This is a genomic window from Telluria sp. RT2P19 (assembly GCF_059685725.1).
The window spans coordinates 1-115,343 of the sequence record NZ_JCASIL010000012.1 but is presented as its reverse complement, the minus strand read 5'-3'; the positions used below and the strand labels follow the sequence as shown (position 1 = coordinate 115,343).

Annotated in this window: 95 protein-coding genes, 1 tRNA gene and 1 pseudogene; 49 read left to right on the top strand and 48 right to left on the bottom strand. The window is 62.5% G+C overall.

Translation table 11 applies throughout. The features are described from left to right. Positions 1-64: 64 nt before the first annotated feature. From AC56KW_RS15995 to rfaD, 15 genes are all read left to right on the top strand, one after another. Positions 65-496: a hypothetical protein gene (locus AC56KW_RS15995; RefSeq protein WP_497171666.1), complete on the top strand. Its 432-nt coding sequence runs from the start codon at positions 65-67 to the stop codon at positions 494-496. Positions 497-840: 344 nt separating this feature from the next. Then, positions 841-2,217, top strand: a complete 1,377-nt coding sequence (locus AC56KW_RS15990) for a chloride channel protein (RefSeq protein ID WP_497171665.1) — start codon at positions 841-843, stop codon at positions 2,215-2,217. Positions 2,218-2,533: 316 nt separating this feature from the next. After that, positions 2,534-3,766: a Na+/H+ antiporter NhaA gene (nhaA, locus tag AC56KW_RS15985; RefSeq protein WP_497171664.1), complete on the top strand. Its 1,233-nt coding sequence runs from the start codon at positions 2,534-2,536 to the stop codon at positions 3,764-3,766. Beyond that, positions 3,763-5,091, top strand: coding sequence for a TrkH family potassium uptake protein (locus AC56KW_RS15980; protein ID WP_497171663.1), 1,329 nt, complete (start codon positions 3,763-3,765; stop codon positions 5,089-5,091). The genes nhaA and AC56KW_RS15980 overlap by 4 nt, the downstream gene beginning before the upstream one ends. Beyond that, on the top strand, positions 5,084-5,788 hold the full coding sequence (locus tag AC56KW_RS15975; protein ID WP_497171662.1) for a potassium channel family protein: 705 nt from the start codon (positions 5,084-5,086) through the stop codon (positions 5,786-5,788). Before AC56KW_RS15980 ends, AC56KW_RS15975 begins: the two co-directional genes overlap by 8 nt. A gap of 1,033 nt (positions 5,789-6,821) precedes the next feature. Continuing rightward, entirely contained in the window at positions 6,822-7,853 is a 1,032-nt protein-coding gene (locus AC56KW_RS15970; protein ID WP_497171661.1) for a DUF4214 domain-containing protein, read from the top strand. Positions 7,854-7,951: 98 nt separating this feature from the next. After that, complete coding sequence (locus AC56KW_RS15965; protein WP_497171660.1) at positions 7,952-9,892, top strand: glycosyltransferase family 2 protein; 1,941 nt, start codon at positions 7,952-7,954, stop codon at positions 9,890-9,892. A 15-nt stretch (positions 9,893-9,907) separates the two neighbouring features. Continuing rightward, the gene (locus tag AC56KW_RS15960; RefSeq protein ID WP_497171659.1) at positions 9,908-12,256 is read left to right on the top strand and encodes a glycosyltransferase family 2 protein; all 2,349 of its coding nucleotides are present in this window, start codon (positions 9,908-9,910) and stop codon (positions 12,254-12,256) included. Between the two features lie 39 nt (positions 12,257-12,295). Then, the gene (locus tag AC56KW_RS15955) at positions 12,296-14,167 is read left to right on the top strand and encodes a glycosyltransferase family 9 protein (protein WP_497171658.1); all 1,872 of its coding nucleotides are present in this window, start codon (positions 12,296-12,298) and stop codon (positions 14,165-14,167) included. A 14-nt stretch (positions 14,168-14,181) separates the two neighbouring features. After that, complete coding sequence (locus AC56KW_RS15950) at positions 14,182-15,150, top strand: hypothetical protein (protein WP_497171657.1); 969 nt, start codon at positions 14,182-14,184, stop codon at positions 15,148-15,150. A gap of 1 nt (position 15,151) precedes the next feature. Continuing rightward, positions 15,152-16,138: a hypothetical protein gene (locus tag AC56KW_RS15945; RefSeq protein ID WP_497171656.1), complete on the top strand. Its 987-nt coding sequence runs from the start codon at positions 15,152-15,154 to the stop codon at positions 16,136-16,138. Between the two features lie 109 nt (positions 16,139-16,247). Next, positions 16,248-17,243 (top strand): YqiA/YcfP family alpha/beta fold hydrolase, encoded by a 996-nt coding sequence (locus tag AC56KW_RS15940; protein WP_497171655.1) that lies wholly within the window; start codon positions 16,248-16,250, stop codon positions 17,241-17,243. A gap of 7 nt (positions 17,244-17,250) precedes the next feature. Further along, on the top strand, positions 17,251-17,808 hold the full coding sequence (locus AC56KW_RS15935; RefSeq protein WP_497171654.1) for a D-sedoheptulose-7-phosphate isomerase: 558 nt from the start codon (positions 17,251-17,253) through the stop codon (positions 17,806-17,808). Positions 17,809-17,829: 21 nt separating this feature from the next. Continuing rightward, positions 17,830-19,287, top strand: a complete 1,458-nt coding sequence (hldE, locus tag AC56KW_RS15930; protein WP_497171653.1) for a bifunctional D-glycero-beta-D-manno-heptose-7-phosphate kinase/D-glycero-beta-D-manno-heptose 1-phosphate adenylyltransferase HldE — start codon at positions 17,830-17,832, stop codon at positions 19,285-19,287. Beyond that, positions 19,284-20,237, top strand: coding sequence for an ADP-glyceromanno-heptose 6-epimerase (rfaD, locus tag AC56KW_RS15925; RefSeq protein ID WP_497171652.1), 954 nt, complete (start codon positions 19,284-19,286; stop codon positions 20,235-20,237). Before hldE ends, rfaD begins: the two co-directional genes overlap by 4 nt. A gap of 813 nt (positions 20,238-21,050) precedes the next feature. Here the strand turns inward: rfaD and rfbC are convergent. The 7 genes from rfbC to AC56KW_RS15890 form a co-directional block, all read right to left on the bottom strand. Then, positions 21,051-21,596 carry a dTDP-4-dehydrorhamnose 3,5-epimerase gene (rfbC, locus tag AC56KW_RS15920; protein WP_497171651.1) on the bottom strand — a complete coding sequence of 182 codons (546 nt, stop codon included), beginning with the start codon at positions 21,594-21,596 and terminating at the stop codon, positions 21,051-21,053. Then, positions 21,596-22,477: a glucose-1-phosphate thymidylyltransferase RfbA gene (gene rfbA, locus AC56KW_RS15915; protein WP_497171650.1), complete on the bottom strand. Its 882-nt coding sequence runs from the start codon at positions 22,475-22,477 to the stop codon at positions 21,596-21,598. Before rfbA ends, rfbC begins: the two co-directional genes overlap by 1 nt. 8 nt (positions 22,478-22,485) lie before the next feature. After that, positions 22,486-23,391, bottom strand: a complete 906-nt coding sequence (gene rfbD / locus AC56KW_RS15910; protein ID WP_497171649.1) for a dTDP-4-dehydrorhamnose reductase — start codon at positions 23,389-23,391, stop codon at positions 22,486-22,488. After that, positions 23,388-24,464: a dTDP-glucose 4,6-dehydratase gene (gene rfbB / locus AC56KW_RS15905; RefSeq protein ID WP_497171648.1), complete on the bottom strand. Its 1,077-nt coding sequence runs from the start codon at positions 24,462-24,464 to the stop codon at positions 23,388-23,390. Before rfbB ends, rfbD begins: the two co-directional genes overlap by 4 nt. 382 nt (positions 24,465-24,846) lie before the next feature. Further along, the gene (locus AC56KW_RS15900; RefSeq protein ID WP_497171647.1) at positions 24,847-27,405 is read right to left on the bottom strand and encodes an EAL domain-containing protein; all 2,559 of its coding nucleotides are present in this window, start codon (positions 27,403-27,405) and stop codon (positions 24,847-24,849) included. Between the two features lie 234 nt (positions 27,406-27,639). Then, positions 27,640-28,902: a sensor histidine kinase gene (locus tag AC56KW_RS15895; protein WP_497171646.1), complete on the bottom strand. Its 1,263-nt coding sequence runs from the start codon at positions 28,900-28,902 to the stop codon at positions 27,640-27,642. Then, on the bottom strand, positions 28,899-30,458 hold the full coding sequence (locus tag AC56KW_RS15890; RefSeq protein WP_497171645.1) for an ATPase domain-containing protein: 1,560 nt from the start codon (positions 30,456-30,458) through the stop codon (positions 28,899-28,901). Before AC56KW_RS15890 ends, AC56KW_RS15895 begins: the two co-directional genes overlap by 4 nt. A 231-nt stretch (positions 30,459-30,689) precedes the next feature. On the opposite strand from AC56KW_RS15890, the gene AC56KW_RS15885 reads away from it, so the two are divergent. Continuing rightward, positions 30,690-31,739 (top strand): M35 family metalloendopeptidase, encoded by a 1,050-nt coding sequence (locus tag AC56KW_RS15885; RefSeq protein WP_497171644.1) that lies wholly within the window; start codon positions 30,690-30,692, stop codon positions 31,737-31,739. A 634-nt stretch (positions 31,740-32,373) separates the two neighbouring features. Here the strand turns inward: AC56KW_RS15885 and AC56KW_RS15880 are convergent. The 10 genes from AC56KW_RS15880 to AC56KW_RS15835 all read right to left on the bottom strand — a co-directional run bounded on the left by AC56KW_RS15880 (position 32,374) and on the right by AC56KW_RS15835 (position 44,262). Beyond that, positions 32,374-32,877: a hypothetical protein gene (locus AC56KW_RS15880; protein WP_497171643.1), complete on the bottom strand. Its 504-nt coding sequence runs from the start codon at positions 32,875-32,877 to the stop codon at positions 32,374-32,376. Between the two features lie 94 nt (positions 32,878-32,971). Then, positions 32,972-33,727, bottom strand: a complete 756-nt coding sequence (gene motD / locus AC56KW_RS15875) for a flagellar motor protein MotD (protein WP_497171642.1) — start codon at positions 33,725-33,727, stop codon at positions 32,972-32,974. Between the two features lie 11 nt (positions 33,728-33,738). After that, the gene (locus AC56KW_RS15870) at positions 33,739-34,482 is read right to left on the bottom strand and encodes a flagellar motor protein (RefSeq protein ID WP_497171641.1); all 744 of its coding nucleotides are present in this window, start codon (positions 34,480-34,482) and stop codon (positions 33,739-33,741) included. Continuing rightward, on the bottom strand, positions 34,464-35,192 hold the full coding sequence (locus AC56KW_RS15865) for an RNA polymerase sigma factor FliA (protein ID WP_497171640.1): 729 nt from the start codon (positions 35,190-35,192) through the stop codon (positions 34,464-34,466). The genes AC56KW_RS15870 and AC56KW_RS15865 overlap by 19 nt, the downstream gene beginning before the upstream one ends. A gap of 51 nt (positions 35,193-35,243) precedes the next feature. Next, complete coding sequence (locus AC56KW_RS15860) at positions 35,244-36,065, bottom strand: MinD/ParA family ATP-binding protein (RefSeq protein WP_497171639.1); 822 nt, start codon at positions 36,063-36,065, stop codon at positions 35,244-35,246. Next, positions 36,058-37,449, bottom strand: a complete 1,392-nt coding sequence (flhF, locus tag AC56KW_RS15855) for a flagellar biosynthesis GTPase FlhF (RefSeq protein ID WP_497171638.1) — start codon at positions 37,447-37,449, stop codon at positions 36,058-36,060. Before flhF ends, AC56KW_RS15860 begins: the two co-directional genes overlap by 8 nt. Before the next feature lie 226 nt (positions 37,450-37,675). Continuing rightward, on the bottom strand, positions 37,676-39,304 hold the full coding sequence (locus tag AC56KW_RS15850; RefSeq protein WP_497171637.1) for an NUDIX domain-containing protein: 1,629 nt from the start codon (positions 39,302-39,304) through the stop codon (positions 37,676-37,678). A gap of 227 nt (positions 39,305-39,531) precedes the next feature. Beyond that, complete coding sequence (gene flhA / locus AC56KW_RS15845; protein WP_497171636.1) at positions 39,532-41,649, bottom strand: flagellar biosynthesis protein FlhA; 2,118 nt, start codon at positions 41,647-41,649, stop codon at positions 39,532-39,534. Positions 41,650-41,669: 20 nt separating this feature from the next. Continuing rightward, the gene (gene flhB, locus AC56KW_RS15840; protein ID WP_497171635.1) at positions 41,670-42,845 is read right to left on the bottom strand and encodes a flagellar biosynthesis protein FlhB; all 1,176 of its coding nucleotides are present in this window, start codon (positions 42,843-42,845) and stop codon (positions 41,670-41,672) included. 124 nt (positions 42,846-42,969) lie between these two features. Then, the gene (locus tag AC56KW_RS15835) at positions 42,970-44,262 is read right to left on the bottom strand and encodes an MraY family glycosyltransferase (RefSeq protein ID WP_497171634.1); all 1,293 of its coding nucleotides are present in this window, start codon (positions 44,260-44,262) and stop codon (positions 42,970-42,972) included. Between the two features lie 380 nt (positions 44,263-44,642). On the opposite strand from AC56KW_RS15835, the gene AC56KW_RS15830 reads away from it, so the two are divergent. Beyond that, the gene (locus AC56KW_RS15830) at positions 44,643-45,728 is read left to right on the top strand and encodes a hypothetical protein (RefSeq protein WP_497171633.1); all 1,086 of its coding nucleotides are present in this window, start codon (positions 44,643-44,645) and stop codon (positions 45,726-45,728) included. Between the two features lie 49 nt (positions 45,729-45,777). Here AC56KW_RS15830 and AC56KW_RS15825 read toward each other — a convergent pair whose 3' ends face one another. From AC56KW_RS15825 to AC56KW_RS15810, 4 genes are all read right to left on the bottom strand, one after another. After that, entirely contained in the window at positions 45,778-46,776 is a 999-nt protein-coding gene (locus AC56KW_RS15825; RefSeq protein ID WP_497171632.1) for a fumarylacetoacetate hydrolase family protein, read from the bottom strand. Positions 46,777-46,813: 37 nt separating this feature from the next. Further along, complete coding sequence (locus AC56KW_RS15820) at positions 46,814-47,950, bottom strand: phospholipase A (protein WP_497171631.1); 1,137 nt, start codon at positions 47,948-47,950, stop codon at positions 46,814-46,816. A gap of 113 nt (positions 47,951-48,063) precedes the next feature. After that, on the bottom strand, positions 48,064-50,793 hold the full coding sequence (locus tag AC56KW_RS15815; protein WP_497171630.1) for an FG-GAP-like repeat-containing protein: 2,730 nt from the start codon (positions 50,791-50,793) through the stop codon (positions 48,064-48,066). Positions 50,794-50,917: 124 nt separating this feature from the next. Next, positions 50,918-51,652, bottom strand: a complete 735-nt coding sequence (locus AC56KW_RS15810; RefSeq protein ID WP_497171629.1) for a pseudouridine synthase — start codon at positions 51,650-51,652, stop codon at positions 50,918-50,920. Positions 51,653-51,872: 220 nt separating this feature from the next. On the opposite strand from AC56KW_RS15810, the gene AC56KW_RS15805 reads away from it, so the two are divergent. Next, positions 51,873-52,343, top strand: a complete 471-nt coding sequence (locus tag AC56KW_RS15805) for a hypothetical protein (protein ID WP_497171628.1) — start codon at positions 51,873-51,875, stop codon at positions 52,341-52,343. 318 nt (positions 52,344-52,661) lie between these two features. On the opposite strand, the gene AC56KW_RS15800 is transcribed toward AC56KW_RS15805, so the two are convergent. From AC56KW_RS15800 to AC56KW_RS15785, 4 genes are read right to left on the bottom strand one after another with little or no spacing between them, the layout of a single operon-like run. After that, positions 52,662-53,663 (bottom strand): S49 family peptidase, encoded by a 1,002-nt coding sequence (locus AC56KW_RS15800; RefSeq protein WP_497171627.1) that lies wholly within the window; start codon positions 53,661-53,663, stop codon positions 52,662-52,664. Between the two features lie 24 nt (positions 53,664-53,687). Next, entirely contained in the window at positions 53,688-54,065 is a 378-nt protein-coding gene (locus AC56KW_RS15795) for a Rieske (2Fe-2S) protein (protein WP_497171626.1), read from the bottom strand. Positions 54,066-54,081: 16 nt separating this feature from the next. Continuing rightward, on the bottom strand, positions 54,082-54,741 hold the full coding sequence (locus tag AC56KW_RS15790; RefSeq protein ID WP_497171625.1) for an HAD-IIIA family hydrolase: 660 nt from the start codon (positions 54,739-54,741) through the stop codon (positions 54,082-54,084). Positions 54,742-54,801: 60 nt separating this feature from the next. Beyond that, a complete protein-coding gene (locus AC56KW_RS15785; protein WP_497171624.1) occupies positions 54,802-55,785 on the bottom strand; it encodes an RluA family pseudouridine synthase in 984 nt (327 codons plus the stop codon). Between the two features lie 681 nt (positions 55,786-56,466). Here AC56KW_RS15785 and AC56KW_RS15780 point away from each other — a divergent pair. The 4 genes from AC56KW_RS15780 (at position 56,467) to AC56KW_RS15765 (ending at position 64,348) form a co-directional block, all read left to right on the top strand. Continuing rightward, complete coding sequence (locus AC56KW_RS15780) at positions 56,467-59,733, top strand: Rne/Rng family ribonuclease (protein ID WP_497171623.1); 3,267 nt, start codon at positions 56,467-56,469, stop codon at positions 59,731-59,733. 310 nt (positions 59,734-60,043) lie between these two features. Further along, positions 60,044-61,156 carry a GTP 3',8-cyclase MoaA gene (moaA, locus tag AC56KW_RS15775; protein WP_497171622.1) on the top strand — a complete coding sequence of 371 codons (1,113 nt, stop codon included), beginning with the start codon at positions 60,044-60,046 and terminating at the stop codon, positions 61,154-61,156. Positions 61,157-61,189: 33 nt separating this feature from the next. Further along, complete coding sequence (gene moeA, locus AC56KW_RS15770; protein WP_497171621.1) at positions 61,190-63,061, top strand: molybdopterin molybdotransferase MoeA; 1,872 nt, start codon at positions 61,190-61,192, stop codon at positions 63,059-63,061. Between the two features lie 750 nt (positions 63,062-63,811). Continuing rightward, a complete protein-coding gene (locus tag AC56KW_RS15765; protein WP_497171620.1) occupies positions 63,812-64,348 on the top strand; it encodes an REP-associated tyrosine transposase in 537 nt (178 codons plus the stop codon). 272 nt (positions 64,349-64,620) lie between these two features. Here AC56KW_RS15765 and AC56KW_RS15760 read toward each other — a convergent pair whose 3' ends face one another. The 4 genes from AC56KW_RS15760 to AC56KW_RS15745 are packed head-to-tail and all read right to left on the bottom strand — an operon-like array spanning position 64,621 to position 70,004. Beyond that, the gene (locus AC56KW_RS15760) at positions 64,621-65,952 is read right to left on the bottom strand and encodes a DNA recombination protein RmuC (protein ID WP_497171619.1); all 1,332 of its coding nucleotides are present in this window, start codon (positions 65,950-65,952) and stop codon (positions 64,621-64,623) included. 9 nt (positions 65,953-65,961) lie between these two features. After that, complete coding sequence (locus AC56KW_RS15755; protein WP_497171618.1) at positions 65,962-66,387, bottom strand: group II truncated hemoglobin; 426 nt, start codon at positions 66,385-66,387, stop codon at positions 65,962-65,964. Positions 66,388-66,443: 56 nt separating this feature from the next. Next, the gene (locus tag AC56KW_RS15750) at positions 66,444-68,975 is read right to left on the bottom strand and encodes an ABC transporter permease (RefSeq protein WP_497171617.1); all 2,532 of its coding nucleotides are present in this window, start codon (positions 68,973-68,975) and stop codon (positions 66,444-66,446) included. A gap of 21 nt (positions 68,976-68,996) precedes the next feature. Continuing rightward, positions 68,997-70,004 (bottom strand): adenosine deaminase, encoded by a 1,008-nt coding sequence (locus AC56KW_RS15745; RefSeq protein ID WP_497171616.1) that lies wholly within the window; start codon positions 70,002-70,004, stop codon positions 68,997-68,999. 633 nt (positions 70,005-70,637) lie between these two features. Here AC56KW_RS15745 and AC56KW_RS15740 point away from each other — a divergent pair. The 17 genes from AC56KW_RS15740 to AC56KW_RS15660 all read left to right on the top strand — a co-directional run bounded on the left by AC56KW_RS15740 (position 70,638) and on the right by AC56KW_RS15660 (position 91,801). Then, positions 70,638-72,560, top strand: a complete 1,923-nt coding sequence (locus AC56KW_RS15740) for a PrkA family serine protein kinase (protein ID WP_497171615.1) — start codon at positions 70,638-70,640, stop codon at positions 72,558-72,560. A 600-nt stretch (positions 72,561-73,160) separates the two neighbouring features. Further along, positions 73,161-74,432 (top strand): YeaH/YhbH family protein, encoded by a 1,272-nt coding sequence (locus AC56KW_RS15735; protein ID WP_497171614.1) that lies wholly within the window; start codon positions 73,161-73,163, stop codon positions 74,430-74,432. 48 nt (positions 74,433-74,480) lie between these two features. Beyond that, complete coding sequence (locus AC56KW_RS15730) at positions 74,481-76,010, top strand: SpoVR family protein (RefSeq protein ID WP_497171613.1); 1,530 nt, start codon at positions 74,481-74,483, stop codon at positions 76,008-76,010. A 1,014-nt stretch (positions 76,011-77,024) separates the two neighbouring features. Beyond that, positions 77,025-77,687 carry an energy transducer TonB gene (locus tag AC56KW_RS15725; protein ID WP_497171743.1) on the top strand — a complete coding sequence of 221 codons (663 nt, stop codon included), beginning with the start codon at positions 77,025-77,027 and terminating at the stop codon, positions 77,685-77,687. 85 nt (positions 77,688-77,772) lie between these two features. After that, positions 77,773-78,711 (top strand): MotA/TolQ/ExbB proton channel family protein, encoded by a 939-nt coding sequence (locus AC56KW_RS15720; RefSeq protein ID WP_497171612.1) that lies wholly within the window; start codon positions 77,773-77,775, stop codon positions 78,709-78,711. Between the two features lie 3 nt (positions 78,712-78,714). Beyond that, on the top strand, positions 78,715-79,131 hold the full coding sequence (locus tag AC56KW_RS15715; RefSeq protein WP_497171611.1) for an ExbD/TolR family protein: 417 nt from the start codon (positions 78,715-78,717) through the stop codon (positions 79,129-79,131). Between the two features lie 81 nt (positions 79,132-79,212). Then, positions 79,213-79,647, top strand: coding sequence for an ExbD/TolR family protein (locus AC56KW_RS15710; RefSeq protein WP_497171610.1), 435 nt, complete (start codon positions 79,213-79,215; stop codon positions 79,645-79,647). Between the two features lie 69 nt (positions 79,648-79,716). Then, complete coding sequence (locus AC56KW_RS15705) at positions 79,717-80,946, top strand: tetratricopeptide repeat protein (RefSeq protein ID WP_497171609.1); 1,230 nt, start codon at positions 79,717-79,719, stop codon at positions 80,944-80,946. 260 nt (positions 80,947-81,206) lie between these two features. Further along, complete coding sequence (locus tag AC56KW_RS15700) at positions 81,207-82,178, top strand: bifunctional riboflavin kinase/FAD synthetase (RefSeq protein WP_497171608.1); 972 nt, start codon at positions 81,207-81,209, stop codon at positions 82,176-82,178. Positions 82,179-82,280: 102 nt separating this feature from the next. Next, complete coding sequence (gene ileS / locus AC56KW_RS15695) at positions 82,281-85,178, top strand: isoleucine--tRNA ligase (RefSeq protein WP_497171607.1); 2,898 nt, start codon at positions 82,281-82,283, stop codon at positions 85,176-85,178. 80 nt (positions 85,179-85,258) lie between these two features. After that, the gene (gene lspA, locus AC56KW_RS15690) at positions 85,259-85,789 is read left to right on the top strand and encodes a signal peptidase II (RefSeq protein WP_497171606.1); all 531 of its coding nucleotides are present in this window, start codon (positions 85,259-85,261) and stop codon (positions 85,787-85,789) included. A 10-nt stretch (positions 85,790-85,799) separates the two neighbouring features. Next, positions 85,800-87,020, top strand: a complete 1,221-nt coding sequence (gene coaBC, locus AC56KW_RS15685) for a bifunctional phosphopantothenoylcysteine decarboxylase/phosphopantothenate--cysteine ligase CoaBC (protein WP_497171605.1) — start codon at positions 85,800-85,802, stop codon at positions 87,018-87,020. 15 nt (positions 87,021-87,035) lie between these two features. Next, positions 87,036-87,485: a dUTP diphosphatase gene (gene dut / locus AC56KW_RS15680; RefSeq protein ID WP_497171604.1), complete on the top strand. Its 450-nt coding sequence runs from the start codon at positions 87,036-87,038 to the stop codon at positions 87,483-87,485. 18 nt (positions 87,486-87,503) lie between these two features. Further along, positions 87,504-88,598: a M48 family metallopeptidase gene (locus tag AC56KW_RS15675; protein WP_497171603.1), complete on the top strand. Its 1,095-nt coding sequence runs from the start codon at positions 87,504-87,506 to the stop codon at positions 88,596-88,598. Between the two features lie 272 nt (positions 88,599-88,870). Further along, entirely contained in the window at positions 88,871-89,866 is a 996-nt protein-coding gene (locus AC56KW_RS15670) for an XdhC family protein (protein WP_497171602.1), read from the top strand. Positions 89,867-89,984: 118 nt separating this feature from the next. Continuing rightward, positions 89,985-90,890 carry a DMT family transporter gene (locus AC56KW_RS15665; protein ID WP_497171601.1) on the top strand — a complete coding sequence of 302 codons (906 nt, stop codon included), beginning with the start codon at positions 89,985-89,987 and terminating at the stop codon, positions 90,888-90,890. Then, positions 90,890-91,801 (top strand): DNA-3-methyladenine glycosylase family protein, encoded by a 912-nt coding sequence (locus AC56KW_RS15660; RefSeq protein WP_497171742.1) that lies wholly within the window; start codon positions 90,890-90,892, stop codon positions 91,799-91,801. Before AC56KW_RS15665 ends, AC56KW_RS15660 begins: the two co-directional genes overlap by 1 nt. 13 nt (positions 91,802-91,814) lie before the next feature. On the opposite strand, the gene AC56KW_RS15655 is transcribed toward AC56KW_RS15660, so the two are convergent. Together AC56KW_RS15655 and AC56KW_RS15650 are read right to left on the bottom strand one after the other, a co-directional pair. Continuing rightward, positions 91,815-92,228: a T6SS immunity protein Tdi1 domain-containing protein gene (locus AC56KW_RS15655; protein WP_497171600.1), complete on the bottom strand. Its 414-nt coding sequence runs from the start codon at positions 92,226-92,228 to the stop codon at positions 91,815-91,817. 198 nt (positions 92,229-92,426) lie between these two features. Continuing rightward, positions 92,427-92,503, bottom strand: a tRNA-Met gene (locus tag AC56KW_RS15650). Between the two features lie 183 nt (positions 92,504-92,686). Here AC56KW_RS15650 and AC56KW_RS15645 point away from each other — a divergent pair. From AC56KW_RS15645 to AC56KW_RS15625, 5 genes are all read left to right on the top strand, one after another. Further along, the gene (locus tag AC56KW_RS15645; RefSeq protein ID WP_497171599.1) at positions 92,687-93,271 is read left to right on the top strand and encodes an NUDIX hydrolase; all 585 of its coding nucleotides are present in this window, start codon (positions 92,687-92,689) and stop codon (positions 93,269-93,271) included. Position 93,272: 1 nt separating this feature from the next. Continuing rightward, the gene (gene aat, locus AC56KW_RS15640; protein WP_497171598.1) at positions 93,273-94,058 is read left to right on the top strand and encodes a leucyl/phenylalanyl-tRNA--protein transferase; all 786 of its coding nucleotides are present in this window, start codon (positions 93,273-93,275) and stop codon (positions 94,056-94,058) included. 31 nt (positions 94,059-94,089) lie between these two features. Further along, positions 94,090-94,818: an arginyltransferase gene (locus AC56KW_RS15635; protein ID WP_497171597.1), complete on the top strand. Its 729-nt coding sequence runs from the start codon at positions 94,090-94,092 to the stop codon at positions 94,816-94,818. Between the two features lie 106 nt (positions 94,819-94,924). Then, a complete protein-coding gene (locus tag AC56KW_RS15630; protein WP_497171596.1) occupies positions 94,925-95,980 on the top strand; it encodes a quinone-dependent dihydroorotate dehydrogenase in 1,056 nt (351 codons plus the stop codon). Next, a complete protein-coding gene (locus AC56KW_RS15625; protein WP_497171595.1) occupies positions 95,977-97,029 on the top strand; it encodes an aldo/keto reductase in 1,053 nt (350 codons plus the stop codon). The genes AC56KW_RS15630 and AC56KW_RS15625 overlap by 4 nt, the downstream gene beginning before the upstream one ends. A gap of 285 nt (positions 97,030-97,314) precedes the next feature. Here AC56KW_RS15625 and AC56KW_RS15620 read toward each other — a convergent pair whose 3' ends face one another. The 7 genes from AC56KW_RS15620 to AC56KW_RS15590 all read right to left on the bottom strand — a co-directional run bounded on the left by AC56KW_RS15620 (position 97,315) and on the right by AC56KW_RS15590 (position 103,351). Next, positions 97,315-98,244: a CysB family HTH-type transcriptional regulator gene (locus AC56KW_RS15620; protein ID WP_497171594.1), complete on the bottom strand. Its 930-nt coding sequence runs from the start codon at positions 98,242-98,244 to the stop codon at positions 97,315-97,317. Continuing rightward, positions 98,241-99,314 carry a sulfate/molybdate ABC transporter ATP-binding protein gene (locus AC56KW_RS15615; protein ID WP_497171593.1) on the bottom strand — a complete coding sequence of 358 codons (1,074 nt, stop codon included), beginning with the start codon at positions 99,312-99,314 and terminating at the stop codon, positions 98,241-98,243. The genes AC56KW_RS15620 and AC56KW_RS15615 overlap by 4 nt, the downstream gene beginning before the upstream one ends. Positions 99,315-99,333: 19 nt before the next feature. Then, on the bottom strand, positions 99,334-100,239 hold the full coding sequence (gene cysW, locus AC56KW_RS15610; RefSeq protein WP_497171592.1) for a sulfate ABC transporter permease subunit CysW: 906 nt from the start codon (positions 100,237-100,239) through the stop codon (positions 99,334-99,336). After that, complete coding sequence (cysT, locus tag AC56KW_RS15605; RefSeq protein ID WP_497171591.1) at positions 100,236-101,108, bottom strand: sulfate ABC transporter permease subunit CysT; 873 nt, start codon at positions 101,106-101,108, stop codon at positions 100,236-100,238. The genes cysW and cysT overlap by 4 nt, the downstream gene beginning before the upstream one ends. 117 nt (positions 101,109-101,225) lie before the next feature. Then, entirely contained in the window at positions 101,226-101,999 is a 774-nt protein-coding gene (locus tag AC56KW_RS15600) for a sulfite exporter TauE/SafE family protein (protein WP_497171590.1), read from the bottom strand. A gap of 219 nt (positions 102,000-102,218) precedes the next feature. Then, entirely contained in the window at positions 102,219-102,857 is a 639-nt protein-coding gene (locus AC56KW_RS15595; protein WP_497171589.1) for a peroxiredoxin, read from the bottom strand. A gap of 107 nt (positions 102,858-102,964) precedes the next feature. Further along, positions 102,965-103,351 carry a diacylglycerol kinase gene (locus AC56KW_RS15590; protein WP_497171588.1) on the bottom strand — a complete coding sequence of 129 codons (387 nt, stop codon included), beginning with the start codon at positions 103,349-103,351 and terminating at the stop codon, positions 102,965-102,967. Positions 103,352-103,497: 146 nt separating this feature from the next. Between AC56KW_RS15590 and AC56KW_RS15585 the strand changes: the two genes are divergently transcribed. Continuing rightward, complete coding sequence (locus AC56KW_RS15585; protein ID WP_497171587.1) at positions 103,498-104,289, top strand: IclR family transcriptional regulator; 792 nt, start codon at positions 103,498-103,500, stop codon at positions 104,287-104,289. Between the two features lie 109 nt (positions 104,290-104,398). Here the strand turns inward: AC56KW_RS15585 and pbpG are convergent, their stop codons facing one another. From pbpG to AC56KW_RS15570, 3 genes are all read right to left on the bottom strand, one after another. Further along, positions 104,399-105,550, bottom strand: coding sequence for a D-alanyl-D-alanine endopeptidase (gene pbpG / locus AC56KW_RS15580; RefSeq protein ID WP_497171586.1), 1,152 nt, complete (start codon positions 105,548-105,550; stop codon positions 104,399-104,401). A 167-nt stretch (positions 105,551-105,717) separates the two neighbouring features. Next, positions 105,718-106,413, bottom strand: a complete 696-nt coding sequence (locus AC56KW_RS15575) for a nitroreductase (protein ID WP_497171585.1) — start codon at positions 106,411-106,413, stop codon at positions 105,718-105,720. After that, positions 106,410-107,318 (bottom strand): DMT family transporter, encoded by a 909-nt coding sequence (locus tag AC56KW_RS15570; protein WP_497171584.1) that lies wholly within the window; start codon positions 107,316-107,318, stop codon positions 106,410-106,412. The genes AC56KW_RS15575 and AC56KW_RS15570 overlap by 4 nt, the downstream gene beginning before the upstream one ends. A 337-nt stretch (positions 107,319-107,655) precedes the next feature. Between AC56KW_RS15570 and AC56KW_RS15565 the strand changes: the two genes are divergently transcribed. Next, a complete protein-coding gene (locus AC56KW_RS15565) occupies positions 107,656-108,240 on the top strand; it encodes a phasin family protein (protein ID WP_497171583.1) in 585 nt (194 codons plus the stop codon). Between the two features lie 233 nt (positions 108,241-108,473). On the opposite strand, the gene AC56KW_RS15560 is transcribed toward AC56KW_RS15565, so the two are convergent. The 6 genes from AC56KW_RS15560 to AC56KW_RS15535 form a co-directional block, all read right to left on the bottom strand. After that, on the bottom strand, positions 108,474-109,196 hold the full coding sequence (locus tag AC56KW_RS15560; protein ID WP_497171582.1) for an ABC transporter ATP-binding protein: 723 nt from the start codon (positions 109,194-109,196) through the stop codon (positions 108,474-108,476). Further along, positions 109,196-109,966 (bottom strand): ABC transporter ATP-binding protein, encoded by a 771-nt coding sequence (locus tag AC56KW_RS15555; RefSeq protein ID WP_497171581.1) that lies wholly within the window; start codon positions 109,964-109,966, stop codon positions 109,196-109,198. Before AC56KW_RS15555 ends, AC56KW_RS15560 begins: the two co-directional genes overlap by 1 nt. Positions 109,967-109,977: 11 nt before the next feature. Further along, complete coding sequence (locus AC56KW_RS15550; RefSeq protein WP_497171580.1) at positions 109,978-111,192, bottom strand: ABC transporter permease subunit; 1,215 nt, start codon at positions 111,190-111,192, stop codon at positions 109,978-109,980. 16 nt (positions 111,193-111,208) lie between these two features. Continuing rightward, on the bottom strand, positions 111,209-112,138 hold the full coding sequence (locus AC56KW_RS15545) for a branched-chain amino acid ABC transporter permease (RefSeq protein WP_497171579.1): 930 nt from the start codon (positions 112,136-112,138) through the stop codon (positions 111,209-111,211). A gap of 189 nt (positions 112,139-112,327) precedes the next feature. Further along, positions 112,328-113,287 (bottom strand): 4-hydroxy-3-methylbut-2-enyl diphosphate reductase, encoded by a 960-nt coding sequence (gene ispH / locus AC56KW_RS15540; protein ID WP_497171578.1) that lies wholly within the window; start codon positions 113,285-113,287, stop codon positions 112,328-112,330. A 31-nt stretch (positions 113,288-113,318) separates the two neighbouring features. Beyond that, a complete protein-coding gene (locus tag AC56KW_RS15535) occupies positions 113,319-113,771 on the bottom strand; it encodes an FKBP-type peptidyl-prolyl cis-trans isomerase (RefSeq protein WP_497171577.1) in 453 nt (150 codons plus the stop codon). 102 nt (positions 113,772-113,873) lie between these two features. Between AC56KW_RS15535 and radC the strand changes: the two genes are divergently transcribed. The 3 genes from radC (at position 113,874) to rpmG (ending at position 115,172) form a co-directional block, all read left to right on the top strand. Further along, positions 113,874-114,545 carry a RadC family protein gene (gene radC, locus AC56KW_RS15530; RefSeq protein ID WP_497171576.1) on the top strand — a complete coding sequence of 224 codons (672 nt, stop codon included), beginning with the start codon at positions 113,874-113,876 and terminating at the stop codon, positions 114,543-114,545. Between the two features lie 209 nt (positions 114,546-114,754). Then, positions 114,755-114,991 (top strand): 50S ribosomal protein L28, encoded by a 237-nt coding sequence (gene rpmB / locus AC56KW_RS15525; protein ID WP_123069134.1) that lies wholly within the window; start codon positions 114,755-114,757, stop codon positions 114,989-114,991. Positions 114,992-115,004: 13 nt separating this feature from the next. Further along, entirely contained in the window at positions 115,005-115,172 is a 168-nt protein-coding gene (gene rpmG / locus AC56KW_RS15520; RefSeq protein ID WP_005665735.1) for a 50S ribosomal protein L33, read from the top strand. A gap of 69 nt (positions 115,173-115,241) precedes the next feature. Here rpmG and AC56KW_RS15515 read toward each other — a convergent pair. Further along, positions 115,242-115,343: pseudogene (locus AC56KW_RS15515) on the bottom strand (IS1595 family transposase); the annotation flags it as partial.

Genomic DNA, 115,343 nt, shown 5'->3' with positions numbered 1-115,343 from the left:
TCCGATTGGAATGGCATGGCGAAGCCCCAGATGAACATTTTGGCACTGTACAAGGGAGATCATCATGGACGACAACAAACCGAAGGACGAGCAGCAAGCTGATACCGGCCTGCGCCAGGGCAGCGCTGATTCGTATGCAGGCTTCGTGGCGGACGACGCTGCCGGTGATTCGAGCATCGGTTCCGGCGACAGCCAATCTGGCATCCAGAGCAATTTCGCCAAGGCTTCGCCCGAAAGCAATGTCGGCCCGGCCGGCGCGGCGCAGAGCAGCCATGGCAATGCGTCGGCCCCGATTCCTGGCGGCGTGCTGGGCAAGTCGGAGAGTGAACAGGATGGCGAAACGGCGATCGGCGGCGCGGCGATTGGCGGCGCGCCGGGCACCCACCTCGACCGCGCGGCCCAAGATTACGTAGGGCGTGTGAGCGACGACAAGATCAGCGAACGGCTTGCCGATGGCGCGGAAAGCTCGGGGACGCCGGGCGACGGGCCGCGGTAGGGTTGACGGCCTGGTCAGGTTGACAGGCCCGCCAACAGACGTTGATCCTGTCAGCAGCGCCAGCACGTCGTTTCCGCAAAGGCGGAACCTGGGGTTGCTCGCGCTGACGGAACGGTCAACGAATCGGCGATGCGAATGACTTGGGTTCCGGCTGCGCGGGAAGGACGTGCGTGCGGTACGTGCCATGCGCGGTACCGCTGTACTTGCCGTGCGGGCCGTGCCTGCTGGGCGGACTCGGCGGACCAAGCGGGTGTTTGTGGCGTTGACGTCACGCGGCCGCACCCGAGCAGCAATACATTCGTCCAAATGTATATAATGACGGTTCACTCCACTGATCGGCCATCATGCCGCCCGAACCTTCTTCGCACGACGTCCGCTCCGCCTTCCGGCGCGAGTTCGTTTCCCCCCATCTATGGCGCACCCGGATCGTCGTGGTCAGCATGGCCGCCATCGCCGGCCTGGTCGTCGTGGCCTTCACCTGGCTCGCCGAATCGGCGTTCGGACGATTCCAGCAACTGAACGACATGGCCTGGTGGGCGCCGCTGGTCTGGACGCCCCTGTGCTGCGCCGCCATCGTCTGGGTGACGCGCCGCTATGTGCGCGGCGCGGGCGGCTCGGGCATCCCGCAGGTGATGGCGGCGCTCGATCCCGCGCTCTCGGGCGGGCGCCGGCCTTTGCTCGTCTCGCTCAAGCTCAGCCTGGCCAAGATCGGCTTGACCTCGGCCGGCCTGCTCGGCGGGCTGTCGCTCGGCCGCGAAGGCCCGTCGGTGCAGATCGCGGCCGGCGTGATGCTGTCCGCGCGGCGCTGGCTGCCCCGGCGCAGCGGCATCAGCGCCCACTCCTTGTTGGTGGCCGGTGGCGCGGCCGGCATCGCCGCCGCCTTCAATACGCCGCTGGCGGGCATCATGTTCGCGATCGAAGAGTTGTCGCGCACGCCCGAGCAGCGCAACAGCGGCCTGATCGTCGCCGGCATCGTGCTGGCCGGCCTGATCGCCGTGTCCGTCCATGGCAACGGCCCGCATTTCGGCGTGATCCATCCCGGCCCGATCGGCCTGTCCCTGCTGTGGCCGGGGCTGTTGGCCGCCATCGTCTGCGGCTTCGCCGGCGGCCTGTTCGCGCGGGTACTGCTGGCCAGCCTGCGCGGCACCTCGCCCGACCTCCCGAGCCGCTGGCGCGCCCGCTACCCGGTGCGCTTCGCCCTCGGCTGCGGCCTGGCGGTCGCCCTCATCGGCATCGCCAGCGGCGGCGCCACCTATGGCAGCGGTAACGAGGCGACCCGCGGCCTGCTGGAAAACGAGGCCAGCGTCCCGGTCGCATTCGCCCTGTTCAAGTTCGTCGCGACCTGGCTGACCGCCTGGTCGGGCGTGCCGGCCGGGATCTTCGCACCATCGCTGTCGATCGGCGCCGCCCTGGGCCACGATATCGCCGTGCTGACCGGCTATCCGCATGCCCCGGCGCTGATCGCGCTGGGGATGGTGGGTTTCCTGGCAGCGGCGACCCAGGCGCCGCTGACCGCCTTCATCATCGTCATGGAAATGGTCGACGGCCACGGCATGGTGTTGAGCCTGATGGCGTGCGCCGTCGTGGCCAGCACCGTCTCGCGTGTGCTCAGTCCGCCGCTCTACGGAGCGCTGGCGGCCATCCAGCTGCCGCCACGCCCTGAGCGTCCCCCGACGCCCGACGCGCGGCCTGGCTCACCTCTTGGCTCGCCTCTTGGCTGATTGTCAATCGATTACGTTATAATGGCCGCAGGGTGATCATGCAATCACGCATGACAGGATTTGCGCTGGTCGGGCCGCCACGCGGGCCAGATCGCGACTTCCATGAAACACATCCACCATCCATCCTGCTCGACGACATTCACTCGGCTTCGCCAGCGCCGCCATGTTTGCCGGCGCGCCCGCGCCCCTGCGCCATGCACCGGAGCGCGGCGCTAGCATTTTTCCAGCGCCATGCAGCCGTGCGCCGGGTCCAGCACTTACACTCAACACACCCCGGAGTCCTCGCATGAGGCCCAGGCAATTATGGAGATTCACGATGCGCATCGAGAAGCGCCTGTCAGACACGTTCAAGGAATTCGCCGCCTCCGGCAAAGCCGGCGGCATCATCCTGATCCTGTGCACCATCCTGTCCCTGATGATCGCCAACTCGGCCTGGGGCGCATCCTACCTCGCGTTCTGGCACATCGACCTGGCCGGGCTGAGCGTGGAGCTATGGATCAACGACGCCCTGATGGCGGTCTTCTTCCTGCTGATCGGCCTGGAGCTGCAGCGCGAGCTGCGTAACGGTGAACTGTCCGACTTGCGCAACGCCCTGCTGCCGATCATCGCCGCCGCCGGCGGCATCATCGTCCCGGCGCTGATCCACTTCACGCTTAACGGCGGCACGCCGACCCAGCCCGGCATGGGCATTCCGATGGCGACCGACATCGCCTTCGCGCTGGGCGTGCTGTCGCTGCTGGGCAGCCGGGTGCCGGCTTCGCTCAAGATCTTCCTGACCGCGCTGGCGGTGATGGACGACCTGGGCGCGATCATCGTCATCGCCGTGTTCTATACGGCGCAGCTGTCGGTCGCCTACCTGGCCGGCGCGCTGGGCATGTTCGCCTTCCTGCTCCTGCTGAACCGCGGCCTGAAGGTGATCAAGCTGTGGCCCTATTTGCTGGGCGGCGCACTGATGTGGTTCCTGATGCTCAAGTCGGGCGTGCACGCAACCATCGCCGGCGTGCTGCTGGCCTTCACCATCCCCTATTCGCACCAGCAGGACGACGGCGTCTCGCCGGCCCACCGCATGGAACACGTGCTGCACAAGCCGGTGGCCTTCCTGATCCTGCCGATCTTTGCCCTGGCCAATACCGGCATCGTGATCGGCGCCGGCTGGGCCGGAGAACTGCTGTCGTCGAACAGCCTGGGCATCCTGCTCGGCCTGGTGGCCGGCAAACCGGTGGGCATCTTCCTGTTCACCTTCACCGCGGTCGCCATCGGCGTCTGCCGGCTGCCGCTGGACCTGGCCTGGCGCCACGTGCTGGGCGCCGGCCTGCTGGGCGGCATCGGCTTCACCATGTCGATCTTCATCACCAACCTGGCCTTCGTCGGCCATGCCGACATCATCAACGCCTCGAAGATGGCGATCCTGAGCGCCTCGCTCGCGGCCGGCATCCTGGGCTTTACGTGGCTCAAGCTGTTCGGCGCGCCGGCGGAAGGCGACACCGATCCGGACACCATGGATTTCGATGACGGCCAGCCGAACCCGGGAGCCGCCGGCGCGCGATGAACAACATCCTGCAACCGGCGCGGGTCGTCGTCCTGCTGTTCGCGCTGGCGATCCTGGCCGGGACCATCGTGCTGATGCTGCCGGCCGCGCGCGCCGGCGGCGGCGCCGCGCCGCTGATGGTCGCCTTTTTCACGTCGGTGTCGGCGATCTGCGTCAACGGCCTGGTGGTGGTCGACACCGGCACCTACTGGTCGGGCTTCGGGCAGGCGACGATCATGGTGCTGTTCCAGCTCGGCGGCTTCGGCATGATGACCGCCGCCACCCTGCTCGGCCTGATGGTCAACCGTTCCTCGCGCCTGCGCACGCGCCTGATCACGCAGACCGAGACCCGCTCGCTGGGCATGGGCGACATCGCCAGCGTGGCGCGCGTGGTGCTGGGGGTGACGGTGGTGCTGCAGGTGGCGATTGCCGCGATCCTGCTGGCGCGGCTGGTATTCGGTTATGACCTGGCCTGGCGCGACGCCGCCTGGAGCGCCGTGTTCCACGCCGTCTCGGCGTTCAATAACGCCGGCTTCTCGCTGCACGCCGACAGCCTGACGCGCTACGCGGGCGACGCCCTGGTGCTGGCGCCGGTCATGGTGGCGATCTTGGTCGGCGGCATCGGCTTCCCGGTGCTGCACGACCTGCGGCACCGCCTGCGCGACCCGCGCCACTGGTCGCTGCACACCAAGCTGACGCTGGTGGGCAGCCTGGCGCTGCTGGCCGGCGGCTCCGTCGCCATCCTGCTGTTCGAATGGAACAACGCCGCGACGCTGGGCCCGCTGTCGGTCGCCGACAAGCTGTTGAACAGCATGTTCATCTCGGTCGCGGCGCGCACCGCCGGCTTCAACACGGTCGATTTCGCGGCGCTGGCGCCGGAAAGCTGGGCCCTGCACTATATGCTGATGTTCATCGGCGGCGGCAGCGCGGGCACCGCGGGCGGCGTCAAGGTGGGCACGGTCATGATCCTGGTCATGCTGGTGATCGCCGAGGCGCGCGGCCACACCGACACCGAGGCCTTCGGCCGGCGCGTCGCCGCCTCGGCCCAGCGCCAGGCGGTGACGGTGCTGGTGCTGGGCAGCGTGATCGTGGCCTTCGGCACCGTCCTGCTGCTGGGCATCTCGCACCTGCCGACCGACCAGATCATCTTCGAGGTCATCGCGGCGTTCGGCAGCACGGGCCTGTCGACCGGCATCACGGCCCAGTTGCCGGTGGCCGGCCAGCTGGTGCTGACCGCACTCATGTTCATCGGCCGCGTCGGCACGATCACCCTGGCGACCTCGCTGGTGCTGGGCGAGCGGCGCATGCCATACCGTTATCCGGAGGACCATCCAATTGTTGGGTAGAATTTTCACAGAACAGTTCGCCTTCTCGGCGGGCGACAGCGTGGTCGTGATCGGCCTGGGGCGCTTCGGCGGCGCGGTGGCGCAATCGCTGATGCGCCTGGGCCACGACGTCATGGGCATCGACCAGCGCGAAGACCTGGTGCAGCTCTGGAGCGAACGGCTGACGCACGCGGTGCAGGCCGATTCGACCAACGAGAACGTCATGCTGCAGCTGGGCGTGCCCGATTTCTCGCATGCGATCGTGGCGATCGGCTCCGACCTGGCGGCCAGCCTGATGACGCTGATGGTGCTGACCGAACTGGGCATCAAGGACATCTGGGTCAAGGCCATGACGCCCGAGCACGGCCAGATCGCCCAGCGCATCGGCGCCCATCACGTGGTGTATCCGGAAGCCGACATGGGCGCGCGCGTGGCCCACCTGATCACCGGGCGGATGATGGATTTCATCGAGTTCGAGGACGGCTTTGCGATCGCCAAGATCAACGCGCCGGTGGAGACGCACCATATCACCCTGGCCGAAGCGCATGTACGCTCGCGCTTCGGCGTGACGGTAGTGGGGATCAAGCGGGTGAACGAGGATTTCGAGCACGCGCTGCCGGAAACGCGGATCCTGCCGGCGGATCTCTTGATCGTATCGGGGCCGACCAAGAAGATCGAGTTGTTTGCAGGTGGGGAGAAGAAGGGGCGCAAGCGCTAGCCGTCACCTCCGATAATCGACGATTTTCTGGGAATCGGGCGACGTGGTCGCCTTCACTCTGTTCTAGTGCGCCGTGACTGGCTGCCCGCCTGGTCGGGCGTGCCGCCGGCTTTCGCTCTGTCGCTGTCGATCGGCGATGCTTCGCACCTGACGTCGCGCTGCTGACAGGCCGTCCGCATGCACCCGCACTAACCGCGCCAGAGATCGCGGGTTTCTGGCGGCTGCAGCACAGGCGCCACGAACCGCATTGATCATCGTGAAATATCGATGGCCGCAACACGATGCTGAGCCTAATGGCGTATGCGGCGGTGACGAGCACCTTGTCACGGGTAGTCAGTCCGGCGTTACGCAGTGCGCTGGCAGCGGCCGCCGAGGGGAAAGCTCGAAGTGAGCGTGGGATTAATTTTATCTATATATCAATCTAAATACCTTTGCTTCATTAATATTGTTCAGTATGTAATTTTGCAACGCAGATACCAATGTTTGTCACAGTTCACAATTGAGGTGCAACATTGCAAAGATGTGAACCATTGTTGCGGTGAAGCAGAGTTATCGAAAAACTGGAGGATTTAGTTGTAAATTTGGTCGCCGAAGCGATGCGCGATATTTCGATAACGCAATTCTTTGGGTATACTCATGCTCAGTATCGAAGATTTTTGTGTCATTCCTGCGTAAATACAACGCACATCGTTGACACAAATTTTGACTATGAAACAATTTGTGAGTTTTGTCGGAGAGTGTCCGTGTAGAATCACTGCAATTGCGCACTGCATCACGAAATCTCTGTGACTCAGTGGTTCAAGTATGCCGACCGTGTTTGATAACGCTCTCAACTTGACCCAAGGCAATGACAGCGAGCCTCATACCACTCTTTGATTTGCACCCTACTCCCGACATTGTGCTACGTCGGGCTAGTCCCTAGTCACAATATGTCTGTGAAATTTATGGTGCGCAAGTAAGGTCTACAAGCAGCGCTTGTGCACCTGGAGCGTCCGGTCATGCCGGGAAATTTTGATCCTTTTAGGAGTTATTAATGTACGAAAGCAACGCCCAAGCAGTTGGCGACGCGCTGCAAGCAGCGTCAACCGCGGTGTTCACCGATGATGTGATCGATCAGATCCTGTCGCTGGTGTCCACTTCGACCGATACCGAAGTCGTGGTCGACACCGTCACCGCTACCAACAACGGCACGATCGTAGCGCCAGCCGGCACCGAAGTCCTGTTCGTCAATGTGGCTAGCTCCGGCGGCACCACGGTTAATGTGACGGGCGATGCCCCTGTCATCATGTTCCAGGGCGCAGGCGGTGTGGATGCCACGATCGGTAATGCCTCGACTGCTGAAGGTGGTTCTTCGGCTGCGACCATCCCAGGCGACGAGATCGAACGCTTCGTCGTTGGCACCGCAGCTGCTGACACCCTGACCATCGCCGATGGCAAGAACACCCAGATCATCGCTGGCGACGGCGACGAGATCAACGCGGGTACCGGCCACACGGTCGTGATCGCGGCACAGGGCGACAGCGTTGTCAACGGCGGTGGCAACACCGTGGTGCACGCAGCCGGTAACGAAGAAGACTTCGCCATCAGCGTGGCAGGTGGTGTCGCAACCATCACCAACGCAACGACGGGCGTGTCGGTTGCACTGACCGATGTGAACCTGGTCGAGCTGGACGACGGCGATGCGCTGGTGTTCGCTGACAACGAAGACGAAGCAGCCGTGGCGAACCTGTACCACGCCGTGTTCGGCCGTAACGCTGACTACAGCGGCCTGGACTTCTGGTACGATCGCGTCGAAGAAGGCATCTCGCTGGAACGCATCGCACAGGGCTTCCTGGATTCGGCAGAGTACACTGGTGAGACACAGACCGACGCGCAGTTCCTGGACGCGCTGTACGACAACCTGCTGGACCGCGACGGCGATGCACTCGGCACCGCCTTCTGGCTCAACCAGCTGGAAGACGGCGTGTCGCGTGCCGACGTTCTGGTTGCCTTCGCTGAAGCGTCGGTGGCTGGCGACGAGGTGGATGTTGTTGGCACGGTCACGATCATCGATCCGACCGCGTAATTTGTAGAGCTATGCAACACCCAAAAGGGGGCCCTGCCCCCTTTTTCCTCTCTACGTGCACGTCCCGCTTGCGGGACGATGCACTTCTGACGCGAGCCGTGGAATTGTTCAAGGCTGGACAGCACGCCGATGCGCTGCTGGCCGCCGAGTACGTCTGCCGCCGCTTGCCCATGAACCGAATTCCAGCCATCTTGCGCGCCAAGATCCTGCAGACGGCCTATCCCTTTATGGCCGCTCGAGCTTGGTATGCCGCATGGATGAGCGAACCTGAAAACCCGCTGTTGCAGGACATCATGCTGCAGACTTGGCTGAAAGATGGCGGCCGCGCCGACGTCGCCAGCCTGGGTCCAGCTTTCCTTCCCACACGCTGCCGCACCGGCCAGCATGAGAGCCTGTTGCCGACCTTGCGTGCCGCGGGCATTACGCACACTGGCGCCTGCTGGAAAAACGGCGACGCCATTGAGACGATGATTTTCCTCGGCCACAGCAATTCGGCGCAACGTGCGACCCTGCTTCTCTCCGACGAGACAAGCGAGTACCAGTTCGAAGTGCCTGGCGACGGTAGCCGAGCGCGCCTGACGCCGCCACGGCCTGGCGCCGTATGGTCGATCACCTTGTTGCAACCCGATGGACGACGCCAGCTACTGCCTGGCTCGCCGCTGGCGTTCTATGAAACGCCAACCATTCGCACTAATGCCGCGCCATCTGCCAGCGATATGGAAACGAAAGCGCGTCCGGTGTCAGTCGTGATACCGGTCTACCGCGAGCTCGCCCTGGTGCGCGCTTGTATCGAGAGCGTGAAGACTAGCTTGCCTCTCAACCATACCCCGGCGCAGATCGTGGTGGTGGACGACTGCAGCCCGGAACCGGCCTTGTCGGCCTGGCTCGACAAACAGGCTGCCGCTGGCCATATCACCCTATTGCGCAATACATGTAATCTCGGCTTCATTGAAACAGTCAATCGCGGCATGCGCATGTTCGCTGACCATGATGTGCTGTTGCTCAATGCCGATACGCAGGTGCACGGCGACTGGATCGACCGCCTGGCGCGCGCGCTTTACGCCACGCCCGATGTCGCCTCGGTGACGCCATGGACCAACAACGGTGAGATCAGCAGCTTCCCTGTGATCACTCAGGCGGCCCCTGCGCCGGACACGCGTGAACTCGCCGTGCTCGACCAGGTTGCGGCCGAGGTGCGCGCCGCCCCGGGTGGCGCTGATATTGAACTGCCATCCTGCTGCGGCTTCACGATGTTGATCCGACGCACCGTGCTCGACGGCATCGGCATGCTCGACGGCACTGCCCTGATCCGCGGCTACAGCGAAGAAGTCGACTGGTGCATGCGTGCCCGCGCGGCCGGCTGGCGCCACCTGCAGGCAACCGGCGTGTTTGTCGCTCACGAAGGCACCGTGTCGTTCCGTGCCGAAAAAACCCTGCGCGTGGCCCAGAACCGCGGCGTGGTAGTGGCGCGCTATCCCGATTACTACACAACGTTCACCAGCTTCGTGCGTAGCGACCCACTGTCCGGTGCGCGTGAACGTTTGCGCGATGCATTGGCAGAATCGCGGGCGGCTGCCTGGCTGCGCAAGGCCGACGCCGCGCAGCCAACGGCCGCCCTGCCCGCGACGGTGGCGAAAAAGCCGTTGCCGGCATCCCTGCCTGCGCTACCCTCGGCGTTCCAGCGCATTGCCGTCTGGCGCCATGATTCGCTGTCTTCAGCCGCACCCAAAATACTGGCGCTAGCGCGCATGGTCGCCAGCCGACCGCAACTGCGCTTGCGCTTGCTGGTCATCGGCGACGCCGGCGATGCGCTGTTGCACACCGGAGTCGTCGACCACGTGCCGGCGCTGCAGGGTGACGCCATGCCGCTGCTGGATGACGTGCGCCTGCTCCAGTCCGCCGGCTGCCGCGCCGTGCTCACGGATAAACCTGCGGGACTGCCTTCCAAGTTGCGCCCCGTGTTACTCGACGATGGCTTCGACGCCGCTGCCTGGCTTAACGACTGGCATATTCGCAATACAAGCCCAAAGGCTGCCTGATACCTGTTCTCCTGAATGAAAAACGAATCCGAAATCCTTGATGAGGCGACTGTTGGCGCCACGCATTGGCATGGCGCGCTCGATGGCATCTATAAACAGCTGGTGTACGGTTGGGCCTTCGATTGCACGCGCCCCGATGCTCGCGTAATCGTCGAGATTTGCCGCGACGATGTGCCGTTTGCCTGCATCCTGGCCGATGTTGCGCGCACCGACCTCGCTGCCAAGCTCGACGCGTTAGGCGCTCCTGACCTGTGCCATGGTTTTGTGGCGGATCTTGGGGGGCTCAAGGCCTCGTCCGGCGGCGTTATTTCGGCACGCGTGGCGAACACTGCGGTGACGCTGACGGGGAGCCTCCGGCTGGACGAATCAAAGGAGCCGCCCGCAGCCGCCCTTAATACCGTCGTGGGGGATGGCGGCCTGCGCCTGCATGGCTGGGCGATCGACCCCGCCGACCAGAAACGAACCGTAACGGTGCGCGCCTTCGTCGGCAATGAGATGGTGGCGCAAGCTGTCGCCAACATCATTCATCCCTCGATGCGCGGCTATGTCGATGGGGCCCACGGTTTCGACCTGGCCCTGCCGCCGACGCTGGCCGATGGACGCGTGCACAGCGTGCGCGTAGTCGACGAGGACGGTCGACCGCTAAACGGCAGTCCGCTCACCGTGTGCTGCGCGCTCGACGGTCTGGCGGGACTGCTGCCGACCGACAGCGACCAACTGTTGGTGGATGTCGCCGACATCTACCAGCGTCATCTGCCGCGTAGCCTAGCGATGTCCGCCTGGCCGCAATGGTCCGCTCACTTCGACAGCCAGGGCCCGGCCGTATTGCCAACACTGAGCATCGCCGTGATCGTGACCGGCGGGGATACCGCACCTGCTGCGCTGGAACGCACGCTCGCCAGTGTGCGAGACCAGCAAGGAATGACCGCTAACACCTTCTCAGGCGCGTCCTTCCCGGCTTTGTTGGCGCAGGCGCTCGCTTCGGGCTGCGACGTCGTGTGTTGCGTTCGTACTGGCGACACCCTTGCGCCGCACGCCCTGGCCTACGCGCTCGAAGGCTTTGCGCTGCCAGGTGCGCAACTGGTCTATACCGACAGTGAAGCAAACGGGCGCCCCTGGTTCAAGCCGGCCTGGAACCCCGACTACGCGCTGGCCAGCGATTACCCGCTCGACCTCCTGCTAGTGCGCGCAACAGTGGCCCAAGGCTTACCTGAGGCACAGAACGCTTCGGAATTCGCTTGGTCGGCGTTAGCCGTCGCTTGGCAGGAGGGAGCAAACAGCATCGTTCACGTACCACGCGTGCTGCTGCAGGTGACCTCGGCACCGGATAGTAACGAACGCGTCGCGCGCTTAACTGCTGCCTCACGCGCCGTCGCAACAATATGGCCAAACGCTGTACTGGAAGAACTAGAGGGAGTCCCCGTCGGCAGCGCGTATGCGGCGCGTCGAGTTCGTCATCCACTACCAGCCGGTGCACATGATCTGACTATCAGCCTAATCATTCCAACGCGTGACCGGGTAGACTTGTTGCAGCGCTGCATTGACACCATTCTTCACTATACCGACTGGCCGAAACTCGAGATCGTCGTGATCGACAATGGCTCGGTCGAAGAAGTCACGCATACTTATTTTACAGAGATCGCTGGAAAAGGCGTGCGCGTGCTGCCGATGCCCGGTCCCTTCAACTACGCAGATCTGAACAACCGAGCGATCGCCCAAGCAAGCGGCGATATTATCGGCCTGATCAATAACGACATTGAAGTGTTGCATGCCGGCTGGCTTGACGAAATCGTTGCCCAACTATTGCGTCCTGACGTTGGCGCCGTCGGCGCAAAGTTGCTCTGGCCGAACGGCATGGTACAACACGGCGGCGTGCTGCTGGGCGTCGGCAACATCGCTGGACATTTCGGCAATCGCTTGGCTGACGCCGATTGGGGCGATCATGGACGTAACCAGTTAGTACAACAGGTGAGCGCCTGCACTGCCGCCTGTCTCTTTCTGAGAAGAGACCTTTATCTCAAGGTCGGCGGTATGGACGTCCACGCCTTCCCAGTGGCATTCAACGATGTCGACCTGTGTCTGAAAGTACGCGCATCAGGAAAAGTGATCATTTGGACGCCTTACGCCAAATTGCTACACGCGGAATCTGCCAGTCGCGGACATGAAGATACGCCACAGAAATTAGCTCGTGCGCGAAGAGAAATTGATAGTTTGCGCGATAAGTGGGGAGAAGTTTTGCTGCGGGATCCCGCGTATCATCCTAGCCTGAACCTAGACGCGGTAAGTCATTCGTTTGGCGGCCTCGCGACACCGCCAAGGATTCGTACTCCCCGGACGCCATCTTTACAAGAAAAATACCGTTAGACTGCTATATTGCCCTAAACATTCACACTTGATAAGCGGATGTCCGTATATCAAGCTACTAACGCTCAATATTTAGAATTAATTATGGAAACGCATCAGCAACCACTCATCGATACTCTTATCGCCCAAAACGCAACATTGTCAGGTCGCATAAGTCAACTCGAATCAGAAAACACTTCATTACGAATCCAGCATGCCGGCTTCGAGCGATACTTTAATGAGCATCGTCGAGACATTTATCGTCGCAATCGAATAGCACTCTACGGTGTCCTTGGTGAGGAACCGAGTAGTCACATGGGCGACATTCTGACTCGGCGGGAAGCATTCTTGCGCCTTGTCTCAGAAATTCCAGGATGCAATAGCCTTCTTGGCCTTCATCCTCATAATGGTATGGGGAAACGTTTTCGAGTATTGCTGCTAAGTGCTGGCGGCATGGGTGACTGTCTGATTTTGACTTACCTTGCAGCGCTAGTTCGCTCTTATCTTCCAGTCGATTACCTCGCGGTCGGCTTCGAATCCAAGCAGGTTACTGATATCTTTACTGATACAGGTTTGGCGAACGCGGCAATCTCACTAACTCACGAGACTCGCGATGCCCTATTTTCAGTAACAACAGCACTCGATATTTTCGATATCGTCATTGACGTTCGATATTCCGCTGTAGCATTCTTCCCACCACAATCACGTGTACCCGCAGAATACCAGCAAATGGTCAGAAGCTTCAGCGAGCCTTGGTTTAAGTATAATCTCTTTGATTGGCCCCATATGAATCACCATTTCGCCAAGGTGGCTATAGAATCAAAGCTTACGGCGTACTCGCTGTTTCCTCACTCGCTCGCGTTGGGCGATGTGGCTATGAAACCAGTCATGGACATCGAACCAGTTTCATCGAGCGCCATCGACAAGCTCCTTGCTTTTAAAAAACCCATTGTTTGCCTAGGAATTGGGAGCGACGCAAAGATGTCCGGCGATAAGGGATTGTCAACGAAGACAATTCCAATGGCAACAGTTGAAGCTGCAACCGTCTTACTTAATGAACTAGGTTACTGTACTGTCCAGCTTGGCATGACGCATGAACCAGTAATTACAAATGCCACTGTGGACTTGCGCGGGGTTCTAGCAATTCGCGAATCCGCTGCGATTCTGAAGCTTGCGGTGTGCTTTGTTGGTGTGGAAGGTGGACTAGTTCACATGGCGAAAGCGGTTGGTACACCCTCAGTCGTCTGCTTTGGCCCGACCCCCGCCAAATTCTTTGGCTATGAAGATAATATAAATATCAGCAATAACCAATGCACGCCATGTTGGTGGACTACGCGCGAATGGATGACCCGTTGTGTTTCCACCACGGCGCAACTCGGATGCACGAAGATGATTGAAGCAAAGGAACTTGTTGATGGTGTAAAAGCACTACATACAAGGCACTTACGGCCAATAGAAATTATTTTGATGTCAGCAGGTGAATTTTCTCCGGCATCTACATTAGTTGAACCGATCCCTTCAATGGCTGACATTTATCCTGATGTTATCAGCGATATCCAGACAGATGGGTTGGTCAACTGTTATATCGATCGTCATGAAAAACATGGTGTTATTGTACTAAAGAGAAACAACGTGCCGCATCGCTTGACTATCAACGAAAACGTCTTCGTTGACAGCAGACATATATCGGCGATGGCGCTTAAATCGTTGAATATTACAAATATTCTTGATTGCAATCATCAAAATTCAATATGCGTGGCTGCGGTTGACAATGACCAGATCAATGCGTTAGATGCACTCGATGCTGAAGCAGCGCGTCTAGCGTTAGCTGCAGCATTTACTGCCAAGGGATACACTGTTAACACGGCGAAACTTAAAAAAGCAGCTTCTGGTACGCACTACTTTGTCATTGTTCGATGGGCTTTAGTATGAACACCGCAAGATTGATGGAAGACCTCACCGCAAGTTTAAACGGCCATTCTGAAAAAATTCATACGAATTATCTTGATGCTAGCGTGGCTTTGACGTGCAACCTGATCACGAATGCCATTTCGGGAGATTTGGCAGACGAGAATTTGATCGCATTTCTCGATGGGGAATTTTTAACTAATCTTCTTAAACGTCGCTTTTTAGTGTCGAGCCTCGGGCACGACATTCCATTATTATTGCAAGGCATGCACGACTTGCGAACTGACGGATCTTCGAGACCTGTCGGAGACGTCCTCAGAACCTGTTTACTTGACTTCTATCAAGGCGCACTTCCTTTAGGGCCATGGGACGACATTCTGGTCGAGAACAATCTGCGCTATGCAAATGCTTCGAACTTGCTTACAGCCATTCGGCCAGACTTAAGCGACCTAATAACAAATGATAAGCAACGTATGGCTTGGCTTATCAAGCACGGCTTCCAGGAAATACCGCTCTATCGCTCAAGCATTCGGCAGTATTTTTTAGAGGCTATCACTCACAAAGCGGTGCAACTTCAATCAGGGACCGTCGGCTTTGCGTTTGAACAGATTTCTTCATCTACACCACCACAGAACTCTGACTTATTTATTCAAGAATTAGGATTTAAGCGCTGGATAAATTTGCGTGGCGCAATGCTCATCTATAAGAAAACAGCTTTAGAAGGGCGGGTTAACGATATGCGATGGTTGCAAGGTTGTACAACGCTAGCGCTCCGCAATTCTGTACTTGGGCCACAAGGTAAGGTAACGTTATCAATTGGTGCTTTAGGTAAACCGGAAAGCTTCGTGATCACGGTTGATTCAACCGACAAAACCCAGATAAAAGAAATACGTTTTAGCGGAGTAAATTCAATATTATTCGAGTTTCGAATTCAGAGATGGGTTGATACTGTACGAATTACCATCGAATCTACTGGAAACTACATCGCAGATCTTGGAGTGGCATAAAATGTTAAAGCATGATTATTTTAATAATAATGCTAGCAGACTATTTATTAGCTTTGCCCCCAATGCTGCTGAGGGCAAATACCTATTCTATGCAGTTCGCGAAAACACGCTATCGGACTGCCTTTTCTTTAATGATCTAACAGATAGTTATTATTATGATGATTATCATAGCGTAGTGGATATTGTTAACCAAGTATGTGCAGATAAGATTTATGAAGAAATTATTCTTACAGGCTTCTCCGCCGGGGCCCTTACTGCATGCCTTGTTGCGTCACAAATCAATTTCAATGGCATTATCAACGTCTATTCTTTTTCACCTTATATCACCCTTGCAACTGAGCCTTCTAATGCACAGATTAGATTGAAAGGAAAAGATTTATCAGGATTTGATTTGCGGAAAATATCTGATAAAAAAGAGAAATTGCGTATCAGCATTTATCTATCCGTAACGTCTGTACGGGATGGGGTTCACGTACGCGATTCATTTTCGCTGACTAATAAAAATGTTCGGTCGTATTACCTTCGCACGGATCATGCCACCGATTTGATTGTTAGAGCAAATTACCCTGAGGGACTTGTGTCGCTAATTTCTGGTAAATTTTCGGTACCCTTAAAATATTTAGCAGACTCGGATGAAATTGTGAAATGCCTGATGATGGTTGATATGGGAATCTCTGAATTTCAAGAAAGAATTTCTAAGTACGCAAGAGTTGCATCGATTACCACCAACTACTCGTCGGAGTATTCCTACTGGCAATCCCGACAGCTGGCCAGGATTGGGGACGTTGATGAGGCAATCCGCTGGGGCTGGGCAGCCATTATCAAAAGCGGAGCCCATGCTCCAGCTAGCTATATCGAAACCCTCGGAAATATTGCCTACGACAATGGTCGTCCGAAGGAAGCATTACAGGCTTACTTACAGATTACAAATCCTCGTCAAAGTGTGTTAAATCGAATTGAGCTACTGCAAGGATGGGTTTCACATTAGGCCTAAATAAATATCCACATTGTATTAGTCCACTCGATTTTTATCTTTTCAAGATTAATTGTATAGTCAATCAGTATCATCTTAGTTGCCAATAATTGACGCCATGACCATGAATAGTGAAGTTTATTCATCGCTAATAACTATAGACTCGGATACTCTAGTAGTTATCTTGGCGCCGATGAACCACCCAGCTCCGCAATTGCCGCACTTTAGAAGTTCTGAAATTATCAGCGCTAATAAGCTTCTCATAAATCCGGCCAATTCCAACTTTTATTTAGACTGTCAGCTTGAGGTAACGGAACTAATCTCTTCCTCAATCTCTAAAACGCGAGCAAAAAACCTTATAATTTGCGGGAGCTCTATGGGCGGCTACGGCGCGCTGAAATTTGGCACTCAGTTTACAGAGACCAAAGCAATATTCGCATACGCGCCTGCATTTAGGTTAGACCATCCCTATTCCCGCTCTGCACTACGGATGGAGAATAGATATTTAAAGGAAGAGGTCAGTTTAGCGATTCCTTTAAAAAATTCCGCTGCCCGCATCTATGCTTTCCTCCCGTGTTACGACCACCAAGATGGAGTAAATATAATGGATGCGTTAGGAATAGAGAAAGGTAGCTCCAAGGGCTCCTTCGTCTACCTCAACTGCGAGCATGACGTCAACTCTTATCTACCTTTGCCGGAACTTGTTAATTATTTTCTAAAAAATTCACAGTTGCCAGAGGACCTTATTGCTCCTTTGAGAGCTTCAACCTACGAAATCAACATCTCAATCGCCAGTTATATGCTTTATTGTCGTGAGCATGGAATTAAAAATGAGACTGCGTATGAAGATCTTCCCATTGAACTCACCAATAATTGGAGGTATTTTTACTGGAAAGCGCGCGATTTAGCGAGACAACGTAAAAAATGGGAAAGCATTTATAACTTTATTGCAGCGATGGAACGAGGCGGACATAAGTCCAGCGATTTGCATTTCTGCCTTGGAAATTCTTACAAGGATTTGAAGCTAGCTCAATCTGCATTGGGACATTATCACGAAGCAGCAAAATTAAAACCAAACAACGCAACCATACTTAAAGCAATTCGCGAACTTCAAGGTTAGTAAAATCATGTACAAGAAATCTCTCCAAGGCCATTTAGACCTCTTTAGTAAGCTCCATCTGATCGAACCTGAATTAGATAAAGCGATCGAAATTATGGGAAATTCGCTGATATCAGAAGGTAAATTAATGTTTTGTGGCAATGGTGGTTCGGCAGCTGATAGCCAGCATCTTGCTGCAGAATTTGTAGGCCGATATATTAATGATCGGCCTCCAATCGCGGCTATGGCGCTGTCAACAGATACTTCCGCATTGACTTGCATAAGTAACGATTACGGATACGAATATGTCTTTTCTCGTCAGGTGACTTCACTTGGTCGCTCTGGAGATACGTTAATTGGCATTTCAACTTCTGGCAACTCAGCAAACGTCATCCGTGCCGTCGAAGAAGCCAAGAAAAAAGGAATACATACTATTGCTTTACTTGGGCGTGACGGTGGATCTTTGAAGAATATGGTAGACGTACCGATTGTCATTCCTTCGAATATTACTGCTCATATTCAAGAAGCACACATTTTCATTGGCCATCATTTCTGTTCCGCTTTAGAGCGGAAGCTGGGCTATTGATAAGTTAAGAGGATTATCATAATGGACTCAGTTAATGGACAGCGTAATCTGACGCGTCTTCCAAATTTCACGACTGGCCGCCTGCTAGTCGTTGGCGATGTCATGCTTGACAGCTACTGGCATGGTGTGAGCAATCGGATTTCTCCGGAGGCACCCGTGCCGGTGGTAAAGATCGAGCAGGAGGAATTAAGAGTTGGCGGCGCGGGAAACGTGGCTCTAAATGTAGCATCGTTAGGTGCCGTAGCAACATTAATGGCACCTGTCGGCGGCGATTCGGCAGCGAAAGAACTACGCAGCCTTTTGCGCGAGGCCAACGTGGATTCGCTGCTACAGGAAGTGGTAGGATCAAAAACGATAACGAAATTACGCATTCTAGCTAAACATCAGCAGCTGGTTCGCGCCGATTTCGAAGACAATTTTCCAAGTTGGGACGCGAGTTGCATGGTAGAGCAGTTCCAAGAACAGCTTGCCAACGTAGATGTTGTACTCCTATCCGATTATAAAAAAGGCGCTTTGCAAAGAAGTTCGGATTTGATTCGAGCTGCGAAACTTCTTGGAAAGCCAGTAATCGTTGATCCGAAAGGAACAGACTTTAGCGGGTATTGTGGTGCTACTATCATTACCCCCAATCTATCCGAATTTGAAGCAGTTGTCGGGAGGTGCAACAATGACGAAGAACTAGTAGAACGTGGCGTCGCGTTACGAGAGCGGCTCGACCTGGAGGCCGTCCTTGTCACGCGCAGCGAAAAGGGTATGACACTACTAGCGCGTGGGCACGAACCATTTCATTTACCGACCCGCGCCCAAGAGGTATTTGACGTGACGGGCGCAGGCGACACCGTCGTCGCGACGCTTGGTGCCGCCTTAGCGGCAGGTACGTCTTTGCATGACGCGGTCATCCTGTCGAACATTGCGGCCGGTATAGTCGTTGCTAAGTTGGGCACGGCTACGGTGTCGGTAGAAGAGCTAGAATATGCAATGCATTCGTCAGGGAGCGAAACCGCACACGGACTCCTTACAACCGACCAGTTGATCAGTCGCGTTAATGCTGCACGTCGCCGCGGTGAACGTATTGTTATGACCAATGGATGCTTTGATATCCTTCATCCTGGCCATCTCGACTATTTAGAAGAAGCACGTCAACTGGGAGACAGACTGATTGTCGCGATTAATGACGATGCTTCCGTAGGTCGGCTAAAAGGCCCTGAACGTCCACTTAACTCACTCCCATCTCGCGCTCGTATGCTTTCAGGCCTTGCATCAGTCGACTGGGTAATTTCGTTTTCCGAAGATACGCCGGCCGATCTAATTGCTTCGGTACTACCCGACGTTTTAGTTAAAGGTGGTGACTATACAGTGGCGGATGTTGCAGGCAGCCCTGCAGTCATTGCCGCCGGAGGCACTGTCGAAATTCTAGGATTCACAGAGGGTTATTCAACAACCAGTCTTGTAGAGAAGATTCGGGGGAGAGCAGCGTGATCATTGTGACTGGCGGTGCCGGCCTTATAGGCAGTAATATCATTGCTGCGCTGAATGCACGGGGCATCGATAATATTCTGGTCGTAGACAATCTGAAGAATGGGCGAAAGATGGTTAATCTCGCAGATCTTAATTTTGTCGACTATATTGACCGTGATGATTTCTTAGCGCGCATCCGCGCCAATCACCATTTTGAAAGCATAGAAGCAGTATTCCATCAGGGCGCCTGTTCGGCCACTACAGAATGGGATGGGCAGTTCATCATGCGTAACAATTTTGAATTTTCAAAAGAACTGCTGCATTGGTGCCAAAAAAAGGACGCTCAGTTCATCTATGCTTCCTCTGCCTCAGTATATGGATTAGCTGAAAATGGCTTCAGTGAACGACGTGAATGCGAAAAGCCAATCAACATGTATGCGTTTTCGAAATTCCAGTTCGACCAGTACGTTCGGTCGCTGCACGGATCGCTGACTCAACAGGTTGTAGGTCTTCGTTACTTTAATGTATATGGCCCGCGTGAATCGCATAAAGGGTCAATGTCGAGCACTCCTTTTCATTTTAATAATCAAATTCTTACAGATGGAGTTGCGCGCCTTTTTAGCGGAACGAGCGACGCCGAAAACGGCAACCAGAAGAGAGACTTCGTTTTTGTCGAAGATTGTGTTTCTGTTAACCTTTGGTTTTATGAAAATCCTGAGCTAAGTGGTATTTTCAATCTTGGAACCGGAGTTGCAAGAACTTTTAATGATGTTGTTAAGGCGGTAATACATTGGCATGGTCAAGGTAGAGTGGAATATATTCCTTTTCCAGAGCATTTAAAAGGTTCTTATCAAAATTATACTCAAGCTGATATCAGAGCATTGCGTGCAGTGGGTTATCAAAAACCGTTTCACACAGTGGAAGAGGGTGTTGGTAAGTACATGACTTGGTTGAATAGGGGCAGAAAGTAATCTATAGCTGGAAGCTTTCATTTAATCTCCCGTCCTTGTAACACTCTCTGGTGGCGTTTCAGAGGACGGGATCGAATGTATTATTTTTCTCCAGTTTCAGAACTGCGATCTCGCTACCTACTTCCCTTTTTGCGCCGTGGGGGCTTGAGGGCGAATGCGTGTGGCAATGGACCGAAGCTTACGGGACGGATTAAAATATGTGGACTGATCGCGGTAAAAACAGCGATCAACTCATCGAGTACGGCCTTTGCTCGAAACAAACCAATGTTGCGCGGAGGGCGTGATCGCACGAGAATAAATTGCTAGTGCAGAGATGGAATCTAGTAAAGATGTGGAGAGGCTTGGAGAAGCACTGAACAATTCAATTCTACTTTTCGAGATTACTTCTATGTTTTGTTGGGTGTTGCGTTCGTTGGTACTTGTTGAGTCTTGTGTGGAATCCTCGACTGATCTCCGACCGCAAACAACCCGGGCGTAGCCTGACTCTGACAACTTCGCTTACTGTATATCGACGATTTCACCCCGGCTCTATGACAGCATCGTCTTCCGTAGTGTAACGAGCATCGTAGTTAAGAAGCTTGTTAGAAATTAAATTACAATTTAGCAAGTTTCAACAAAGGCCGTCGATGCTGCGACTTAAAGGAATATGTTCAGTCAGGAAGTGGGTTCACGCCAACCATGTACTCGCCGACTATTCTATACGGCGTAGCTGAATGCTTCGATCTGTATGAAAGCTATTTTCATAGTTAATTCCAAATTGCAAATATGCCCCATAACTAACCATCTTTCCTATTTCCCAGATGGCTTGGGGTTTTAATCGAACAGGTCAGCGGAGCTGAATAGAACCCCCTTGGCGTCTTTAGACGACACCATTGGTTCGGAAGTTAGTGACCATTTAACATCCAGAGTTGGATCGTTCCAAGCAATACAGCGCTCGTGTTCAGGCGTATAATAAGCGGTCGTTTTATAAATGAACTCTGCAAAAGTTGAAAGAACTAGAAATCCATGCGCAAATCCTTCAGGTACCCACATCTGTATCTTGTTCTCGGCACTTAGGATCTGGCCTACCCAGTGACCGAACGTCGGCGACGATTGGCGTAGATCTACCGCAACATCGAATACCCTCCCAGCCACAACACGTACTAATTTACCTTGAGGATTACAAATCTGATAATGGAGTCCACGTAGGACATTTTTCACTGATTTCGAATGGTTATCCTGGACAAAGTCGACTTTACGTCCTATTGCTTCATCGAACTGTGCTTGGTTAAAACTTTCATAGAAAAAGCCGCGCTCGTCCTCAAATATCCTAGGTTCGATAAGCAGCACATCTGGAATTGCCAACTTGGTAATCTGCATTAAAATACCGTTTCCTTTAAAACACGAATCAGGTACTGGCCATATCCGTTTTTTTTCATCGAGCTCGCTAGCTCTTCTAGATGCCCAGCATCGATCCACCCCTTTCGGAAAGCGATCTCTTCTGGACATGCGACCTTCAGTCCCTGCCTACGTTCAATTGTCGCGATAAATTGACTCGCATCGAGTAACGACTCATGGGTGCCGGTATCAAGCCAGGCGTAACCACGTCCCATAATTTCGACGTGCAGCTTGCCCATTTCCATATACAAGCGGTTTAGGTCAGTAATTTCGAGTTCCCCACGCGCAGACGGCGTAAGCGTACGTGCAAGCCGCGCAACGTTCTCGTCATAGAAATACAACCCAGTGACCGCGTAGTTTGAGCGCGGCGCTGCCGGCTTTTCCTCTAGGCTTATGGCCTTTCCGGCGATATCAAAGTCGATTACTCCGTAGCGCTCAGGGTCCTGAACATGGTAGGCGAAGACGCTGGCGCAATCGGTGCGCGCATGGGCGCGCTCGAGCAGGGTGTTGAGGTCATGACCGTAGAACAGGTTATCACCCAAGACCAGCGTCGATGGCGAATCGCCGAGGAACTGCTCTCCGATGAGGAAGGCCTGCGCTAGGCCATCCGGCGACGCCTGCGCGGCGTACGAAAGATTCAAGCCCCAGCGAGCACCATCGCCCAGCAATTGCTGGAAGCGTGGCGTATCTTGCGGTGTCGAAATGATCAGGATGTCGCGAATTCCACCCAGCATCAGCGTGCTGAGAGGGTAATAGATCATCGGCTTGTCGAATACTGGTAGTAACTGCTTCGAAATCGCCAGCGTGGCCGGGTGCAGGCGGGTGCCGCTGCCGCCTGCCAGAATGATGCCTTTGCGCTTCATGGGTGTCCTCATAGCTTGTCTTGTGCCGCCAACTCGGCGACCAGGCGGTTCACGTAATGTTTCCAGTCCGGCAGTACCAAGCCGAAACTGTCGCAGAATTTTTTGCAGTCCAGTCGAGAATTGGTTGGCCGCACGGCCAGCGTCGGGAATGCGTTACTAGCGATCGGCTGCACCGAATCTGGCCCTGCCTTCAGTTGCGCGCCACTGGCCTGCGCCTGCGCCAGCACATGGCAGGCATAGGCGTGCCAGGTAGTGCTGCCACTTGCGGCCAAGTGATAGGTACCAGACAAATTGCGTGCGTCAGTCCCAAGCACCGCGATGCGATGCAGCGCCAGCGCCGTGGCATCGGCAAGCAGTTCGGCCCCAGTCGGCGCCCCATGCTGATCGGCTACAACGCTCAGCGTTTCGCGCTCTTTTGCCAGACGGATCATGGTCTTCGCAAAATTACCGCCATGCAAAGCGAATACCCAGCTTGTACGCAAAATCAGATGTCGCGCGCCGCTGGCCCGAATACGTTCCTCGCCTAAGAATTTAGTGCGGCCATATACCGACAAAGGATTCACAGGATCGGTCTCACGCCAAGCGCCTTCTTTCGTGCCGTCGAAAACGTAGTCAGTCGAGTAATGCACCAGCCAGGCGCCCGACGCGGCGGCTTCCTCGGCAAGCACACCAGGCGCAACAGCATTGCATACCTGAGCCGATGCCTCGTCACTTTCCGCCTTGTCTACCGCCGTATAGGCGGCGGCGTTGACAATCACATCCGGGGTGTAACCGCGCACCAGGGCACGCAACGATTCGGGTTCACTGAAGTCGGCCTCGCTACGCCCGCAGGCAAGCAACTCACCCAGCGGTGCGAGCGCGCGCTGAAGCTCCCAGCCCACCTGACCATCCTTGCCAAGCAAAAGGATCTTCACGCACCCGCCTTCTCATTTGCGTAGTGCCTGTCGACCCATTCGAGATAGGCGCCGCTCGTGACGTTGTGCACCCATTCCCCGTTCGCCAGATACCATTCGACCGTCTTGCGGATGCCGGTCTCGAAGGTCTCGGCCGGACACCAGCCCAGTTCGCTCTCAAGCTTGCTGGCATCGATCGCGTAGCGGCGATCATGACCAGGACGATCCGTCACGAAAGTCATCTGCGAAGCATACGACTCGCCATCGGCACGCGGGCTCAGTTCGTCGAGAATTGCGCACAATGTCCGCACCACGTCGAGATTGGCCTTCTCGTTCCAACCGCCGACGTTATATGTCTCGCCAAGGCGACCATCGGCCAGCACACGACGGATCGCACTGCAGTGATCAGTAACATACAACCAGTCGCGGATCTGCTGACCGTCGCCATAGATCGGCAGCGGCTTGCCGGCCAACGCGTTGTGGATCACCAGCGGAATCAGCTTTTCAGGGAAGTGATACGGGCCGTAGTTGTTCGAACAGTTAGTCGTCAGTACCGGGATGCCATAGGTATGGTGGTAAGCGCGGACCAGGTGGTCGGACGCTGCCTTGCTGGCAGAATATGGGCTATTGGGCTCATAACGATTCTGCTCGTTGAACGCCGGCGCGTCGTGCGATAACGAACCGTAAACTTCGTCGGTCGACACGTGCAGGAAGCGGAATGCCGGACGCGCGTCGGGCTCCAGGCCGTTCCAGTAGGCGCGCACAGCTTCCAGCAGATTGAAAGTGCCGACGATATTGGTTTGAATGAAGGCGCCAGGGCCTTCGATCGAACGGTCAACGTGGCTTTCTGCGGCGAAGTTCAAAACCGCACGAACCTTGTGCTCAGCCAGCAGACGCCCCACCAAAAGCCCATCGCCAATGTCGCCGCGCACGAAGTGGTGCCGGGGATTGTTTTCCAGGCTGGCGAGATTCTGGAGATTGCCTGCGTAGGTCAGTTTGTCGAGATTGACGACTGGCTCGTCATGGTGGCCCAGCCAGTCGATGACGAAGTTCGAGCCAATAAAGCCCGCTCCGCCCGTCACAAGGATGGTCATTCCTGCGCTTCCTGGGGAAAGTCGGGGATCGCGCAACGCTATGGCGCGTGGCCGATCCTGAAAGTTATAAGGGCGAGCGGCATTTCATCTCAGACCAGCTACGCAAGAATCATACATCGCTAGACCCTGATTTGCGCGGTTGCTCACCTGATATAGATACCTGACGCAAGCGTAATATTCTGGCTACATTTTCCGAGTGATTGTATCTCTTTGTCAATGCTGCACGATGTCATTTCGTCAAACGACAGGGATAATCAGCCTCGGAAAGAGCAATTGAATAGAATAGCGAATAGCTTAGCGAGGAAGAGCTTACCCTCACTTACTAAATATTGAGCAGTAGAAATGCGGCGGAGCAAGGCGGGCTTGCTCGAATAATACTCCATCACGCCGCCTTCGCCGCCCTCAGCAACGCCTCAATCCCCTGCGCCTCCACCGGCCTGCTGAAACAATACCCCTGCATCTGGTCACACCCGTGATCATGCAAGAACGCCAGCTGCGCCGACGTCTCCACCCCTTCCGCGATCACGTTCAGCTTCATCGAATGCGCCAGCGCGATCACCGCGTTCACGATCGCGGCATCGTCCGCATCCTGCGTTAGATCACTCACAAACGAGCGGTCGATCTTGAGGCTATGGATCGGAAAGCGCTTCAGGCTCGCCAGGCTCGAATACCCGGTCCCGAAATCATCGATCGCCAGCTGCACGCCCATCTTCGCCAGCCTGGCCATGGTCTCGGCGGCGGCGGCAGGGTTCTGCATCAAGACGCTCTCGGTGATCTCCAGCGTCAGGCTGCGCGGATCGCAGCCGGTCTTCGCCAGCAGCGCGGCTACGCGCTGGGCCACGTCCTGGCCCAGGAACTGGCGCGCCGACAGGTTCACGCTCATCCGCAACAACGGTAGTCCCTGGCGCAGCCAGGCGACCTGCTGCGCCATCGCGGTTTCCAGCACCCATTCGCCGATCGGCACGATCAGGCCGGTTTCCTCGGCCAGCGGGATGAAGTCGGATGGCGCCACCATCGGCTGGCCGTGCGGCTTCCAGCGCAGCAGCGCTTCCACGCCGTGCACGGCGCCCGTCGTGATGTCGACCACCGGCTGGTAGTGCAGCAGGAATTCCTGGCGCTGCAGCGCGCGTTGCAGCGCGCCTTCCATGCGCAGATGCTCCACCGACTGGGCGCCCATGTCGGCCGCGTAGAAACTGTAGTGGTTGCCGCCCGTGCCTTTGGACTGGTACATGGCGCTGTCGGCGCACTTGAGCAGGGTCGCGGCGTCCAGGCCGTCACGCGGGTACATCGCGATGCCGATCGAGCCGGTCGGGAAGACCTCTTGCCCGCACAGCAGCAGCGGCTGGAACAGGTTACCCAGCAGCTTGTGCGCCACCTTGGCCGCGTCGCCCTCCCCGGCCAGCTCGGGCAAGACCACCACGAATTCGTCGCCGCCCTGGCGCGCCACGGTGTCGCTCTCGCGCAGGCTCGACGACAGGCGGCGCGCGATCTCCACGATCAGCTGGTCGCCGGCGTCGTGGCCCAGGCTGTCGTTGACGTGCTTAAAACGGTCCAGGTCGATAAACATGACCGCCACCTGCGTGCCGGCGCGGTGCGAGTGCACGATGGCGTGCGCCAGGCGGTCCTGCAGCAGCAGCCGGTTCGGCAGGCCCGTCAGGGCGTCGTGGTTGGCCATGCGCAGCAGCGCTTCCTCGGCGCGCTTGCGGCGCGAGATGTCCTCGACCACCGCGATGAAGCGCTGGTTGCCGTTGGCGTCGCGCATCATCGACACGCTCACGTTCACCCAGATTGGCGTACCGTCGCGGCGCAGCAGGCGGCGCTCGCGCTGGTAGTCGCCGATTTCTCCGGCGCGCAAGCGTTTCGCCAGCGCCAGTTCGTCGGGCAAGTCGTCTTCAAACGTCAGTTGCTGGAAGAAACGCTGCAACAGCTCCACCTCGGTGTAGCCCAGGATCTGCGCCATCTTGCGGTTTACGCGCAGCAGGCGTCCATCCTTGCCCAGCAGCACGATGCCGACCGCCGCCTGGCTGAAGGTCAGGCGGAAGAATTCCTCGCTCGCCTGCAGGCGCAGGCGCGCCTTGCGGCGGAACGTGATGTCCTGGCCGATCAGCAGCAACAGGTAGCCGCCCGCCTGCCGGGTACGGCGTACGTTGAAATCCACATAGCGTACGCCGTCGGCGCGGCCGTCCAGGGTAACCTGCACATTGTCCTGCGGCGCGCCGGTGCGCAGCGCCTCGTCGACGCGGGCCGCCAGTTCCGGGTCGGGCAGCAACTGGTCGAGCGGGAGACCGGCCGCGATCGCGTCTTCCGGCGCGCCGATCAGGTCGGCCATGGCGCGGTTCATCGAGCGCACCTTGCGGTCGGCGTCCACCACCACCAAGCCGGCCGGCATGCCGTCGATCACTTGCTCGAGGTAGTTGCGGTTCTGGAGCAGCTTGCGCTGGCCGGCGTGGCCGTAGGTGTCCAGCGCCAGGCCGATGTCGAAACAGACCACCTTCAGCACCGAATCCCAGGCTTCGACGAAGCGTGCCGGATCGTCGTGCAGCTTGTGCTTCAGCATGCCGGATAGTTCGGACAGGTATTTGCGGTAGGCGCCGATATACCATTTCGGGTCGAGCCCGATGCGCTGGTGGGCGGCGCCTACCCGCAAGCGCTCGTGGATATAGGCTTCGCCGTAATCGCCCGCCGTCAGGCTGCTGAAATAGGCCGCCTGCGCACGCCGCAGGCGCGCCGTGGTATCGGCATCGCCGAGCAGATCGCGCAGGTGCGGGAAGGCCAGCAAGTGCGCGTAGAAGTTGTCCGAGAAGGTGTCGCGCTCCTGTTCCAGCAGCTCGTGCAGCTCGCGCAGCACGGCGGCGTCGCGCTCCCCGAACTGCAGGAAATCCTTGCGTGCCGCGATTTCCTCGTCGTCCAGCCCGATCTCACGCGCGAGGACGTCGATCATTTCCCGGGTTTCCCTCATGCGAACCGCCGCACGTGCGCTGGCCGCAAGACCGGATATGATCTACTGGATTGCTTCTGGATTGTCATCGGGCAAGACTTGGCCTGGGGGTCGACCAAGATTTAATCTCTATCAGGGTATTTACTTGCATGATAGCAAACCGGATGCTGGGCGGTCCCGGCAGCGTTGACCCCTGTTGTTAATTGGTCAATGGCAACGGTAGTTACTTGAACCAGATCAAGTTGCGGCAAGCGGCGGCGATCCGGTTTGCGCCGGATCCGCCTGCGGCAAGAAGATGATGAAACTCGAACCACGGCCCGGGCCGGCGCTCTCGACGCTGATCGTTCCCTCATGCAGCTCCACGATGCGGCGCACGATATACAGCCCCAGGCCCAGGCCACTTGCATTGGCCTGAGTCTGCAGGGTGAACGCACCGAAGACATGCGGCAGGTCGTGGGCGGCGATGCCCTGGCCGCTGTCGTTGACCCGGATGTACACGGCGTCGGCGGCGCCGGCAATAACGACTTCGACCGATCCGCCTTCGTCGGTGAACTTGATCGCATTGAGGATCAGGTTCCACAACACCTGCTGCAGCCGGCGCGGGTCGGCGTGCACCAGGAAACGGTCGCCGAAATCGGCCGGCGTCACCCTGAACGCGATGTGCTTGTCGTGCGCCTTCGCTTCGATGGTCGATACCGCTTCGCGCACGATCCGGCCCAGCGATACCGGGCTGCGCTCGACCGACATCGTGCCGGTGAGCGTGCGGGCGGCGTCGATCAGGTCCTCGACCATGGCCGCTTCCTGGCGCACGTGCACCCGCATCGCCGTCAATGCCGCTGTCAGCGCCGGCGGCGGGTCCTGCAGGGTCTTCGACAGCAGGTCGATGCGCATCGCCAGCGCTGACAGCGGCGTGCGCATCTCGTGCGAGACGGTGGCCAGGAACAGGTCGCGCGTCTGGCTGACGCGATGGAGTTCGTCGATCGTGTCGCGCTGGCGGTCGAGCGAATCGGCCAGCGTGCGCAGCAGTGCACGGAAGGTGGCCAGCCGTCCCGCGGCCAGCGGCGCTTCCAGCCGCACTTCATTCCACAGTGCCTGGCCTGGCAGGCCCAATAACCTGGCCAGTTGTTCGCATGCCATGGGAGAGCTGAAGTCGCTCCAGCGCCAGCCGAATACCACCGCGCCATAGCGCTCGCCAGCGCGGGTCAGGGGCAGGCCGCACACCCGCATGCCGTGGAACTCTTCTTCGGCGTAGTCGACCGCGCCGGTCAGCGCCGCGACGATCCGCCGATCGACCGCCGAACCCGGGCCATCCTCGTGCCACAGGCACGATGTGCCCAAGAGGCGGGCGGTTTGCGAGCCCAGCATCGGCCCGAGGCGGCGCCCTCCCCCGATGTCGTACGCCGACACCACCATGCCGCTCGTCTGGCAGAACTGCAGCAGCGGCGCCTGCCACTCGCTCCAGTCGAGCTGCGGCGAGTGGGATTGGGCGATGCGAATCACGTCGGGTCTTCGACCGGCTGCTCGACCGATGGAGGAAGCGCCTCGCCTTGCGCGACCGCGACCTCGATGGCGGGGCTATGGCGCGTAGGCGAGCGCGACAATAAACTCGAGTAGGCCGAGAACGGCAGCTGCGGGACCGCGTTGACCTGGCTTGCCGCCGAGGTGTTCTCTTCGAGCAGGGCCACGCCGCCGGCGGCGATGACGTATTCGCGGGTAACCTGCTGGATGCGGCTGCCGCGCACCTTCGGAATCGCGATCGCACGGCGCAAGACCGTGGAAATCTCGACGTAGCTCAGCAGGATGATATTGTCGACCAGGTGCGATCCCTTGAGTTCTTCGCTGATCTGCGACACCCCCAGCAGTTCAGGGCTCTCGTAGTTGAAGAACACCGTGGCCAGCCGGTTCTTGAAATGGGTTGCCACCGCATACAGGAAGTCGGCCACCTCGGTACGGCTGGCCAGCTCGTAGACGGCGACCGAGTCGAACACGATGCAGTCGATGCCTTCGCGCTCGACCAGGCTGGTGACGTGGTCGAAGTGCACGTCCAGTTCCAGTTCGAGCGGCGACTCGTACAGCAGGAACAGTTCGCCACGATCCATCATGCCCTGCAGATCGAAGCCGAGCGATGCGGCGTTGCGGATCAGCTGGCGTGGATGTTCGTCGAGCGTGACCAGCAGGGTCTTGCGGCCGGCCTGGGCCGCCGCGGTCAGAAACTGCACCGACAGCACGGTCTTGCCGGTTCCCGAAATGCCGCTCACCATGGTGACCGAACCTTCGTACAGGCCGCCGTCCATCAGGACGTCGATGGCGGGGGCGCCGGTCGAAATACGTTGTTCCGAGGTCGGCTGGTCGTCCAGCAGCTTGGGGCGCGACTGCGCGCGCCGGTACACATGCACGCCCTGGTGCGCCTCGATGCGCATGGTGTGGCTGCCGCCGATGAAATCCTGCCCGCGCGACTTGGCCACCGTCAGGCGCCGCTCGACCCGGCGCTTGTGCTCGGCCCGGCTCAGTTCGATGATCGTATCGAACACGAAGCGTTCGTGCGCGGGCGTCGCCAGCGACTCGTCGCGTTCGGCCGTGACCATGGTGGTCACGCCGAGCCGGTTGAGGCCTTCGATCAGGACGTGGACGTCCTCGCGGAACGGCAGGTCATGCACCTCGGCGTACAGGCGCATCGGTGTCAGGCCGTCGACCAGCAGCCGCTTGGCGCCCATGCCGCGCAGCGCATCGGCGAACACGCCGTCGCCGTTGCGGAACTCGGACAGCAGCACGGCAGGGCTGGTCTGGATGATCTTGACCTTTCCGGCGTCGATCTGCGCCTGCAGGTCCCAGTCGAAGCCCGCGGCATCGCGCAGCAGCTTGGCCGAATCGAGCTCGAACGACACGATCACGCCAGGCTCGTCATATTGCGCGGCGCCCGCGTGGATGAAACCGAGGCCGAGTGTCGTCTTGCCCGAGCCCGGCGGGCCTTCGACGATCAGGTTGTTATGGCGCGGAATGCCACCCAGGAGGATTTCATCGAGTCCTGCGATGCCGGTTCTGATCAGATCGTCCACGTTGCTGCTTTCTGTATAAGGTTGTTGCAGAGTTAAATTCAGGAGACAGTCTAGCAGTTGCCGGGCGTATCTGTTGACATGCATCCACGGGTGATCGGGTATGGCCGGCGCACCATTCACCTTCCGATGAAGCGTGCGCAAGTCCAGCGCCATCCGGTCTTGCAATAGCACAAAGTTCGCCACAAATATCAGAGGGAAAGTGTTTGATGGACACATTTCAAGGAGCCCATCGTGACGCTATCCCCTCTTCCGTTACAGATCGCCACCGCGGTACTCGGCTGCGCCATGTCAGCCAGCGCCGTCGCCACCGTCGCGGTGATACTGACCCCGCTGCAGCCGACAGTCGACCGCGGCGGCGATGTGCTCGTGCGCGTCGTCATGACCAATACATCGGCCACCTCCCAGCACCTGCTGCGCTGGCGCACGCCGCTCGACGGGGTGGAGTCGCCCCTGTTCGAGGTGCGCCGCGACGGCCAGCCGGTGCGCTATCTCGGCCGGCGCATCAAGCGCGCGCCGCCGGGGCCGGCGGACTATGTGCGGCTCGATCCGGGCGCCTCGCTCAGCGAGACGGTCGAGCTGTCCCGCTTGTACGAGATGAGCGTGACCGGCAGCTACACGATCCGCTACCGCAGCGCCGCCATGCCCGCGCCGGGCGCCGCGCTGCAGCCGGTGGCGGGTGAACTGGTATCGACACCGGTGAACATCTGGGTCAATGGCCCCCTGCCGCGCGGCAGCAGGATCGCGGCCGTGGCGCCGGAGCCTGGCCAGCCCGGCCTTCACTATGCCAACTGCTCGAACGCCCAGCAGGAACACCTGGGGACGGCGATGGCTGCGGGGCGGGCGATGGCGGCCGGCGGCCATGCTTATCTCACGTCGGGCAAGGGGTATGGCGAACGCTATACGACCTGGTTCGGGGCGCCGGACGCGGCGCGCGGCGCCAGGGTCACCAGCAATTTCACGGCGATCAAGGACGCTTTCGAGAACAAGCCGGTCAAGATCGATTGCGATTGCAATGAGCCGTATTTTGCGTATGTGTATCCGGCGCGGCCATATACCGTATGGGTGTGCAAGGCGTTCTGGGCCGCGGCCGTGACCGGCACCGATTCACGCGGCGGCACGCTGCTGCATGAGCTCAGCCATTTCGAGGTGGTGGCGGCGACCGATGACCATGTGTACGGCCAGGCCGGCGCCGCCGAACTGGCCCGCTCGGCGCCGGACCGGGCGATCAATAACGCCGATTCACATGAGTATTTTGGCGAGAACACGCCACCGCAGCAATGATGGTCGGGCGCCGCATGTGCGATACATCGTGGGGTGGTTGGACGCGTGGACGGCGAGCCGTCCACCCTACAGCCGCCCTTACCCTAAATGGGGTGGATGGCCCTGCCATCCATCCTACAGCCGCCCTTGCATTAAAGTGGGGTGGACGGCTCTGCCGTCCACGCGTCCAACCACTGCATGCATCACAACGCAACCGCGATCTGAACGCGTGGACGGCGAGCCGTCCACCCTACAGCCGCCCTTGCACAAAGTGGGGTGGACGGCTCTGCCGTCCACGCGTCCAACCACTGCATGCATCACAACGCAACCGCGATTTGAACGCGTGGACGGCAAGCCGTCCACCCTACAGCCGCCCTTACACAAAGTGGGGTGGATGGCTCTGCCGTCCACCCCACAGCCGCCCTTGCACTAAGTGGGGTGGACGGCTCTGCCGTCCACGCGTCCAACCACCGCATGCATCACAACGCAACCGCGATCTGAACGCGTGGACGGCGAGCCGTCCACCCTACAGCCGCCCTTAAACTAAGTGGGGTGGACGGCGAACCGTCCACCCCACAATGCGTCTAGCCACAATTCGTCTGCCGACGGTTCGTCTGGCGCACGGTTCGGGTCGGCGTTAAGGCAAGCAGGCGCCCTACCGCTGCGTAAACGAAAACTTCACCGGAATCGCCGGACTGCTCTTGATACTCGCCGCATCGAGCTTGCCCGGATTGGCCAGCCACGGCCCCGCATAGCGGATCTCGTAGCTGTGCTGCCCCGGCTTGAACGCGTACGCCTGGGTGATGTCGATCGTGTTCAGGTGGGTGGTCTGCGGCTTGACCTCGAGGTAATCGGCCAGGCCCGGCGCGGCGCGCTTGACCATGCGGCCGGTATAGGCCACTTCTTCGGCCGGCGTGCGCAGGCTGAAGCGCGGGGCGGTCAGGTCGTCGCCGAGGGCGATCTCGCGCGGGATCCACACCGACTGGTCACTGCGGTTCTCGATCAGCACGCGTACCTTGACCGACGTCGAACCGGTCTCGACCTCGAGCCGGTGATGCACGTTCACCTTGGCCTCCACCGCCTTGACGACGCCGACCACGCCGCCCAGCGCCAGCAGCGTTGCCAGCACGGTCGCCGGCATGCTTCGTTTGACATGCATCTTCACTCCTTCGGACACGGGGCCATATGGTTTGATCGAGCGAACGCCTTCGCGGCGAGCGCAATACGATTATGACACGACTCGCCTAACCGGTTCAGGGCAGTATGTTACCGCCTGTTTCAGGCAAGGCCGCCAGGATGGTTACCGCCACCCGCCGGTTGCGCGTCTGGCCGGCCGGGTCCGTGTTCGGCGCCACCGGCCGCGTGTCGGCAAAGCCGATCGCCGACAAGCGCGCGGCCGGCAGGCCGTTGTCGATGAACAGCCGCACCACGCTCGAGGCGCGCGCGGTCGACAGCTCCCAGTTCGACGGATAGATCGCGCTCGCGATCGGCAAGTCGTCGGTATGGCCCTCGACCTCGATGCGGTGGGTGTCGTCCTTGAGCAGGCCGGCCACCGCGCCCAGCACTTCGCGCGCCTCGGGGTCGAGCACGGCCTGGCCCTGCTCGAACAGCACGCTGGCATTGATCTCGACGCTGATGCCGCGCGCATTCTGCGTTACCCGTACCTGGCCCGACTTCACCAGCGGCAGCAGGGTCGCCGACAGCTCGCGCGCCATCACGCCCATGCGCTCCTGCTCGCGCCGCGCGGCTTCGTTGCGCTTGCGGTTGATGATGTGCGACAGCGGCAGCACCGGCTCGACATTGGTGCTGACCTGCGTGGCCGCGCCGCGGCCGCCGAAGGCGTCGCCCAGGGCGTCGGACAGCACCTGGTACTTGCCCTCGTTGACGATGGAAATCGCGTACATCACCACGAAGAAGGCGAACAGCAGCGTGATCAGGTCGGCGTACGAGATCAGCCAGCGCTCGTGGTGCTCTTGCGGGACGTCGTCGTCGTAGCGCTTGCGGGCCATGACCGTTCGCGTCAGTGGCGCGCCAGCAGGCTGGCGACGCGCTCGTCGACCACGCGGCCATGGTCGCCGCTGGCGAGGTCGGCGAAGACTTCGGCCAGGATCTCGTATTGCGAGACGCGGTCGTTGACGATGGCCTTGAGTTTGGTGCCCACCGGGAAGAAGAACAGGTTGGCCAGGCCGACCCCGTACACGGTCGAGACGAATGCGACCGCGATGCCGGAACCCAGGCGCGCCGGGTCGGACAGGTTTTCCATCACCTGGATCAGGCCCAGCACGGCGCCCAGGATGCCGATCGTCGGCGCATAGCCAGCCGCCGATTCCCAGATGCGCGCCGCCTGTCTCTGGGCGAATTCGTAGCCGTTGATCTCGTGTTCGAGCAGGCTGCGCAGTTTATCCGGCCCGATGCCGTCGACCACCAGGCGCAAGCCCTTGGCGACGAACGGGTCGGCCTTGTTCATGTATTGTTCGAGCGCCAGCAGGCCGTCGCGCCGCGCCGACTGGCTCCACATCGTGATGTCGCGCGACAGTTTCAGGCGGCCGTTCTTCGGCGGCCTGAACACCCAGCGCAGCATGCCGAGGCCGCGCAGGAAGGTGCGCGCTTCGCTCTGCAGCAATACGGCGCCGAAGGTGCCGACGACGACAATGGCGAAGGCGGCCGGCTGCATCAGCGATGCGAACCTGCCGCCGTCGAAGGTGTAGCCGAGGAAGATGCCGGCGAGCGCCAGCACCAGGCCGATTACGCTGGCCCAGTCCATATATGCTCCCGCAAGGTGGTGCGCAGGCGCGCAACGGCCTGGGTGTGCAGCTGCGACACCCGCGATTCGGAGACGCCCATGACGGCGCCGATTTCCTTGAGGTTCAGTTCTTCTTCGTAGTACAGGCCCATCAACAGTTTCTCGCGCGGCGGCAGGTTGTCGATGGCCTCGATCACCGCCTGGCGGAAGTCGGTTTCCATCAGGCCGCGCAGCGGATCGCTGTCGTCCACCGCATAGCGGTCAAGGAAGTTGCCGTCGCCGTCGTCATCACGGAAATCCTCGTAATAGACCAGCTGGTGGCCGCCCGAGTCGGCCAGCATCTCCTGGTAATCCTCGAGCGACAGATCGAGCGACTTCGCCACTTCGGTTTCGCTGGGCGGACGGCCCAGGCGCTGCTGCAGCGCGTGCATCGCGCCCTCGACCTTGCGCATGTTCTGGCGCGTGCTGCGCGGCATCCAGTCGCTGCTGCGCAGTTCGTCGAGCATGGCGCCGCGGATGCGCAGCACCGCGTAGGTCTCGAACTGCGCACCGTGGTTGTCTTCGTAGCGGTTGATCGCGTCCAGCAGGCCGATCATGCCGGCTTGCACCAGGTCATCCACTTCCACCGAAGGCGGCAGCTTGGCCTTCATGTGGTGGGCAAGGCGCTTTACCAACGGCATATGCTCCGTCAGCAAAGAATTCTTGTCCGCTTTCCCTTTGACCGTGTACATGCTGGTGTGCGTCTTTTCTCTATGCTTGTGCTATGCGCGTTGCGTTGTCGATCAAGAACCGAAGTGGGCCGCACTGCCCTGCTTGCCGAACTGCGGCATGGCGTGCAGCGCGAACTTGCCGGCCAGCTGGCGAAACGCGATCGAGGCGCCGGCCAGCGGGAAGGCGTCGACCACGGCCCGGCCCAGGCGTGCGGCGCGGTGCAGGTATTCGTCGGCCGGCACCGAGCCCATGAAACTGAGCTTGACGGCGAGATAACGTGTTGCCGCTGCTGACATATTATCGTATACCACCTTGGCCTCTGCCTCTGTCGCACCGGTAACGAGGATGCCGAACGGGCGCCGGCCCAGGTGCATCGACAGCCGCTTGATCAGCGCATACGCGCTGGTGATCGAGCTGGCGCTGGTGGATACCTGCACCACGATCTCGGAACCGGCCATCGAGGCCACCGGGAAATCGCCGTCCGGGCCGAGTTCGGCGTCGACGATCACGATGGCCGCCTGCGTGGCCAGCACGTCGAAGGTCTTGCCGAGGCGGCGCGCATCGTTGTGCGATTCGGGCACGCCCATCGGCACCACCGAGAAGCCCTGCGGCACCGGGCGGATCACCTGGTTCAGGGCGCTTTCCTGGCGCGCGACCTGCAGCAGCGATGCGCCGCGGTTCAAGCCCAGGCGGCGCGCGACGCCGTATTCGACTTCGCAGGCGTCCACGATCAGCACGTCGTTGCCGGTCTGGGCCAGCGAGGCGCCCAGGTTGACCAGCATGGCGCCCTTGTCGTCCTCGGGCGTGGCGGACAGAAAAGTGACCACGCGCGGACGCGGGCCCTGCAGCATGCGGCGCAGGCCTTCGGCCTGGTCGAAATCGAAACTAGCCAAGGTTCACCTCGCGTGCGCCGGCGGTTTGGGCGGCTGCGGCCATCATCACCGGCAGGTCGGTATCGGCAAGCTGCGCGCCGGCCGCGTTGCCGCGGTTGCGGAAGGCGCAGTCCACCAGCAGGTTGCGGTCGGCCACGTGCAAGTCTTCCGGCACGCGCTGGCCGTTCGAGATGTAGTGCAGGTTCAGCTTCTGGCGGATCACGATGTCGAGCACGCCGCCGATCGATGCGGCTTCGTCCATCTTGGTCATGATCGCACCGTGCAGGCCGCTGCCCTGGTAGGCGCGCACCACTTCGTTCAGGGTCTCGTTGGTCGCGGTCGAATTCAGGCACAGCAGGCGCTTCACTTCGGCGCCCGAGCTCGACAGCATGGCGACCTGCTCGGCCACCATGTGGTCGCGCTGCGACATGCCGATGGTGTCGATCAGCACGGTGTGCTTGTTGCGCAGTTCCTTCAGGGCGATGCGCAGGTCGGCTTCGTCCTTTACCGAGTGCACCATCACGCCCAGGATCTTGCCGTAGATGCGCAGCTGCTCGTGGCCGCCGATACGGTAGGCATCGGTGGTGATCAGGGCCAGCTTGTCCGGGCCGTGGCGCATCACGCAGCGCGCGGCCAGCTTGGCGGTGGTGGTGGTCTTGCCGACGCCGGTCGGGCCGACCAGGGCGAACACGCCGCCCTGCTCGAGCATCGCGTCCTCGTTGCCGATGGTGTTCAAGTTGCGAGCCAGCACGGTCTTTACCCAGCGCATGGCGTCGGCGGCGTCTTTCGCCGCCGGCATTTTCTCGATCATGTAGCGCGCCAGGGTGGCCGAAAAACCAGCCGCCAGCATCTCGCGCAGCACGGTCGCCTTGTGCGGCTCGCGCTGGGCGGTGGCGTTCCACGACAGTTCGGCCAGCTGCGTTTCCATCAGGCCGCGCATGGCGCGGATCTCGTTCATCATCCCGCTCATTTCGGCGGCCGCCGATTCCTTGGCCTGGGCGATGGCGGCGCTCATCATCGAGGTCATGGCGGTCATGTCGATGGTCGGCTCCGGGGCCGGGGCGCGGCGCTCGGCGTAGGTCGGGGCTGGTTCGACGTGGGCGGCTGGAGCGGCCGCTGCGGTGAACCCGGGCGCTGCTGGCGCTGTATCCTGCAGGCGGCGCGACATGAAGGGCGCCCTGGCCAGCGCTGGCGCGTCGAGCTGCAGTTGCGGCGCCGGCTGGGCCAGTTCCGAGTCCGCGGCCGGGGCGGCCAGCGAAGCCACGTCGTCATTGTCGAGCGCCAGGATCTCGACCTGGCCGTCGACTGGACGGTTGGAGAGGATGACGGCATCTGGTCCAAGGGCTTCGCGCACCTTGCGCAAGGCATCCCGGGAAGTTGCTGCCGTAAATTTCTTCACCTTCATCTAGTTCTCCGCGCTTCAGTTCTGCATGACGGGCACGATGCCAGTCGACAGGAAGCATTATTGACGATGCCACTAGGAAACCATCAGGGGAAAAGGATGGGGAAAATGGTCTATTTCGTCGGGACCAGTAAAAACGATAATCTTTGACGGGATGGCAAGCCCTGCCGGGCATGGGCTCACGCCGGCCAGGATGTGCGAGCAGATGATGGATGCCGACAGCCAGCTGTCAGCGGCCAGGGCTGCGGCTTCTGGACTTGCTTGCTTTGGTCGCGCTGGACGACGCTGAAGTCGCCGGGCCGCTACTGGATGCATCCGGTGGTTGCGCAGCTTGTGCGGGTTGTGCGGGTTGTGGCGCGACCGGCGCCCTACTGCGCCAGTTCGGACGGCTCGACGCCGCCTGTTCGGATACGCGCGAACCGCTCGCGGCCACCTGCCGATCTGGCTGGCCTGGCACGCCCCGCGCGGGTCGCGGCAAACTGTTGGTCTCCGCACGACGCCATGGTGTGTTCCCTGCTGCCCCCGACGTGGTCGCCCCCGCGCGCGCGGTAGTTTGACGTGGGCTCATTCCAGTGTTGACTGTATTTTGCCTGGCGGGTTCGGCAGGAGCAGCAGCCCTCATGGTGGCCGATGCCCGCCATGAGCCTCCAGGAACCGGGGCGGTAGACGCCACATGGAGCCGTGCCGGCGTTGATTGCACCAGTACCGATGGAGAACGGAAGTTGCCCATCGCCGTCGGTACGAGGCCTGGTGCCGGCGGGGGTGGCGGGGGTGGCGGTACTGGCGTGCGTGCCGATAGTGTCGCTGGCGGCGTTGCGGGCGCAGAGGCCGAAGCCACGGTGGATGCTGCCAGCGCCGCTGGTGCGGGCGCCGATGCACCTTGGTCTGGATGCGTCATGATGCGCTCCAAGACTTTGGCATGGACTTTTTCCAAGCCCTCTACATACCAGTCGCGTTCCGAGATGCGAGCTTCAAAGCCTGGGTCGCGTCTTATGAGATTCTGTTTCTGGCGTTCATATTCTTGTATCGCTGCTTGAATCCGCTGATTCTCCGCCGAGTTTTGGGATAGTAGCCCGCGCATCGCAGAGTCAATCTCCACAAGGCGCTTCTGATCATCAGTCTGGCGCAAAGGCGGTATGGCCTGTGACTCAAGTAATTGATTTTTGGTCTTAGCATCCTCGAGTAAAAGCTGCATTCGGGAAATTTCTTCGCTATTTGCCCTGACGATCCGCTGACGCTCGCCGATCTCCCTTCCTAACTTTTCCCACTCCTTCGCCTGCGTTTTTATATTTTTCGGATATATGACGTTAGTGAATTGCAATAGAGAAATATCATGACTAAATGATGAAACCCTTCTCAATTCATCATCCAGTGGCTTGATTTTTCCGTCCTTACCGTCGATCGCGTCCTGTATGTCCTTCAGGGTCTGCTTGCACGCCTTGTCCTCGACGGCCAGTATGAAATAGTTCTTGTTATCGGTGACCGGAAAATGGTAGTGCTTCGAAAGATCATACGTGAACGAGGTTTCCTCGTAAAACTCACGCACTGCGGCTGCTGTTAGCTGGTCTTGCTCTCCCGGTTCGACCCGGCCACCGCTCATTACCCAGTTTGACGCATTGGCTGGTGTCGAAAAATCGCGTACCTCCACCCCTTTGTCTCTTGTCCGCCTGTCGGTTTTCTGCCCCAACAGATAATAAGGCCCCTGTTTCTCAAGGTGATATGGAAGTAGATAAGCTCTCAAAATAATCCTCCAAACAACAATCCGGGTAGACTGGACTTTCGCCCATCTGGCATGAGCGCTCGCGATACTACTGAGCACTGCTGACTTGCTTCTACGCTTACTTACGTTGAAGAGCACGAATTGGATGCTGCGAGGATTCTCAAAGCTCACACGGGCTCGGGAAATGTCGTCTTATCGGCGGGGCACGGTCGACACGTACCAGGACCGGGGCGGGTTTATCGTATGAACGATAGGATTAGAAATAAAGACCGAATGCAGCTGGCGCAGAATGCCGGTTGCACCGGCTCATCGTGGCGCCAGGTGGGCGGCACTCCGCCCACCCCGCAGGCCATTGACGTAGCTATTTACCCCGGTACGCCCACCAGGCTCGTCACCCGAATGGTTTTGCTTTCCGGCACTTCCGCATGCGACAGCACCTTCAGCTGCGGCACGGCGCGGCGCAGGAAGCGCGACAGCAGCACGCGCAGCGGGGCCGGCACCAGCAGCACCGGGGTGTGGCCCATCTGCTCTTGCTGGTTGGCCGCGTTGGCCGCCTGCTGGGCGATGGTGTCGGCCAGGCCCGGCTCGATGCCGGTGCCGTCGCCGCCATTGCCCATCGCCTGCATCAGCAGACGCTCGAGGCGGTTGTCGAGAGTCATCACCGACAGCTCGTTCTCGCCCGGGAACAATTGCTGGACGATGGCGCGACCCAGGGCGACACGCACTACGGCGGTCAGTTCCGACGGATCCTGCGTCATGTTCGTGTGTTCCGACAGCGCCTCGATGATCGAGCGCATGTCGCGGATATGCACGCCTTCGACCAGCAGGTTCTGCAGCACTTTCTGCAGGGTCGACAGCGAGACGACCTTGGGCACCAGGTCTTCGACCAGCTTCGGCGTGTCCTTGCCCAGGTGATCCAGCAGCGCCTGCACTTCCATGCGGCCCAGCAGTTCCGATGCGTGCGTGGTGATCAGGTGGTTCAGGTGGGTCGCGACCACGGTGCCGGCGTCGACCACGGTGTAGCCCATGCTCTGCGCCTGGTCGCGCAGGCCCGCCTCGATCCAGGTGGCCGGCAGGCCGAAGGCCGGATCGGTGGTCGCCACGCCCGGCAGCGTGCCGCTGGCCATGCCGGGGTTGATCGCCAGGAACTGGCCGTTCATCGCTTCGCCGCTGCCTACTTCCACGCCCTTGAGCGTGATGCGGTAGGCCGACGGCTTCAGTTCCAGGTTGTCGCGGATGTGCACCGGCGGCGCCAGGAAGCCCACTTCTTGCGCGAACTTCTTGCGGATGCCCTTGATGCGCTTGAGCAGCTCGCCGCCCTGGTTCTTGTCGACCAGCGGGATCAGGCGGTAGCCGACTTCCAGGCCCAGGGTGTCGACCGGCATGACGTCTTGCCAGGTCGCTTCTTCGCTCTCGGCGGGCGCCGACTTGGCGGCGGTGGCGTCGGCGGCGGCCGCGGCCGCGGCTTCCTCCATGGCTGGGGCAGCCTTCTTGCGCTTGGAGATCATGTAGCCGGCGCCGGCCAGCGAACCGGCCAGCAGCAGGAACACCAGGTTCGGCATGCCCGGGATCAGGCCCAGGCCGCCGATGATGGCGGCAGTGATGTACATCGCTTCCGGACGCGCCATCAGCTGGTTGGTCAGCTGCGAGCTGACGTCTTCCTCGTTGGCCACGCGCGACACGACCATACCGGCTGCGATCGAGATGATCAGCGAAGGAATCTGCGCCACCAGGCCGTCACCGATGGCCAGCAGGGTGTAGACCTCGGCCGCCTTGCCGAAGGCCAGGTCGTGCATCACGACGCCAACGATCAGGCCGGCGACGACGTTGATCACGGTAATCATGATGCCGGCGACGGCGTCGCCCTTGACGTATTTCGAGGCGCCGTCCATGGCGCCGTAGAACTCGGCTTCCTGTGCGACTTCCTGGCGGCGCTTGCGGGCGTCCGCTTCGCCGATCAGGCCGGCATTCAGGTCGGCGTCGATCGCCATCTGTTTACCCGGCATCGCGTCCAGGGCGAAACGTGCGCCGACTTCGGCGATACGGCCGGCGCCCTTGGTCACGACCGAGAAGTTGATGATGGTGAGGATGATGAAGACGACGATACCGACGGTATAGTTACCGCCGATCAGGAAGTGGCCGAAAGCCTCGACCACCTTGCCGGCCGCGGCGCCGCCGGTATGGCCTTCGGTCAGGACGATACGGGTCGACGCCACGTTCAGCGCCAGGCGCAGCATGGTCGAGACCAGCAGGATGGACGGGAAGGCCAGGAAGTCGAGCGGCTTGACCGTGTACAGCGCAGTCAGGAGCACGATGATCGACAGCGCGATATTGAAACTGAAGAACACGTCCAGCACGAACGCCGGCAGCGGCAGGATCATCATGGCAAGCAGCATGATGATCAGGATCGGCGCCGCTGCAGCCTTGCCGCCTCGTGCTCCGAGGCTGCTCATCCAGGCTGGCAGTTTCATGCTGTTGGTCATTCATTCACTCCGTGTTCAGTTCAGTTCAGTCCCCCTGGCGTGGGCGGCGCTTGCTGCTGCGACGCCGGGTTCAGCGGGTCCATCTCGTCAGGCACTTTCAATTTCGTCGGGCGATCCGGGTAATCCCCTTCGCCCTTCTTGTAGGCGCGCAGCTGGTAGACATAGGCCAGCACTTCCGCCACCGCCGAGTACAGCTTTTCCGGGATCTCGTCATCGATATCGGTATGCTTGTACAGGGCGCGGGCCAGGGCCGGGGCTTCCATCAGCGTGACCTTGTGCTCCTGGCCCAGCGCCCGGATCTTGGCGGCCACCTCGTCGATGCCCTTGGCCACCACCCTTGGCGCGCCCTTGCCGTCCGTATACTTCAGCGCCACTGCATAATGGGTCGGGTTGGTGACGATCACATCGGCAGTAGGGACATTCTGCATCATCCGGCCACGGGCCATTTCGCGCTGCATCTGGCGAATCTTCCCCTTAATCTGAGGATTGCCGTCCGATTCCTTCGATTCCTGGATCACTTCCTGGCGCGTCATTTTCAGTTTGTCTTTCCAATGCCACAACTGATAAGGACCGTCGATCAGGGCGATGAAGCCCAGCGCGCCGACGATGAACAGGAAGGACCTGCCGATCATGTCGCCCACGTGGGCGCTGCTTTCGTTGAGCGGCTCGACCGCCAGGCCCAGCATCGCCTCTTTTTGACCGCTGACGACGAGATAGGCCACGACGCCCACGACAATGGTCTTGGCGACGGCCTTGAACAGCTCGACCAGGGCATTTTTCGAGAACATATTGCCGATACCCTTGATCGGGTTCAGCTTCATGAAGTTGGGCATGAATGCCTTGGACGAGAACAGCCAGCCGCCGATCAAGAGGGGCGAGGCCAGGGCGATGACCATGATGGCGCCCGCGATCGGCAGGCAGGCCAGCAGCACGCCGACCAGGTCGTTCAGGATGCGTTCGATGAGGATGGCGGGATTGAAGACTTGCTCGCGGTCGAGCGACAGGCCGGACTTGAGCGCCAGGCTCAGCTTACTGACGAGCATGCCGCCGAAGGCCCACAGGCAGGCGCCGGCGGTCATCAATACGGTGAACGTGGCCAGTTCGCGCGATCGGGGAACGTCGCCGTCTTCGCGCGCCTTTTCGATCTTCCGGGGCGATGCGTCTTCTGTCTTTTCTGCGTCGCTATCTTCCGACATGCCTACTCCGCCAAGTCTGTCTCACATGCGCCTTTGTACCGCGCAGATGAGATTATCGCCGGAATTGCTGTGCGGCTAGAGCGAAAGCAGGAAGGGAAAACGGCCGCAATTGCGGCCGGAAGTACTACATGCGGCGGCGGACGAAGACCGGCGCCGGCTGTTCGCGGCCAAGATCGGCCAGCGGAGCGGATTGATTGGCCGCGGTCGGCTTGGAAACACGGGCCGCCATGATGACCGGCGCGATGACCGGCGCAGGGATCGGGGTCCCTAGCGGCTTGGACACGAGCGGCTTGACGACGGCCGTGGTGGCCGGCGCCAGCGGCGCGGTCGGCACCGGGCCATAGCGGCGGCGTGCGCGCCAGGCGGTCACGACCAGGCCGTACACCAGCAGGTAGAGCGCGAAACTGGCCACCACGCCCAGCATCAGCATGTCGGGCGACCCGGCGTTGTTGACCGCCAGCGCGGCCGGCACCAGGGCGATGCTCCACGACACCGGCGAGACGCAGGCGTTGCGCAGCGGCGCCGGCAGCATGCGCAGGTAGCGCGCGGTGATCGCCGTCTTGACCAGGCTGTGCAGGTGCCAGCTGTCCGGATGGCCCGGATGGCGGCGGCACCACAGGCGGCGCACGATGGTGAACACGGTTTCGAAGACGGGGTAGGCGCAGGCCAGCAGCGGCGCCCAGGCCGAGACCGACGGATTGCGGTAGACCAGCATCACCGACAGCCAGGCCAGCAGGAAGCCGAGCAGGTAGGCGCCGCCGTCACCCAGGAACAGCTTGCCGAACGGGAAATTGACGACGAAGAAACCGGCGGTGACGGCGCAGATCACGAAACACAGCTGCGCCAGGTGGACGTCGCCGGCGCCCAGGGCGATCATGCCCAGGGTGGCCAGGCCGATCACGACCGTGCCGCTGGCCAGGCCGTTGAAACCGTCGATGATGTTGACCGCATTGGCCACGCCGCCCACCGCGAAGGCGGTGAACAGGACCGAGAACGGCAGCCAGCCCAGCAGTCCGTCGAGCAGCGCCAGGCCGGTGTACTGCAGGGTGACGCCGGTCAGGAACCAGCAGACGGCGCCGCTGGCCATGGTCGCCAGCAGGCGTGCGCGCACCGAGACGGTGCGGGTGAGGTCTTCGGCCAGGCCGAACACGAAGGCGGGCAAGGCGGCCAGCAGCACCGGCAGCAGCAACTCGCGCTGCGCCTCGGGCAGGACGCCTAGCGCGATCCACAGGCCGATCATGATGGCGGCGCCGCCGATGCGTGGCGTGGGGGTGATATGGAACTTCTGCACACCGCGCGTCGCGTCGAGCGAATAGCGCCCGTGCCAGCGTGTCGTGAACACGAGCAGGAGGGAGCAGATCAGCGATGTGGCAAAGCCGATTTCAAGGCCGGCCATGGGAAGGTTATTAATACTCATAGAGCCACTTTGTTAACTCGTCAATTCTATCGCATTTCTCGTTGATCATCCGGCAATCGTGCCTGGGCGGGGATTCTAACCTAATGTCACAAAGGTGCTGGACTGATGTGCAAGTCCTTGATTGTGCGAGAACAATTCGATGATTCTAGGGAGGTTGCGTTCTCACAATCAATCACCCAGAAACTTCTCCTAATATTTCCCCACAATTTGTTACACTTTTTGTCGCGTGATACTTGGATAGATTCATTTCTTGTTCACAAATAAGGTAGACCCTGGTGAAACATAATCTTCGGCCGCATATTTTCATTCTCGGCATCGTGTTTTGCCTCGGCGCCCTCCACGCTCGACCGGCACACTCCCAAGCCACTGCCTCCCCCGCATTGCTGGAGGCCCGCGCACGCCTGCTCGAGGCCGAAACCCGCCAGGCGCTGGCCGAAGCCGAGCGCGCCGAGCTGCTGGCGCGCCTGCCGCCGGTCCAGGCCAAGGCCTTGAGCGGCAATGTCGACGCCGCCAAGTTCGGCGCCGCCGGCCTGGCGCGCGCCTTCGACCTGGCCCTGGAGCTGGCGGCCGAGGTCTGCACCGGCCTGCCCCAGGACCGCCGCGTCACCCTGTACGACCCGGTCGTGAGCCAGGGCGTGGTGGCGGCGCGCACCGTCGATGGCGCCCTGGAACGCACCGCGCAGGAGTTAACTCATCGCAATCTGGAGCTGCAACACTACATCAACGCGCAGACCCCCGAATCGGCTGACCGCCGACATGCAATACCTTTGATCTGGCTCACGGCGCCCACGGTATTACTGCGCGCCGGCGCCGACCTCGCCAGCCTGTTCAAGAGCGACACGACCCTGGTCGGCATCGCCTATGGCGACGGCGCCCGCGCCCTGTTCGCCAGCGCCCTGGCGCGCAGCTGCCCCGAGCGGCTGGCCGGCCTGAGCGGCGGTTATATGGGCGAGCTCGACATTGCCCGCCATGCACGCCTGCTCGATCAGGTCCGGCTGGTGGGGGCCGAGCGCGCGGTGCTGGCCCAGCATGCCGCCCGGCTCGACATACTGGCCGATGGCGCCAAGGGCGAGCGCAAGAAGCAATTGCAGGCGGTGGAGACCGCGGCCCGCGCCCAACTGAAGGCGGTGGATGCCTTCGTCGAGGGGCTGCGCGCGGGCGAGGCCAGCGATAAAAGTCCCTTGTTCACCGCGGCAAGGTATCTCGGCCAGGCCGAACGCAGCGCCGGCGCGCTGGTGCTCGATGTCGACCTGCGGCTGGAGGGCTTGAGCCAGGTGCGGGCGAATCTGTTTGGCGGCGAGCGCCTGGCCTTGTCTGGCGTCGCCTTCCTGTGGTACCGGCTGCACGAGCCGGATGGGCGGCTGCTGCGCGCCGAGGCGGTGCGCCGGGTCAGCCGGCCGCTCGAGGTGGAGTTGCGTGGCGAGCGGACCGATAGCGGATTCTGGCACGAACCGGTGACGGATTGAACGTGGGGTGGACCGCGACACGCGGTCGACTCGCCGTCCACCCCACGGTTCAGGCCGGATCTCTCCGCTTGAGCGTCTGCTCGATCGCCCCGAACAACGACTTGCCATTCCCATCCAGCATCTCGATGCGGACCGTATCGCCAAACCGCATGAACTGCGTCACCGCCTCGCCACCGTCGATCACCTCTTGCCAGCGTTGCCCGGCGATACTGGCATACCCCGGCGTATGCCTGCGCGTCGCCCGATTCGATACCACGCCCGACCCGACGATCGTCCCCGCCGTCACCCTGCGGCTGCCGGCCAGCGCCGCCAGCAGTTGCGGGAAATTGAAGCCCATATCTTCCCCCGCTTCCAGCGTCCCCACCGGATTGCCATTCCACACCACCCGCAACGGCAGCGCGACCTTGCCCCCGCGCCAGGCGTCACCCAGCTCGTCCGGCGTCACCGCCACCGGTGCGAAGCTCGTCGCCGGCTTGGCCTGCAGCAGGCCCAGGCCGGTCCCGCGTTCGTCCGCCACGAGGTTCTGCAAGGTGATGTCATTGGCCAGCAACAGCAGGCGGATCTGCCGATAGGCTTCGTCCGCCGTCGCCCCTTGCGCCACATCGCCGCTCACCACCGCCAGTTCGGCCGCGAAATCGATGCCCCATTCTTCCCGCGCCAGCGCCAGCTCCTGCCGCGGCCCGAGGAAGCCATCGCTCGCCGCCTGGCGCAATACCGGCGTCTCGCGCCAGGCCGCGGGCAGTTCGCCGCCCGCGGCGCGGCGTTCCAGATCATGGTGGTGCAGGAAGGCGGCGCCGACGACGCGCCCGCTCGCGCGCGGCAGCGGCGCCATGCAGCGGGCCGGGTCGAAGTCGAAAGGCCGGCGCGCCTTGCCTTCGTTCAGTTGGCGGGAAAGCGCGTCGAGCTGGGGCGAGATAAAAGCCCAGTCGTCGAGGGCGGCGCGCAGGCTGGGCGCGATACCGTCGGCGATGTGGGCGGTCTTGAGGTCGCGCGACACCACGGCCAATTGGCCGTCGCGGGTGCCGTCGTCGAGGGTGGCGAGTTTCATGAGCGGGCTCCTGGAGGCGAGCCCGCCATTCTACAGCTCAATATTTAACGATGACACCGGCGCCGAGGCTGCGCTGGAAGTAATTGTAGTCGATCATGCTCTGGCCATAGCCGGCGAAGGCGTTGACATACCCCTTGACCGGACCAGCCAGCGGGAATGCCCAGCCGACCTGGACCGCGCCCTTGTCGGTGCTGAAGTTGCGCCGCACCAGGGCCGACAGCTCGTGGCCGCCGTCCAGGCGGTAGTTGCCGGCCAGTTCGAAGCGGCCCATGTAGTCGATGATGTCCGGATTGTTGTCGTCTTCGGCCGATTCGTTGACCCGCTTCCAGAGCTTGGCCGTCATGGTCAGCGGACCGCGCTCCAGGCCGACCTGGGCGTAGAAGCGGTTCCAGCTGCGCGACAGGGTCGACGACTGGCCGTTCGACTGGTGCACGAAGCCCAGGTTCAGGAAGCGCACATTGGTGCCGAGCAGCGCGAAGTCGAGCGGCGTGACGGCCATGACTTCAGGCTGGTAATTGGTTTCGCGGAACGGGCTGGAAGCCTCGTGGTTGGCCGCCTGCCAGAAACTGTTCTGCGTATAGCCGAACCAGACGTCGAGCGGCAGCTCGAACAGCGTCTCGACCACCTTCATCTTGAAGCTGAGCTGGAATTCGAGCTCGGCCTTCGACAGCCCTTCGGCATCCGGGTCGGCTTCCCAGAAGTCGCGGTAAGGCGCTTCGTTCGGACGGTGGGTGCGGGTCGCGATCAGGTAGCTCGGGTGGTGCGGGCGGAACTTGAACACGCCACGCTTGTCGCGCGCATCGAGTTCCCAGTGGCTGCTCAACGTGTACTGGGCAGCGGCCTGCACGACCGGATCGACCGAGGCGGTGCGGTCTACCGCGCTGGTGCGCGGCGCATCGAAGGCGCCCTCGGCCACCGGAGGCGTGGTCGGCACCGGCGGCACGCCTGCCGGCGTGGCCGGCGTGGCGACGGCGGCGGTGGCCGGCGCGCTGCTGGCGGCAGCGGCCGCCTGGCCGGCGGCGACGCCATCGAAGCAGGCCAGGCGCTGCGCGCCATCGGCGATGGCGGTGCACTCGGCCAGGGTTTGCGGTGCGGTCTGGGCCAATGCCGGCAGGGCCAGCAGGAGCGGAATCAGGGCAAAGGTGTGAGAAAGTTTCGGGCGGTAAGCGTGCATGTTTATTGTTTTATATCAAAACGTTCGTGCGACAACTGGTTCCCAATTGTCATCGCGAGGGAGTGTCGCTGAAATTTCTTATCGATGTCGCACGTATTGCAATAAATCATTTGTTAGTTGTCGAAAGGGTCATAGGCAACGCCGTTCCCCATCACGCCCACGAGTGCGGCGCGGTTTTCCTGGCTTTCCGAAAACCCAACCAGTACATCAGCCACGCTGGCCGCCCGGCTATCGAGCGCGTTGACCCAGAAGTCAATACCCTCGACTTCACCGGGGCGCTGCAATACATTCAGATAGAAATTCTCGACCAACTCGCGGTTCGACGGGCTGATACCATAACGGGCGGTGAACTCGTCCGATGCAACAAATCCGGAAGCTACACTGGCTAGCGTGAGGCCGCCATCCATCATGGTGATCCAGTAACCCAGGCCACCCTCGTCGGGGCGGCGCGCGAATGCCGTCTGGTAGATTCGGTAGGCCTGACCGGCAACACCGTCCACATCCAACGCCAGCATGCCATCGGCAAACTGCAGCCGCTCAATGTCGCGCAGCGTGTCGCTTCCGTCGACGCCGCTGGCGTCAAGCACCGTAAAGCCGTTTTCCGTACGTGCAACCTTATAACCGGCACGCGTGCCGCTGTAGACCGCACGGTCCAGGCCAGCCCCTCCGTCAAGCAGATCGTCGCCGCCCCTTCCCTCAAACCAGTCTTCGCCGGCACCACCGTAACTCGTCTCGGCGCCTTCACGCAATACGATTCGGTCTGCGCCAGCGCTGCCGTGTACTGTCACACCGGCCGCAACGGCCATACGTCCTTCGGACTGGCCGAGCGCCAGGTAGTGCTCCAGGCCGCTGGCGTACTGGCCGGATGCGACCATAGTGCGTACGTCGGCATGCTGATTGAGATAATACGCTTCGTTGTAGGCTGCAGCCCCGAGCATGGCCGCGTTCGCCATGCCAGGGCCGGTACCGAGCGTAGCGCCCAATTCGTAGACTTGAAATGCGTTCAGCGTGGCGCTGCCAAAGCTGTCTTCCCAAGATGAATCGAAGGCCAGGTATTCAAATTTTCCGTCACCGTCGAAATCGCCCCAGGAGACCGGCTTCCCTGCGCCCGAGCTGCCGATCTCGATTACATTAAATCGTCCGGCGCCATCGTTGACATAGGCGAGCGGAACCGGCGCACCGACCGCACGGTGGCCCAGAATGTCGATCGCCCCGTCTCCATTGATGTCTGCCAATTGCCAATAATCGGTCCATGCGAGGCGTGCGCCCTCCCTGTCCAGAAATGGACGGTCGACCTGCACGGTTGTAATGTCCGAGAAATGACCACTGCCGTCATTGCGCAGGATTTGCAGATAGTTCCCGGCATAAAACGGCTCGAACCGGCTGCGCAGGATGGCCAGGTCGACATGACCGTCGCTATCGAAGTCAGCGGCCAGGGTTTTCATGTGCATCTGGTTATCGACTCCGTACACCGATTCGGGCAAGGCAATACGGCGCGCGACGTCGAAGCGTCCTTCTTCGTTTAAGAACACATGACTTTGCGTGCTGCCGTGACCGTACCCCGCAATCAGGTCGCCGAGACCATCGCCGTTCACATCGACGATGGATAGGTCGATCAGTAGATTCCGGCCCTCGCCGGCGCCCGGATTAACCATTGGCCAGTCGTAGGTGATCGCTGCATAGGCGGCCTGGCGATCAATCGTGAAGCTGCCATCAGCGCCTTGCAGCAAGGCATAGCTACCCGCGCCGCGCCAGTCGCCGACCAGGATGTCGTCGCGCCCATCGCCATTCAGGTCACCGGCGGACATGGCATGGGCATCCACTGTATGGGGCCTGCCCGGAAGCGCCAGGGGCAAAGTGGGCACTGACTGGCTGGCGTCGATTGCACCAGGGCCCGTGGTTAGTAACGTCAGGTCGGCGAGTTTACCGTCATGGGTGTCGTGGGCCACCGTCGCCACCGCCGTGCGGCCGTCGGTCAAAATGAGCGTGTCGGCGCGACGCGCGCCAGCCGTGACTGGCATGGCGGCATTTAGGTGGGCATCAAACGCCAATTTGTCATCGACATCGACGCTGAGCGCGATGAATGGGGTGCGGGTGTCAAGTCCCGACGCATAGCCCTTGTTCATCGGTACCACCACGTCGAGGCGACCATCGCCATTCAGGTCGAGCTGGAATACCGCTTGCGGGAACCAGCCAAGCAGGGCGGCGGGATAGCTGACACCGGCATAGGTATAAGCAGGAACAAGTGTCGTTTCGCGAAAGCTGTGGGCCGTATATTGAAGGTCGGCCTTAATCTGGCTAGCCAGGTAGGCAGCGCTGTAACTGCGGTCGGCGAACACGATTTCTTCCACACCGGTAAGCACGTCAACGGTGCCCAACCGCAGATGGCGCACCTCGAGCACGGTGCCAGCTGCCGTCACGGCGTAGTCGCCGCTATCGAGTTCGTGATAGCGCACGATGTCATGGCCGGCGCCGAGATCGATCGTATTGTTGCCCCCAAAAACGAAAACAGTCTCGTCGACGGCACCGCCCACCACGGTACCGCCGAGGCTCGTCATGTGCACGGTATCGATGCCGGAGAGCAGGTCCCGTCCACCCATGCCATCCTGCGCCCAGCCTTCGCGCAAGTTGACGGTAGGACGTTCGGCCGCAAACCACAGCCCGTAGCCGCCGCGACCGTCGACGCCAATTATCACATCGTCGCCGTGATTGGATACGAATACCTGGTTCGGCCCCAGCGTTACACGATCATCGCCGTCCAGCGCATCGATCCAGTCGTAGGAGCCGGCCACCTGTCTGCCATCGATTACATCGCCCTGCGCCGTGCCGTTATATGTCGCCATCTTTTATCCTCTCGATTGTCCGCAATCCCACAATGCCGTAGAGCAATTGAGATTTTGTCATGGCTGCTAATCGAAAGCATCATTTTCTTCAGCAATATTTCGTCTACACAGCAGGCTCTGTAGATCAGCCGATATCACCTGCTACTCCCTGCACCAACAACTCGAGCTGGGCCTGGTCGAGGAAACACCATTCGCCCTCTTCGAGGCCGAGCGATTCCAGGGTCAGGCCGCCGATCTGCGCGCGGTGCAGCGCGCTGCAATGGTTGCCGGCGGCGGCCAGCATCCGTTTGACCTGGTGGTACTTGCCTTGTTCCAGAACGATCTCGAGGGTGTGCTCGCCGAGCTGGACACAGGACACCGCCTTCAGTGGCGCCGGCTCGTCGTTCAATTGCACGCCTGCCAGCATGTGCGCGACCAGCTCATCGGTCACCGGCTCGGCCGTGGTGGCCTGGTAGACCTTGGGCACGTGGCGCTTGGGCGAGGACTGGGCATGGATGAAGGGGCCGTCGTCGGACATCAGGAGCATGCCCGTGGTGTCGTGGTCGAGGCGGCCGACCGGCTGCACCTCGCGCCAGGTAAATTGCTCGGGCAGCAGGGTCAGCACGCCCGGATGGTGGCTGGGCTTGCGCGAGCACTCGAAGTTGGCCGGCTTGTGCAGCGCGATATAGACGTGCTCGCGGTAGCGCCACTCCTCGTCGAATACGGTCAGGACCAGGTCCTCGGTGTCGAAGGCGGCCTTGAAGCTGTCGACGATCTCGCCGTTGACGGCGACGTCGCCGTCTTCGATCAGTGCGCGGCAGTATTTGCGGGTGCCGAATCCCTGCGATTGCAAGATACGGTCTAAGGACAATTTACTCATGGGGCGAGACTTTACCAGATGCGCCTGCCCCTTGGGCAAGCGCTACTTGGCCAGAAGTGTCACCGTTACCTCTAATCCACTTTGCATGCGATCGTTCATTTGAGCAGCGTCAAGTCTTTCGAAATTCTCGTTGATAGACTTCAACACGTTAGGAATCCGCCTAACGGCACCTAGGGCCATCTTGAAGCAAGGGGGCCGTAGCCTAAGGATAGGAATGAACGTGAACGATGATCTCGACACTACAGACGAAAAGCTTTCCGCCCACGAGGCCTACTGCGCGCGCCAACGGCTCGCCAGGGAGCAGGCGGCGCTTTTCCCCACCCGGCTCGCCATGGCGCGCTGGCGCAGCGGCGGCCCTCCCCACCTGCATCCCGGACAACCTGCCGCACGCGCCGCCTGGTATGCCCGCACTATAAGCGACCACCAGGACTGGCTCCATCGCGGCGGCTTCGCCCAGCACGATGAGCTGGCGCCGCTGCGACAGCCGATCATGTGGCAACCGCCGCGCGCGAGCGCATCACAGCGAGGATTGCTGGTTTCCCAAAAAATCGCGCAGTACCTCCTGCAACAACAGATGGGACGTCCCGTGGAACAGCGCATGGAACCTTGTACGCAGCAGAATTCGCAACCGTTATGCCGCTCGGATCGCGATGGCGATGGCGACGCCCGGCAATGCGGCACCTGCACCTGAACCGGCACTGTTTTCCGGCAGGACGCCGGAAACACCCGATGAAACTGAAACAGGGGAAGGAGCGCTGGCAGCATCTGGCAGCGCCAAAAATGGAAACGACGGCCAGGGCCGTCGTTTCCCGTTCCTGCAGCAGGCGTGCGTGTCAAGCCTCTCAGGGACGTACTACCGTGAGGAATGGAATTCTCTCAAAACCGCGCAGCGCGCGGCGGGTTAGCGTGTCGCCGTCCGGACCGACCGAAGCCCTTGCCTCTGTCGATCCTTGCTGCGCGCGCTACCGTTCTACTATAGCCGCTGGGCGTCTGTATTCAAGGACAATGTTTAGCGCAATTTCGGTACGGCGCCGTGATACGCCGCTTTCACTGCACTTTCGCCGACCGCCGCGCCAAATTTCTTGAGTACTCTTTCTGGCAAACCTTCGTGCGCCGTGTAGTCGACGATGTCCTCGGCCTTGACGATATCGCGCGCCACCGTGTCGACGGTGCCGAAAGCGTCGGCCAGGCCCATGTCCACCGCCCGGGCGCCGGTCCAGTACAGGCCGGAGAAGGTTTCCGGGGTCTCCTTCAGGCGCTTGCCGCGCCCGGCGCGCACCACCGCGATGAATTGCTGGTGGATTTCGTTCAGCATCTCCTGGGCGTGCTCGCGGTGCTTGGCGGATTGCGGGCTGAACGGGTCGAGGAAACCCTTGTTCTCGCCGGCCGTCAGCAGGCGCCGCTCGACGCCGAGCTTGTCCATGGTGCCGGTGAAGCCGAAGCTGTCCATCAACACCCCTACCGAACCGACGATCGAGGCCTTGTTGACATAGATGCGGTCGGCCGCCGAGGCGATGTAGTAGCCGCCCGAGGCGCAGATCTCGTCCACCACCACGTACAGCGGTTTGTCGGGATAGCCGCGCTTGAGGCGCTGGATCTCGTCCACGATGATGCCGGCCTGTACCGGGCTGCCGCCCGGACTGTCGATGCGCAGCACCACCGCCGCCGAGCCGGGGTCGGAGAACGCCTTGTTCAGGGACGGGATCACGGTATCGGCGGCGCCGCTGCCTTCCGCCTCGATCTCGCCGTTAATCTCGATCAACGCCGTGTGGCGACCGAGATTTTCGACGTCGCCGGTGCCGAAATTGAAGTCGTAGTAGGCCCACAGCGCCAGCAGGGCGACGGTGAGGAAACCCAGCTTGAAGAAAATGCTCCAGCGCCGTGCGCGGCGCCGCTCCTGGACGGTGGCGAATACCAGCTTCTCGAGCGTCTCGCGCTCCCAGTTGCCTACGGTCGGATTCGATGCGAGCCGGCTGTCGCCGGGATGGTCATGGCTCGTTTGGTCACTCATAAAGTCGGAAGGTCGGTTGGCGAGCTATCCCTGCGCAGGCGCGCAGAACCGCTCGTCGGGGAGCCAGTATATCTTGCCCGCGCCTTCGTGTACGGCGATCGGATGCAGACGCCCGCCGCGGCAAGGGCCGCCCGCGCATCTGCCGCTGCCCGGCTCGTACACCGCGCCATGGGTGGCGCACATCAGGTACTGGCCGCCGGACTCGAAGAACTCGCCTTCTTTCCAGTCGAGCTCGATCGGAACGTGGGCGCAGCGGTTCAGGTAGCCGTACACCTGGCCGCCGTAACGGACCACGAAACCGGTCGCCGGCTGGCCGAACGCGCGCAAGGGAAAACGCACGCCGCGGCCTGCGTCGACCAAGACGTCGGCATCGCACACGAACACGCGGCCATCATCCGCCATTTGCGCGGTCCCGGGTTCAGGCATGCTCGAGCAGCCAGGCATGCAGCTCGGGGATCGAACGGGCCGAGAACAGCGGATTGCAAGTGTGCAGCTGGGCCACCGGATGAGCGCCGAACTCGACGGCAATGCCGGACGCCCCTGCATTGTTCGCCATCATGAGGTCGTGCGTGGTGTCTCCGATCATCACGGTACGCCGCAGGTCCTGGCCGAGCTCGCGGGTCAGTTCTTGCAGCATCGCCGGATGGGGCTTCGAGAATGTCTCATCCGCGCAACGGGTGGCGTCGAAGATCGACAGCAGGCCGGTGGCGTTCAGGGCGCGATTCAGTCCCACGCGGCTCTTGCCGGTGGCGACTGCAAGGAAGTAACCCTCATTATTAAGATCGGCCAACATCTCGCGAACGCCCTTGAACAGCACCAGTTCATGGTCTTTCGTCAAGAAGTGATAGCGGTAGCGCTCGACCATGCGCGGGTACAGGGCCGGTTGGATGCCCGGCATCACGGCCTGCATCGCCTCGGCCAGGCCGAGGCCGATGACGTGGGCGGCCGAGGTGTCGCTCGGCACCGGCAGGCCGAGGTCGCGCGCCGCCGACTGGATGCACTTGACGATGGCCGCGGTGCTGTCCATCAGCGTGCCATCCCAGTCGAACACGATCAGGTCAAATTGTTTTCTTGCCATTATTTGGTGGCGACATGGGCCGCCGGTCTCCATAGTTTTTCGTTAGCGCGCACACGTGGATCACGCGCTTGCAGGCCCCAAGCTTACCAAGAACCGCTCGCACTCCTCCGGCATCGGCGCGCGCAAGGTCATCCGTTCACCACTGTCGGGATGGGTGAACGTGATCTGGTGCGCGTGCAGGAACATGCGCTTGAGCGCCCCGCGGCCTTCGGTCGCCTTGTGCAACTGTTTATTGAATGCGAAGTCGCCGTATTTTTCGTCGCCCAGGATCGGGAAGCCGGACGACGCCAGGTGCACCCGGATCTGGTGCGTGCGCCCCGTTTTGAGTTCGGCTTCAAGCAAGGCAAAATTTTGCCATTTTTTTAATAAATTGAAAATGGTGTGCGCTTCCTGGCCGCCGGCCTGGACCACCACGCGTTTCTCGCCTTCCGCCGTCGTGTATTTATGCAGCGGCAACTTGACGTGCTGGCGCTTGTTTTGCCAGTCGCCTTTCACGGCCGCGAAATAGCGCTTGTCGGTGGTGCCGTCGCGCATCTGGTCGTGCAGATTGGTCAGGGCGCTGCGCTTCTTGCCGATCAGGAGCAGGCCCGAGGTCTCGCGGTCGAGCCGGTGCACCAGTTCCAGGAACTTGGCTTGCGGCCGCGCCGCGCGCAGTTGTTCGATCACGCCATACGACACGCCCGAGCCGCCATGCACGGCCACGCCGGCCGGCTTGTTAATGACGAGCAAGTGCGTGTCTTCATGCACGATCGGGAACTCGGTCCCCGGCACGCTGTCGGTATTGGCTTTCTCGGCGATGCGGATCGGCGGGATGCGGACCATATCGCCCTCTGCCAGGCGGTAGAGCTGGTCGATCCGGCCCTTGTTGACCCGCACCTCGCCCGAACGGAGGATACGGTAGATGTGACTCTTCGGTACGCCTTTGCAGACACGCAACAGGTAGTTATCGATGCGCTGTCCGGCGTCTTCTTCGCCGATTGTCACAAACTGTGCCTGCAGAGCCTGTTGTGATGAAGGGGGAACAACATCGTTTTGGGTCGCCATTCGCTCTGTCTTCCCAGAAATTCTCTCTAAGTCCTTCATTTTGAATATATAATCGACAGGCGGCGGTCAAACCTCTGCTGGTGTAAGAATTAAAACGATATTTTACACAGGGGCGCGCTCCATCGGCCCTGCTCATTGCAAATTCGATGGAAAGAAACGTGTACGCACATCCTTGCGCCGATCAGGGTTGCACCTGCAGTTGTAATCGGGTTGGGCGCAATGATGCAGGATTGGATTGTCAGGATTCTTAAGGATAAGTACCGACAAGCAAATCTTGCTTGTCGGGTGATGGTGTCGATAACGCTTGTCGTTTTCGCCGGGCTCGACGCAGGACCATCCTCGGAACTTGTGAGTTAGGCTGTCTTTTCGCCTCCAGGTCCTGGATGTCGTCGGCGTCGAGCCGGGCTGGTTTTAGCGCGCCCCCTCGCTTCCGCTGTGCCACCCCAACGTGGTGGCAGGCGGCCAGCGCAGGTCGCGGCGTGCGTGGACAATGACGTTCGGCTCCACAGCGCCCTGTTGCGGCAGCGATGCAGTGTTCACTCGCAGTGCTCACTGTCTGTCGTCGTATCGCACGCCATGGGCATTTCCCCTCCTGGTCTCCCTTCCCCGCATACATCCCTGTAGCTGCGCCGCCCGCGAGGGCGGCCATCACACGGCCCACGGGTCGCGGAGTTTATAAAAATGAAACGCATGTTGTTTAACGCTACGCAGCAAGAGGAGCTGCGCGTAGCGATTGTCGACGGTCAAAAACTGATCGACATCGATATCGAGACTGCCGGTCGCGAACAGCGCAAGTCCAATATCTACAAGGGTGTCATCACCCGCATCGAACCCTCCCTCGAAGCCTGCTTCGTCTCCTACGGCGAAGACCGCCACGGATTCCTCCCCTTCAAAGAAGTCGCCCGCTCGTATTTCCGCGAGGGCGTCGACGTGCGCAACTGCACCATCAAGGAGGCGCTGAAGGAAGGCCAGGAAATCATGGTCCAGGTCGAGAAGGAAGAACGCGGTAACAAGGGCGCCGCCCTGACCTCGTTCATCTCGCTGGCCGGCCGCTACCTGGTCTTGATGCCGAACAATCCGCGTGGCGGCGGCGTGTCGCGCCGGGTCGAAGGCGAAGAGCGCCAGGAACTGCGCGAAACCATGGACAAGCTCGACTTGCCGCAAGGCATGTCGGTAATCGCCCGCACCGCCGGCATCGGCCGCAACGTCGAAGAGCTGCAGTGGGACTTGAACTACCTGATGCAGCTGTGGCGCGCGATCGAAGGCGCCGGCAAGTCGGCCGCCGGCGCTTTCCTGATCTACCAGGAATCGTCGCTCGTCATCCGCGCGATCCGCGACTATTTCCAGCCTGATATCGGCGAAGTGCTGATCGATACCGACGACATCTACGAACAGGCCCAGCAGTTCATGAGCCACGTGATGCCCGACATGGCGCATCGCGTGAAGCGCTACAGCGACGACGTGCCGCTGTTCTCGCGTTTCCAGATCGAACACCAGATCGAAACCGCCTACGCGCGCACCGTGCCGCTGCCATCGGGCGGCGCGATCGTGATCGACCACACCGAAGCCCTGGTCTCCATCGACGTCAACTCGGCCCGCGCCACCCGCGGCTCGGACATCGAAACCACCGCCTTCAACACCAACTGCGAAGCGGCCGACGAAGTCGCCCGCCAGCTGCGCCTGCGCGACCTGGGCGGCCTGATCGTGATCGACTTCATCGACATGGAAGTGGCCAAGAACCAGCGCGAAGTCGAGCAGCGTCTCAAGGATGCCCTGCACCACGACCGCGCCCGCGTCCAGATGGGCAAGATCTCGCGCTTCGGCCTGATGGAACTGTCGCGCCAGCGCCTGCGTCCTTCGCTGTCCGAAGGCTCGCACGTGACCTGCCCGCGCTGCTCGGGCACCGGCCATATCCGTGATACCGAATCGTCGGCCCTGCAAGTCCTGCGTATCATCCAGGAAGAGGCCATGAAAGAGAATTCGGCCGCGATCCACGTGCAGGTGCCGGTCGACGTCGCCGCCTTCCTGCTCAACGAAAAGCGTGGCGAAGTGCTCAAGATCGAGAACCGCCACCGCATCACCGTGATCCTGATCCCGAACAAGCATCTGGACACCCCGCACTACAAGCTCGAGCGCATCAAGCACGACGATCCGCGCCTGGAAGATGCGCACGCCAGCTATGCCATGGCCGAAACCGCCGACACCGACATGGCCTACGCCAAGCGCCAGAAAGAAGAAGCGAAGCCGCGCCAGGAAGCCGTCGTCAAGACCATCACCCCGGCCCAGCCGGCGCCGGTGGTCGACCGCAGCGAAGCGGCGAAGTCGGCAGCCGGTGCTGCGGCCAAGCCCGTGGCCGCGCCAGTGGCAGCCCCTGCCCCGGCGCCAGTCGAGAAAGGTTTCTTTGCCCGCCTGCGCGACTTCTTCTTCGGCAAACCCGAAGAACCGGCGCCGGCGGCCCCGGTCGTGGCCGAGAAGCCGGCCGCGCCTGCCCCGGCCGAGCGAGGCGAGCGCAACGGCCGCAGCAAGGGTGGCCGTCATGGCGGCCGCAATGGCGAACGTGGCGCCAAGCCGGGCCGTGAGCGCGAAGAGCGCGACGCCGTCGCCACCACCGTCGCCAAGGGCGCGCCCGGCGAGGAAATCGCCAAGGCGCCGCAAGCCGAAGAAGCCCGCGAAGGCCGGCCGCCGCGCCAGCCGCGTGAGCGCAAGCCACGCGAGCCGCGTGAGCCGCGCGAACAGGTCGAAGGCGCGGCGCGCGTCGAGGGCGCCGAGCGTCCCGAGCGCAAGGAGCGCCAGCCACGCCAGCCGCGCGAGCGTACCGAACGTACCGAGCGCACCACCCAGGCCATCGAAGCGAAGCTCGATGAAGTGAGCGTGACCCAGGTCGTGGCCAGCGAGACCGTCGCGATCAGCACCACGGGTCCGGAAGGCACCCAGGAAGTCGTGCAGCAGGTCGTCAAGTCGGTCACGACGATCGGACCGGACGGCGAAGACATCGACGGCGAAGGCGACGAGCCGCGCCGCCGCCGCCGCCGTGGTGGCCGTAACCGCAACCGCCGCGACCGTGACCAGGTCGAGGGCAGCGAAGGGCTGGAAGGTTCGGACGACGCGCCGGCATTCACCCCGGTAGCCGATGAAGAGGCGGCCAAGGTCGCCGCTGCGGCCAGGGCGGCGAAAGCCAGGCCGGCACGTGCCGTAACGCAAGATGCGTGGCCGTTCCCGACCGCCGCGTCGGTCGCGGCTGCCAAGGCCGAAGAAGAGAAGGCTGCGGCCCCGGTTGCTGCCGCTCCTGCTCCGACCGCACCAGCTGCTGCTGACGCGATTGCGTTCCCGACCGCGGCGTCGGTGGCTGCTGAACAGAATATGTTCCCGACCGCGGCATCGGTGGCTGCTGAGCAGAATATGTTCCCGACCGCGGCGTCGGTCGCTGCTGAGCAGAATATGTTCCCGACCGCGGCGTCGGTCGCCGCGGCGCGTGCTGCTGCCGGGCAGACTGCCGCACCAGCGGCGGCTGAGCCTGCACCTGCACCTGCCCCTGCACCGGCCCCGGTCGAGCAGGCGCCGGTGGCACAGGCTGCTCCGGCACCTGCGCCTGTGGCCGATACCGCGCCAGTGGCCGAACCGGTCGCCGCTTCGGCCGTCGAGCCGGCGCCAGCCGCCGCACCGGCCATCACCATCGCGCCGACCCCGGTTGCCGCACCGGCAGCTACCGCACCGGCGCCGGGTGCTGCCCTGGCTTCGGCCCCGGTCGACGCTGCGGCGCCCGAAGCACCGGCCAAGCTGGATGAAGTGCTGGCCCAGGCCGGCCTGCAACTGGCCGCAACCGACCCTGAAAAACTGCGCGCCGCCCAGGAAGCTGCAGTGGCGACCCCGGTCCGCCTGGGCCGCGCCCGCAAGCCAGCGGTCGCGCCGGTCGACGAGCCGCTGGTGCAGGTCGATACGCGTCAGTAAGCCGAGGCGCGCCGCACCTGGCGCGTCCGTAGTCCGCTGCATCGGCACATCGTTCCCGCGCAGGCGGGAATCCAGGTTTGCAAGCGCTGCCACAGCGCCGGGAGACCTGGGTTCCGCCTTCGCGGGAACAACATTTTGGGGCTGGAACAACGTCTTGGGCGAAGCGACGCCTTGGACGGAAACGACGTCTGGACGAAAACGACGTCCTGGCCTAACGAAATAATTCCGCATTAACTGAACGGTATTAAGTTACCGTCTCATTCCCTTAGCGGTACGGGCAGGTTCAGCAGCCCCGTGATATCGTACTGAAATGGCTGAAAAAATCATTTTGATCAATGACCTGCGCTCATCGGCGCTGCAGGTCCCGGCCGTGCCTGAAGCGCCGACCGGCTTGCTGAGCGACGCGCTCGGGCGGCCCCTGCACGACCTGCGCATCTCCGTCACCGACCGCTGCAACTTCCGCTGCGTGTATTGCATGCCGAAGGAAGTGTTCGACAAGGATTACCAATACCTGCCGCACGGCGACCTGCTGTCGTTCGAGGAAATCACGCGGGTGGCGCGGCTGTTCGTGGCGCATGGCGTCGAGAAGCTGCGCCTGACCGGCGGCGAACCGCTGCTGCGCAAGAACCTCGAGCGCCTGGTCGCCATGCTGCGTGCGCTGCCGACACCCAGCGGCCGCCCGCTCGACCTCACGCTCACCACCAACGGTTCGATCCTGGCGCGCAAGGCGCAAGCCCTGAAAGACGCCGGCCTCGACCGCGTCACGGTCTCGCTCGACGCGCTCGACGACAAGGTCTTCCGCAGCATGAACGACGTCGACTTCGCCGTCGCCGACGTCCTGCACGGCATCGACGCCGCCCACGCGGCCGGCCTGGGGCCGGTCAAGGTCAATATGGTGGTCAAGGGCGGCACCAACGACGACCAGATCGTGCCGATGGCGCGCCACTTCAAGGGCTCGCCGACCATCCTGCGCTTCATCGAATTCATGGACGTCGGCGCCTCGAACGGCTGGAATATGCGCGACGTCGTGCCTTCGCAAGAAGTAGTGCGGCGCATCTCGGCCGAGTTGCCGCTGGTTGCTGCCGCGGCCAACTACAGCGGCGAGACCGCGTCGCGCTGGCGCTATGTCGACGGCAGCGGCGAGATCGGCGTGATCTCGAGCGTCACCCAGGCCTTTTGCGGCGACTGCTCGCGCCTGCGCCTGTCGACCGAGGGCAAGCTCTATACCTGCCTGTTCGCCACCCGCGGCCACGACCTGCGCGCGCTGCTGCGCGCCGGCCGCAGCGACCTGGAACTCTCGGGCGCCATCGCCCAGCTGTGGCGCGGTCGGGCCGACCGCTATTCCGAGACCCGCACGGCGGAGACGGGCATCGGCCAGCGCGATGGCGCGCGCAAGGTTGAAATGTCCTATATCGGCGGTTAATACGAAGTGGTGAAACGACACATGGAACAAGGAATGATCAGCGCACTGGTACTGGCGGGCGGTCGCGGCTCGCGCATGGGCAATGTCGACAAGGGCCTGCAGCCTTTCCGCTCGAGCACCATGGTCGAGCACGTGCTGGCGCGCCTGCGGCCGCAGGTCGGGCCGGTGGCGATCAGCGCCAACCGCAACCTCGATACCTATCGTGCGTTCGAGGTGACGGTGTTGCCGGACGAGATAGCCGACTATCCGGGCCCGCTGGCCGGGCTCGAAGTCGGGCTGCGCCACTGCGCCACGCCCTACCTGCTGGCCGTGCCCTGCGATTCGCCCTTCCTGCCGGCTGACCTGGCTGCGCGCCTGTTCGCCGCACTGAAAGAGGCCGATGCCGACGTCGCCTACGCCGCGACCCGGGAGCCGGGCATGCGCGCGCAAGCACATCCCGTGTTCTGCCTGGTGCGCACGGACCGGCTGCCGGCGCTGTCGGCCTACCTGGCCGAGGGCGGCCGTCGCGTCGACGGCTGGTACCGCGACCTGAAGTCGGTCGAGGTCATCTTCGACGACGCCGATGCGTTCCGCAACATCAATACCCTGGACGAGCTGCGCGGCCTCGACGACACCGCCCCGCCCTTCCCCGCCAGCCTGGCCCAGGTGGCCAGCTGCATCAACGGCTACGATCCGGACGCCCTGCGCGTGGCCGACGCCCAGCGCATCATCCGCGATTTCGTGCAGCCGGTGCGGGCCGTCGAGATGGTGGCGCTGCGCGCCTCGCTCGGCCGCGTGCTGGCGCGCGACCTGGTCTCGCCGATCAACGTGCCCTCGCATGACAACTCGGCCATGGACGGCTACGCGCTGCGCGGCGGCGACCTGCCCCAGGACGGCGTCGTCACCCTGAAGGTGGCCGGCATCGCCTTTGCCGGCAAGCCACTCGACATCGTCGTCGAACCTGGCGAGTGCGTGCGCATCATGACCGGCGGCGTGATGCCGGCCGGCTGCGACAGCGTGCTGCCGCAGGAATTCGCCGAGAGCGCCACCGACGACACGGTGACCTTGCGCGCGGGCGCGATCCGCGCCGGCGACAACCGCCGCCTGGCAGGCGAAGACCTGAAGGCCGGCAGCGCCGCGCTGAAGGCCGGCCGCGTCATCCGTCCGGCCGACCTGGGCCTGTGCGCCTCGCTCGGCTTTGCCGAGATTCCCGTGCAGCGCCGCCTGCGCGTGGCGTTCTTCTCGACCGGCGACGAGCTGCGCTCGATCGGCGAGAGGCTCGACGAAGGCTGCGTGTATGACAGCAACCGCTACACGATCTACGGCATGCTTGCCCGCCTGGGCTGCGAGATCATCGACATGGGCGTGGTGCGCGACAGTCCCGAGGCGCTCGAAGAAGCGCTGCGCACCGCCTGCGAGAACGCCGACGCGATCATCACCTCGGGCGGCGTCTCGGTCGGCGCGGCGGACTACACCAAGCAGGTGATGGGCCAGCTGGGCGACGTGACGTTCTGGAAGATCGGCATGCGCCCCGGCCGTCCGCTGGCCTTCGGCCGGGTGGCGTCGAACGGCCGCAGTGCCTTCCTGTTCGGCCTGCCGGGCAATCCGGTGGCGGTGATGGTGTCGTTCTACTTCTTCGCACGCGAGGCGCTGTTGCGGATGATGGGGGCCGAGGCGCCGCTGCCGCTGCTGCGTGCGCGCTCAGTCGATGCGATCCGCAAGAAACCCGGGCGGACCGAGTACCAGCGCGGCATCGTCGCCCGCGCGGCGGATGGGGAGCCAGAAGTGCGGCTTACCGGGGCACAGGGCTCGGGCATCCTGCGCTCGATGTCGGAGGCGAACTGCATGGTGGTGCTGCATGATGGGCAAGGCAATGTCGCGGCCGGGGAGATGGTGGATATCCTGCCGTTTGAGGGCTTGTTCTGACGGCATGATGTGACCTGGTGTTATGGGGTGGATGGGTGCCGTCCAGCCAATCCTTGTTCCGCCGCACCGCGCCGCGTTCTTGCCTGCCCTGTGGGGTGGACGGCTCGGCCGTCCACGCGTCCAGCCAATCCTTGATCCGCCGCACTGCGCCCTGCCTGCCCTGTGGCGTGGATGGCTCTGCCGTCCACGCGTCCAACCACCGCATGCATCACAACGCAACCGCGATTTGAACGCGTGGACGGCGAGCCGTCCACCCTACGGTCGGCTTTTTCACGGTCCGCCTTCCCTACGGTTTGTGCCCTCGTGGGGTGGACGGCTCGGCCGTCCACGCGTCCAGCCAGTCTTTGATCCGCCGCGCCGCGTCCCTGCCCGCCCTATGGGGTGGATGGCTTTGCCGTCCACGCGTCCAACCAATCCTTGGTCCGCCGCACCGCATCCCTGCCTGCCCTGTGGGGTGGATGGCTCTGCCATCCACGCGTCCAACCACCGCATGCATCACAACGCAACCGCGATTTGAACGCGTGGACGGCGAGCCGTCCACCCCACGGTCGACTTTTCCACGGCCCGCCTCTCCACGGTTTGTGCCCTCGTGGGGTGGACGGCTCGGCCTTCCACGCGTCCAACCAGTCTTTGATCCGCCGCGCCGCGTCCCTGCCTGCCCTATGGGGTGGATGGCTCTGCCGTCCACGCGTCCAACCAATCCTTGATCCGCCGCACCGCGCCCTGGCCTGTCGCGGCTACGATCGCGGCATGTCGCGCTTTCGCCGCATCCGCTCCGGCCCCACGTATTTTTTTACGCTGGTCGCCTACCACCGTCGCCCGATCCTGTGCGACGACGCGATTCGTTCCGCTTTACACGATGCATTCACCCGAACACGCGCCCGCCGGCCATTCACCGTCGAGGCGATCGTCCTGATGCCTGACCATCTCCACTGCATCTGGACCCTCCCGGACGGAGATCTCGACATTTCCACGCGCTGGTCCCAGATTAAGCACCATGTCTCGTGGACCTGCCGTGGTTTGTACGATGATTTCATTTGTACCGCATCACGCCGGAGCCGTGGTGAAGCGGCGATCTGGCAGCGGCGCTTCTATGAACGCATGATCAGGAATGACGTGGAAATGGAACGATACACCGATTACATCCATTACAACCCGGTCAAACATGGTCATGCCGCCAGCGCGGCTGCCTGGCCGTATTCTTCGTTCCAGAGGTATGTCAGAGGGGGAGTTTACCCGATGGACTGGGGCGGGATCGATGGGGAATGGGGTGCCGGGCTGGAATGATCGGGGGCTGGCTGGACGCGTGGGCGGCAAGCCGCCCACCCCACATGGTCCACGGGGTTGCAGGTCAGATGTTCACTGGTTCGGTGGTTCGGTGGTTCGGTGGTTCACAGGTTCACAGGCTCACAGGTTCACTGGTTCACAGGTTCACTGGTTCACTGGTTCACTGGTTCACATGGTTCACATGGTTCACATGGTTCATTGGTTCACATGGTTCACATGGTTCACATGGTTAATTGGTTCACATGGTTCCCATGCTTCATACAATGCATGAATCAGTCGTCCTGCTCCAGCCCATCCGGTCCCAGCATCAGCTGCGCCGCCTCGCTCGGCAGCGCCTCCACTGACTTGAGCTTGCGCGCCATCTGGCGGCTGCGCACCTCGGCGCTTTCGATGTTCTTGGCCGCCTTCTCCAGGGTCAGCTTGGTGGTCGCCAGCACGTCGCCGAATTTGGTGAACTCGGTCTTGACCGCCCCCAGCACCTGCCACACCTCGGACGAGCGCTTCTCGAGCGCCAGCGTGCGGAACCCCATCTGCAAGCTGTTCAGGAGCGCGGCCAGCGTCGACGGCCCGGCGATCGTCACCCGCAAGGTGCGCTGCAGGTCGTCGGCAAGGCCGGGACGGCGCATTACCTCGGCGTACAGGCCCTCGGTCGGCAGAAACAGGATGGCGAAGTCGGTCGTCTGCGGCGGCGACACGTACTTGTCGCAGATGGTGCGCGCCTCGCCCCTTACCGCCCGCTCCAGCTCGGCACCGGCGCGCGCCACGCCATCGGCGTCGGCCACGTCGGCGGCCGCCAGCAGGCGTTCGTACTGCTCTTTCGGAAACTTGGCGTCGATCGGCAGCCAGAGCGGCGCGCCGCCGTCGACGACGCCCGGCAGCTTGATCGCGAATTCGACGCGGGCGTTCGAACCGGCCACCGTCTCGACGTTCTTCGCGTACTGGTCGACCGTCAGCACCTGCTCCAGCAGCATCTCGAGCTGCACCTCGCCCCAGGTGCCGCGGGTCTTGACGTTGGTGAGCACGCGCTTCAGGTCGCCCACGCCGATGGCCAGCTGCTGCATCTCACCCAGGCCCTGGTGCACTTTCTCGAGCCGCTCGGATACCTGGCGGAACGATTCTGAAAGGCGCGTCTCGAGCGTCGCGTGCAGTTTTTCGTCGACCGTCTGGCGCATCTCTTCCAGGCGTTTCGCGTTATCGCCCTGCAGGTCGCGGATCTTGGTCTCCAGCGTGTTGCGCACTTCCAGCATGCGCTGGGCGTTCGATTCGGTGAGGTTGCCCAGGGTCTGCTGCAGGGTGTCGGCGAAGCGCTTCAGCGCGCGCGCCTGTTCTTCGCGCCCGCTGCTCGAATGGAGCTGCATCTGCTGGCGCATGCTGTCGAGTTGCTGGACGGTGGCGCCCAGGTTCTGCGCCATCGACTGGGTCAGGTGCGCGGCGAGTTCCTGGCGCGTGGATTGGGCACTCGACTGCAGCTCTTGCCGCAGTTCGCGCTCCAGGCGCTCGACATGGTTGCCGTCGCCATTGCCGCGCGTGCGCAGCAGGACGACGACCAGCAGGCCGGCATTGACCACGACGCCGACCAGGATGAGGATTTCGGCAACGGTCATGGGTGGCGATCAGTCACGCTTGTTCCGCATCCAGTCCGCGGTCTGGAAGAAGGAATTCATCATGCGCACGCGCAGCGTATCGTCGTAGCCCAGGTCTTCCATGGCCCAGGCCATGCAGCGCAGCCACTGGTCGCGTTCCGCACTGCCGATCGCGAACGGCAGGTGGCGCGCACGCAGGCGCGGGTGGCCGTAGCGCTCGATGTACAGGTCGGGACCGCCCATCCAGCCGGACAGGAACATGAAGGTCTTCTCGCGCGAGCTGTCGTTGGGGACAGGATGCATGGCGTGGATGCCGGCGAATTCGGGCTCCAGCTGCATCAGGTCATAGAAGCGGTCGACCAGCGCGCGCAGGCGCTCGCCGCCGCCCATCATCTCGTACAGGGTCTGCGGTTCGGCCTGTACTTCGTTGCTTGTTTCGGTGTGATGTTCAGACATGGCGCCATGATAGCGCACGGCCGCGGACCTTGTCCGCGGCCGTGCCATCATGGCGCCTATGCCTCGCGCAAGGTCTGCAACGGCGGTTGCCGCAACACCCCGCGCAGCCCGAGCCAGCCGCCCACGATCGCGCACAGCGCGCCGACGCACAGGCCCGCCAGCCACACACCGGGCTCGAACACCCAGGGGAACTTGAACTGGTACGTCGCCAGCGCCCAGCCCAGCGCCGCCGCGCCGGTCGCCGCCAGCAGGCCGGCCAGGCCGCCCACCAGCACGAACTCGATGCGCTGCGCCTGCGCCAGTTGCTGGCGCGTGGCGCCCAGCGCGCGCAGCAGGCCGGCCTCGCGCGTGCGCTCGGACGTCGATCCCATCAGCGCCGCATACAGCACCAGCACACCCGAGGCCAGCGTGAACAGGAACAGGAACTCGACCGCCGTCACCACCTGGTCCAGCACGTCCTGCAACTGGCGGATGATGCCCGAGACGTCGATCACGGTCAGGTTCGGATAGTTGCGCGTCAAGGCATTGCCGAGATTTGCGCCTTCAGGCGGCACGTGGAAGGCCGTCATGTAAGTGGTGGGCGCGTCCGCCATCGCCGCCGGATTGATGATGACGAAGAAGTTGGCGCGCATCGAGCCCCATTCGAGCTTGCGCACGCTGGTGATCTTCGCTTCGACCAGCAGACCCGCCATGTCGAAGCGCATGCTGTCGCCCAACTTGAGGCCCAGGCGCTCCATGATGCTCTGCTCGACCGAGGCCTCGGCCACGCCGGGACCATCGGTGAACCACTCGCCCTGCACCACCTCGTTCGCCAGCGGCAGCACGTTCGTGGTCGACAGGTTGAATTCACGGTTGGCCAGGCGCCGCGCCTCGCCGTCCGCGAAGGTGTCGCGCGTGATCGGCTTGTCGTTGAGCGCCGTCAGGCGGCCGCGGATCATCGGGTACAGCACCGGTTCCTTGACGCCGGCCGCCACCAGCTGGCCTTCGACGCCGGTCTTCTGCTCGGGGAGGATGTTGATCACGAAGCGGTTCGGCGCGTCGGCCGGCGTCGCCAGCTGCCACGCCGCCATCAGGTCGCCGCGCACCACGGTCAGGAGCAGCAGCGCCATCAGGCCCAGCGCCAGCGACACCACCTGCACCACGGTGGCGCCGGGACGGCGCTGCAGCGAAGTGACGGCGAAGCGCCAGGCCTGGTGCTTGAAGGCGCTGCGCATGCGGCGCAAGGCCTGCAACCCAAGCCAGGCCACCAGCGCAAAGAACGCGAAGCCGCCCAGGAAGCCGCCTGCGGTGATCAAGGCCAGGGTCGGGTCGCCCGCCTGCCACAGGAGCAGCAGGAAGAACACGCCGATGCCCAGGCCATAGGTCGCCAGCGCGGCCGGCCGCGGCGCACCCTGCTCGCGCCGGATCACGCGGTTGTGCGGCACGTTGCGCAACTGGAGGATCGGCGGCAGCGCAAAACCAACGAGCAGCAGCATGCCGGTCGCGATGCCCTGCAGCGCCGGCAGCGCCGACACCGGCGGCAGGTCGGTCCTGATCAGCGAGGCGATCATCTCGAGCAGCACGAAGTGGGCGCCGAAGCCGACCAGCACCCCGATCACGCTGCCCAACAGGCCGATGAATCCGAATTCGAGCAGGTACAGGACGGTGACCTGGTTCTGGGTCAGGCCCAGGCAGCGCAGCATGGCGCAGGCGTCCAGGTGGCGACCCATGAAGCGGCGCGCCGCCATCGCCACCGCAACCGCCGCCAGCATCGCCGACAAGAGGCCCACCAGGGACAGGAAGAGCCCCGCGCGGTCGAGCGTGGCGCGCATCTCCGGACGGCCGTTTTCCAGCGTCTCGATGCGCACGCCCTTGATATTGCTGGCCCGGATCTGCGCGCGCAACCACTGCTCGTAGTCGCGCACCGCCGCCATGTCGTTTGCGTCCTTCGAGGCGACCATCAGGCGGAAGCTCACCCGCGCGAAGTCGTCGACCAGGCCCGTGGCTTTCAGGTCGTCCAGCGCCAGCATCACGCGCGGCGCGAAGTTGGCGAACGAGGCGCCTTTATCGGGCTCGGTCGCGATCAGCTGGGCGATGCGGAACTGGCTGTTGCCCAGCGTGAGCGTGGCGCCGACCTCGGTGCGCAGTTGCGGCAGCAGGCCCGGATCGACCCACACCGTGCCGCGCGCCGGCACCTCGCGCGTCGGCTGGCCCTGCGCGCCACCGGCCGCAATCGGGTCGGTGGTGATGCTCATCTGGCCACGCAGCGGATAGCCCGGCGAGACGGCCTTGATCGACGACAGCTGGGCCAACGAGTCGTCGCCCTCGCCGGCTTGCGCCATGCTCGGGAAGGTGACGGTATCGGCCAGCACCAGGCCGCGCTTGAGCGCCTCGTCACGCCACTCCTGGCGCACCGGATCGTCGGTATTGACCAGCAGGTCGGCGCCGAGCAGCTGGTGGGCGTCGCGGTCCATGCCAGAGCGCATGCGGTCGATGAAGAAGCCGACCGAACTCAAGGCCGCCACCGCGACGATCAGCGCCACCAGCAGGAAGCGCAGCTCACCGGCGCGCCAGTCGCGCGCCGTCATGCGAAGAGCCTGGACGAACATGGATGGTCTCCGTTGTGGGATTCAGGCGGCGGCGAAGAACGCGTCGACTTCGGCCAGGAATGCGCGCTTGCGCTCCGGGTCGACGAAGGCGGCCTGGAAGCTGTTGCGCGCCAGCTGGCGCGCATGGCTTTCATCCAGCGGCAGCGCGTCGAAGGCGGCGAAATAATTCTCGTTGACGTAGCCGCCGAAATAGGCCGGATCGTCCGAGTTGACGGTCACCGCGAGATTGGCGTCGAGCAGCATGCGCAGGTTGTGCGAACCCATCACGTCGAACACGCGCAGCTTGATGTTCGACAGCGGGCACACGGTCAACGCCATCTGCTCGCGCGCCAGGCGCTCGACCAGCTCCGGGCTTTCGAGGCTGCGCACGCCGTGGTCGATGCGCTCGACCTTGAGCACGTCGAGCGCGCTTTCGATATAGGCTGGCGGCCCCTCTTCGCCCGCATGCGCGACCAGGCGCAGGCCGAGGCCGCGCGCACGCTCGAATACGCGCGCGAACTTCTCGGGCGGGTGGCCGACTTCGGACGAATCGAGGCCGACGCCGATGAACTTGTCGCGGTAAGGGAGCGACTCTTCGAGCGTGGCGATCGCTTCGTCTTCGGACAGGTGGCGCAGGAAGCACATGATCAGGCTGGCGCTGAGCGGCGCATCCTGGCAGGCGCGCCAGATGCCGTTGACGACGGTCTCGAACGGCACCCCGCGCGCAGTATGGGTTTGCGGATCGAAGAAGATCTCGGCGTGGCGGACGTTATCTGCATGCGCGCGCGCGAGATAGGCTGCGGTCATGTCGTAGAAGTCCTGTTCCTTCAGCAGCACGCTGGCGCCGGCATAGTAAATGTCGAGGAAGGACTGGAGATCGCTGAAAGCGTAGGCCTCGCGCAACGCTTCGACCGAGCTGTAGGCGAGCTTAACGCCATTTCTTTGCGCAAGCTCAAAAATAAGTTCTGGTTCGAGCGAGCCCTCGATGTGGATGTGCAGTTCTGCCTTGGGCATGTTCTGCAGCAGGTCGCGCAGGCGTTCGTCGAGCATGGTTTTCTCCAGCAGGTACATCAGTAAATATGCGAAGTGCGGGCCGATCGGCCATGCCGACCGGAACCGATCGACAAGTGTAACGCATGCCGGCTTTCCAGCCGCGCCGCGGCGAAAACAGCCCGGTTCGTCTATGGAGGCATACCCAAGGACGGACCCGATTCGCGTGCGCCGTGTGTTGAGCAGTTCGTGCACTATCGGCGCACAACGGAAGAAAATGGAACTACCGCCGGCATGCCGCTCTTCTCGTTCAAACCGGCCTCGACGCCGTGTTCCGGTCCCATCTTCCCAGGGCCGCCGCGACGCCTGCAAAAACCGACTTTCGATCGTTACATTCTGCACGCTTTACCACTTCAACAGCTCGCACGACACTGCTTTGACTTCGGAAACTAATAGGCACATAATAAATTTCATAAACGCAAAAAAAATCGTTCTCCAAAGCGCATGGATTTGGCTATCCGCCTGATCGACAACAAAGCAAGCGCACGTGAATTCCACAAACGGCGCCGGCCATCCCGGCGCGGCACGTGTCGACCGAAACTGGAGTACGTGACAAAGATACCGGGGCCCCGGGCAGCTCCAGCATGAGCTGCTGTGACAGTGATTCGTTGTTGGCACATTAAAGGAACTTCAATGAGCATCTTTGAAAACTATGCGGCCCGTTATGAGCGTACCCGGGAAGAGGAATACTCTCTCGCCGAATTCCTCCAGCTATGCAAGAAAGACCCGCTGACGTACGCCAGCGCGCCGGAGCGCATGCTGGCCGCGATCGGCGAGCCGACCCTGGTCGATACGCGCCTCGATCCCCGCCAGTCGCGCATCTTCGCCAACAAGGTGATCAAGATCTATCCGGCCTTCCGCGAGTTCTACGGCATGGAAGAAGTGATCGAGCAGGTCGTGTCTTATTTCCGCCATGCGGCGCAAGGACTCGAGGAGCGCAAGCAGATCCTGTATTTACTCGGCCCGGTCGGCGGCGGCAAATCGTCGATCGCCGAAAAACTCAAGAGCCTGATGGAACTCGTGCCCTTCTATGCGATCAAGGGCTCGCCGGTGAATGAATCGCCGCTGGGCCTGTTCAGCGAAGAAGAAGACGGCACCATCCTCGAAGAAGACTACGGCATCCCGCGCCGCTACCTGCGCGCCATTCCAAGTCCGTGGGCCGTCAAGCGCCTGCACGAATACGGCGGCGACATCAATAAATTCCGCGTCGTCAAACGCTATCCGTCGATCCTCAAGCAGATCGCGATTTCAAAAACGGAACCGGGCGACGAAAACAACCAGGATATCTCTTCGCTGGTCGGCAAGGTCGACATCCGCAAGCTCGAGGATTTCCCGCAAGACGATCCGGACGCCTACAGCTATTCCGGCGGGCTGTGCCTGGCGAACCAGGGCCTGATGGAATTCGTCGAGATGTTCAAGGCGCCGATCAAGGTGCTGCACCCGCTGCTCACCGCCACGCAAGAGGGCAACTACAAGGGTACCGAAGGCTTCGGCGCGATCCCGTTCGACGGCATCGTGCTGGCCCACTCGAACGAATCCGAGTGGAAGACCTTCCGCAACAACCGCAACAACGAGGCGTTCCTCGACCGCATCTATATCGTGAAGGTGCCGTATTGCCTGCGCGTGTCCGATGAAATCCAGATCTACGACAAGCTGCTGCGCAACTCCTCGCTCGACAAGGCGCCGTGCGCACCCGGCACCCTGCGCATGATGTCGCAATTTGCCGTGCTGTCGCGCCTGAAGGACCCCGAGAACTCGAGCATCTTCTCCAAGATGCTGGTCTACGATGGCGAAAACCTCAAGGACACCGATCCGAAGGCCAAGTCGCTGCATGAATACGTCGACTATGCCGGCGTGGACGAAGGCATGAACGGCCTGTCGACCCGCTTCGCCTTCAAGATCCTGTCAAAGGTCTTCAACTTCGACAATACCGAGGTGGCGGCCAATCCGGTACACCTGCTGTATGTGCTCGAGCAGCAGATCGAGCGCGAGCAGTTCCCGCCGGAGACCGAACAGCGCTACCTCTCGTATATCAAGGAACACCTGGCGCAGCGCTATGTCGATTTCATCGGCAAGGAGATTCAAACCGCCTACCTGGAAAGCTATTCCGAGTATGGCCAGAACATCTTCGACCGCTACGTGACCTTTGCCGACTTCTGGATCCAGGACCAGGAATTCCGCGATCCCGATACCGGGGAGAGTTTCGACCGCGAATCGCTCAATTCCGAACTGGAAAAGATCGAGAAACCGGCCGGGATTTCAAATCCGAAAGATTTCCGCAACGAGATCGTCAACTTCAGCCTCAGGGCACGCGCGACCAATGCCGGCAAGAATCCGGCCTGGACCAGCTACGAGAAGTTCCGCAGCGTGATCGAGAAGAAGATGTTCTCGAATACCGAGGAACTGTTGCCGGTGATTTCCTTCAATGCAAAAGCGAGTGCCGAGGATGCGAACAAGCATGCCGACTTCGTGGCCCGCATGGTAGAGAAAGGCTATACACCTAAGCAGGTGCGTCTGTTGTGCGAATGGTATTTGCGTGTGCGCAAGTCCTCTTAACGGCGCCCATGCGCGCTACCGGCAACGTAGGGTGGACGGCTCTGCCGTCCACGCGTTCAAACCAAGTACGCGATGTGGCAGATCAAGCAGTAGCAACGTAGGGTGGACGGCTCTGCCGTCCACGCGTTCAAACCAAGTACGCGATGTGGCAGATCAAGCAGTAGCAACGTAGGGTGGACGGCTCTGCCGTCCACGCGTTCAAACCAAGTACGCGATGTGACAGATCAAGCAGTAGCAACGTAGGGTGGACGGCTCTGCCGTCCACGCGTTCAAACCAAGTACGCGATGTAACAGATCAAGCAGTAGCAACGTAGGGTGGACGGCTCTGCCGTCCACGCGTTCAAAATCAAGTACGCGATGTGGCAGATCAAGCGTTAGTTGAACGCGTGGACGGAGAATCCGTCCACCCTACGCCCGGGGCGTTGCTGTGTGGCCGCAGGCTGCCACACAGCAACCGGCAACGATACGCGTGCGTCGCACGCTCGTTCGCGTAGCGTATTAAGATAGGGGTGTCGTCGCTTGCGACGGCGCCAGGGCGCGAGCGGTAGATCGTGTGCCGACAGTTCCGCGCTTATATTGAGCATGAGCAGGAGGCCTGTTTTGACTTACCTCATCGACCGTCGCTTGCAGGGCAAGAACAAGTCAGCGGTCAACCGCGAACGCTTCCTGCGCCGTTACAAGGCGCAGATCAAGGACGCGGTCGGCCGCGCGATCAAGGGCCGTTCGATCACCGACATCGAGAACGGCGAAAAGGTCACCATTCCCGTCAAGGACGTGAATGAACCCCATTTCGGCCACGCCCACGGCGGCGTCTACGAAACCGTCAACCCCGGCAATACCGAATACCAGAAGGGCGACCAGTTCAACCGGCCACTCGGTGGCGCCGGGGGGCCCGGACGCGGGCGCGCCGGCAATAGCGAACAGACTGTCGAGGACGACTTCATCTTCGAGCTATCGCGCGAAGAATTCATGAATTATTTCTTCGAGGATCTTGAGCTGCCGAATATGGTCAAGACGCAGCTGACCCAGACCATCGAGTACAAGAACCAGCGCGCCGGCTACAACGTGTCCGGCACGCCGTCGAACATCCATGTGCTGCGCTCGCTGCGCGGCGCACTTGGGCGCCGCATCGCCGTCGGCGGCCCGGCCCGGCGCCGCCTGGCCGAAGCCGAGGAAGCACTGCAGGCCTTGCTCGACGAAGGCGCCCCGTCCGACGACGAGCAGGTGATCGAACTGAAGGACCGCATCCACCACCTGCACATCCGCCTCAACGCCATTCCCTTCATCGATCCGTTCGACCTGCGTTACTCGAACCGGATCAAGGTACCCAAGCCCAGCACCCAGGCCGTGATGTTCTGCATCATGGACGTGTCGGGCTCGATGGACGAGACACGCAAGGACACGGCCAAGCGCTTCTTCATCCTGCTGTATCTGTTCCTCAAGCGGGTCTACGAGAAAATCGACGTCGTCTTCATCCGCCACCACACGGCGGCGGCCGAGGTCGACGAGAACGAGTTCTTCCACTCGCGCGAGTCGGGCGGCACGGTGGTGTCCTCGGCCCTGCACCTGCTGCAGAAAGTGATCGCCGAGCGCTACGGCAGCGCCGACTGGAACGCCTACGTGGCGCAAGCGTCCGACGGCGACAACTGGGACAACGACTCGGTGCTGTGCAAGCAGATTCTTACCAGCGCGATCATGCCGCGCGTGCAGTATTACACCTATGTCGAGATCACCGATGGACCGCCGCAAAACCTGTGGGAACAGTACTGCGACGTCGCCGCCCAGCACCGCAATTTCGCGATGCAGAAGATCGTGACCCCGGCCGACATCTATCCGGTATTCCGGGAACTGTTCAAGAAGCAGGCCAAATAGCCTGCGGAACGCGTCACGGCAATACCTGCAGCCAATAGCGAGGCGCTTATGCCAAGAGATCCAAGCAATCCGCGCGCCCTGCCCGAACAGTCGGAGTGGACCTTCGACCTGATCGAGCAGGCGCACGAAGAAATCAAGCGGGTGGCCAAGCGCTACGGCCTGGACACCTATCCGAACCAGCTCGAGATCATCACTGCCGAGCAGATGATGGATGCCTACACCTCGGTAGGGATGCCGGTATCGTATAACCACTGGTCATTCGGCAAGCACTTCCTGAGCACCGAAAAAAGCTACCGCCGCGGCCAGATGGGCCTGGCGTACGAGATCGTCATCAACTCGAATCCCTGCATCGCCTACCTGATGGAAGAGAACAGCCTGACAATGCAGGCGCTGGTGATCGCCCACGCCGCCTACGGCCACAACTCTTTCTTCAAGGGCAATTACCTGTTCCGCAGCTGGACCGATGCCGACGCCATCGTCGACTACATGGTGTTTGCCAAGAACTATATCGCCGAGTGCGAGCAGCGCTATGGCATCGATGCGGTCGAGGAATTGCTCGATTCCTGCCACGCGCTGCAGAACTATGGCGTCGACCGCTACAAGCGGCCGGCCAAGCTGTCGGTGGCGCAAGAAGCGGCGCGCACCAAGGAACGCGAGGAATACGCCCAGTCGCAAGTCAATTCGATCTGGCGCACCCTGCCCCAGCGCGAAGAACAGGCGGCGGCGGCGGATACGCCGCCCCACCGCTTCCCGCCCGAACCCGAAGAAAACCTGCTGTATTTCATCGAGAAATACGCGCCCCTGCTCGAACCCTGGCAGCGCGAACTGGTGCGCATCACGCGCAAGATCTCGCAGTATTTTTATCCGCAGCGCCAGACCCAGGTGATGAACGAGGGCTGGGCCACCTTCTGGCACTACACGATCCTGCAAGACCTGTACAAGGAAGGGATCGTCGGCGACGGCTTCATGCTCGAGTTCCTGCAAAGCCATACCAACGTGGTCTACCAGCCGCCCGCGAACAGCCCGTATTACACCGGGATCAACCCCTACGCGCTCGGTTTCGCGATGATGACCGATATCCGGCGCATTTGCGAAAACCCGACCGATGAAGACAAGGCCTGGTTCCCGGACATCGCCGGCAGCGACTGGCTCAAGACGCTCGACTTCGCGATGCGCAACTTCAAGGACGAGAGCTTTATCGCGCAATACCTGTCGCCCAAGCTGATCCGTGACTTCCACTTCTTCGCCGTGCTGGACGACGACCGCAGCGACAAGCTGACGATCTCGGCCATCCACGACGAGGCCGGCTACCGGTACGTGCGCCACAGGCTGGCCGAGCAATACAACCTGGGCAGCCGCGAGCCGAACATCCAGGTCTGGCAAGTCAATACGCGCGACGACCGCGCCCTGACCCTGCGCCACACGCAATACAACCGCCGTCCGCTCAACGGCCAGGCGCAAGAGGTCCTCAAGCACGTGGCGCGGCTGTGGGGCTTCGACGTGCGGCTTGAAACAGCCGATCCGACGGGCCACGTGGTCAGCTTCCTGGAATGCCGGCGCGAGAAGCGCGGACGGTAGTCGCCGGCCTGGCGCGTCGATAAGCCGTGCCACGCACGGTGCACAGGGGCTCCCGCTGTGGATGGCATGGCGTGGGCGGGGTTCCCGTCCACGCGTTCACGACGGCCTGCATGGCCGCAATCACCGACTCGGCCGACCGTCGTCGACCACGGTCGCTGCCGACCAAGGCGCGACGGGTTGTTGTATACAGTGTGGGCGACTTTTGCCGCCGACGCGCCGATCATGCGCGCCTCCACCCGCCGCACGCCACGCCGGCCGGCGATCACCGCATCGGCGGCATGGCGTGGCCAGCCAGAGCCAACCCCAGCTGCGCCCCACCAGCACCTCCGCCTACTTATGCATGTTCAATTACCTGTCCGACTATCGCCAATATACGTATTTCATGGTATGTTCCAAACATCAGATGTTAGCGCTGTCACAACCAAGTCATGGCAATGTGCTGGTGAAGGGCCTAGCAAATCTAAGTAATATAGTTTGTCGCAGAGGGTGTGGATGCGCGCAGCTTCCGTTCTCTCAAGATGAAGTAGTTATATAGCGTTCGTTTGACACATCTCAAACGCTATAACGGGTATCACTTTTATCTATAGCTTGTGTACGCCTGAGACGGCTACCATGCACTCCCGGCCCAGGCCGGTAAAAGATGAAAATCGGCTATTGTTTGCAAAATAACCAGTTTTAAGTAATGGGAAATTTTCCAAATCGTCGATTTAACGTCATAAATTTGGTGAATTTGGCATCCGCATTGATCTTCCACGTATGAGGAGAATCGCTACATAAAACTACAAATTTTCCGGCCTTCCGGACCCCGCAAAACGACCTCGCCGAGCTTGTATAGATGAGCTTGTTTGCCAGCATTTACAGGTAGTTAGCGCACCTTTCGACGCCGTAAAAATGTATGTGCAAAAAAGAATTCGTAGGTATAATTCTTCGATGTCCCGGATGCGGCTCTAGGCTTTTGTCGTGTTTAGTGGGTTTGGTAGCAACAAAAAAGAGTTGGTATTGGAGAAATATGGCATGAATTTTTCGAATGAGAAGCAACCCGGGAAAAATTTCACAGGATTCATCGTTGTCCTCATCCTTCACGTCCTCGTGGGATGGGCACTCGTTGCGGGCCTGGGTACCCGGATCGTCAGCAAGGTGACCGAAGCGGTTGAAACCAAGCTGATCGAAGAGGTAGCACCGCCGCCGCCGCCGGAAACCCCGCCGCCGCCGCCGCCGCCAGAAATGAAAGCGCCGCCGCCGCCGTTCATCCCGCCGGTCGAAGTGCAAGTGCAGCAACCGCCGCCACCGCAAAACACGATCGCGACCGCGACCACCACGCCGCCGCCGACCACCCAGCTGGCTCCGCCGGCTCCGCCAGCACCTCCGGCTCCGCCGGCACCGCCGGCACGTGGCCCGAGCCGCACCGAGGCAGTCGCTGACTTTAATACTTGCGCACGTCCGGAATACCCACGTTCGTCGCAGCGCAATGAAGAAACCGGTACCACGACCCTGCAGTTCCTGATCGGTGTCGATGGTCGGGTGATGGAAGCCAAGCTGGCGAAGTCGAGTGGCTTCCGTGACTTGGACCGAGCCGCTCAATCGGCTCTGAGCAAATGCCGATTCAAGCCCGCCATGATTGATGGCAAGCCGGAACAGGCGTGGACAGCGGTGCAGTACGTCTGGACGCTGGAATAAAACCGAGACAGGTCACCGTCTCAAACTTTGATTGTCGTTGTCATTAAGTTCAGCGAACTGTCTATTTAATATCTTTGGAGGAAGCATGTTTAAGAATACCCGTTTGTCCGCTTTCCTGGCGGCTGTCCTGTTGTCGGTAACTGCAGCATCGGCTCTGGTCTCGGCCCCTGCCTTCGCTCAAGAAACCCCGGCAACCGACGCAGCTGCGCCAGCAGCGACCGACGCAGCTGCACCAGCTGTTGATCCAGCTGCTGCTCCTGCAGACGCTGCTGCTCCGGCAGATGCTGGCGCGCCAGCCGCTGCTCCAGGCGGCGAGCAGACCGAAGAAGTCTACAACCCGTACGGCCTGCAAGCCATGTGGGAACACGGCGACTTCGTCAACAAGGGCACCCTGATCATCCTGTCGCTGATGTCGATCGGTTCGTGGTACATCATCATCACCAAGCTGATCGACCAGCAGAAGATCATGAAGCAGTCGAAAGACATGCAAGCCAAGTTCTGGAAAGCACCGTCGATCGCTGCTGGTTCGGCTCAGCTGAAAGAAGGCTCGCCATTCCGCTTCATCGCTGAAACCGGCACCAAGGCAACCCAGCACCACGACGGCGCCCTGCTCGAGCAGATCGACCTGTCGACCTGGGTCACCATGCAGATCCAGCGCGCAGTGGACCGCGTCCAGTCGCGTCTGCAAGACGGCCTGTCGTTCCTGGCAACCGTTGGTTCGACCTCGCCGTTCATCGGTCTGTTCGGTACCGTCTGGGGCATCTACAACGCACTGACCGCCATCGGCATGTCGGGTAACGCATCGATCGACAAGGTTGCAGGTCCAGTCGGTGAAGCACTGATCATGACCGCCTTCGGTCTGTTCGTTGCAGTTCCTGCCGTCCTGGGTTACAACTGGCTGGTGCGTCGTAACAAGACCGTCCTGGAAGACATCCGTTCGTTCTCGGCCGACGTTCACTCGGTCCTGATCTCGGGCGCCATGTCGACCTCGAACGCAGCTGCCGCAGCTAAAAAGATTGGATAAATCATGTCGATGAGTGTCGGTTCCGATTCCGGAGAAGATGCACTGAACTCAGAGATCAACACGACGCCACTCGTTGACATCATGTTGGTTCTGCTGATCATCTTCCTGATCACTAGCCCGGTGGTGCTGAATCTGCAGAAAGTCAATCTGCCTGCAGAAGAGAACCAGGTCACGCTGACCAAGCCGGAAGACGTGAACATCACCGTCAATAAAGACGGCGAGATGTACTACAACCAGACTCACCTCGCGAATACGGACGAGCTGTTCAAGTTCCTCGCGGAGCAGTCGGTGAAAGTGCCGCAACCGGCGGTGAAAGTTCGTGGCGACCAGGAAGCCCGCTACGAAGCGATCGGCCGGGTGATCTACACGGCACAACGTGCTGGTGTGCAGAAGGTTGGTTTCGTTATTCAGCCTGAATAAAGCTGATGACCCGGCACGCGGCGCCTGGCTTTCGAGCCGGGCGCCGTAACCTTCTCCCCAACATTTGATAAGGACACACCCATGAGTATGAACGTAGGTGGAGGCGGCTCCGCAGCAGCAGCCGATCCGGAACCGATGATGGAAATGAACATGACGCCGTTGATCGACGTCTTGCTCGTTCTGATCATCATGCTGATTATCACGATTCCGAAGCAAGACCACTCGGTCAATCTGAACATGCCAGTTGGTAACCCGCCGCAAAGCGATATCAAACCGGTCGTGATCACGATCGACGTGGACTTTGACGGCACCATCCTCTGGGATGGCGAAGTCATCCCGGATCGTGCGGCCCTCGAAGCCAAGATGAACGCCGTTGCAGCCATGCCTGACCAGCCTGAAGTGCACTTGCGCCCTAATAAGCTGGTAGAGTACAAGGTTGTTGCCGGTGTCATGGCATCTGCCCAGCGTATTGGCGTCACCAAAATCGGCATGGTCGGTAACGAGCAGTTCCAGTAATCGTTCCATGTTTGACCAACACGGCAGGGCTATCCCTGCCGTGTCCATTTTGAAATAAGGATTTTTCAGATGATCAAGTTCCGTCTCGCTCACCTCAGCCTCGCACTGGCCGCATTGGGCTTTACCGCGGTCACCCCGGTAATCGGCCTGTCTTCCGCCGCGGCGCAGGAAGCGCTGCGCGCGGAGATCGGCAAACCGCTGCAGCAAGCCCAGGCCCAGATGAAGCAGGGCAAGCACAAGGATGCACTGGCAACCCTGCGCGGACTGGACAAGGTGGGCAACAAGTCGTCCAACGAAAACTACCTGATCGAGCGCGTGCGCGCCGCGGCAGCTTCGTCGGCCGGCGACTACGATACCGCCGCCAAATCGTTCGAAGCCCTGCTCAATTCGGGCAAGCTGAGCGCCAACGAGCGTTCGCAATTCTCCGAAGGCCTGGTGGGCATCTATATGCGCGCCGGCGACCTGAACAAGGCAAACGCCACCATCCAGAACCTGCTCAAGCAGAAGGATGATCCAAAACTGCGCGCTTACCTGCTGCAGAACTATTACAAGCAAGGCAATACCGCTGCCCTCGAGCAAGAACTGCGCACTATCGAGAAAAGCGGCCGCCTGACCGAAGACCAGTTGGGCATGCTGGCCAATATCCAGCTCAAGAAGAACGATACCGCCGGCTACGTGCGCACCATCGAGAGGCTGGCCACCAGCTATCCGAAGGCCCAGTACTGGACCGACCTGCTGAACCGCGTGCAGCGCCAGAAGGGTTACTCGCAGCGCCTGAACGTCGACGTCTACCGCCTGAAGCTGGCCAATAACCTGCTCAAGAAGCCGAGCGAGTTCATGGAAATGGCCCAGCTCGTGCTGCAGGCGAAAGCCCCGGCCGAAGCGCTCAAGATCATCGACAAGGGCTACAAGGCCGGCGCCCTGGGCACCGGCACCGATGCCGCACGTCATCAGCGCCTGAAGGAACTGGCAGAGAAGAACCTGGCAGAGCAAAACAAGAACTTCGCGACCCTGGAAGCCGAGCACGCCGCCGTCAAGGACAACGACTCGCTGGTGGGCCTGGGCTATGCACTGGTGCAGGCAGGCCAGGCTGACAAGGGCCTGAAGATGATGGAAGCGGCAATCAAGGCCGGTGGCCTGAAGAACGCCGACGACGCCAAGCTGCGCCTGGGCGAAGCCTACGCAGCGGCCGGCAAGAAGCAGCAAGCCATCGCCACGCTCAAGACCGTGGGCGGCAAGGACGGCACCGCCGAACTGGCCCGCTACTGGATCATGGCGATCAACAGCCCACTGAGCTGATCGGCCTGTCCCCGCGCAAGCGGGGTCGCGCCTGGCCTGCGAAAGCGGCATCATCCCGTCGTCCCCGCCCAGGCGGGGCCCAAGTTTGCCTGCATTGCGACATTGCAGGCAGTACCTGGGTCCCCGCCTCCGCGGGGACGACGTCATTCTGCATCAGCAATCCCCGCAGCCGTCGCCCATATGCAACTACCTAGTTACCGTATAATCAGGGTTTTGGCGCCGCACCATTGTCGCGCGGCTTGCAACCGGACCCAGATTTGATGAAGGTATTTCGCGGACTTCCCAACGACAGGGCGCGCGCGCCCTGCGCGCTCACGATCGGCAATTTCGACGGCGTCCATCGCGGCCACCAGGCCCTGCTGGCGCATGTGCGCAGCGCCGCCGCCGCGCTCGGCGTGGAAGCCGCCGTGATGACGTTCGAGCCCCACCCGCGCGAATACTTCGCCCATAAATCGGGCGACCTGTCGCGTGCCCCGGCGCGCATCGCCAACCTGCGCGACAAGCTCGAAGACCTCGACCACGCCGGCATCGACCGCGTGATCGTCGAGCATTTCAACGAACAATTCGCCGCCATGTCGCCGCGCGACTTCATCGAGCGGGTGCTGGTCGACGGCCTGCACGTCAAGTGGCTGATGGTCGGCGACGATTTCCGCTTCGGCGCGCGGCGCCAGGGCGACATCGCGATGCTGGTCGAGGCCGGCCGCGAATTCGGCTTCGAGGTCCACACCCTGGACGCCGTCATGCTCGGCGACCAGCGCATCTCGTCATCGGCCGTGCGCGCCGCCCTGCTCGAAGGCGATTTCTTCCGCACCGGTGAACTGCTCGGCCACCCGTATGCGATGTCGGGCCACGTGATCCACGGCCAGAAGCTGGGCCGCACGCTCGGCTTTCCGACCATGAACCTGCGCGTCGCCCACCGCCCTGCCCTGTCCGGCATCTTCGTCGTGCAGGTCCACGGCCTGGCCGACGCGCCACTGCCGGCGGTGGCCAGCCTGGGCGTGCGGCCGACCGTCGAGGATGCCGGCCGTATGCTGCTCGAGGTCCATGTATTCGACTATGCCCAGCAATGCTACGGCAAGCTGGTGCGCGTGGAATTCCTGGCCAAGCTGCGCGACGAAGAGAAATACGACGACCTCGCCACGCTCACCGCCGCGATCGACAATGACGCGGAGCAGGCGCGCGCCTTCTTCGCCCAACGCCATAGCGCGCTGACGGCGACCGACCGAATTTGAGCGCGTTTCCCGGCCGTCGCCTCGACGTCCTGGAAGCGCCTCACCCGACTCTGCCGCGGCGCCCCGCGTCGTGCAAACAAGAACACTTACCAGAAGAAGCTTATGTCCGATACCACACAAAACAATGGCCAGTCCAAGGCACCCAAGGGCCCAAAAAAGCCTGAAAGCAAATACCCGGTCAATATGACCGACACCCCGTTCCCGATGCGCGGCGACCTCGCCAAGCGCGAGCCGGGCTGGGTCAAGCAATGGCAAGACAAGAAGATCTACGAGCGCGTGCGCAAGGCCGCCGCCGGCCGTCCGAAGTTCATCCTGCACGACGGTCCTCCGTACGCGAATGGCGACATCCACCTGGGCCACGCCGTCAACAAGATCCTCAAGGACATGGTGATCAAGTCGCGCACCATCGCCGGCTTCGACGCGCCCTACGTGCCGGGCTGGGATTGCCACGGCATGCCGATCGAGATCCAGATCGAAAAACTGTACGGCAAGAACCTGCCGACGGCCGAGGTGCTGCAAAAGGCGCGCGCCTATGCGCTCGAGCAGATCGACCGCCAGCGCGCCGGCTTCATCCGCCTGGGCGTGCTGGGCGAGTGGGACAATCCCTACATGACCATGGCCTACAGCAACGAGGCCGACGAGCTGCGCGCCCTCGGCACCCTGCTGGACAAAGGTTATGTGTACCGCGGCCTCAAGCCCGTCAACTGGTGCTTCGACTGCGGCTCGGCGCTGGCCGAAGCCGAAGTCGAATACCAGGACAAGCGCGACCCGGCGATCGACGTCGGCTTCCCCTTCCATGAGCACGACAAGATCGCCGCCGCCTTCGGCCTGGACCGGCTGCCGACCGACAAGGGCTTCATCGTGATCTGGACCACGACCCCGTGGACCATCCCGTCGAACCAGGCCCTGAACGTGGGCCCGGAAGTGGGCTATTCGCTGGTGCAGGTCGAGCGCGACGGCCAGCCGCAACTGTTGATCCTGGGTTCGGAACTGGTCGAGCCGGTCCTGCAGCGCTACAAGCTCGAAGGCACGGTCCTCGCCACCACCACGGGCGACAAGCTCGAAGGCATCCGCTTCAAGCACCCGCTGCATGCGCAGGACGCCTTCTACGATCGCCTGTCGCCGGTCTACCTGGCCGACTACGTGACCGTCGACAGCGGCACCGGCGTGGTCCACTCGGCCCCGTCCTATGGCCTGGAAGACTTCCAGTCGTGCAAGGCGCACGGCATGAAGGACGACGAGATGCTCAAGCCCGTGATGGGCGACGGCCGCTTCGCCGCGAGCCTGCCGCTGTTCGGCGGCATGACCATCTGGGAAGCCAGCAAGCCGATCTGTGGCGCGCTGACCGAGGCCGGCGCCCTGTTCGAACTCAAGATGTTCGACCACAGCTACATGCACTGCTGGCGCCATAAAACCCCGATCGTCTACCGCGCCACCAACCAGTGGTTCGCCGGCATGGACATCACGCCGAAGGACGGCGGCCCGACGCTGCGCGAAACGGCGCTGGCCGGGATCGAGAAGACCCGGTTCTTCCCGGACTGGGGCCAGGCGCGCCTGCACGGCATGATCGAAAACCGTCCGGACTGGACCCTGTCGCGCCAGCGCCAATGGGGCGTGCCGATGGCCTTCTTCGTGCACAAGGAAACCGGGGCGCTGCACCCGCGCACGCCGGAACTGCTGGAGCAGGTGGCGCAGCTGATCGAAGCCGGCGGCATCGACGCCTGGCACGACCTCGACCCGGCCACCCTGCTCGGCGCGGACGCCGCGAGCTACGAAAAGAACAAGGACACGCTGGACGTCTGGTTCGATTCGGGCAGCACCCACCAGACCGTGCTGCGCGGCTCGCACAAGGAGCAATCGAGCTTCCCGGCCGACCTGTACCTGGAAGGCTCGGACCAGCACCGCGGCTGGTTCCACTCGTCGCTCCTGACCTCTTCGATGTTGAACGGCACACCGCCGTACAAGGCGCTGCTGACCCACGGCTTCACCGTCGACGAGAACGGCAAGAAGATGTCGAAGTCGCTCGGCAACACGATGGCGCCGCAAAAGATCTCGGATACCCTCGGCGCCGACATCCTGCGCCTGTGGGTGGCTTCGACCGATTACACGGGCGAGCTGTCGATCGGCGAAGAGATCCTCAAGCGCGTGACCGAATCGTACCGCCGCATCCGCAACACGCTGCGCTTCCTGCTGGCGAACACCTCGGACTTCGACCCGGCGCAGCACGCGGTGCCGATGGCCGAACTGCTCGAGATCGACCGCTATGCGATCGCCTCGATGGCGCAATTGCAGAACGACGTGGCCGGCCACTTCGAGCGCTACGAGTTCCACCCGGTCGTGTCGCGCCTGCAGAACTACTGCTCGGAAGACCTGGGCGGCTTCTACCTCGACATCCTCAAGGATCGCCTCTACACCACCGGTGTGGAATCGCAGGCGCGCCGCTCGGCGCAGACCGCGCTGTGGCACATCGCCCACTCGCTGCTGCGCGTGATGGCGCCGATCCTCTCGTTCACCGCCGAGGAAGCGTGGGCCGTGTTCGCTGGCCAGCAGAAGTTCGCGGACAGCGACGAGACGATCTTCACCCAGACGCTGTGGACCTTCCCCGCGCTGGAAGATGGCGACACCCTGCTGGCCAAGTACGCGCTGCTGCGCCAGGTCCGCCTCGACGTCACCAAGCAGCTCGAGGAAGTCCGTACCTCGGGCGCCATCGGTTCGTCGCTGCAGGCCGAGCTGGCGATCAAGGCGTCGGGCGACAAGTACCGCGCGCTGGCCAGCCTGGACGACGACCTGAAGTTTGTCTTCATTACCTCGCAGGCGACCGTGAGCGAAGTCGCCGCCGAGGCGGATGAAAGCGTGGCCGTGGAACCGTCGACCGCCGAGAAGTGCGAGCGCTGCTGGCACTACCGCCGCGACGTCGGCCACGACCACGCGCATCCGACGCTGTGCGGCCGCTGCACCAGCAACCTGTTCGGCGCCGGCGAAAAACGCCGCTACGCCTAAGCGCCCCGGGTCGACCGACCCGCGGGTTTTCCGCCATGCCGCTGTCACAGGCGGCATGGCGCGTACCGACACCACACACCATGGCAACCAAAAAGAAACCAGTCGCATCCGGTCCGAAACTTGTCACCCGCAGCAGCGGCGCCAGCCTGTTCCCCTGGATCGGCCTGTCCCTGATCATCGTCCTGCTCGACCAGGTCACCAAGCTCACCGTCGAACGCACCTTCGCGTATGCGGAGACGGTGCCGGTCACGGGCTTTTTCAACCTGATCAAGGTGTACAACCCGGGCGCGGCATTCAGCTTCCTGGGCGACGCCAGCGGATGGCAGCGCTGGCTGTTCCTGGGCATCGCCATCGGCGCCGTGGTGTTCTGCATCTACATGATGTCCAAGAACGCGAGCCAGCGCCTGTTCTGCTTCGCCCTGGCGCTGATCATGGCCGGCGCGATCGGCAACGGCATCGACCGCGTGGTGCACGGCCATGTGATCGACTTCCTCGATTTCTACTGGACCGGCATCGGCCATTTCCCGGCCTTTAACATCGCCGACATCGGCATTTCGGTGGGCGCCGTCCTGTTCGTCCTGGACGAACTGCGCCGTGTGAACAAGTCGTAAGGAGACCATCATGGAGCTGAAAGGCAAGCGCATCGTCCTCGGCCTGACCGGCGGCGTTGCCTGCTACAAGGCGGCCGAACTGTGCCGCGCGCTGGTCAAGCAGGGCGCCAGCGTGCAGGTGGTCATGAGCGAGGCGGCCACCCACTTCATCGGTGCGGTCACCATGCAGGCCCTGTCCGGCCAGCCGGTCTACCTGGACCAGTGGGACGCGCGCATGGCCAACAACATGGCCCACATCGACCTGACCCGCAACGCCGACGCGATCCTGATCGCGCCCTGCTCGGCCGACTTCATGCGCAAACTCGCGCACGGCGCCGCCGACGACCTGCTGTCGACGCTGTGCGTGGCGCGTCCGCGCCATGTGCCGCTGCACGTGGCGCCGGCGATGAACGTCGAGATGTGGGAAAACCCGGCCACCCAGCGCAACGTCGCCCAACTGCGCGAAGACGGCGTCAAGCTGTTCGGTCCGGGCTGCGGCTCGCAGGCCTGCGGCGAGACGGGCCTGGGCCGCATGCTCGAAGCCGAGGAACTGGTCGAAGAACTGATCGCCTCCTTCCAGCACAAGGTGCTGGCCGGGCGGCGCGTACTGATCACCGCCGGCCCCACTTTTGAGCCGATCGACCCGGTGCGCGGGATCACCAACCTGTCGTCGGGCAAGATGGGATATGCGCTGGCGCGCGCGGCGCGCGAAGCGGGCGCCGAGGTGACCCTGGTCTCGGGCCCGGTGTCGCTGGCCACGCCGCATGGCGTGCGCCGCATCGACGTGCTCACCGCGCAGCAGATGCACGATGCCGTGATGGCCGGCGTGGAAGGCCAGCACGTGTTCATCGGCGTAGCGGCGGTGGCCGACTGGCGCGTGGCCAATGCCAGTGAGCAGAAGATCAAGAAGACGGCGGATGGCGCCCCGCCGCAGCTCGAATTCGCGCAGAACGCCGACATCCTGGCCTCTGTCGCCGCCACCGTGACGCTGTCCGGCTGGCCCTACTGCGTGGGCTTTGCCGCCGAATCCGAGCAGCTGGAACAGTACGGCGCCGCCAAGCGCGAAAAGAAAGGCATCCCCCTGTTGGTGGGCAATATCGGCCACCAGACGTTCGGGCAGGATGACAATACCGTGATCCTGTTCGACGAGAGCGGCCACACGGTGCTCGAGCGGGCCGACAAGCTCACGCTGGCGCGCCAGCTCGTGTCCGAGATCGCGAAACGCATCGAACAGCGCTCCCTGCTGACGTAAATAGAAAAAGTATCAATGAAGAATATCGACCTGAAAATCCTCGACCCGCGCATGAAAGACCTGCTGCCGGCCTACGGCACGCCGGGCAGCGCGGGCCTCGACCTGCGCGCCTGCCTCGACGCGCCGCTCACCATCGAGCCTGGCCAGACGGTGCTGGTGCCGACCGGCCTGGCCATCCACATCGGCGATCCGGGGTACGCCGCCATGATCCTGCCGCGCAGTGGGCTCGGCCATAAGAGCGGCATCGTTCTTGGCAATCTGGTAGGCTTGATCGACTCCGATTACCAGGGCCAGCTGATGGTCTCCACCTGGAATCGCAGCGCCACCACCTTCGTGCTGCAGCCGATGGACCGGTTGGCGCAACTGATCGTGGTGCCGGTCCTGCAGGTTGGCTTCAACGTGGTGGCGGAGTTCGCATCGAGCGACCGTGGCGCCGGAGGCTTCGGAAGCACCGGCAAACAATAACAACACGTGAGGAGGACCATGATCCCAATGCACCGTCTACAACGCTTCAAGTCCGCCGCGCTGGTCGCCGCCACCGCGGCCCTGCTCGCGGCCTGCAGCACGCCAGGGCCCATGCAGTCGTCGACCACGCCTGGCGCTATTCCCGACCAGGTTCCGGGCAAGCCCGCGATCACGCCGCAGATCGCCGCCGCCGCCGACCTGCTTTCCCGCATGGCGACCCAGCACGACCGCCTGTACCGGATCGCGGCCCCCCTCCTGATCGACAACGCAGAGCTGTGCACCAAGCACGCGCGCAACCTGCTTGGCTTCACGGCCAAGAACCGCTATTCCTATCCCGGCCAGTACAACGAAGCGGCCTGGGTGGCGCTCGGCATGGGCGAGCGCCTGCAGGTGACCAATGTGTTGAATGGCAGCGGCGCGGCCAAGGCCGGCCTGCGCCAGGGCGACCGCCTGGTGGCGGCCGCCGGCACGCCCCTGCCCCAAGGGCCGGACGCCTTGTCCCAGCTGGGTGCCGTGTTCGGCCCGATCATGGCGAAGCAGGCCAGCCTGCCGCTGTCGATCGAGCGCGATGGCAACGCGCGCGACCTGGCAGTCCCGGTCACGCGCGCCTGCGCCTTCGTGATCGAACTGGGCAACGCCGACAATATCAATGCCTACGCCGACGGCTCGCGCGTGATGGTCACCCGCGGCATGCTGGGCTTCGCCCAGAACGACGACGAACTGGCGTATGTCGTGGCGCGCACGATGGCGCATAACATGCTGGGCCACGCGGCCACGCAGCGCAACGCGGCCACCATCGGCAGCATCATCGACAACCTCACCGCGATCACGCCGGATACCTCGATGCTGATCGGCAGCGGCGGCATCAAGGCCATGCCGGTGGCCGACGACGTCGCGGCCGACCGCCTGGCGATCTACCTGCTGGCGCGGGCCGGCTACCGCATCGAAGGCGCCTCCGCCTTCTGGAAACGGCTGGCGGCGACCTACCCGGCGCGTATCCTCAACGGCTACACGGCGAACCACCCGTCGACCACGCAGCGGATCGCGGCGATCGACAAGGCGGTGGCCGAGGTCAAGGCCAAAAAGAGCGGCAAGAAGCCACTGGTGCCTTGAGTTTCATGGTGCTGCGGGAGATAACACTGCAGTGCCGATCTGGGTTTCCCGCATGCGCGGGAACGACGGTTTCACGGCGAACGGTCGATAGCTGGCCGTCGCTGTCAGCCTTGAGACCGTCGTTTCCCTCACTCGCCGGCGCCTTGGCGGGACCTCGTTTTCAATATACCCGTTCATTTGCCCCTACCGCGCACGCCGCCTCAACACCCTCCCCGCTTTTTTTGTATGATTGTCCATCTTGCATCTATCCCGCACAGCGCGGCCACGACATCATGGACAGCATCGACCTCGACGTACTGAAGACCTGCGCCGCCTGGCTGGCGGGTGGGCAGCGCTGCCAGCTGGTCACGGTGATCAAGACCTGGGGCTCGAGCCCGCGCCCGGTGGGCGCCACCCTCGCCATCTGCGAAGACGGCCAGGTGGTCGGCTCGGTCTCGGGCGGCTGCATCGAGGATGACCTGATCGCCCGCGTGCGCGACAACGGCATCGAGATCACCCTCCCCGAGATCATCAGCTACGGCATCAGCGCCGACGAGGCGCACCGTTTCGGCCTGCCCTGCGGCGGCACCATCGAGCTGGCGATCGAGCCGCTGTCGAGCGACAGCCGCATTCCCGAACTGCTGGCGCGCCTCGATGGCGGCGAGCTGGTCGAGCGCCGCGTGCACCTGGCCACGGGCGCCGTCACCCTCGAACCGGCCCAGGCCAGCGCCATCCAGCGCATCGACGATGGCGTGCTGTACACCCTGCATGGCCCGCGCTGGCGCCTGTATATCATCGGCGCCGGTCCGCTGTCGCGCTTTTTGGCCACGATCGCGGCCGGCATGGATTACCGCGTCACCGTGTGCGACCCGCGCGAGGAATACCGCAGCGGCTTTTCGATTCCCGGCGTGTCGCTGGTGCACGCCATGCCCGACGACCTGGTGCTCGAAGCGAAGCTCGATGCGCGCAGCGCCGTGGTGGCGCTGACCCACGATCCGAAGCTCGACGACCTGGCGCTGATGGAAGCGCTCAGGTCCGACGCCTTCTACGTCGGCGCGATCGGCTCGCGCGCCAACAACGCCAAGCGGCGCGAGCGCCTCAAACTGTTCGACCTCTCCGACGCCGAACTGGCGCGCCTGCACGGCCCGATCGGCATCTACATCGGCAGCAAGACGCCGGCCGAGATCGCGATCTCGATCATGGCCGAGATGACGGCCGTGAAGAACGCGGTGCCGCAGCAGATGCTGGTGCCGCATGCCGCGGCGCTGACGCTGGCCAGCGCCGCCTGACGCTTGTCCCTCCGCATCGCCGCCCGACGCCGGGGATTCGACAGCAAGGACCGGCAAGCAGGAAAACGCCAGCCCTGCCACAATGGCTGTTGACTGACAGGCCATTTTTTTCTTACCGATGAACACCGCGAACATGCTGCGCCTGGTGGCGCTGGCCGCCATCTGGGGCAGCTCCTTCCTCTTCATGCGCATCTCGGCGCCCGTGCTCGGCCCGGCGGTGCTGATCGAATACCGGCTCGCCTTCGCGGCGCTGTTCCTGGCGCTGGTCGGCTGGGTGCTGACCCGGCGCGGCCAGGGCGCGCCGCTGGACGTGCGGCGCCACTGGAAGCATTACCTGATGCTCGGCGTGTTCAACTCCGCGTTGCCCTTCCTGCTGTTCGCCTTTGCCGCGCGCACGCTGTCGGCGTCGGTGCTGGCCGTGCTGAACGCCACCGCGCCGCTGTGGGGCGCGCTGGTGGGGGCCGTGTGGGCGCGCCAGCCAGTGTCCAGGCGCGGGGCGCTCGGGCTGCTGCTCGGCGCCAGCGGCGTGGCCCTGCTGGTGGGCTTCGACCACGTGATCGAGCGCGCGGGCGCCGGCCTGGCGGTGTGCGCGACCCTGAGCGCGGCCCTCAGCTACAGCATCGCCAGCCAGTACGCCAGGTCCGCCCCCAGCGTGGCGCCCTTCGCCAACGCCCATGGCTCGATGTGGGCCGGCGCCATCGTCGTGCTGCCGCTGGTGCCCTTCATGCCGGCGCCGGGCGAACCGACGGCCGGCATCATGGCCGCCGTGCTGGCCCTGGGCGTGGTGTGTAGCGGCATCGCCTACATCATCTACTTCAAGCTGATCGAGCAGGTCGGCCCCACGTCGGCGCTGACCGTGACCTTCCTGAGTCCCGTGTTCGGCATCCTGTGGGGCGCGCTGTTCCTGCACGAGACGATCGGCTGGCACACGATCCTGGGATCGGCCATCGTGTTGCTCGGCACCGCCCTGGTCACCGGCTTCAGGCCGCGCTTCCTGCGCCCAGCGGCCAGCGCCGGTAAATGATGGAAACGACGCGCGACCTCGACCTGGATCTCGGCCTGCCGCCGGGCTATCGCGTCGCCGACCTCATCGCCTTCCATGGCCGCGACACCGAGGCAGTGGCCGAGCGGGTCGCTCCCGACGGCCTGCGCAAGGGCGTGCTGCTGGACGGCGTGCCGACGCTGCTCGACATCCGTCTCGGGCGCGACGTCGCGCACTGCCGCATCGCCTTCGATGCGCCGGCCGGCGACGCTCTGCAGGCGCTGGCCCGGGACGCGCTGCTGAACGTGCTGGGCCTGCGCATCGACCCGGCCGCCTTCGCCGCCTTCGCGCACGACGATCCCGTGCTCGGCCCCGTGCTGGCACGCCAGCCCGGCCTGCGCATCGTGCAGTCGGCCACCGTGTTCGAGGCCCTGACCTGGGCCATCATCGGCCAGCAGATCAACCTGACCTTCGCGATCTCTCTGCGCCGCACCTTGATCGAACTGGCCGGCCGCCCGCATGCGAGCGGCTTGCTGTGCTATCCGGAAGCGCCGGACGTCGCCCGCCTCGTACCAGAAGACCTGACGAGCCGCAAGTTCTCCCAAGCCAAGGCCGAGACCGTGCTGCGGGTGGCGCGCATGGTGGTCGACGGCAGCCTGTCGCTTGCGCGCGAACGCGACGCCGCCCAGGTGGGCGAGGAACTGCTGGCGATCAAGGGCATCGGTCCGTGGACTGCCAATTACGTGCTGCTGCGCGGCTATGGCTACCAGGATTGCTCGCTGGAAGGCGACGTGGCCGTGCGCGCGGCCCTGCATAAGCTGACGGGCAGCGAGGCGCGGCCGACCCTGCTCGAAGCCCAGCGCCTGCTGGCGCGCTATGCGCCACACCGGACCATGGCCGCGGCCTACTTGTGGGCCAGCCTGGCCGACAAGCCGGGAATGTCGGACACATAGGGCGGGCGATGCGTCAGTTCCAGCGCGGCAAGCCATCGAACTGCTGCGCGCCCTCGCCCGAAAAGCGGATCAGCTCGGCCAACGGCACAGTGGCCAGGTTGTCGCCACCATCATGCCCGCCCAGCGCGCTGGCAATCTTGAGACAGTATGTGCGGCCCTCGGTCAGCGGCCCCAGCGCGGCTTCGGCCAGGCGCACCGCCTCGGGCATATACCGGTCGTTGAGAAAATCCTGGTTGTAGGCGAGCGCGTCGAGTGCGGCGCGGCTGCGGGCCAGCGGTTCGCACACGAGTTCTTGCGGACGCAGGCACCAGAAACGGTGGTCCTCGTCGCGGATGATGAGGTTGCCGAAGGCATTGGCGCCGAGTACTTCGACGGCGCTCATGCCGACCCAGCCCCAGGCCTCGTTGTTGTCGTCTACAGCGATCATGGTCGCCGCCCCTGAATGCCGCCATCGCGCATGCGCTGCGGTTTGCCCGGGTTGGACCGGCTGGGTCGGTGTGCATTGCACCAGGGGCGAGCGGCGTTGACCTGCGTCGAGGCCGTCGAGAGCGACAAGGGAATCTGCCTGCAGATGGGCGCACAAACGAAAAAGCCGCTGACTCTTGCGAATCAGCGGCTTTGAATCTGGTTGCGGGGACAGGATTTGAACCTGTGACCTTCGGGTTATGAGCCCGACGAGCTGCCAGACTGCTCCACCCCGCGTCTGTTGAAATGAATTATACGCCCCTTCTGCCTATTAGGCAAATGCAATGCTGTGCCCATGTGCGATTGCAATACGATCCGCTACATGGCGGCGTCGACACGCGCCTGCCCGCTATCTTGCGCCTGCGCTACCGGCCCCGCATTCGGTGTAAAGTAAGGGCAATACCAATTCGTCAAACGACCATGAAATTCTGCTCCGAGTGCGCCCATCCTGTCGCGCTGGCCATTCCCGAAGGCGACAACCGGCCGCGCTACGTCTGCACCCATTGCAACACGATCCATTACCAGAACCCGAAACTCGTCGTCGGTTCCATTCCCGTCTGGGAACGTGATGGTCAGCTCCAGGTCTTGCTGTGCAAGCGCGCGATCGAGCCGCGCTACGGCTACTGGACCCTGCCCGCCGGCTTCATGGAAAACGAGGAGACCACCGAACAGGCGGCCATGCGCGAGACCGAGGAAGAAGCCGGCGCCAATGTAGAACTCGGCCCGCTGTTCACGCTGCTCAATGTGGCCCATGTGCACCAGGTCCACCTGTTCTACCGGGCGCGCCTGCTCGACCTCGACTACGCCGCCGGCATCGAAAGCCTGGACGTGCAGCTGTTTACCGAAGACCAGATTCCCTGGGACGAACTGGCCTTCCCCACCATCCGCACCACGCTGGAACTGTTCTTCGCCGACCGGATCAAAATGCGCGAGGGTGGCGACGACTATGGCTTTCACAGCCGCGACATCCATCGTCCGATGATCGCCCCGCGCGAACCCGACTGAGATGATTCCCTGGCTCGAGAACGATACGCCGTTCCCCGACGTATCGAAGGCATTGACGGTCGAAGCGCCGGGCCTGCTCGCGGCCGGCGCCGACCTGTCGCCACCGCGCCTGCTCCAGGCCTACCGCAACGGCATCTTCCCCTGGTTTTCCGAAGGCCAGCCCATCCTGTGGTGGAGCACCGACCCGCGCATGGTCCTGTACACGGCCGACTTCAAGGTCAGCGCCAGCTTGGCCAAGACCCTGCGCAAGGTCGAGCGCAGCCGCGTCGAACAAGGCCGCTGGGACGTGCGCTTCGACAGCGCCTTCAGCGACGTGATGCGGGCCTGCGCAGCCCCGCGCCGGGACGGCCCCGGCACCTGGATCTCCGACGAGATCATCGACGGCTACTCCGGCCTGCACGCGCTCGGCTACGCCCACTCGTCCGAAGTCTGGCTCGACGGCGAACTGGTGGGCGGCGCCTATGGCGTCTGCATCGGCCGCATGTTCTACGGCGAATCGATGTTCGCGCGCGTGTCCGACGCTTCCAAGGTCGCGCTGGCCTATCTGGTGGCTTTCCTGCGCCAGAACGGCGTGCAGATGATCGACTGCCAGCAGGAGACCGGCCACCTGGCCTCGCTCGGCGCCGCGCCGATCCCGCGCAGCCGTTTTCTGGAACACCTGCGCGCGGCCATCGCCGAGCCGCCGATCGACGCCTGGCGGGTGGCGCCACCGCTTGGCAAGCCGAGCCCGGCGCCCATGGCACCGTTGGATGGAAACGGTGAAATGGGTGAGTTTTCGCTAGAATAGGGCCATTCACGTCGTCTCGAGAGTCTTTTGCATGACGCACCTACACGACCTGCCCTTCGCGACGCTGCAGTTCTACACGACGGCGCCCTACCCCTGCAGCTATCTCGACGCCCGCCAGGCGCGCTCGCAGGTCGCCACCCCGTCGCACCTGATCAACGCCGATGTGTATTCCGAACTGGTCAAGAACGGCTTCCGGCGCAGCGGCATCTTCACATACCGCCCCTATTGCGACGGCTGCCAGGCCTGCATCCCGGTGCGCGTCAAGTGCTCGGACTTCACCCCCAACCGCACCCAGCGCCGCGCCTGGAAGCGCCATGGCAACCTGGTCGCCATGGTCGCCAACCTGGCCTTCTCGGACGAGCACTACGCGCTCTACCTGCGCTACCAGACCACGCGCCACGTCGGCGGCGGCATGGACCAGGACAGCCGCGACCAGTATGCCCAGTTCCTGCTGCAGAGCCGGGTCAACACGCGCCTGGTCGAATTCCGCGAACCCGACGGCACCCTGCGCATGGTATCGATCATCGACGTGCTGTCCGACGGCCTGTCGTCGGTCTACACCTTCTTCGATCCCGACGTCGACAACGCTTCCTACGGCACCTACAACATCCTGTGGCAGGTGAACCAGGCCCACGAGCTCGGCTTGTCCTACGTCTACCTCGGCTACTGGATCGAGCAGAGCCCCAAGATGGCCTACAAGATCAATTTCCGACCGCTCGAAGCGCGCATCGACGGCGAATGGGGCGTGCTGCAGCCCTGAAGTCTGCAGGCCGTGTGATACAAGTGCTAACAAAGTCATTGACATTGGAATACATGGCTGGGGCTGCGTCACGTTAAAATGACGGGAGATCCTTATTGAGCTCCCCATGCCCGACAAATTCCTGTACACCCTGGTTCGTCCCGCACTGTTCTCGCTCGACCCCGAGGCAGCCCACAACCTGACCTTGCCGATGCTGCGCCGCGCAGCCGCGCTCGGCCTGACGGGCGCGTTCAGGAAGCCCTTGCCCGACCCGCGCACGGTCATGGGCATCACCTTCCCGAACCCGGTCGGCCTGGCCGCCGGCCTCGACAAGGATGGCGCCTACATCGACGGCCTGGCCGCACTCGGCTTCGGCTCGATCGAGATCGGCACCGTGACCCCGCGCGGCCAGGCCGGCAATCCCAAGCCGCGCATGTTCCGCCTGCCGCGCGCGCGCGGCATCATCAACCGCATGGGCTTCAACAACGGCGGCGTCGACGCCTTCGTGGCCAACGTCCAGGCGTCGCGCTTCTACCAGGAGCGCCGCGGCGTGCTGGGCCTGAACATCGGCAAGAACGCCGACACGCCGATCGAGCAGGCGGCCGAGGATTACCTGCACTGCCTGCGCAAGGTCTATCCCTATGCCAGCTACGTGACGGTCAATATCTCGTCGCCCAACACCAAGAACCTGCGCCAGTTGCAGGGCGCCTCCGAACTCGACAGCCTGCTGTCGCAGCTCAAGGCAGAGCAGACCAAGCTGGCCGACTACCACGGTCACTATGTGCCGATCACGCTCAAGATCGCACCCGACGTCGACGGCGACCAGATCCGCGACATCGCCGGCGCCCTGCTGCGCCACAAGATCGACGGCGTGATCGCCACCAACACCACGCTCAACCGGCGCGACGTCGAAGGCATGAAACATGCGCAGCAGGCCGGCGGCCTGTCGGGCGCGCCGGTGTTCGAGCAGTCGAACATCGTGATCCGCGCGCTCAAGGCCGAACTGGGCGACGAGGTCCCGGTCATCGGCGTGGGCGGCATCATGCGCGGCCAGGATGCCAAGGCAAAAATCGCGGCCGGCGCCAAGCTGGTGCAGCTCTACAGTGGCCTGATCTACGCCGGTCCGGGCCTGGTGCGCGAGTGCGCCGACGCCCTGCGCGATACGCCGAAGAAAAAGAAATGAGCCTGCCACGCAAACAGCTCGGACGCACCGACCTCGAGGTGACGACGGTGTGCCTCGGCACGATGACCTTCGGCGAGCAGAACACGGAGCAGCAAGCCCACGCGCAGCTCGACTACGCGGTCGGGCGCGGCATCAATTTCATCGATACCGCCGAGCTCTATCCGGTGCCGCCCAGCGCGGCGACCCAGGGCTCCACCGAGCGCTTCATCGGTTCCTGGCTCAAGGCGCGCGGCGGACGCGACAAACTGGTGCTGGCGACCAAGATCGCCGGCCCGAACGGCAGCCAGGGCTGGATCCGCGGTGCGAAACACAACCTCGACGCCGCCAACCTGCGCGCCGCCGTCGACAGCAGCCTGCAGCGCCTGCAGACCGACTACATCGACCTGTACCAGCTGCACTGGCCGAGCCGGAACGTGCCGATCTTCGGCGCCAACCAGTTCGACCCGCGCAAGGAGCGCGACGGCGTGGCGATCGAAGACACCCTGCGCGCGCTGGCCGGGCTGGTCCGGGAAGGCAAGATCCGCCACATCGGCGTGTCGAACGAAAGCCCGTGGGGCGTGTGCGAATTCATCAAGCAGGCCGAGATCCACGGCCTGCCGCGCATCGCCACCATCCAGAACCTGTACAACCTGACGGCGCGTGCGTTCGAGACCACCCTGCTCGACGAAGTCTGCTACCGCGAAAACGTGAGCCTGCTGGCCTACAGCCCACTCGCCTTCGGCCAGCTCAGCGCCAAGTATGTCGACGACCCGCAGGCACGCGGGCGCCTGAGTATCTATCCGCCGACCTGGAGCCCGCGCTACCTGCGCCCAGGCGTGTTCGAGGCGACGCGCGCGTATGCGGCGCTGGCGCGCGAGCACGGCCTGACGCCGGCGCAGATGGCGCTGGCCTGGTGTTACTCGCGCTGGTTCGTGGGCTCGACCATCATCGGCGCGACCACGCTCGACCAGCTCAGGGAAAACATCGACGCGGCCGATGTGCGGCTGAGCGACGAGGTAATCAGGCGGATCGACGAGATCCACGGCCGGATCACGAATCCGGGCCAATGAGAAACGGGGCATGTGTCCTGATGACGTTCAACGAGCATGCCCTGATGACGTTCGACGGGCGTGTGCCCTGATGGCGTTCAACGGTCATGCCCTGATGACGTTCGACGGGCATGTTCCCTGATGGCGTTCAACGGGCATGTGCCCTGATGGCGTTCGACTGACGAACACTGTGGGGTGGGCGGGTATCCCGCCCACGCGTTCAACCCGGGCATGCACTGCCACATCGCATCCGTGAGTGGAACGCGTGGACGGCAGAGCCGTCCACGCAACGCATTTCCCGTTTTTTCATTCCGCCGTCGCGATCGCCTTTTCGATATCCGCCCGCGTGTACCCCTGGGCGAAACGCTCGATGAAATGGAAGGCGTAGGCCCGCAGATACGTACCGCGGCGCACCGCCAGGCGCGTCACGTTCTGCGCGAACAGGTGCGAGGCCTCGATCGCGCGCAGGCCTTTATCCCGTCCATGGTCGAAGGCCATCGAGGCCACGATGCCCACGCCCAGCCCCAGCGACACGTACTGCTTGATGACGTCCGAGTCCATCGCGGTGAGCACGATGTCGGGCGCCAGCCCGGCTTCGACGAAAGCGGCGTCGATGTGGCTGCGGCCGGTGAAGCCGACGTCGTAGGTGATGAGCGGATGCTCGGCCAGGTCTTCCAGGCGCAGCGGCGAGCCCCTGGTAAAGATCGGATGGCCTTCGGGCGCCACGATCAGGTGGCTCCAGCGGTAGCATGGGAAGGACACCAGCTCGGGAAAGGCCGACAGGCCCTCGGTCGCGATGCCGATGTCGGCCTTGCCCGAGGCCACCCACTCGGCGATGTGCTCGGGGGCGCTCTGTTGCAGCGCGATGCGCACGTTCGGGAAGGCGGCGCGGAACGATTGCACCACCTGCGGCAGCGCGTAGCGCGCCTGGGTGTGGGTCACGGCGACCGTGAGCGTGCCGCTGTCTTGCGCGGCGTACTCGCGGCTGGCCTGCTGCAAATTCTCGGCTTCGACCAGCAGTTTTTCGACGATGCGCAAGATGCCCTTGCCGGGCGGCGTGAGGCCGGTCAGGCGCTTGCCGTTGCGTTCGAAGATGACCACGCCCAGCTCTTCCTCGAGCTCGCGGATCTGGCGCGAGACGCCCGGCTGCGAGGTGAACAGGGCGTTGGCGACCTCGGTCAGGTTGAAGTCGCGGCGCGCCGCTTCGCGGACCGAGCGCAGCTGCTGGAAATTCATATCGCGTTTCCTTCGTCGACGAACACTTCGATGCGGCGCGGTCGCACGACCAGCGTCTCGCCCTCTTTCAGTCCCAGGCTGATATAGCGGTCGTTCGGCATCACCGCCTCGATGATCTGCTGGTTGTCCGAGCGCTCCAGGTCGAGCTGGGCCAGCGGCCCGATCGCATGCGCGCGGCGCAGCTTGGCGACCACGCCGGTCGCGCCGGGGGTATAGCGCTCGACGTCGAGGTCATGCGGACGCACATAGCCGATGCCGGCGCCGTCACGCACGCCGGCGTGCTGCGGGGCCTGGAAGCGCACGTCGCCGCTGGCCAGCACGCCGTCGTTGACGCGGCCGTGGAACAGGTTGACGTTGCCCAGGAAGCCATACACGAAGGGCGACGCCGGGTTGTTGTACACCTCGTCCGGGCTGCCCAGTTGCTCGACCCGGCCCTTGTTCATCAGGACCACCTGGTCGGCCACTTCGAGCGCTTCTTCCTGGTCGTGGGTGACGAAGATCGAGGTCACGTGCAGGTCGTCGTGCAGGCGGCGCAGCCAGCGGCGCAGCTCCTTGCGCACCTTGGCGTCGAGCGCGCCGAACGGTTCGTCCAGCAGCAGCACGCGCGGCTCCACCGCCAGCGCGCGCGCCAGGGCGATGCGCTGGCGCTGGCCGCCGGACAGCTGCGGCGGATAGCGGTCGGCGATCCAGTCGAGCTGCACCAGCTCGAGCAGTTTTTTCACTTTTTCGCGGATCTGGGCTTCGTTCGGACGGTCCTTGCGCGGCTTGACGCGCAGCCCGAAGGCGACGTTCTCGAACACGGTCATGTGCTTGAACAGCGCGTAGTGCTGGAACACGAAACCGACCTGGCGCTCACGCACATGGCGGTGCGAGGAATCCTGGCCGTCGAGCAGCACCGCGCCCGAATCCGGGTATTCGAGGCCGGCGATGATGCGCAGCAGCGTGGTCTTGCCGCAGCCCGAAGGGCCGAGCAAGGCGGTCAGCTCGCCGTCGGGGAACTGCAGCGAGACGTCGTCGAGCGCCGTGAACTGGCCGAACTGCTTGCGGATGTGTTGTACTTCGATCGTCATGCGTGACTCCGGCGTTGATTCAGTGAGGGGCCGCGACCGAGGCCGTCTTGGCCTGGTGCAGACGCCATTCGATAAAGGACTTGACGGCCAGGGTCACCAGTGCGAGCAGCGCCAGCAGCGATGCGACGGCAAAGGCGGCCGTGAAGTTGTATTCGTTGTAGAGGATCTCGACGTGCAGCGGCATCGTATTGGTCTCGCCGCGGATGTGGCCCGAGACCACCGACACCGCGCCGAACTCGCCCATCGCACGGGCATTACACAGGATGACGCCATACAGCAGACCCCACTTGATGTTCGGCATCGTCACGCGCCAGAAGGTCGACCAGCCCGAGGCGCCCAGCACCAGCGCGGCTTCTTCTTCTTCGGTGCCCTGCTGCTGCATGAGCGGAATCAGCTCGCGCGCCACGAACGGGAAGGTGATGAAGACGGTCGCCAGCACGATGCCCGGCACCGCGAACAGGATCTTGATGTCGTGCTCGGCCAGCCAGGGACCGAACCAGCCCGAGGCGCCGAACAGCAGCACGTACATCAGGCCCGCGATCACCGGCGAGATCGAGAACGGCAGGTCGATCAGCGTCAGCAGGATGCTCTTGCCCCTGAATTCGAACTTGGCGATGGCCCACGCCGCGGCCACGCCGAACACCAGGTTCAGCGGCACCGAGATCGCGGCCGCGATCAGCGTCAGCTTGATCGCCGACAGCGCATCGGCATCGAGCACCGATTCGACATAGACCTCCCAGCCCTTCTTGAGCGCTTCGGTGAACACCGCCGCCAGCGGGATGAACAGGAACAGCGTCAGGAACACCAGTGCGATGGCGATCAGGGTGAGGCGTACCCAGCGCGGCTCGAGCACGCTAGTGTCCAGGCGCTTGTTGTTGAGCGGGCGCTTGGCAGGCTGCGCCACGTTGTCGAGGACCGCGCTCATGCCTTGCCCGCCCGTTTGCGCGTCCACGCCTGCAAGAGGTTAATCGCCAGCAGCAGGATGAACGAGAACACCAGCATCACGACCGCGATCGCGGTGGCGCCGGCGTAATCGTACTGCTCCAGCTTGGAGATGATCAGCAGCGGCGTGATCTCGGACACCATCGGCAGGTTGCCGGCAATGAAGATGACCGAGCCGTATTCGCCGGTGGCGCGGGCAAAGGCCAGCGCGAAGCCGGTCAGCAGTGCCGGGACGATCGTCGGCAGCACCACGCGAATGAACGTCTGCAGCGGCGCGGCGCCCAGGCTGGCGGCGGCTTCTTCGAGTTCTCGTTCGGCTTCCTCGAGCACCGGCTGCACCGTGCGCACGACGAACGGCAAGCCGATGAAGGTCAGCGCCACCACCACGCCCAGCGGCGAGAACGCCACCTTGATCCCCAGCGCGGCGAGATACTGGCCGATCCAGCCGTTGTGGGCGTACAGCGCGGTGAGCGTGATGCCGGCCACCGCGGTGGGCAGCGCGAACGGCAAGTCGACCAGGGCGTCGACGAAGCGCTTGCCGGGAAACTGGTAGCGCACCAGCACCCAGGCCACGATGCCGCCGAACACCACGTTGAGGGCAGCCGCGATCAGCGACGCGCCAAAGCTGAGGCGGTACGACGCCATCACGCGCTCGGAGGTCACGGTGGACCAGAAATCGGCCCAGCTCATGCTGGAGGTGTTCAGGAACACTGCGGACAGCGGGATCAGAACGATCAGTGCCAGGTAGAACAGCGTGAAGCCGAGCGAAATGCCGAAGCCGGGAATCACCCGGCCCGGCCGTTTGGCGGGCTTGTGCGCTGCCGTGCTGCCCGGCATGGCAAGCGAAGTCATGCGAGTCCTTATTACAAATTCTTCTATCGGACTCGAATATTCTCACACGATGTTCATAAAGCAAACGAAAGAATACTTATTTGCATAGACAGGAAACGCTATGTGGTAGCGCTTGGGCTACAGCACCAGCTTGGCGGCAACGGCGGTCAGCGTCGTCGCCAGCAGCGCGCGCAGGAAGCGTTCCGGCACCGCGCGCGCGAGCATGGCCCCCAGGGTGATGCCGGGCAGCGAGCCGACGAGCAGGGTCAGCAGCAGCAGCCAGTCGATCGAGCCCAGCCACCAGTGGCCGAGCGCCGCGATGGCGGTGAGGGGGACCGCGTAGGCGATGTCGGTGCCGGCCACTTCGGCCGGGGTCAGCTTTGGATACAGGAACACCAGCAAGGTCGCGCCGATGGCGCCGGCGCCGATCGAGGACACCGTCACCAGCACGCCGAGCACGGCGCCCGCGACAATGGTGGCCGCCGCCAGGCTGCGGCCCTGCAGCTGGCGTTGCGGGTGGGCGTGGATCCAGGCCAGCAGCCGGCTGCGCAGCAGCAGCGCCAGCACGGTCAGCATGACCGAGACGGCGATCGTGTAGCGGATCACCTGGCCGAGTTCGGCGCTGAGCGCACCGAAGTAATTGAGCGCAATGGCCGCCAGCACGGCCGCGGGGAGCGCCCCCAGGCACAGGCGGCCGACGATCTGCCATTGCACGGTGCCGGTGAAGCGGTGGGTGATGGTGCCGGCGCTCTTGGTGATCGCGGCGAACGCGAGGTCGGTGCCGACCGCGACCGACGGCGAGACGCCGAACAGCAGGGTCAGCAAGGGGGTCATCAGCGAACCGCCGCCGACTCCGGTCATGCCAACCAACAAGCCTACCCCGAATCCTGCCATCACATACATCATCGACATACCAAGCTCTCCCGTGGCGCACAGGGTAAGGCGCAGGCTGCCGTTTTCCAAACGACAGCTTTCTCATTTGCTTATGCGGAGATATTCGATGCCGGGCACACGTCAAGCCCGACGCGTTGCCAGATTTTCACGAAAAAGCGGCGAACCTGGCAGGGCCGGGTTCGCCGCTGTCGGCGCGATCGCGGTGACAGGGCGGCGGGGCCGCCCGTCGGTGCCGGATTACTTGTTCGGCTGCGGGGTCAGGCGCAGGTAGGGACGTGGCGCCTCGAAGCCTTTCGGATACTTCTGCTTGATGACGTCGGGATCGGTGACGGTCAGCGGGATGATGACGTGATCGCCATCCTTCCAGTTGCCCGGCGTGGCGACGGTATAGCCGTCGGTCAGTTGCAAGGCGTCGATCACGCGCAGCACTTCGTCGAAGTTGCGGCCGGTGCTCATCGGATAGGTGATGGTCAGGCGGACTTTCTTGTTCGGGTCGATCACGAACAGCGAGCGCACGGTGGCGGTGGCCGACTGCTCTGGATGGATCATGTCGTACAGGGTCGAGACCGAGCGGTCGGCATCGGCCACGATCGGGAAACCGACCACGGTCTGCTGGGTTTCCTCGATGTCCTTGATCCAGTCGACGTGCTTGTCGGCCGCGTCCACCGACAGCGCGATCGCCTTGACATTGCGCTTGTCGAACTCGGGCTTGAGCTTGGCGGTCAGGCCCAGTTCGGTCGTGCACACCGGCGTGAAGTCGGCCGGGTGCGAGAACAGCACCACCCACGAATCGCCCGCCCACTCGTGAAAGCGGATCTTGCCGATGCTGGAATCCTGCTCGAAGTCGGGCGCGGTGTCGCCGAGGCGTAAAGTCATAGTCTTCTCCATGGTTGGTTCACAAATTTTCGCCGCAGGCATGTGCCCGCGGCACGCCGCCAACAGGGGCGGCTCCTGATATCAACGCGCCATCCGCGCGGATGGCTTCACACAAAGCGGTTATAGAGTACGACGGCCCAGGTCGCGAACGCCAGCAGCAAGGTCAAGGCCACGGCGGCGCTGCCCAGGTCCTTGGCGGCCTTCGACAAGGGATGGCGCTCGAGCGAGATGCGGTCGACCACCGCCTCGATTGCCGAGTTGATCAGCTCGATGATCAGCACCACCACCAGCACGCCGATCAGCGCCAGCTTCTGGAAGCCGGATACCGGCAGCAGCAGCGCCAGGATGCTGGCCACCACGATCAGCACCAGCTCCTGCCTGAAGGCCGCTTCGCTGCGCCAGGCCCAGCGCACACCGTCCCAGGTATTACGGCAGGCCGCGCCAATGCGTTCGAGGCCACGCAAGGTCTTGAATTCGCTGATCGGGTTTTCCATCGTCTCACACAGTGGATGCGGGAACAGCATTATGCCGCGTCCAGAGGCAGGATGTGGCAAACCAGCCAAGTTTGCAAGTCGGCGTTTGCACGCTCGTTTCACATCATGGTATAAAGTGAAGGATACTGCACTGCACCAACCACATCATGAAAATGGAAACGCCCACTCCAGCAGCAGCCAAGACGTCGATCCAGGTCATCGAGCGCATGATGGCGCTGCTCGATGCCCTGGCAAGTTATTCCGACCCGGTCAGCCTCAAGGAATTGTCGCGTGTATCGGGCCTGCACCCGTCCACCGCGCACCGGATCCTGAACGATATGGTGGTCACGCGCTTCGTCGACCGGGTCGAGCCGGGCACCTACCGCCTCGGCATGCGCCTGCTCGAACTGGGCAATGTGGTCAAGAGCCGCCTGTCGGTGCGCGAAGCGGCGCTCGACGCCATGCGCGCCCTGCACCGCAAGACCCAGCAGACGGTCAACCTGTCGGTGCGCCAGGGCGACGAGATCGTGTACATCGACCGCGCATTTTCGGAGCGCTCCGGGATGCAGGTGGTGCGCGCCATCGGCGGGCGCGGCCCGCTGCACCTGACCTCGACCGGCAAGCTGTTCTTGTCGGTCGACGACCTCAAGGCGATCCGCGCCTATTCCACCCGCACCGGCCTTGCCGGCCACACACGCAACTCGATCACCGAACTGGCGCGGCTGGAACGCGAACTGAGCCTGGTGCGCGCGCGCGGCTATGCGCGCGACAACGAAGAGCTCGAACTGGGCGTACGCTGCATGGCGGCCGGCATCCATGACGACAGCGGCAAGCTGGTGGCGGGATTATCGATCTCGGCCCCGGCCGACCGCCTGCAAGAGGATTGGCTGGAAGACCTGGTGCAGACGGCGGCGCGGATTTCGTCGACGCTCGGTTATCGGCCAGCGGCCAACGCATAAGCCCCACCCGGCGCGGGCGAAAACGACGGGTGAATGGCGGGGACGACGGGTCAATGCCCGCAACGACGGGGCATTGACGCGAACGACGGCGTTAACACGAGCGACGGCGTCAATGCGGCAAGCGCGGCGCGCTGGCCGTGATCGTCGGCGTGCGCACCGCATCGACATCCATGCGGTCTGGCAGCGATTCGATCCAGCGGCGGATACGGCCGGCATCGGCGGTACGCGACATCTTGCCTTTCGAATCCAGGAACACCATCACCACATTGCGTCCATGGATCATGGCCTGCATCACCAGGCAGCGCCCCGCTTCGTTGATGAAACCAGTCTTTTGCAGGCCGATATTCCAGTCCGGGAGCGACACCAGGTAATTGGTATTGGCATAGTGCATGGTGCGGCCGCTGGCCTGCACGGTCGATTTCGGCGTGGTGGAGAATTCGCGCAATACCGGATTTTCGTGCGCCGCCACCACCAGCTTGACCAGGTCGCGCGCGCTCGACACATTGCGGCTCGACAGGCCGCTGGTATCGACATAGTGGGTGTCTTCCATGCCGAGCTGGCGCGCCTTGGCGTTCATTGCCGCGACGAAGGCCTCCTTGCCGCCCGGGTAGTTGCGGCCGAGCGCCGACGCGGCGCGGTTCTCGGAACTCATGAGGGTGATGTGCAGCAGTTCGCGGCGCGTCATGCGCGCGCCGACCGGCAGGCGCGAGCTGCTGTATTTGAGACGGTCGACGTCGGCGTCGGTCACGCGCAACACCTCGTCGAGGTCTTGCTTGGCGTCCATCACGACCATGCCGGTCATCAGCTTGGTGATCGAGGCGATCGGCAGTGCCACGTCGGCGTTCTTCTCGAACAGCACTTCGGCGCTGTTCTGGTCGACCACATAGGCCACGTTCGAGCGCAGCGACAGCGGGTCGGATGTCTTGTTGAGGCCAGCTGCGTCGCCTGCCGTCAGGGCGGCGGCGGCGACCGCGGCGGTGCGGACCGGATGGTAGGTGACGACGCGCTTGCCCTTGACCGTGCGCACCCGACGCACCATGCGCTGGCCATTGGCCGGCGCGCTCGCCATTTCCTTGCGCTTGGTGGTGCGCTTGGCCTTGGTGGCTTTGCGCTTGGGCTTTTTCTTGGCGGCCTTGGTGGGCTTGGCCTTTTGCGCTTTTTCAGTGGCGCCGGCGCCTGCGCCCGCCCCTGCTCCCGAGGCCTGCATCGGAGCAATAGCGAACAAAGCGGCCACAACTGCTGCCAAAGCGAGTTTGAACATCGAAAAGCCCCTGGACCGAACTGATGAGATACATATCGGAGTGTAGCGGAATGACGCACGATCGCAAGAAAAAATCACATTCTGTGCGGCAATAATCCCCTCAAAACCAACACACCTCGTCGGTGAAACTTTCGTTTGATATCAATGAGATATTGCTGTTTATTAGTTTACTCCATGAAGCGCGTAAACACATGGCTGGGTTCGCGCTCCGTTTGCAGCGAGTTCTCCACGCGGGCGGGATCGGCCCAGCCCAGCGCCATGCCGCACACGACCATCTCGTTCGCGGGCAACCCGAGTTCGGCTGCGATGATTCGATGATACTGCGTAAAGGCCGCTTGTGGGCAGGTGTCGAGTCCGCGCGCCCGCGCCGCCACCATGATGTTCTGCAGGAACATGCCATAGTCGAGCCAGGAACCCTGCTCCAGGATACGGTCGATCGTGAAGATCATCCCGACCGGGGCATCGAAGAAAGCGAAGTTGCGCGCATGCTGGGCCGCCATGCCGGCCTTGTTGTCGCGCGTCAGGCCCAGCAAACTGTAGAGATCCCAGCCGACCTTGCGGCGCCGGTCGATATAGGGCGAGACCCATTCGCGCGGATAGTAGGGATATTCCTCGCGGTGCGCGTCCGCCTGCGCCGGATCGGCGTAGGCCGCCAGGATGGCCTTCGACAGCCGGTCGCGCGCCGCGCCGGTTAGCACGTGTACTTTCCACGGCTGGGTATTGGTGCCGGACGGCGCGCGCGCCGCCACGTCCAGGATGCGCAGGATCTCGTCCCGCTCGACCGGCTTGTCGAGGAAAGCGCGGATCGAGCGGCGTGAGGTGATGGCGGCGTCGACGGCCGCCTGGCTGGGGGTCGAAATCATGGAGTCTCCCGTGGTTTGCGCACGACGAAGGCGACGCCGGTGACGGCCACCGCCATCCCGACCAGGCCCAGTGCGTTGAAGGCTTCGCCGAACAGCAGCCAGGCCATGATGGCCGTGGTCGGCGGGGTCAGGTACATCAGGCTCGTCACCTCGGTCGCCTGGCTGCGCCCGATGAGCTTGAAGAGCAGGAAGATCGCGCCGATCGACAGCGCGAACACCGACCACAGCCAGGCGATGACGAAGTCGGCGCTCCAGGTGATGGTCGAGAAGGCGGGGTCGAGGTCTTCCAGCCAGAGCGCGAGCGGCAGCAGCGCCAGCACGGTGGCGCCGAACTGGATCGCGGTGCCGCTGCGCAGGTCGAAGCGCGGGCAGAAACGGCGCTGGTACATGGTGCCGGCCGTGATGCTCAGCAGCGCGAACAGGCACAGGCCGAGGGCCGCGGGCGACAGGCCGGCCAGGCCGACCTTGGCATACACGACCAGGCCGACGCCGGACAGGCCGAGCAGCAGGCCCAGCCACTGTACAGGACGCACCCGCTCGCCGATCAGGGGCGCCGCCGCCGCGGTGAGGATCGGCTGCATGCCGACGATCAGGGCGGTCAGCCCGGCCGGCATGCCGAGCTTGATCGCCGCCCAGACACCGCCCAGGTAGCCGGCCTGCAGCAGCAGGCCCGAGACGGCGATGTGCCCGACCTGCCCGCGCGGCCAGGGCGCATGCCACACCAGCATCAAGGGCAGCAGCACCGCCAACACGCCCAGGCAGCGTACGATCAGGAAGGTCAGCGGCGGCGCATACGGCAGGCCGAGCTTGGCGACGATGAAGCCCGTGCTCCAGAGGAAGACGAAGAACAGCGGGACGGGGGACAGCCAGGAGCTGCCGGGCATGGTGGTGGCGTTGGTCGACATGGTCCTGGCGATGCGCCGTGGTAGTGCGCGGCGCTGATGAGTGAACAAGCGTGAAACACAAGCGCCGAGTCTAGCATGACCTCTGCCATGGGGTTTTGGTGCTTCCCGGAATGCATTAGCTTTGCGCTAGATCAATTGACTTTTATTGCATTAAATGCATTCAAGAAAATTATGTCTCTTGAATGGTGCATCGCATCAAAATCGCTTGACGCATCAAGCAAACTGACAGAAAATCTGCCCTGTTGCGGTGCACAAAAAGAGTTTCGTCGCGTTTTATTGAAGAACCTGTCTCACAGAGCAATAGTCCATTCTTGAAACGACATATTTGGAGAGCCACATGTTTGCAATCCCTGAACAGTTTTCGAACGCCACCAAGGCCAGCCTCGAATCGCAATTCGCCCTGTTTTCGTCGCTGACGACGAAAACCTTCGAAGGCGTGGAGAAGCTGGTTGAACTGAACCTCAGCACGGCCCGTTCGACGCTGGAAGATTCGTCCGCCGTCGCCCGCCAACTGCTGGGTGCCAAAGACCCGCAAGAATTCTTCTCGCTGACCGCCTCGCAGGCCCAGCCGAGCGCCGAGAAAGCCCTGGCCTACAGCCGCCAGCTGGCCTCGATCGCCACCGGCACCGGCGCCGAATTCTCGAAAGCCGCCGAAAGCCAGATCGTCGAAGCCAACCGCAAGGTGATCTCGCTGGTCGACGAAGTGAGCAAGAACGCCCCTGCCGGTTCGGAGAACTTCGTCGCCGCCGTCAAGACCGCGATCAGCAACGCCAACGCCGGTTACGAGCAATTCAGCAAGACCTCGAAGCAGGCGGTCGAAGCGCTGGAAACCAATATGAACGCAGCCGTGTCGCAATTTTCTGCAACTGCTGCCAAAGCTGGCAACGCTGCAAGCGCCGCGACGGCTGCGGCTGCGGCGTAGGTTGACGGGCTCCCCGTCCACGCGTTGATCGTAGGGGTGGACGGGGTCCCCGTCCACGCGTTGATCGTAGGGTGGACGGGGTCCCCGTCCACGCGTTGATCGTTGGCAGGTAGTTCCCCCGGCGCGAAATCGCCACCGATAACCATCACCGCGTGGACGGCAGAGCCGTCCACCCTACAAAAAAGGGCCGGGGACGCGCGAGCGTCTCCGGCCCTTTTTATTGTCGATCGCTTTCACTCACCCAGATACGCCGCCTGCACCCTCGGATCGTCGAGCATGTCGCGCGCACTGCCGGTCATCGTGATCGCCCCCGAATCCATCACATAACCGCGGTGCGCGGCCTGCAGCGCCAGCTTGGCGTTCTGCTCCACCAGCAGGATCGTGATGCCCTGCCGCGACACGTCGCGGATCACCTCGAAGATCTTCTCGACCATGATCGGCGCCAGGCCCATCGACGGTTCGTCCAGCAGCAGCAGGGTCGGATGGCTCATCAGCGCGCGCGCCATCGCCAGCATCTGCTGCTCGCCGCCCGACAGGGTACCGGCCGGCTGGCTTGACCGTTCCTTCAAACGGGGGAACACCGTGTACCACTTCTCGATGTCGGCCTCGATCCCGGCCTTGTCGTCGCGCGTGTAGGCGCCCATCAACAGGTTCTCGTGGATCGACATGCGGGTGAACACGCCCCGCCCTTCCGGCACCATGGCCAGCTTTTGCCGGACCATGCGGAACGACTGCGTGCCGCGCAGCGGCTGGCCCAGGTAACTGATGTCGCCTTCCACCTTGCACGGCGGGAGCGTGCCGGTGATGGCTTTCAGGGTCGTGGTCTTGCCGGCGCCGTTGGCGCCGATCAGCGTCACCAGCTCGCCCTTTGCGACCTCCAGGTCGACGCCCTTGACCGCCTTGATGCCGCCATAGGCGACCTTCAGGCCGGCGATTTTCAGTACGGTATCGACCATCAGTGGGCTCCTCCAAGGTAGGCGTCGATCACGGCCTGGTTCTTCTGGATCTCGCTTGGCAGGCCTTCGGCGATCTGCTTGCCATATTCGAGCACCGTGATGCGGTCGCACAGGCCCATCATGAGCTTGACGTCGTGCTCGATCAGCAGCACGGTCCGGCCCTCGGCCTTGATTTTTACCAGCAGCTCGCGCAGCGCCAGCTTCTCGGTCGCGTTCATGCCCGCTGCCGGTTCGTCCAGCGCCAGCAGTTGCGGATCGGTCGCCAGCGCGCGCGCGATTTCCAGGCGGCGCTGGTCGCCGTACGACAGGAACCTGGCGGTGCGGTTGGCGAATTGGCCGATGCCCACGAAGTCGAGCAGTTCCTGCGCGCGCAGGCGGATCGCCGCTTCCTCGATGCGCGCCGCCTTGTGGCGCAGGATCGCGCCCAGCAAGCCTTGCCTGGTGCGCACGTGGCGGCCGACCATCACGTTTTCCAGCGCGCTCATCTCGCCGAACAGACGGATGTTCTGGAAGGTGCGCGCGATGCCGGCCTTGGCCACGTCGTGCGGCGCCGATGGCGAGTACGGCTTGCCGGCCAATTCGAAGGTGCCGCTGTCCGGCTGGTACAGGCCCGTGATCACGTTGAAGAAGGTGGTTTTTCCGGCGCCGTTGGGGCCGATCAGGCCATAGATCTGGCCCTGCATGATCCGGATGCCGACGTCGGTCAGGGCCTGCAGGCCGCCGAAGCGCTTGTTGACGCCCTGGATATCGAGAAGGATTGGTTGGCTCATGGTCTGTTTGCTCATCGCGCGGTCGACGCTTCTTCTTCCTCGCGCGCCAGGGCGGCGTTCGGGCGCTCTTCCTTGTTCGGCGACGGCCACAGGCCGGCCGGGCGCACCAGCATGATCAGCACCAGCGCCAGGCCGTACAGCAGCTGGCGCAGCACCTCGGCCTCGATGATCACCTTGCCGAACAGCGCCTGCTGCGCTGGATCGACCACATGGCGCAGCACTTCGGGCAATGCCGCGAGCAGCACGCCGCCCAGCACCACGCCCGGGATGTGGCCGATGCCGCCCAGGACCACCATCGCCAGCACGGCGATCGACTCGGTCAGCGAGAACGATTCGGGCGACACGAAACCCTGGAAGGCGCCGAACATCGCGCCCGCCACGCCGCCGAACGAGGCGCCCATGGCAAAGGCCAGCAGCTTGACGTTGCGGGTATTGATGCCCATCGCCTTGGCCGCGATCTCGTCTTCGCGGATCGCCACCCAGGCCCGGCCCAGGCGCGAATGCTGCAGGCGGCCGGTGATGAAGATGGTCGCGATCACCAGCGCCAGGAACAAAAAATAATAGGCGTTCACCGACGGCATCGCATAAGCGCCGATCATGACCGTGGCGTTGGACCCCGGCTCACCCGCCAGCGACACGCCGAACACGCGGATCGGATCGATCATATTGATCCCCTGCGGCCCGTTGGTGAAGTTGATCGGGTCGTTCAGGTTGTTCATGAAGATGCGGATGATCTCGCCGAAGCCCAGGGTCACGATGGCGAGGTAGTCGCCGCGCAGTTTCAAGGTCGGGGCGCCCAGCAGCGCGCCGCACAGGGCGGCGAACAGCGCCGCCAGCGGCACGATGGCCCACAGCGACAGGTGGATGCCGTCTTGCGCGATCTCGGGACCGAAGAAGGCCACCAGCGCTTCGCCGACGGCCGGCGAATAATAGATCAGCGACTCGAGCAGCGCCGCGAACTGCGGCGACGCGAACAGGCCGACCAGGTAGGCGCCGACGGCGAAGAAGGCGATATAGCCCAGGTCGAGCAGGCCGGCGAAGCCGACCACGATGTTCAGGCCCAGCGCCAGCATGATGTACAGCAGCGCGATGTCGATGATGCGTACCCACGAGTTGCCGAACTGCGAGGCGACGAATGGGAAGATCAGCATCAGGATCAGCACCGCCGCCATGCTGATATAGGCCTGGCGCGGCTTGTGCTGGGTGTCGAAGGTCAGCAGTGCCATGGTGTTCTCCTTGGGGTCAGGCGCGGTCGGCCACGCGCTCGCCCATGATGCCGGACGGACGCAGGGTCAGGACCAGGATCAGCACCACGAAGGCGAAGATGTCCTGGTAGTGGCTGCCGAGGAAGCCGCCGGTCAGGTCGCCGATATAGCCGGCGCCGAGCGCTTCGATAATCCCCAGCAGCAGGCCGCCGAGCATGGCGCCATAGATGTTGCCGATCCCGCCCAGCACCGCGGCGCAGAAGGCTTTCAACCCGGGCAGCACGCCCATGGTGAAGGTGATCGACGCATAGTTGGCGCCCCACATCACGCCGGCGACGGCCGCCAGCGCGGCGCCGATGGCGAAGGTGGCGACGATCACGCGGTTCGCGTCCACGCCCATCAGGCCGGCCACGCGCGGGTTCTCGGCCACGGCGCGCATCGCGCGGCCCATCCTGGTGCGCTCGACCAGCAGCACCAGGGCGCCCATGGCGACGGCGGCCAGCACCAGCAGCAGTACCTGCGTCTGCGAGATCATGGCGCCGCCGACCAAGATCGGTTCGGACGAGAGCAGTTGCGGGAACGGGATCGGGCTGCGGCCCCAGATCATCATGGCGAAGGTCTGCAGCAGGATCGAGACGCCGATCGCCGTGATCAGCGGCGCCAGGCGCGGCGCATTGCGCAGGCGGCGGTAGGCGACGCGCTCGATCAGGATGCTGACCAGCATGGTCAGAGGAATCGCCCCCAGGATGGCGAGCGCCAGCTGTACATAGCCGGGCAGGCCGGGAACGTAAGCCTCCAATAATTGCAGGATCGTCAGGCCGATCATGGCGCCGATCATGAGCACGTCGCCGTGGGCGAAGTTGATCAGGTTGAGCACGCCATACACCATCGTGTAGCCGAGCGCGACCAGCGCATACATGCTGCCCAGCACCAAGCCGTTCAGTAGCTGTTGGATAAAGGTTTCCATCGTTTCGCCTGTTTAATCTGCCTTGCAAAAAAACGGCACTGCGGGATGTCCCCCGAAGTGCCGCTCATGGTCGCCAGCTCCATGACTATTTTTCCGAGCGCCGACATCTTAACTTGGCTTTTGGAAAACTAATCACGGTAAATCAGCGCTGTAGCAAATTTTGTTTTCTGGCTATTCGATAAATAATGTTCAGGCTGCCGGCAAAGACGGCTCAGGACGTACGCCGTCCAGGCCTTTCGGCAGCGGGAAAGTCACATGCTCCTCGACGCCTTCGAGTGCGCGCACGCTGGCCGCGCCCAGTTCCTTGAGGCGGTCGATCACGGCTTGCACCAGCACCTCGGGCGCCGAGGCGCCGGCGGTGACGCCAACCCGCTTCTTGCCTTCGATCCAGCCCGGGTCGATCTTGGCCGCGTTGTCGACCATGTACGCCGGCGTGCCCATCTTCTCGGCCACTTCGCGCAGGCGGTTCGAGTTCGAGCTGTTCGGGCTGCCCACGACGACCACGACCTCGACCTGCGGCGCCATGAATTTGACGGCTTCCTGGCGGTTGGTGGTGGCGTAGCAGATATCGCCCTTCTTCGGCTCGATGATGTTCGGGAAGCGCGCCTTGAGCGCGGCGATGATGTCGAGCGTGTCGTCGACCGACAGCGTGGTTTGCGAGACATAGGCGAGCAAATCGGGATTGCGCACTTGCAGCGCCTGCACGTCCGCGACCGTCTCGACCAGGTGCATGCCTTCTTCGGCCTGGCCCATCGTGCCTTCGACTTCGGGGTGACCGTCGTGGCCGATCATGATGATCTCGGCGCCCTGCTTGCGCATCTTCGCCACTTCGACGTGGACCTTGGTCACCAGCGGGCAGGTGGCGTCGAAAATGGTCAGCCCGCGCGCCTCGGCATCGGCGCGCACGGCTTTCGAGACGCCGTGGGCCGAGAATACGAGCGTGTTACCCGGCGGAACGTCTTCGAGTTCCTCGATGAAGATCGCGCCCTTGTTGCGCAGGTCTTCGACCACGTAGGCGTTGTGCACGATCTCGTGGCGTACATAGATCGGCGCGCCGAATTGTTTGAGGGCGCGCTCGACGATCTCGATCGCGCGGTCCACGCCGGCGCAAAAGCCGCGCGGCTGGGCCAGCAGAATTTCGTTTTCCATCATTGTTCCTTCGCTTGCGCCTACGTCTTTATTAGAGCACCGAAATCAGTTTGACTTCAAATTGCAGGGCGCGGCCGGCCATCGGGTGATTGAAGTCGAACAGGGCCGAATCGTCGCGCATTTCGAGCAGCACGCCGGCGAAGCGGCCGCCCTTCGGCGCATTGAACTCGACCACTTCGCCCACGTTGTACTCGGCGCCAGGCACCGAATTGTCTTCCAGGGTCGCCTTCGACACTGACTGGATCAGTTCCGGGTTGCGCTCGCCGAACGCCTCGGCAGCGCTGAGCTCGAAGGTCTGGTGCGTGCCTTCCGGCAGGCCGATCAGGCGCTGTTCGAGGAACGGCGCCAGCTGGCCCTGGCCCAGCAGCAAGGTGGCCGGGGTGCCATTGAAGGTCGTGACCACATCGGAACCACCGGCAACTGCCAGGCGGTAATGCAGGGTCAGGTAAGAGGATTCGTTGACGACGGGAGCGGCGTTGGACATGTTCTTTGTGGTTGCAGGCATACCTGATCAGGCAAACCGCTATTGTAAGCCACGCACGCGGCTTGCGCCTTGGCTGCCTCTTTTTTTGGCGAGGAATCAAACATGGGAATTTGCGACTGGCCCGAACAAGACCGCCCCCGCGAGCGCCTGCTGCGCGAGGGGCCGGCGGCGCTGTCGGATACCGAACTGCTGGCCATCTTCCTGCGCGTGGGCGTGGCCGGCAAGAGCGCCGTGGCCCTGGCCGGCGACACGCTCGCTCACTTCGGCTCGCTGCACCGGCTGCTGCATGCCGATTCGGGCGAATTCGGCCGGCTGCACGGGCTCGGGCCGGCCAAGTATGCCCAGTTGCAGGCCGCGCTCGAGCTTGCCCGGCGCGCGGTGGCCGAGCAGTTTCGCCGTGAAGCACTGTGCTCGCCCGAAACGGTGCGCCACTACCTGCGCAGCCAGTTCGCGCTGCAGACGCATGAATCGTTCGTGGTGCTGTTCCTGGATGTAAAGAACCGCCTGATCAATTGCGAGGAAATGTTCAGGGGAACGCTGACCCATACCAGCGTGTATCCGAGAGAGGTGGTCAAGGCGGCCTTGCGCAGGAATGCGGCGGCGGTGATCCTCGCGCACAACCATCCTTCGGGCGTGGCCGAGCCCAGCGAAGCCGACCTGCGGCTGACGAGCGCGCTGGTGCAGGCGCTGTTACTGGTCGATATCCGCGTGCTCGATCACTTCGTGGTGGCGGGCAACCAGGTGCATTCCTTTGCCGAGAGCGGCCAGTTGTGACGGATATGCGTCGCCCGGTCGCCGCATGCAGGTCCGGGTTTTTGCCTGATTTACATAGCGTAAACAGCGGGTTACAACACTCATCGGCAATTGTTAAATTTGTCCACCACATGGAGACACAATTGTTTTTCGTAAGTGATTGATTCCGCTTTGCTTTTCACGCTATACTCTCATTTTTCCAAGTTCGGAATATATCTAAGGAGTGCACTATGGCACGTGTTTGCCAAGTAACCGGCAAGGGTGTGATGGTTGGTAACAACGTCTCCCACGCTAACAACAAAACCAAGCGCCGTTTCCTGCCTAACCTGCAGAACCGTCGTATCTACGTCGAATCCGAAAACCGCTGGGTTTCGCTGCGTCTGTCGAACGCCGGCCTGCGCGTGATCGACAAGCTCGGCATCGACGTCGTGCTGGCCGACATGCGCGCCCGCGGCGAAAAAGTTTAATTAGGGAGCTATCATGGCAAAAACTGGCCGCGACAAAATCAAGCTGGAATCGACCGCAGGTACTGGTCACTTCTACACCACCACCAAGAACAAGCGCACGATGCCGGCGAAAATGGAAATCACCAAATTCGACCCGAAAGCACGTAAGCACGTGATCTACAAGGAAACCAAGATCAAGTAATCGATCTTGTTTCCCTGAAAAAGCCGCCGGCGCGCAAGCCTGGCGGCTTTTTTGTTGGCGATGTCACCGTTACCTATGGATGAATCCGATCGCGATGCGTAGCAATTGCTCGACAGAAGTAACTCGCCCACCATCGAGGGCCCACAGCCAACCCAGGTAATTCGGCAGGCG

Bases quoted from the DNA above. Each gene is read 5' to 3' on its own strand.
- AC56KW_RS15995 (WP_497171666.1), top strand. From the start codon at position 65: ATGGACGACAACAAACCGAAGGACGAGCAGCAAGCTGATACCGGCCTG.
- AC56KW_RS15990 (WP_497171665.1), top strand. From the start codon at position 841: ATGCCGCCCGAACCTTCTTCGCACGACGTCCGCTCCGCCTTCCGGCGC.
- nhaA (WP_497171664.1), top strand. From the start codon at position 2,534: ATGCGCATCGAGAAGCGCCTGTCAGACACGTTCAAGGAATTCGCCGCC.
- AC56KW_RS15980 (WP_497171663.1), top strand. From the start codon at position 3,763: ATGAACAACATCCTGCAACCGGCGCGGGTCGTCGTCCTGCTGTTCGCG.
- AC56KW_RS15970 (WP_497171661.1), top strand. From the start codon at position 6,822: ATGTACGAAAGCAACGCCCAAGCAGTTGGCGACGCGCTGCAAGCAGCG.
- AC56KW_RS15960 (WP_497171659.1), top strand. From the start codon at position 9,908: ATGAAAAACGAATCCGAAATCCTTGATGAGGCGACTGTTGGCGCCACG.
- AC56KW_RS15955 (WP_497171658.1), top strand. From the start codon at position 12,296: ATGTCCGTATATCAAGCTACTAACGCTCAATATTTAGAATTAATTATG.
- AC56KW_RS15950 (WP_497171657.1), top strand. From the start codon at position 14,182: ATGGAAGACCTCACCGCAAGTTTAAACGGCCATTCTGAAAAAATTCAT.
- AC56KW_RS15945 (WP_497171656.1), top strand. From the start codon at position 15,152: ATGTTAAAGCATGATTATTTTAATAATAATGCTAGCAGACTATTTATT.
- AC56KW_RS15940 (WP_497171655.1), top strand. From the start codon at position 16,248: ATGAATAGTGAAGTTTATTCATCGCTAATAACTATAGACTCGGATACT.
- AC56KW_RS15935 (WP_497171654.1), top strand. From the start codon at position 17,251: ATGTACAAGAAATCTCTCCAAGGCCATTTAGACCTCTTTAGTAAGCTC.
- hldE (WP_497171653.1), top strand. From the start codon at position 17,830: ATGGACTCAGTTAATGGACAGCGTAATCTGACGCGTCTTCCAAATTTC.
- rfbC (WP_497171651.1), bottom strand. From the start codon at position 21,596: ATGCAGATTACCAAGTTGGCAATTCCAGATGTGCTGCTTATCGAACCT.
- rfbA (WP_497171650.1), bottom strand. From the start codon at position 22,477: ATGAAGCGCAAAGGCATCATTCTGGCAGGCGGCAGCGGCACCCGCCTG.
- rfbB (WP_497171648.1), bottom strand. From the start codon at position 24,464: ATGACCATCCTTGTGACGGGCGGAGCGGGCTTTATTGGCTCGAACTTC.
- AC56KW_RS15900 (WP_497171647.1), bottom strand. From the start codon at position 27,405: ATGATCGACGTCCTCGCGCGTGAGATCGGGCTGGACGACGAGGAAATC.
- AC56KW_RS15880 (WP_497171643.1), bottom strand. From the start codon at position 32,877: ATGCATGTCAAACGAAGCATGCCGGCGACCGTGCTGGCAACGCTGCTG.
- motD (WP_497171642.1), bottom strand. From the start codon at position 33,727: ATGGCCCGCAAGCGCTACGACGACGACGTCCCGCAAGAGCACCACGAG.
- AC56KW_RS15870 (WP_497171641.1), bottom strand. From the start codon at position 34,482: ATGGACTGGGCCAGCGTAATCGGCCTGGTGCTGGCGCTCGCCGGCATC.
- AC56KW_RS15865 (WP_497171640.1), bottom strand. From the start codon at position 35,192: ATGTACACGGTCAAAGGGAAAGCGGACAAGAATTCTTTGCTGACGGAG.
- flhF (WP_497171638.1), bottom strand. From the start codon at position 37,449: ATGAAGGTGAAGAAATTTACGGCAGCAACTTCCCGGGATGCCTTGCGC.
- flhA (WP_497171636.1), bottom strand. From the start codon at position 41,649: ATGACCAACAGCATGAAACTGCCAGCCTGGATGAGCAGCCTCGGAGCA.
- flhB (WP_497171635.1), bottom strand. From the start codon at position 42,845: ATGTCGGAAGATAGCGACGCAGAAAAGACAGAAGACGCATCGCCCCGG.
- AC56KW_RS15835 (WP_497171634.1), bottom strand. From the start codon at position 44,262: ATGAGTATTAATAACCTTCCCATGGCCGGCCTTGAAATCGGCTTTGCC.
- AC56KW_RS15825 (WP_497171632.1), bottom strand. From the start codon at position 46,776: ATGAAACTCGCCACCCTCGACGACGGCACCCGCGACGGCCAATTGGCC.
- AC56KW_RS15820 (WP_497171631.1), bottom strand. From the start codon at position 47,950: ATGCACGCTTACCGCCCGAAACTTTCTCACACCTTTGCCCTGATTCCG.
- AC56KW_RS15815 (WP_497171630.1), bottom strand. From the start codon at position 50,793: ATGGCGACATATAACGGCACGGCGCAGGGCGATGTAATCGATGGCAGA.
- AC56KW_RS15810 (WP_497171629.1), bottom strand. From the start codon at position 51,652: ATGAGTAAATTGTCCTTAGACCGTATCTTGCAATCGCAGGGATTCGGC.
- AC56KW_RS15800 (WP_497171627.1), bottom strand. From the start codon at position 53,663: ATGAGTGACCAAACGAGCCATGACCATCCCGGCGACAGCCGGCTCGCA.
- AC56KW_RS15795 (WP_497171626.1), bottom strand. From the start codon at position 54,065: ATGGCGGATGATGGCCGCGTGTTCGTGTGCGATGCCGACGTCTTGGTC.
- AC56KW_RS15790 (WP_497171625.1), bottom strand. From the start codon at position 54,741: ATGGCAAGAAAACAATTTGACCTGATCGTGTTCGACTGGGATGGCACG.
- AC56KW_RS15785 (WP_497171624.1), bottom strand. From the start codon at position 55,785: ATGGCGACCCAAAACGATGTTGTTCCCCCTTCATCACAACAGGCTCTG.
- AC56KW_RS15780 (WP_497171623.1), top strand. From the start codon at position 56,467: ATGAAACGCATGTTGTTTAACGCTACGCAGCAAGAGGAGCTGCGCGTA.
- moaA (WP_497171622.1), top strand. From the start codon at position 60,044: ATGGCTGAAAAAATCATTTTGATCAATGACCTGCGCTCATCGGCGCTG.
- moeA (WP_497171621.1), top strand. From the start codon at position 61,190: ATGATCAGCGCACTGGTACTGGCGGGCGGTCGCGGCTCGCGCATGGGC.
- AC56KW_RS15765 (WP_497171620.1), top strand. From the start codon at position 63,812: ATGTCGCGCTTTCGCCGCATCCGCTCCGGCCCCACGTATTTTTTTACG.
- AC56KW_RS15760 (WP_497171619.1), bottom strand. From the start codon at position 65,952: ATGACCGTTGCCGAAATCCTCATCCTGGTCGGCGTCGTGGTCAATGCC.
- AC56KW_RS15755 (WP_497171618.1), bottom strand. From the start codon at position 66,387: ATGTCTGAACATCACACCGAAACAAGCAACGAAGTACAGGCCGAACCG.
- AC56KW_RS15750 (WP_497171617.1), bottom strand. From the start codon at position 68,975: ATGTTCGTCCAGGCTCTTCGCATGACGGCGCGCGACTGGCGCGCCGGT.
- AC56KW_RS15745 (WP_497171616.1), bottom strand. From the start codon at position 70,004: ATGCTCGACGAACGCCTGCGCGACCTGCTGCAGAACATGCCCAAGGCA.
- AC56KW_RS15740 (WP_497171615.1), top strand. From the start codon at position 70,638: ATGAGCATCTTTGAAAACTATGCGGCCCGTTATGAGCGTACCCGGGAA.
- AC56KW_RS15730 (WP_497171613.1), top strand. From the start codon at position 74,481: ATGCCAAGAGATCCAAGCAATCCGCGCGCCCTGCCCGAACAGTCGGAG.
- AC56KW_RS15725 (WP_497171743.1), top strand. From the start codon at position 77,025: ATGAATTTTTCGAATGAGAAGCAACCCGGGAAAAATTTCACAGGATTC.
- AC56KW_RS15720 (WP_497171612.1), top strand. From the start codon at position 77,773: ATGTTTAAGAATACCCGTTTGTCCGCTTTCCTGGCGGCTGTCCTGTTG.
- AC56KW_RS15715 (WP_497171611.1), top strand. From the start codon at position 78,715: ATGTCGATGAGTGTCGGTTCCGATTCCGGAGAAGATGCACTGAACTCA.
- AC56KW_RS15710 (WP_497171610.1), top strand. From the start codon at position 79,213: ATGAGTATGAACGTAGGTGGAGGCGGCTCCGCAGCAGCAGCCGATCCG.
- AC56KW_RS15705 (WP_497171609.1), top strand. From the start codon at position 79,717: ATGATCAAGTTCCGTCTCGCTCACCTCAGCCTCGCACTGGCCGCATTG.
- AC56KW_RS15700 (WP_497171608.1), top strand. From the start codon at position 81,207: ATGAAGGTATTTCGCGGACTTCCCAACGACAGGGCGCGCGCGCCCTGC.
- ileS (WP_497171607.1), top strand. From the start codon at position 82,281: ATGTCCGATACCACACAAAACAATGGCCAGTCCAAGGCACCCAAGGGC.
- lspA (WP_497171606.1), top strand. From the start codon at position 85,259: ATGGCAACCAAAAAGAAACCAGTCGCATCCGGTCCGAAACTTGTCACC.
- coaBC (WP_497171605.1), top strand. From the start codon at position 85,800: ATGGAGCTGAAAGGCAAGCGCATCGTCCTCGGCCTGACCGGCGGCGTT.
- dut (WP_497171604.1), top strand. From the start codon at position 87,036: ATGAAGAATATCGACCTGAAAATCCTCGACCCGCGCATGAAAGACCTG.
- AC56KW_RS15675 (WP_497171603.1), top strand. From the start codon at position 87,504: ATGATCCCAATGCACCGTCTACAACGCTTCAAGTCCGCCGCGCTGGTC.
- AC56KW_RS15670 (WP_497171602.1), top strand. From the start codon at position 88,871: ATGGACAGCATCGACCTCGACGTACTGAAGACCTGCGCCGCCTGGCTG.
- AC56KW_RS15665 (WP_497171601.1), top strand. From the start codon at position 89,985: ATGAACACCGCGAACATGCTGCGCCTGGTGGCGCTGGCCGCCATCTGG.
- AC56KW_RS15660 (WP_497171742.1), top strand. From the start codon at position 90,890: ATGGAAACGACGCGCGACCTCGACCTGGATCTCGGCCTGCCGCCGGGC.
- AC56KW_RS15655 (WP_497171600.1), bottom strand. From the start codon at position 92,228: ATGATCGCTGTAGACGACAACAACGAGGCCTGGGGCTGGGTCGGCATG.
- AC56KW_RS15645 (WP_497171599.1), top strand. From the start codon at position 92,687: ATGAAATTCTGCTCCGAGTGCGCCCATCCTGTCGCGCTGGCCATTCCC.
- aat (WP_497171598.1), top strand. From the start codon at position 93,273: ATGATTCCCTGGCTCGAGAACGATACGCCGTTCCCCGACGTATCGAAG.
- AC56KW_RS15635 (WP_497171597.1), top strand. From the start codon at position 94,090: ATGACGCACCTACACGACCTGCCCTTCGCGACGCTGCAGTTCTACACG.
- AC56KW_RS15630 (WP_497171596.1), top strand. From the start codon at position 94,925: ATGCCCGACAAATTCCTGTACACCCTGGTTCGTCCCGCACTGTTCTCG.
- AC56KW_RS15625 (WP_497171595.1), top strand. From the start codon at position 95,977: ATGAGCCTGCCACGCAAACAGCTCGGACGCACCGACCTCGAGGTGACG.
- AC56KW_RS15620 (WP_497171594.1), bottom strand. From the start codon at position 98,244: ATGAATTTCCAGCAGCTGCGCTCGGTCCGCGAAGCGGCGCGCCGCGAC.
- AC56KW_RS15615 (WP_497171593.1), bottom strand. From the start codon at position 99,314: ATGACGATCGAAGTACAACACATCCGCAAGCAGTTCGGCCAGTTCACG.
- cysW (WP_497171592.1), bottom strand. From the start codon at position 100,239: ATGAGCGCGGTCCTCGACAACGTGGCGCAGCCTGCCAAGCGCCCGCTC.
- cysT (WP_497171591.1), bottom strand. From the start codon at position 101,108: ATGACTTCGCTTGCCATGCCGGGCAGCACGGCAGCGCACAAGCCCGCC.
- AC56KW_RS15600 (WP_497171590.1), bottom strand. From the start codon at position 101,999: ATGTCGATGATGTATGTGATGGCAGGATTCGGGGTAGGCTTGTTGGTT.
- AC56KW_RS15595 (WP_497171589.1), bottom strand. From the start codon at position 102,857: ATGACTTTACGCCTCGGCGACACCGCGCCCGACTTCGAGCAGGATTCC.
- AC56KW_RS15590 (WP_497171588.1), bottom strand. From the start codon at position 103,351: ATGGAAAACCCGATCAGCGAATTCAAGACCTTGCGTGGCCTCGAACGC.
- AC56KW_RS15585 (WP_497171587.1), top strand. From the start codon at position 103,498: ATGAAAATGGAAACGCCCACTCCAGCAGCAGCCAAGACGTCGATCCAG.
- pbpG (WP_497171586.1), bottom strand. From the start codon at position 105,550: ATGTTCAAACTCGCTTTGGCAGCAGTTGTGGCCGCTTTGTTCGCTATT.
- AC56KW_RS15575 (WP_497171585.1), bottom strand. From the start codon at position 106,413: ATGATTTCGACCCCCAGCCAGGCGGCCGTCGACGCCGCCATCACCTCA.
- AC56KW_RS15570 (WP_497171584.1), bottom strand. From the start codon at position 107,318: ATGTCGACCAACGCCACCACCATGCCCGGCAGCTCCTGGCTGTCCCCC.
- AC56KW_RS15565 (WP_497171583.1), top strand. From the start codon at position 107,656: ATGTTTGCAATCCCTGAACAGTTTTCGAACGCCACCAAGGCCAGCCTC.
- AC56KW_RS15560 (WP_497171582.1), bottom strand. From the start codon at position 109,196: ATGGTCGATACCGTACTGAAAATCGCCGGCCTGAAGGTCGCCTATGGC.
- AC56KW_RS15555 (WP_497171581.1), bottom strand. From the start codon at position 109,966: ATGAGCCAACCAATCCTTCTCGATATCCAGGGCGTCAACAAGCGCTTC.
- AC56KW_RS15550 (WP_497171580.1), bottom strand. From the start codon at position 111,192: ATGGCACTGCTGACCTTCGACACCCAGCACAAGCCGCGCCAGGCCTAT.
- AC56KW_RS15545 (WP_497171579.1), bottom strand. From the start codon at position 112,138: ATGGAAACCTTTATCCAACAGCTACTGAACGGCTTGGTGCTGGGCAGC.
- ispH (WP_497171578.1), bottom strand. From the start codon at position 113,287: ATGGAAAACGAAATTCTGCTGGCCCAGCCGCGCGGCTTTTGCGCCGGC.
- AC56KW_RS15535 (WP_497171577.1), bottom strand. From the start codon at position 113,771: ATGTCCAACGCCGCTCCCGTCGTCAACGAATCCTCTTACCTGACCCTG.
- radC (WP_497171576.1), top strand. From the start codon at position 113,874: ATGGGAATTTGCGACTGGCCCGAACAAGACCGCCCCCGCGAGCGCCTG.
- rpmB (WP_123069134.1), top strand. From the start codon at position 114,755: ATGGCACGTGTTTGCCAAGTAACCGGCAAGGGTGTGATGGTTGGTAAC.
- rpmG (WP_005665735.1), top strand. From the start codon at position 115,005: ATGGCAAAAACTGGCCGCGACAAAATCAAGCTGGAATCGACCGCAGGT.